General features: G+C 60.5%; 96 protein-coding genes (2 of these 96 running past the window's edge). 53 read left to right on the top strand and 43 right to left on the bottom strand.

Annotation, left to right across the window (positions count from 1 at the left end; all coding sequences use genetic code 11):
• From J4D99_RS11965 to J4D99_RS11950, 4 genes are all read left to right on the top strand, one after another.
• Nucleotides 1–786, top strand: the 3' portion of a protein-coding gene (locus J4D99_RS11965) for a phytanoyl-CoA dioxygenase family protein (protein ID WP_208131945.1). Its footprint begins 30 nt before the window's first position; only the last 786 of its 816 coding nucleotides appear in the window; its start codon lies beyond the left edge, outside the window; the stop codon is at nucleotides 784–786.
• 164 nt (nucleotides 787–950) lie between these two features.
• Nucleotides 951–1,736, top strand: a complete 786-nt coding sequence (locus J4D99_RS11960; protein ID WP_208131944.1) for an SDR family NAD(P)-dependent oxidoreductase — start codon at nucleotides 951–953, stop codon at nucleotides 1,734–1,736.
• Between the two features lie 693 nt (nucleotides 1,737–2,429).
• The gene (locus tag J4D99_RS11955) at nucleotides 2,430–2,963 is read left to right on the top strand and encodes a TetR/AcrR family transcriptional regulator (RefSeq protein ID WP_208131943.1); all 534 of its coding nucleotides are present in this window, start codon (nucleotides 2,430–2,432) and stop codon (nucleotides 2,961–2,963) included.
• A gap of 84 nt (nucleotides 2,964–3,047) precedes the next feature.
• A complete protein-coding gene (locus J4D99_RS11950; protein WP_208131942.1) occupies nucleotides 3,048–5,225 on the top strand; it encodes a bifunctional alpha,alpha-trehalose-phosphate synthase (UDP-forming)/trehalose-phosphatase in 2,178 nt (725 codons plus the stop codon).
• Nucleotides 5,226–5,325: 100 nt separating this feature from the next.
• On the opposite strand, the gene J4D99_RS11945 is transcribed toward J4D99_RS11950, so the two are convergent.
• Complete coding sequence (locus tag J4D99_RS11945) at nucleotides 5,326–7,110, bottom strand: glycoside hydrolase family 15 protein (RefSeq protein ID WP_208131941.1); 1,785 nt, start codon at nucleotides 7,108–7,110, stop codon at nucleotides 5,326–5,328.
• A gap of 64 nt (nucleotides 7,111–7,174) precedes the next feature.
• The gene (locus J4D99_RS11940) at nucleotides 7,175–7,510 is read right to left on the bottom strand and encodes a winged helix-turn-helix transcriptional regulator (RefSeq protein WP_208131940.1); all 336 of its coding nucleotides are present in this window, start codon (nucleotides 7,508–7,510) and stop codon (nucleotides 7,175–7,177) included.
• Between the two features lie 136 nt (nucleotides 7,511–7,646).
• On the opposite strand from J4D99_RS11940, the gene J4D99_RS11935 reads away from it, so the two are divergent.
• Together J4D99_RS11935 and J4D99_RS11930 are read left to right on the top strand one after the other, a co-directional pair.
• Nucleotides 7,647–8,405 carry an SDR family oxidoreductase gene (locus tag J4D99_RS11935; RefSeq protein WP_208131939.1) on the top strand — a complete coding sequence of 253 codons (759 nt, stop codon included), beginning with the start codon at nucleotides 7,647–7,649 and terminating at the stop codon, nucleotides 8,403–8,405.
• A 105-nt stretch (nucleotides 8,406–8,510) separates the two neighbouring features.
• Nucleotides 8,511–9,935: an MATE family efflux transporter gene (locus J4D99_RS11930; protein ID WP_208131938.1), complete on the top strand. Its 1,425-nt coding sequence runs from the start codon at nucleotides 8,511–8,513 to the stop codon at nucleotides 9,933–9,935.
• Between the two features lie 77 nt (nucleotides 9,936–10,012).
• Here the strand turns inward: J4D99_RS11930 and J4D99_RS11925 are convergent, their stop codons facing one another.
• Nucleotides 10,013–10,735, bottom strand: a complete 723-nt coding sequence (locus J4D99_RS11925) for a phosphatase PAP2-related protein (RefSeq protein ID WP_208131937.1) — start codon at nucleotides 10,733–10,735, stop codon at nucleotides 10,013–10,015.
• A gap of 160 nt (nucleotides 10,736–10,895) precedes the next feature.
• On the opposite strand from J4D99_RS11925, the gene J4D99_RS11920 reads away from it, so the two are divergent.
• On the top strand, nucleotides 10,896–12,224 hold the full coding sequence (locus J4D99_RS11920; protein ID WP_208131936.1) for an amidohydrolase: 1,329 nt from the start codon (nucleotides 10,896–10,898) through the stop codon (nucleotides 12,222–12,224).
• A gap of 73 nt (nucleotides 12,225–12,297) precedes the next feature.
• On the opposite strand, the gene J4D99_RS11915 is transcribed toward J4D99_RS11920, so the two are convergent.
• Nucleotides 12,298–13,035 carry a hypothetical protein gene (locus J4D99_RS11915; protein ID WP_208131935.1) on the bottom strand — a complete coding sequence of 246 codons (738 nt, stop codon included), beginning with the start codon at nucleotides 13,033–13,035 and terminating at the stop codon, nucleotides 12,298–12,300.
• 149 nt (nucleotides 13,036–13,184) lie between these two features.
• Between J4D99_RS11915 and J4D99_RS11910 the strand changes: the two genes are divergently transcribed.
• Entirely contained in the window at nucleotides 13,185–15,953 is a 2,769-nt protein-coding gene (locus tag J4D99_RS11910; RefSeq protein ID WP_208131934.1) for a 4-alpha-glucanotransferase, read from the top strand.
• 79 nt (nucleotides 15,954–16,032) lie between these two features.
• Here the strand turns inward: J4D99_RS11910 and J4D99_RS11905 are convergent, their stop codons facing one another.
• Nucleotides 16,033–16,428, bottom strand: a complete 396-nt coding sequence (locus tag J4D99_RS11905; RefSeq protein ID WP_208131933.1) for a hypothetical protein — start codon at nucleotides 16,426–16,428, stop codon at nucleotides 16,033–16,035.
• 776 nt (nucleotides 16,429–17,204) lie between these two features.
• Here J4D99_RS11905 and J4D99_RS11900 point away from each other — a divergent pair.
• Nucleotides 17,205–25,037 carry a T9SS type A sorting domain-containing protein gene (locus J4D99_RS11900; RefSeq protein WP_208131932.1) on the top strand — a complete coding sequence of 2,611 codons (7,833 nt, stop codon included), beginning with the start codon at nucleotides 17,205–17,207 and terminating at the stop codon, nucleotides 25,035–25,037.
• Nucleotides 25,038–25,160: 123 nt separating this feature from the next.
• Complete coding sequence (gene moaC, locus J4D99_RS11895) at nucleotides 25,161–25,655, top strand: cyclic pyranopterin monophosphate synthase MoaC (protein WP_208131931.1); 495 nt, start codon at nucleotides 25,161–25,163, stop codon at nucleotides 25,653–25,655.
• An 84-nt stretch (nucleotides 25,656–25,739) separates the two neighbouring features.
• Here the strand turns inward: moaC and J4D99_RS11890 are convergent, their stop codons facing one another.
• The 4 genes from J4D99_RS11890 to moeB all read right to left on the bottom strand — a co-directional run bounded on the left by J4D99_RS11890 (nucleotide 25,740) and on the right by moeB (nucleotide 28,802).
• Entirely contained in the window at nucleotides 25,740–26,156 is a 417-nt protein-coding gene (locus J4D99_RS11890) for a molybdenum cofactor biosynthesis protein MoaE (protein WP_208131930.1), read from the bottom strand.
• A gap of 30 nt (nucleotides 26,157–26,186) precedes the next feature.
• Nucleotides 26,187–26,429 (bottom strand): MoaD/ThiS family protein, encoded by a 243-nt coding sequence (locus J4D99_RS11885; protein ID WP_208131929.1) that lies wholly within the window; start codon nucleotides 26,427–26,429, stop codon nucleotides 26,187–26,189.
• A gap of 112 nt (nucleotides 26,430–26,541) precedes the next feature.
• Nucleotides 26,542–27,561: a GTP 3',8-cyclase MoaA gene (gene moaA / locus J4D99_RS11880; RefSeq protein ID WP_208131928.1), complete on the bottom strand. Its 1,020-nt coding sequence runs from the start codon at nucleotides 27,559–27,561 to the stop codon at nucleotides 26,542–26,544.
• A 155-nt stretch (nucleotides 27,562–27,716) separates the two neighbouring features.
• The gene (gene moeB, locus J4D99_RS11875) at nucleotides 27,717–28,802 is read right to left on the bottom strand and encodes a molybdopterin-synthase adenylyltransferase MoeB (RefSeq protein ID WP_208131927.1); all 1,086 of its coding nucleotides are present in this window, start codon (nucleotides 28,800–28,802) and stop codon (nucleotides 27,717–27,719) included.
• A gap of 133 nt (nucleotides 28,803–28,935) precedes the next feature.
• On the opposite strand from moeB, the gene J4D99_RS11870 reads away from it, so the two are divergent.
• Nucleotides 28,936–29,346: a (R)-mandelonitrile lyase gene (locus tag J4D99_RS11870; protein WP_208131926.1), complete on the top strand. Its 411-nt coding sequence runs from the start codon at nucleotides 28,936–28,938 to the stop codon at nucleotides 29,344–29,346.
• A 45-nt stretch (nucleotides 29,347–29,391) separates the two neighbouring features.
• On the top strand, nucleotides 29,392–29,793 hold the full coding sequence (locus J4D99_RS11865) for a putative quinol monooxygenase (RefSeq protein WP_208131925.1): 402 nt from the start codon (nucleotides 29,392–29,394) through the stop codon (nucleotides 29,791–29,793).
• 9 nt (nucleotides 29,794–29,802) lie between these two features.
• Here J4D99_RS11865 and J4D99_RS11860 read toward each other — a convergent pair whose 3' ends face one another.
• The 3 genes from J4D99_RS11860 to J4D99_RS11850 form a co-directional block, all read right to left on the bottom strand.
• Nucleotides 29,803–32,484 (bottom strand): TonB-dependent receptor, encoded by a 2,682-nt coding sequence (locus J4D99_RS11860; protein ID WP_208131924.1) that lies wholly within the window; start codon nucleotides 32,482–32,484, stop codon nucleotides 29,803–29,805.
• A 60-nt stretch (nucleotides 32,485–32,544) separates the two neighbouring features.
• Nucleotides 32,545–33,009, bottom strand: a complete 465-nt coding sequence (locus J4D99_RS11855) for a molybdopterin-dependent oxidoreductase (protein WP_208131923.1) — start codon at nucleotides 33,007–33,009, stop codon at nucleotides 32,545–32,547.
• 146 nt (nucleotides 33,010–33,155) lie between these two features.
• The gene (locus J4D99_RS11850; RefSeq protein ID WP_208131922.1) at nucleotides 33,156–33,515 is read right to left on the bottom strand and encodes a winged helix-turn-helix domain-containing protein; all 360 of its coding nucleotides are present in this window, start codon (nucleotides 33,513–33,515) and stop codon (nucleotides 33,156–33,158) included.
• A 176-nt stretch (nucleotides 33,516–33,691) separates the two neighbouring features.
• Here J4D99_RS11850 and J4D99_RS11845 point away from each other — a divergent pair, with 176 nt between their 5' ends.
• Nucleotides 33,692–34,627, top strand: a complete 936-nt coding sequence (locus J4D99_RS11845) for an NAD(P)/FAD-dependent oxidoreductase (protein WP_208131921.1) — start codon at nucleotides 33,692–33,694, stop codon at nucleotides 34,625–34,627.
• A gap of 31 nt (nucleotides 34,628–34,658) precedes the next feature.
• Here J4D99_RS11845 and J4D99_RS11840 read toward each other — a convergent pair whose 3' ends face one another.
• Nucleotides 34,659–35,045: a hypothetical protein gene (locus J4D99_RS11840; protein ID WP_208131920.1), complete on the bottom strand. Its 387-nt coding sequence runs from the start codon at nucleotides 35,043–35,045 to the stop codon at nucleotides 34,659–34,661.
• Between the two features lie 120 nt (nucleotides 35,046–35,165).
• Between J4D99_RS11840 and J4D99_RS11835 the strand changes: the two genes are divergently transcribed.
• The gene (locus tag J4D99_RS11835; protein WP_208131919.1) at nucleotides 35,166–36,467 is read left to right on the top strand and encodes an MFS transporter; all 1,302 of its coding nucleotides are present in this window, start codon (nucleotides 35,166–35,168) and stop codon (nucleotides 36,465–36,467) included.
• Between the two features lie 78 nt (nucleotides 36,468–36,545).
• Here J4D99_RS11835 and J4D99_RS11830 read toward each other — a convergent pair whose 3' ends face one another.
• The 4 genes from J4D99_RS11830 to glmM form a co-directional block, all read right to left on the bottom strand.
• Entirely contained in the window at nucleotides 36,546–37,805 is a 1,260-nt protein-coding gene (locus J4D99_RS11830; RefSeq protein WP_208131918.1) for a PepSY-associated TM helix domain-containing protein, read from the bottom strand.
• Between the two features lie 74 nt (nucleotides 37,806–37,879).
• A complete protein-coding gene (locus J4D99_RS11825; protein ID WP_208131917.1) occupies nucleotides 37,880–38,920 on the bottom strand; it encodes a ComEA family DNA-binding protein in 1,041 nt (346 codons plus the stop codon).
• Nucleotides 38,921–38,997: 77 nt separating this feature from the next.
• Complete coding sequence (locus J4D99_RS11820) at nucleotides 38,998–40,146, bottom strand: cysteine desulfurase family protein (RefSeq protein WP_208131916.1); 1,149 nt, start codon at nucleotides 40,144–40,146, stop codon at nucleotides 38,998–39,000.
• A gap of 165 nt (nucleotides 40,147–40,311) precedes the next feature.
• Nucleotides 40,312–41,706: a phosphoglucosamine mutase gene (gene glmM / locus J4D99_RS11815; RefSeq protein WP_208131915.1), complete on the bottom strand. Its 1,395-nt coding sequence runs from the start codon at nucleotides 41,704–41,706 to the stop codon at nucleotides 40,312–40,314.
• A 172-nt stretch (nucleotides 41,707–41,878) separates the two neighbouring features.
• On the opposite strand from glmM, the gene mazG reads away from it, so the two are divergent.
• The 9 genes from mazG to J4D99_RS11770 all read left to right on the top strand — a co-directional run bounded on the left by mazG (nucleotide 41,879) and on the right by J4D99_RS11770 (nucleotide 50,280).
• Entirely contained in the window at nucleotides 41,879–42,706 is an 828-nt protein-coding gene (mazG, locus tag J4D99_RS11810) for a nucleoside triphosphate pyrophosphohydrolase (protein WP_208131914.1), read from the top strand.
• 354 nt (nucleotides 42,707–43,060) lie between these two features.
• Nucleotides 43,061–43,945: a MotA/TolQ/ExbB proton channel family protein gene (locus J4D99_RS11805; protein WP_208131913.1), complete on the top strand. Its 885-nt coding sequence runs from the start codon at nucleotides 43,061–43,063 to the stop codon at nucleotides 43,943–43,945.
• A 193-nt stretch (nucleotides 43,946–44,138) separates the two neighbouring features.
• Nucleotides 44,139–44,768: an ExbD/TolR family protein gene (locus J4D99_RS11800; protein ID WP_208131912.1), complete on the top strand. Its 630-nt coding sequence runs from the start codon at nucleotides 44,139–44,141 to the stop codon at nucleotides 44,766–44,768.
• A gap of 12 nt (nucleotides 44,769–44,780) precedes the next feature.
• Nucleotides 44,781–45,338 carry an ExbD/TolR family protein gene (locus tag J4D99_RS11795; protein ID WP_208131911.1) on the top strand — a complete coding sequence of 186 codons (558 nt, stop codon included), beginning with the start codon at nucleotides 44,781–44,783 and terminating at the stop codon, nucleotides 45,336–45,338.
• Nucleotides 45,335–46,162: an energy transducer TonB gene (locus J4D99_RS11790; protein WP_345229223.1), complete on the top strand. Its 828-nt coding sequence runs from the start codon at nucleotides 45,335–45,337 to the stop codon at nucleotides 46,160–46,162. Before J4D99_RS11795 ends, J4D99_RS11790 begins: the two co-directional genes overlap by 4 nt.
• 181 nt (nucleotides 46,163–46,343) lie before the next feature.
• Nucleotides 46,344–47,171, top strand: a complete 828-nt coding sequence (locus tag J4D99_RS11785; RefSeq protein WP_208131910.1) for an energy transducer TonB — start codon at nucleotides 46,344–46,346, stop codon at nucleotides 47,169–47,171.
• A gap of 130 nt (nucleotides 47,172–47,301) precedes the next feature.
• Nucleotides 47,302–47,568, top strand: coding sequence for a hypothetical protein (locus tag J4D99_RS11780; protein ID WP_208131909.1), 267 nt, complete (start codon nucleotides 47,302–47,304; stop codon nucleotides 47,566–47,568).
• Nucleotides 47,555–48,574 carry a PstS family phosphate ABC transporter substrate-binding protein gene (locus J4D99_RS11775; protein ID WP_208131908.1) on the top strand — a complete coding sequence of 340 codons (1,020 nt, stop codon included), beginning with the start codon at nucleotides 47,555–47,557 and terminating at the stop codon, nucleotides 48,572–48,574. The genes J4D99_RS11780 and J4D99_RS11775 overlap by 14 nt, the downstream gene beginning before the upstream one ends.
• A 71-nt stretch (nucleotides 48,575–48,645) precedes the next feature.
• Nucleotides 48,646–50,280 (top strand): tetratricopeptide repeat protein, encoded by a 1,635-nt coding sequence (locus J4D99_RS11770; protein ID WP_208131907.1) that lies wholly within the window; start codon nucleotides 48,646–48,648, stop codon nucleotides 50,278–50,280.
• A 54-nt stretch (nucleotides 50,281–50,334) separates the two neighbouring features.
• Here J4D99_RS11770 and J4D99_RS11765 read toward each other — a convergent pair whose 3' ends face one another.
• From J4D99_RS11765 to J4D99_RS11695, 15 genes are all read right to left on the bottom strand, one after another.
• Complete coding sequence (locus J4D99_RS11765; protein WP_208131906.1) at nucleotides 50,335–51,396, bottom strand: RluA family pseudouridine synthase; 1,062 nt, start codon at nucleotides 51,394–51,396, stop codon at nucleotides 50,335–50,337.
• An 81-nt stretch (nucleotides 51,397–51,477) separates the two neighbouring features.
• Nucleotides 51,478–52,110, bottom strand: coding sequence for an OmpH family outer membrane protein (locus tag J4D99_RS11760; RefSeq protein ID WP_208131905.1), 633 nt, complete (start codon nucleotides 52,108–52,110; stop codon nucleotides 51,478–51,480).
• 56 nt (nucleotides 52,111–52,166) lie between these two features.
• Entirely contained in the window at nucleotides 52,167–52,862 is a 696-nt protein-coding gene (locus J4D99_RS11755; protein ID WP_208131904.1) for an OmpH/Skp family outer membrane protein, read from the bottom strand.
• 143 nt (nucleotides 52,863–53,005) lie between these two features.
• The gene (gene bamA, locus J4D99_RS11750) at nucleotides 53,006–55,516 is read right to left on the bottom strand and encodes an outer membrane protein assembly factor BamA (protein WP_236018631.1); all 2,511 of its coding nucleotides are present in this window, start codon (nucleotides 55,514–55,516) and stop codon (nucleotides 53,006–53,008) included.
• A gap of 17 nt (nucleotides 55,517–55,533) precedes the next feature.
• Nucleotides 55,534–56,280, bottom strand: a complete 747-nt coding sequence (gene uppS, locus J4D99_RS11745; protein WP_208131902.1) for an undecaprenyl pyrophosphate synthase — start codon at nucleotides 56,278–56,280, stop codon at nucleotides 55,534–55,536.
• A 155-nt stretch (nucleotides 56,281–56,435) separates the two neighbouring features.
• Nucleotides 56,436–57,134, bottom strand: coding sequence for a type IX secretion system protein PorG (gene porG, locus J4D99_RS11740; protein WP_208131901.1), 699 nt, complete (start codon nucleotides 57,132–57,134; stop codon nucleotides 56,436–56,438).
• Nucleotides 57,135–57,242: 108 nt separating this feature from the next.
• On the bottom strand, nucleotides 57,243–58,157 hold the full coding sequence (locus tag J4D99_RS11735; RefSeq protein ID WP_208131900.1) for a DUF6089 family protein: 915 nt from the start codon (nucleotides 58,155–58,157) through the stop codon (nucleotides 57,243–57,245).
• 132 nt (nucleotides 58,158–58,289) lie between these two features.
• Entirely contained in the window at nucleotides 58,290–59,189 is a 900-nt protein-coding gene (locus tag J4D99_RS11730; protein ID WP_208131899.1) for an NAD kinase, read from the bottom strand.
• A 26-nt stretch (nucleotides 59,190–59,215) separates the two neighbouring features.
• Entirely contained in the window at nucleotides 59,216–60,772 is a 1,557-nt protein-coding gene (locus J4D99_RS11725; RefSeq protein WP_208131898.1) for a BamA/TamA family outer membrane protein, read from the bottom strand.
• 9 nt (nucleotides 60,773–60,781) lie between these two features.
• Nucleotides 60,782–61,459, bottom strand: coding sequence for a CBS domain-containing protein (locus J4D99_RS11720; RefSeq protein ID WP_208131897.1), 678 nt, complete (start codon nucleotides 61,457–61,459; stop codon nucleotides 60,782–60,784).
• A gap of 180 nt (nucleotides 61,460–61,639) precedes the next feature.
• Nucleotides 61,640–62,440, bottom strand: a complete 801-nt coding sequence (locus J4D99_RS11715) for an alpha/beta fold hydrolase (protein WP_208131896.1) — start codon at nucleotides 62,438–62,440, stop codon at nucleotides 61,640–61,642.
• 101 nt (nucleotides 62,441–62,541) lie between these two features.
• Nucleotides 62,542–63,135, bottom strand: a complete 594-nt coding sequence (locus tag J4D99_RS11710) for an anthranilate synthase component II (RefSeq protein WP_208131895.1) — start codon at nucleotides 63,133–63,135, stop codon at nucleotides 62,542–62,544.
• Nucleotides 63,136–63,145: 10 nt separating this feature from the next.
• Nucleotides 63,146–63,667: a CvpA family protein gene (locus J4D99_RS11705; protein WP_208131894.1), complete on the bottom strand. Its 522-nt coding sequence runs from the start codon at nucleotides 63,665–63,667 to the stop codon at nucleotides 63,146–63,148.
• An 89-nt stretch (nucleotides 63,668–63,756) separates the two neighbouring features.
• The gene (locus J4D99_RS11700) at nucleotides 63,757–64,221 is read right to left on the bottom strand and encodes a GatB/YqeY domain-containing protein (protein WP_208131893.1); all 465 of its coding nucleotides are present in this window, start codon (nucleotides 64,219–64,221) and stop codon (nucleotides 63,757–63,759) included.
• Between the two features lie 63 nt (nucleotides 64,222–64,284).
• Nucleotides 64,285–65,310 carry a hypothetical protein gene (locus tag J4D99_RS11695; RefSeq protein WP_208131892.1) on the bottom strand — a complete coding sequence of 342 codons (1,026 nt, stop codon included), beginning with the start codon at nucleotides 65,308–65,310 and terminating at the stop codon, nucleotides 64,285–64,287.
• A gap of 145 nt (nucleotides 65,311–65,455) precedes the next feature.
• On the opposite strand from J4D99_RS11695, the gene J4D99_RS11690 reads away from it, so the two are divergent.
• The 3 genes from J4D99_RS11690 (at nucleotide 65,456) to J4D99_RS11680 (ending at nucleotide 69,112) form a co-directional block, all read left to right on the top strand.
• Nucleotides 65,456–66,178, top strand: coding sequence for a pyridoxine 5'-phosphate synthase (locus tag J4D99_RS11690; RefSeq protein ID WP_208131891.1), 723 nt, complete (start codon nucleotides 65,456–65,458; stop codon nucleotides 66,176–66,178).
• Nucleotides 66,179–66,265: 87 nt separating this feature from the next.
• Nucleotides 66,266–67,948, top strand: a complete 1,683-nt coding sequence (locus J4D99_RS11685) for a M61 metallopeptidase family protein (RefSeq protein WP_208131890.1) — start codon at nucleotides 66,266–66,268, stop codon at nucleotides 67,946–67,948.
• A gap of 135 nt (nucleotides 67,949–68,083) precedes the next feature.
• Complete coding sequence (locus tag J4D99_RS11680) at nucleotides 68,084–69,112, top strand: hypothetical protein (protein ID WP_309509617.1); 1,029 nt, start codon at nucleotides 68,084–68,086, stop codon at nucleotides 69,110–69,112.
• 133 nt (nucleotides 69,113–69,245) lie between these two features.
• Here the strand turns inward: J4D99_RS11680 and J4D99_RS11675 are convergent, their stop codons facing one another.
• From J4D99_RS11675 to J4D99_RS11660, 4 genes are all read right to left on the bottom strand, one after another.
• Nucleotides 69,246–70,817: a DHA2 family efflux MFS transporter permease subunit gene (locus J4D99_RS11675; RefSeq protein ID WP_208131889.1), complete on the bottom strand. Its 1,572-nt coding sequence runs from the start codon at nucleotides 70,815–70,817 to the stop codon at nucleotides 69,246–69,248.
• A gap of 83 nt (nucleotides 70,818–70,900) precedes the next feature.
• Nucleotides 70,901–72,028, bottom strand: coding sequence for an HlyD family secretion protein (locus J4D99_RS11670; RefSeq protein ID WP_208131888.1), 1,128 nt, complete (start codon nucleotides 72,026–72,028; stop codon nucleotides 70,901–70,903).
• 70 nt (nucleotides 72,029–72,098) lie between these two features.
• Nucleotides 72,099–72,488, bottom strand: a complete 390-nt coding sequence (locus tag J4D99_RS11665; RefSeq protein WP_208131887.1) for a universal stress protein — start codon at nucleotides 72,486–72,488, stop codon at nucleotides 72,099–72,101.
• An 87-nt stretch (nucleotides 72,489–72,575) separates the two neighbouring features.
• Nucleotides 72,576–73,961 (bottom strand): TolC family protein, encoded by a 1,386-nt coding sequence (locus J4D99_RS11660; RefSeq protein ID WP_208131886.1) that lies wholly within the window; start codon nucleotides 73,959–73,961, stop codon nucleotides 72,576–72,578.
• A gap of 187 nt (nucleotides 73,962–74,148) precedes the next feature.
• Here J4D99_RS11660 and J4D99_RS11655 point away from each other — a divergent pair, with 187 nt between their 5' ends.
• From J4D99_RS11655 to J4D99_RS11640, 4 genes are all read left to right on the top strand, one after another.
• Complete coding sequence (locus tag J4D99_RS11655; protein WP_208131885.1) at nucleotides 74,149–76,323, top strand: sigma-54-dependent Fis family transcriptional regulator; 2,175 nt, start codon at nucleotides 74,149–74,151, stop codon at nucleotides 76,321–76,323.
• A gap of 99 nt (nucleotides 76,324–76,422) precedes the next feature.
• A complete protein-coding gene (gene radA / locus J4D99_RS11650; protein ID WP_208131884.1) occupies nucleotides 76,423–77,823 on the top strand; it encodes a DNA repair protein RadA in 1,401 nt (466 codons plus the stop codon).
• A gap of 301 nt (nucleotides 77,824–78,124) precedes the next feature.
• Entirely contained in the window at nucleotides 78,125–79,636 is a 1,512-nt protein-coding gene (locus J4D99_RS22195; protein ID WP_208131883.1) for a TlpA family protein disulfide reductase, read from the top strand.
• Nucleotides 79,637–79,742: 106 nt separating this feature from the next.
• A complete protein-coding gene (locus J4D99_RS11640) occupies nucleotides 79,743–80,765 on the top strand; it encodes an SPASM domain-containing protein (protein WP_208131882.1) in 1,023 nt (340 codons plus the stop codon).
• Nucleotides 80,766–80,954: 189 nt separating this feature from the next.
• Here the strand turns inward: J4D99_RS11640 and J4D99_RS11635 are convergent, their stop codons facing one another.
• From J4D99_RS11635 to rsmI, 5 genes are all read right to left on the bottom strand, one after another.
• Nucleotides 80,955–81,296: a hypothetical protein gene (locus tag J4D99_RS11635; protein ID WP_208131881.1), complete on the bottom strand. Its 342-nt coding sequence runs from the start codon at nucleotides 81,294–81,296 to the stop codon at nucleotides 80,955–80,957.
• A 117-nt stretch (nucleotides 81,297–81,413) separates the two neighbouring features.
• Nucleotides 81,414–81,605 carry a FeoB-associated Cys-rich membrane protein gene (locus J4D99_RS11630; protein WP_236018630.1) on the bottom strand — a complete coding sequence of 64 codons (192 nt, stop codon included), beginning with the start codon at nucleotides 81,603–81,605 and terminating at the stop codon, nucleotides 81,414–81,416.
• 50 nt (nucleotides 81,606–81,655) lie between these two features.
• Nucleotides 81,656–82,474, bottom strand: coding sequence for an inositol monophosphatase family protein (locus tag J4D99_RS11625; RefSeq protein WP_208131880.1), 819 nt, complete (start codon nucleotides 82,472–82,474; stop codon nucleotides 81,656–81,658).
• A gap of 62 nt (nucleotides 82,475–82,536) precedes the next feature.
• Nucleotides 82,537–84,192 carry an apolipoprotein N-acyltransferase gene (lnt, locus tag J4D99_RS11620; RefSeq protein ID WP_208131879.1) on the bottom strand — a complete coding sequence of 552 codons (1,656 nt, stop codon included), beginning with the start codon at nucleotides 84,190–84,192 and terminating at the stop codon, nucleotides 82,537–82,539.
• On the bottom strand, nucleotides 84,176–84,952 hold the full coding sequence (gene rsmI / locus J4D99_RS11615) for a 16S rRNA (cytidine(1402)-2'-O)-methyltransferase (protein ID WP_208131878.1): 777 nt from the start codon (nucleotides 84,950–84,952) through the stop codon (nucleotides 84,176–84,178). Before rsmI ends, lnt begins: the two co-directional genes overlap by 17 nt.
• A 74-nt stretch (nucleotides 84,953–85,026) precedes the next feature.
• On the opposite strand from rsmI, the gene J4D99_RS11610 reads away from it, so the two are divergent.
• The 5 genes from J4D99_RS11610 to tatC all read left to right on the top strand — a co-directional run bounded on the left by J4D99_RS11610 (nucleotide 85,027) and on the right by tatC (nucleotide 89,035).
• The gene (locus tag J4D99_RS11610; RefSeq protein ID WP_208131877.1) at nucleotides 85,027–85,548 is read left to right on the top strand and encodes a hypothetical protein; all 522 of its coding nucleotides are present in this window, start codon (nucleotides 85,027–85,029) and stop codon (nucleotides 85,546–85,548) included.
• Nucleotides 85,549–85,621: 73 nt separating this feature from the next.
• Nucleotides 85,622–85,834 (top strand): hypothetical protein, encoded by a 213-nt coding sequence (locus J4D99_RS11605; RefSeq protein ID WP_208131876.1) that lies wholly within the window; start codon nucleotides 85,622–85,624, stop codon nucleotides 85,832–85,834.
• Between the two features lie 94 nt (nucleotides 85,835–85,928).
• Entirely contained in the window at nucleotides 85,929–86,636 is a 708-nt protein-coding gene (locus J4D99_RS11600; RefSeq protein WP_208131875.1) for a metallophosphoesterase, read from the top strand.
• 25 nt (nucleotides 86,637–86,661) lie between these two features.
• Complete coding sequence (gene glyA / locus J4D99_RS11595; RefSeq protein WP_208131874.1) at nucleotides 86,662–87,969, top strand: serine hydroxymethyltransferase; 1,308 nt, start codon at nucleotides 86,662–86,664, stop codon at nucleotides 87,967–87,969.
• 181 nt (nucleotides 87,970–88,150) lie between these two features.
• A complete protein-coding gene (tatC, locus tag J4D99_RS11590) occupies nucleotides 88,151–89,035 on the top strand; it encodes a twin-arginine translocase subunit TatC (protein WP_236018629.1) in 885 nt (294 codons plus the stop codon).
• 70 nt (nucleotides 89,036–89,105) lie between these two features.
• Here tatC and J4D99_RS11585 read toward each other — a convergent pair whose 3' ends face one another.
• Complete coding sequence (locus J4D99_RS11585; RefSeq protein ID WP_208131873.1) at nucleotides 89,106–90,536, bottom strand: hypothetical protein; 1,431 nt, start codon at nucleotides 90,534–90,536, stop codon at nucleotides 89,106–89,108.
• A gap of 136 nt (nucleotides 90,537–90,672) precedes the next feature.
• Here J4D99_RS11585 and J4D99_RS11580 point away from each other — a divergent pair, with 136 nt between their 5' ends.
• The 11 genes from J4D99_RS11580 (at nucleotide 90,673) to J4D99_RS11530 (ending at nucleotide 107,550) form a co-directional block, all read left to right on the top strand.
• Nucleotides 90,673–91,095, top strand: a complete 423-nt coding sequence (locus J4D99_RS11580; RefSeq protein ID WP_208131872.1) for a ribosome-binding factor A — start codon at nucleotides 90,673–90,675, stop codon at nucleotides 91,093–91,095.
• Nucleotides 91,096–91,186: 91 nt separating this feature from the next.
• Nucleotides 91,187–91,996, top strand: coding sequence for a class I SAM-dependent methyltransferase (locus tag J4D99_RS11575; protein WP_208131871.1), 810 nt, complete (start codon nucleotides 91,187–91,189; stop codon nucleotides 91,994–91,996).
• A gap of 179 nt (nucleotides 91,997–92,175) precedes the next feature.
• Nucleotides 92,176–93,408 (top strand): FtsX-like permease family protein, encoded by a 1,233-nt coding sequence (locus J4D99_RS11570; protein WP_208131870.1) that lies wholly within the window; start codon nucleotides 92,176–92,178, stop codon nucleotides 93,406–93,408.
• 106 nt (nucleotides 93,409–93,514) lie between these two features.
• Nucleotides 93,515–96,514, top strand: coding sequence for a DEAD/DEAH box helicase (locus J4D99_RS11565; protein ID WP_208131869.1), 3,000 nt, complete (start codon nucleotides 93,515–93,517; stop codon nucleotides 96,512–96,514).
• Between the two features lie 130 nt (nucleotides 96,515–96,644).
• On the top strand, nucleotides 96,645–97,991 hold the full coding sequence (locus tag J4D99_RS11560) for a hypothetical protein (protein ID WP_208131868.1): 1,347 nt from the start codon (nucleotides 96,645–96,647) through the stop codon (nucleotides 97,989–97,991).
• Nucleotides 97,992–98,059: 68 nt separating this feature from the next.
• The gene (locus tag J4D99_RS11555) at nucleotides 98,060–98,512 is read left to right on the top strand and encodes a hypothetical protein (RefSeq protein ID WP_208131867.1); all 453 of its coding nucleotides are present in this window, start codon (nucleotides 98,060–98,062) and stop codon (nucleotides 98,510–98,512) included.
• A 97-nt stretch (nucleotides 98,513–98,609) separates the two neighbouring features.
• The gene (locus J4D99_RS11550; protein ID WP_208131866.1) at nucleotides 98,610–100,163 is read left to right on the top strand and encodes a hypothetical protein; all 1,554 of its coding nucleotides are present in this window, start codon (nucleotides 98,610–98,612) and stop codon (nucleotides 100,161–100,163) included.
• Between the two features lie 184 nt (nucleotides 100,164–100,347).
• Nucleotides 100,348–103,908 carry a hypothetical protein gene (locus J4D99_RS11545; RefSeq protein WP_208131865.1) on the top strand — a complete coding sequence of 1,187 codons (3,561 nt, stop codon included), beginning with the start codon at nucleotides 100,348–100,350 and terminating at the stop codon, nucleotides 103,906–103,908.
• Complete coding sequence (locus J4D99_RS11540) at nucleotides 103,889–105,283, top strand: hypothetical protein (protein ID WP_208131864.1); 1,395 nt, start codon at nucleotides 103,889–103,891, stop codon at nucleotides 105,281–105,283. The genes J4D99_RS11545 and J4D99_RS11540 overlap by 20 nt, the downstream gene beginning before the upstream one ends.
• A 161-nt stretch (nucleotides 105,284–105,444) precedes the next feature.
• Complete coding sequence (locus J4D99_RS11535; protein ID WP_208131863.1) at nucleotides 105,445–106,863, top strand: hypothetical protein; 1,419 nt, start codon at nucleotides 105,445–105,447, stop codon at nucleotides 106,861–106,863.
• A gap of 18 nt (nucleotides 106,864–106,881) precedes the next feature.
• The gene (locus tag J4D99_RS11530; RefSeq protein WP_208131862.1) at nucleotides 106,882–107,550 is read left to right on the top strand and encodes a hypothetical protein; all 669 of its coding nucleotides are present in this window, start codon (nucleotides 106,882–106,884) and stop codon (nucleotides 107,548–107,550) included.
• Between the two features lie 65 nt (nucleotides 107,551–107,615).
• Here J4D99_RS11530 and J4D99_RS11525 read toward each other — a convergent pair whose 3' ends face one another.
• Entirely contained in the window at nucleotides 107,616–108,929 is a 1,314-nt protein-coding gene (locus J4D99_RS11525) for a hypothetical protein (protein ID WP_208131861.1), read from the bottom strand.
• Nucleotides 108,930–109,062: 133 nt separating this feature from the next.
• Here J4D99_RS11525 and J4D99_RS11520 point away from each other — a divergent pair, with 133 nt between their 5' ends.
• The 7 genes from J4D99_RS11520 to J4D99_RS11490 form a co-directional block, all read left to right on the top strand.
• Complete coding sequence (locus J4D99_RS11520; RefSeq protein ID WP_208131860.1) at nucleotides 109,063–109,503, top strand: SRPBCC family protein; 441 nt, start codon at nucleotides 109,063–109,065, stop codon at nucleotides 109,501–109,503.
• A gap of 103 nt (nucleotides 109,504–109,606) precedes the next feature.
• A complete protein-coding gene (locus tag J4D99_RS11515) occupies nucleotides 109,607–110,809 on the top strand; it encodes a class I SAM-dependent rRNA methyltransferase (protein ID WP_208131859.1) in 1,203 nt (400 codons plus the stop codon).
• Nucleotides 110,810–110,850: 41 nt separating this feature from the next.
• Complete coding sequence (crtD, locus tag J4D99_RS11510; protein ID WP_208131858.1) at nucleotides 110,851–112,350, top strand: 1-hydroxycarotenoid 3,4-desaturase CrtD; 1,500 nt, start codon at nucleotides 110,851–110,853, stop codon at nucleotides 112,348–112,350.
• A gap of 87 nt (nucleotides 112,351–112,437) precedes the next feature.
• A complete protein-coding gene (locus tag J4D99_RS11505; protein WP_208131857.1) occupies nucleotides 112,438–113,100 on the top strand; it encodes a carotenoid biosynthesis protein in 663 nt (220 codons plus the stop codon).
• Between the two features lie 46 nt (nucleotides 113,101–113,146).
• Nucleotides 113,147–113,761: a hypothetical protein gene (locus tag J4D99_RS11500; RefSeq protein WP_208131856.1), complete on the top strand. Its 615-nt coding sequence runs from the start codon at nucleotides 113,147–113,149 to the stop codon at nucleotides 113,759–113,761.
• A 68-nt stretch (nucleotides 113,762–113,829) separates the two neighbouring features.
• Nucleotides 113,830–114,414, top strand: coding sequence for an arylesterase (locus J4D99_RS11495; RefSeq protein WP_208131855.1), 585 nt, complete (start codon nucleotides 113,830–113,832; stop codon nucleotides 114,412–114,414).
• 114 nt (nucleotides 114,415–114,528) lie between these two features.
• Nucleotides 114,529–115,343: the 5' portion of a glycoside hydrolase family 32 protein gene (locus J4D99_RS11490; RefSeq protein ID WP_208131854.1), read on the top strand. The gene runs 727 nt beyond the window's last position; only the first 815 of its 1,542 coding nucleotides appear in the window; it begins with the start codon at nucleotides 114,529–114,531; the stop codon falls past the right edge of the window.

Below are 115,343 nucleotides of genomic sequence, written 5' to 3'. Positions count from 1 at the left end.
ACTCTTGGCCAGACCCTGACGGCCGAGCAGCGGGCCTTCTTTGCTAAATACGGTTTTTTGCATTTTCGCCCCTTCGCCTCGCCCGAGCAGGTGCAAGCCTACCTGAAGGCGACGCAAGACGTGCAAGCTGACTGGCTGGCCCACCAGGTAGAGAAGGTAAATGGCGTTCCTATTAAGTATGGCAAGGATGTGGATGGCTCGCCCATCGTGCAGCGCTTTGCCTTTGCCTCGCAGCACAGCCCGGTGCTGCACGAGCTGCTGCAAGACAAGCGCTTCGAGGCCTTGTTTCCGCTGCTCGAAATAGAAGGTGGCCGCGTGGGCGAAAACGAGCGCGATGGCCTCGTAGTAAACCATTACGTGAACGTGGAGGGCTCGGAGTTCAGCCAGATGGGCTGGCACACCGACTCGCTGCGCGATGTATTCTACGGCAAGCGTATTCGGCCTATGCTCAACGTGGGCCTGCACCTCGACGGCACCAAAGCCACCAACGGCGGCCTGCGCGTGATACCGGGCACCCACCGCCAGGGCCTGGGCAAGATGCTGTTTCGCAAGAAGTACTACAAGGACGTGTACTACGACCCGAACGAAATTGCCATTGAAACCGAGCCCGGCGACCTCACCGTGCACGATGGCCGCATGTGGCACCGCGTGGCACAGTCGCCGCTGGTGGGCCCCGAGTCGCGGCGTCGCGTAATGTACGTACCCATCATCGGCGGCAAGTACCAGCCCAAGAGCGAGGAAAGCCCTACGCCCTTTTACCTGCGCTTCCTGCACCTGGTAAAATAAGTACGCCTTCACGCCTGCCGCTCAGCACCCGACCGTCATGCTGAGCTTGTCGAAGCATAGCTGCCGCACCGCTAGGGTGCCGTTTGGTAGCACTGCTTCGACAGGCTCAGCATGACGTTCTTTTTTAACCAAGCACTAGTCTGTCACTTTTCTGCTTCTATTAAATGCCGATTGCTCTTATTACCGGTGCCTCGCGCGGCATTGGCCGGGCGCTGGCGCTAGGCCTCGCCCAGCGCGGCTACGACTTACTTCTGGTAGCCCGCTCGGCCGACCAGCTACAGGCATTGGCGCAGGAAATCAAAACCCAACACCAGCGCACGGCCGAAGTACTGGCTCTCGACCTGACGCAGCCCGATGCCGCTGCCGAGGTAGCCACCTGGGCGGCCCACCAGGCGCCCGAGGGCCTAGCGGTACTCATCAATAATGCGGGTTATGGCCTCTGGGGCCGTTTTGAGAAGCTCAACTTGGAGGAGCAGCTCAATATGCTGCAGCTCAACCTCAACCTGCCGGTGCAGCTCACTTATGCGCTGCTACCGCTGCTGCGCCGGGCTGCCAAAGGGTATATTCTCAACGTAGCCAGCACGGCGGCCTACCAGGCTGTGCCTTCGCTTACGGTATACGCGGCTAGCAAAGCGTTTTTGCTGAGCTTTAGCCGGGGGCTGCGCTACGAGCTGAAAGACAGCACCGTTTCTGTTACCTGCCTTAGCCCAGGCGCCACTGCCACCGACTTTGGCAACCGCGCCGGTATGGGCAGCGAGCTGCAAGCTGTAGCCAATAAAGTATCGATGACCCCTAGCCAAGTGGCCGACGCGGGTTTAAAGGCGCTGTTTGCGGGGAAAGCAGAGTTTATTCCCGGCGTACTTAATAAAGTATCGGCTGGCCTTACCAATGTCGTACCCAAGCCTCTGGTGGAGAAGATTGCGGCCGGCATCTACGAAAAGTACTTATAAATCAACGTATTTTTCGTTCGCAGCTTTACGTTGCTCGATAAACACCTTGTGCGCTTTTACCAGCGTCTCCGAGTTGCCTACGACCTTTTTCGAAGATTTTACGTAGTTATCTTGTCCACAATCGTTTTCAGCGGGCTTTCCGTTACCAAGACTGTTTTTGGTAAGTGTAGGTAGTGATTGCCGAAAATGACAAAATTTTATACGAAATTTTTCTCCTTGATAATCAGGAAAATAGCATTCAAAATGCATAGTAAGTGTCTACTCACCCATTTCTAGTGAGCTAACACTTACCGCGAATTACTTTTCTGTTGTAATATTGTTCCCACAAACAGCTAGCGAGTCCCACCCGGTTAGCTGTACACTCTCAAGTTGCCTGGCTGTCGTCCCACCCCAGCCGGTTCCCATATTCTCATTGCCAGCCGTCGTCCCACCCCGTCTGGTTCCGTCCCACACTCTGAATACCCGGCCGTCGTCCCACCCCAGCCGGTTGTGAATATCTGCCCCGCCCCGGCCTGGCAGAGTTTGAAAGTTTTCCAACCGGCCGATTTGGTATTCCCAAATCGGCCGGTTTCTTTTTAGCTGGCTGCTAAGCCACCGTAACGGGAATAAAATGAAGTTTTCGCTGTTGATACAGCGATTATGCCCGAACTTTGTACTTCATTCTGAGCTCCCCCCAGCTCCACCCCACCGCTTATGATTACCCGCCGCCAACACATTGCCAATGTGGCGCTGCAACTGTTTGGGGATAAAGGGTTTGAGAATACCTCAACCCAACAGATTGCCAAGGCTGCCGGTGTTTCGGAAGCCCTTATTTTCAAGCACTTCGGCTCGAAAGACCAGTTGCTCGACTTTATTATTAAGAGCGGCTACCAGCGCATCATCGAGCACAACCGCGGCGGCTTGCTCGAAACCGACCCGCTTACCTTCATTCACAGCGTCATCGACCTGCCCTATAAGATGGTGCTGGAAGAGCCGCACTTCTGGAAGCTGCAATACCGGCTGGCCGACTACGAAACGGCCCAGCAGCAGCACGAGCGCTTTATGCGCCCAGTGCCGGCACGGCTGCGCGCGGCGTTCGAGCAGCTAGGGTACCCCGAGCCCGACAAGGAAACCCGCCTGCTGCTGCTGCTGATAGAAGCGCTCTGGAAAATTGAGGCCAACAAAACCGATGAGCACGTGCGCGAGATGCTCGACTTTATCAAGCGGAAATACGAAGTGCAGCGCTAAGCTAAGCGGGCAATTCTGAGCGGAATCCGGACTCTTTAGGCAAAAACTGCGTATTCCTAGGGGTTCACCATCCGCTCATGGCCTATGCCCCGCACGTTAATCGTTTCGAACCGCCTCCCTACCAAAGTTCTGCGCACCGATGACGGCCTCACCTTCCAGCCTAGTGAAGGGGGGCTAGCCACTGGCCTGGGCTCTATTTACCGGCAGGGCGATAACCTCTGGATAGGCTGGCCGGGACTGTTTGTGCAAGATGAAGGTGAGGAACAGCACATTAAGGATGAGCTGCGCGACGACAACATGGCGCCGGTGTTTTTGACTGAGGACGAAATTCGCGACTTCTACGAAGGATTTAGCAACTCGACGTTGTGGCCTACCTTCCACTATTTCAGCGAGTTTGCCACCTATGAGCAGACGCATTGGGAGGCCTACGTAGCAGTAAACCAGAAATTTTGCCAGGCCGTGCTAGCCCAGGCCGGCCCCGAGGACACCATCTGGGTACACGACTACCAGCTGCTACTGCTGCCCGAGCTACTGCGGCAGGCGCGGCCCGAGGCCACAATTGGCTTCTTCCTGCACATCCCGTTTCCATCGCAGGAGCTAATACGGGTGCTGCCCTGGCGCACCGAGCTGCTGCGCGGCATGCTAGGGGCCGACCTCATCGGCTTTCACACCTTTGGCTACATGCGGCACTTTCTGAGCGCCGTGACCCATCTGCTAGGGCTGCCGGCGCAGAACGGGCAGATTGAAACGCCCAATCGCTCGGTGCGCGTCGATGCTTTTCCAATGGGAATTGACTACGAGCGCTATGCCCAGGCGGCCGTTTCGAAAGAGGCGCAGCAGCATGAGGCCGAATACCGCGAAGCGCTACGCGACACCCGCGTGATTCTTAGCATCGACCGGCTCGACTATACCAAGGGCATTGCCCAGCGGCTGCGGGCGTTTGATTTGCTCTTGCAGCGCTACCCCGAGTGGCAGGGGCAGGTGAGCCTGATAATGCTGGTAGTGCCCTCCCGCGACCAAGTGCCCCAGTATGCGGCGTTGAAGGAGGAAATTGATGAGCTGGTGGGCCGCCTCAATGCCCAGTACCGCACCATCAGCTGGAACCCGATTCTGTATTTCTACCGCTCGCTGCCGCTGGAGGAGCTAACGGCGCTTTACCACCTGGCCGAAGTGGCGCTGGTAACGCCCATGCGCGACGGCATGAACCTCGTGGCCAAGGAGTATATCGCCAGCAAGGGCGACCAGCGCGGCGTGCTCATCCTGAGCGAGCGGGCCGGCGCAGCCCGCGAGCTGTCCGACGCCCTCATTATCAACCCCACCGATATGAGCCAGCTGGCCGAGGCCATGCACGATGCCTTGGTAATGCCCGAAGAAGAACAACAGACTCGCCTGAGCGCCATGCAGGCACTGGTGAAGCGTTATAACGTCTTTTCGTGGACGCGCCTTTTCATGAATCAATTGGCTTACACCAAGATGAAGCAGCATACGCTAGCCACCGAAATGCTCGACGAGGCGACCACTACGCAGCTATTGGCCGATTTTCGGGGGGCTAGCCAACGCATCATCCTACTCGACTATGATGGCACGCTGGTAGGGTTTAACCCCAACCCGCAGCGCGCCGAGCCCGACCAGGAGCTACGCCTGCTACTACGCTCCCTCACCGAACTGCCCAATACGCGCGTCGTCATCATTAGCGGGCGCGACCACCAGACGCTGGAAAAGTGGCTAGGCCACTTGCCCATCGATTTTATTGCCGAGCATGGCGTGTGGCTGCGCACGGCCGGGGGCGAGTGGCAGCTCTTTGGGCAGCTGCGCGCCGACTGGAAGCGCGACCTGCGCCCGGTACTGGAGCTATACGTGGCCCGTACGCCGGGGGCATTTATCGAGGAAAAAGATTACTCGCTGGTGTGGCACTACCGCCGCGCCGATACCGACCTGGGCATTGAGCGCGCCCGCGAGCTGATGAGCCACCTTTCCTTTATGACGGCCAATACCGACCTGCAGGTAATGGAGGGCAATAAGGTGCTCGAAATCAAGAATGCGGGCGTGAACAAAGGCACCGCCGCCGCTCGCTGGATAGAGCAATACCCGAGCGACTTTATGCTGGCCCTCGGCGACGACCGCACCGACGAGGACACCTTCCGGGCCCTGCCGCCCACAGCCTACTCGGTACGCGTGGGCACCGGCGCCCGCTCGCTAGCCCGCTTCAACATCGGCTCGCCAGCCCAGGTGCGCCAGCTGCTGCGCAAGCTGATAGGGTAGCTATCGGCTTTTACGAAAACAGGTCAGCCTCAGCAAGAAACCCTAGTTATAGTTTTCTTGCTGAGGCTGACCTGTTTTTATATTGGCCGTGGCGCGTGCGCTAGTCCACGAAGTTGGGCTTATCCATCTTTTTGGCGATGCGATATGCTGCGTTTACCAGCCCCACGTGGCTATACGCCTGCGGGAAATTGCCCCACTGCGAGCCGGTTTTAGCGTCCACGTCTTCGCTGAGCAGGCCGAGATGGTTGGTGTAGGTGATGAGCTGCTCAAACTCGGCCACGGCCTCGTCGAGGCGGCCGACGCAGGCCAGGGCCTCCACGTACCAGAAAGAGCAGATAAGGAAGGTCGTTTCGGGTGTGCCAAAGTCGTCGGGGTGGCGGTAGCGGTAGAACAGGCCTTCGGGCGTCATCAGCTCCTTTTCGAGCTCCACGAGGTGGTGCTGAGCGCGCTCCGAGGCGGGGTCGAGGTAGCCCATAGTAATGAGCTGAATGGTGCTGGCGTCCAGGTCCGTAGAGCCGATGGCGTTGGTGTAAACGCCGCGTTCTTTATCGAAGCACTGCTCGATGCGGTCTTCGGCCAGCTCTAGCAAGTGGCTCGCTTTGGCGGCCAGGCCTTCATCGCCGAGGCGGCGGGCTACTTGCAGGGCAGCATGGCTGCCGGCCCAGTGAAAGAGGTAGGTGTAGCAGTGCCGCTGGGCAATGTGGCGAAACTCCCAGAGGCCAGCGTCGGGCTGGTCCATGGTGGCCTCGATGAGGCGCAGCGACTCCGTGACGAGGGCTAGCGGCGTGGGCTGGCTAGGGTCCTGAAAGCGGCAGTCGATGTAAAGCGGCAGCAACGCCACCAGCACCTGGCCATACACGTCGTTTTGAATGTGCGTGTAGGCATCGTTGCCGATGCGCACCGGCTGGTCGCCGAGGTAGCCGGCCAGGGGCAGCTCGGTTTCGGTGAGCATACTTTGCCCCCCAATGCTGTAGAGCGGCTGGTATTTATCCTTGACTTTGGTCGAGATGTTGGCGATGAAGTGAAAGTACCGCTCCAGCTCCTCGGAGTGGCCGATGTTGTTGAAGGCCGTGAGGATGTAGTACGTGTCGCGCATCCAGCAGAAACGGTAGTCCCAGTTGCGGGTACTACCGGGCGCTTCGGGCAGGCTGGTGGTGCTGGCCGCAATGATAGCCCCCGTGTCTTCGTACTGGTGAATTTTGAGGGCTAGCGCCGAGCGAATAACCTGCGCCTGGTGAAAATTGCTGATGCTGGTGCTTTTCACCCAGCTGCGCCAGTAGGCCAGCGTGCTGGTGAGGAAGCGCTCGGCCGTGCTTTCGAGCGGCGCTTCCAGCGGCGCGCCGTAGGTGAGCACGAGGTACTTGGTCTCATTGAGCACGAAGTCTTCCTCGTCGAGCACGTAGGTGAGCGGGATGTTGGTAGTGAGGCGAATTTCCTCCTCCAGTCCCAGAAAGGCGATGTGGTTGGAGCTGCGGCGGCGCGTGAGCTCCAGCTCGCCGTAGCGGCCCACCGGGCGCACCACCGCCCGAATGCGGGGCGTGCCCGCCAGGGGCTCAATCTTGCGGATAAACATGAGCGGCTTGTAGTAGCGCTCGTATTGCAGAAAGCGAGGGGCAAAGTCGGTGACGCGGTAGCTGCCGTCGGCGGCCGTAATCTCGGTGCACAATACGTTGGTATTCTGCACGTAGTACTGGTGCGAGGTAAACCCCGGCGCCACCGGACGCAAGCTGCATTCGCCACCCTTTTGCTCGTCGAGCAGGGGCCCGAACACAAAGCTGCTATCGAAGCGCGGCCAGCAGAGCCAGCGCACGGCCGTGTCGGTGCCGATGAGGGCCAGGAAGGCGCAGTTGCCGACCACGCCCATGTCATAGGTGTGCTTAATCATGAAGGGGAACACCGGCGGGGCCGGGCTGGTATGGCTAGGGTGTACCCCAATTAGGCGGCGCAGGTTATGCCTTATACAGGCACTCGCCCAGCCCCACGCCGTGCCAGGAGGCTAGCTGGTCGAGAATGGGCAGCAGCGCCGCGCCGTGCTCAGTGAGCGAATACTCGACGCGGGGCGGCAGCTCGGCAAATGCCTCACGGCGCACAATGCCGTCTTCTTCCAGCTCCTTAAGCTGCTCGGTAAGCACCTTGCGCGAGATGAGCGGCATACGCTGGGCTAGCTGGCCAAAGCGCCGGCGGCGAGCCAGGTTGGCAATAATAATGGGTTTCCACTTGCCGCCCAGCACGCTCATGGTGCGGGTCATGGGGCAGGCAGAAGTGCTAAAAGCCGGGTCACGCATAGCAGTGGGCAGGAGTACTAAACTGATGGTTACGAATGGGTAACCAGTTTGTGCGGCTAAATGATGAACATTAGTAACCAGGGGTGACTAACGATGGTTCCTTGCCGAAACCATTCCTAAAACCCAGGTTCTTCATATGGAAACCTCGCAGAAACTCATCGGCAAAGTAGCCCTCATCACCGGCGGAACTACTGGTATCGGTCTGGCCACGGCCCAGCGTTTCGTGGCCGAAGGGGCCTTCGTATTTATCACGGGGCGGCGCCAGGCCGAGCTCGATGCCGCCGTGCAGCTACTGGGCAGCCAGGCCACCGGCGTGCGCAGCGACGTGGCGAGCCTCCCTGACCTCGACCAGCTGTTTGCTCGCATTAAGGAGGAGAAGGGTCACCTCGACATCGTGTTCACCAATGCAGGCGGCGGCGAGTTTGCCCCGCTAGGCGGCATTAGCGAAGCACAGTTTGATAAAGAATTCGGCGTCAATGTAAAAGGCACGCTATTCACGGTGCAAAAGGCCTTGCCGCTGCTGCGCGATGGGGCTTCGGTGGTGCTCATGTCTTCCAACGCAGGCAGCACGGGCACCGAAAACTTTAGCGTGTACAGCGCTACCAAGGCGGCCGTGCGCTCGTTTGCCCGCACCTGGACGGCCGACCTGAAGGCCCGTCGCATTCGGGTCAATGCCATTAGCCCCGGCCCCATCGACACGCCCGGCCTCAACGGGCTAGCCCCCGATGCGGCCACCGCCGAGCACATGAAAGGCTTTATGATGGCGGGCATTCCCTTGGGCCGCATGGGCCAGGCCGACGAAGTAGCCAAGGCCGTGACGTTTCTGGCCTCCGATGATAGCAGCTTTATCACGGGCACCGAGCTGTTTGTAGACGGCGGCATGACCCAGGTATAGCCGCGTCAGGCTGCACGTTGCACAGCGCCACGGCTGGGGCAGCAGCTACTGCCTCAGCCGTTTTTTGTATACCCTTGGCCCGGGCTGGCCGTATTGGCGGGTAGCATGATGACGCCCACCACCCGCGCCCGCCCGACCCTCACTCAAGGCCCTATTTTAAAAACACTGCTGGCGCTGGCCTGGCCCATTGTATTTGGCAACCTGCTGCAAACCGGCTACCAGCTCGTCGATGCCTTTTGGGTGGGCAAGCTCGGCGCCCGGGCCGTGGCGGCAGTGGCCGTGAGCTTTCCAGTCAGTTTTCTGCTTATCGCGCTAGGGTCGGGTTTTTCGGTGGCGGGCTCGGTGCTAGTGGCCCAGAACTTTGGCGCGCGCCACCTGAAGATGGTCAACCACGTGGCGGCCCAGGCGTTGGTGCTCACCACCGGGCTAGCCCTGCTGCTCACGGTGGGTGCCCACGTGGCCTCGCCCTACATTCTGCACCTCATGGGGGCCGGCCCCGACATTTTCGAGCAGGCCAACCGCTTTCAGCAGGTGCTGTTCTGGGGCCTGTCGTTCAACTTCGGCTTCCTCATGTTTCAGGCCTTGATGCGGGGCGTGGGCGAAGTCAAGATTCCGCTTTACATCAACCTGGCCACGCTCGCGCTCAACTTCGGGCTCGACCCGCTTTTTATTTATGGGTGGGGCCCGATACCGGCCATGGGGGTGGCGGGCACGGCGGCGGCCACGCTCATTACGCAGGTGTTGAGCGTAATAGTCGGGCTAGCGGTGCTGCTGCGGGGCCGCTCGGGCATTCAGCTCGCCTTTAAGGGCTTCCGGCCCGACTGGGCCCTGATGCGCCGCATCTTCAGGCTGGGCGGGCCGTCATCGGTCGATTTGTCGGCGCGGGCGCTGGGTCTTTCCATGCTCACGACCCTAGCGGCTGGCTTTGGCACGGCGGTGCTGGCTACCTATGGCATCGGCTCGCGCATTATCGCGCTGGCCATTATTCCGGCGCTGGGCATCTCGCTGGCCTGCTCTACGCTGGTGGCCCAGAATGTGGGCGCCCGCAATCTGCCCCGTGCGCTGCGCACCGCCAATTATGCGCTAGGGGTCAGTTTCACCACGTTGCTGGTGCTGGGCGGGCTTATCTGGCTGGCAGCCCGGCCGCTGGTGAGCTTCTTCTTGCAGGGCGATGAGGAGGTATCGCAGCGGGCCGTAGAGTTTGTGCGCATTGCCTCGCTTAGCTTGTGCTTCACGGGCGTGCAGCAAACGGTGTCGGGCGCGTTCAGGGGCGTGGGCAATACCTTGTCGGCCATGGTGCTCACCATCACCGGCATCTGGGTATTTCAGTTTCCGGTGGCCTGGTACTTATCGCACCACACGGCACTAGGCTTCCGGGGCATCTGGTGGTCATTTGTGGTGGCCAATGTGCTTATTTCAGTAGTGGCGGGCCTCTGGTATTGGAAAGGCAACTGGCACGGCCGCGACCTGGCCGACCCGCTGGGGCCACAGGTAGCTACCGCGTCGCCGCCCGACGGCAATGCCAGCTAGCCCCGCTTTTCAAGCAAAAAGCCCGGGCACCTTCCGGCACCGGGCTTTCAGTCAGTTTCGTGGCAGCTACTAAGGAGCTACGCTATTTCTTCTGCCAGGCATTTCTCGGGCCTGATAGCCGGCGCCGTAATGATGCCCGCCAGCCAGTAGGCAAACCAAGCAAACAGCGGGGCCGCCAGCACGTCGTAGCTGTAGTGCACGCGCTGCACCAGCACTAGCACCCCGATGAGCACGGCCACAACCATCAGGGCGGGGCGCAGCACCCGGCCACGCACGGCCAGCGCCAGGATGGCCACCGTGGCCGTGTGCCCCGAAAAAAACAAGTCCTTCGTAATGGCCTGGCTGGCGGCAGTATGAAAGAAAAAGGCCGTGAATGGGTCGGGCATGGGTATCAGGTCGAGCGGTGGGTTGAGCGCCCACAGCCAAATGGTGCCGATGCGCAGCACCAGCAAAATAAAATAGGCCCAGAGCCCACGCAGAAACAATTGCGGGTGCCGCGTGAGCCACCCCACCGCCACCAGCACAGCGCCATACATAAGCACAAAAACCGACGTAGCCACGTCGTGGCGCGGCAGCAGGCGCAGCAGCGGGTCGGCCAGCACGGCCCCCTCGCGGGACTGCACCCACAGAAAGAAGCCCGGCACCAGCGGTACCATGCCACCAAATAGCAGCACTACCAGCAACGCCCAGCTTAGCCGAAAGGCTGGCCGGGCCAGGCCCGTGGCCCAGGCGCTGAGTGGTCCAGACTCTTCCTCGGTATCGGGCAGGGCGGTAGAAAGCAAGGGTGGTAGAACACGCATAGCAGCGACAAGTAAAAGCAAGTGCGGAGCTTAGCCCGCAAAATTAAGCCCAACTACTCGATACGTAGTAATCTAGCCATAACAAGCCGAATGGCGGCGGGCGTTCCCGGCGGCCAGGAGTGCTCGCGCCAATGTGCACCGGCGCAGTACCTTGCGGGCTATGAAAAATGCTACCCCTATTGCCTTGGCCGCGCTGGCACTTAGCCTGGCTACTCCTGCTACTGCTGCACCGCCCAAGGCAGGCGGCCCTACCACTGCCCTCGACGCCCGCATTGCCACCCTGGCCGCCGCCGAGCAGGCCAAAGTAGTGGCCTGGCGCCGCGACCTGCACGAGCACCCCGAGCTGGGCAATGAAGAAACCCGCACCGCCCAGCTCATTGCCACCCAGCTCAAGAGCCTGGGCCTGGAGGTGCATACCGGCGTGGGCCGCACCGGCGTAGTGGGTATTTTGAAGGGTGGCAAGCCCGGCCGCGTAGTGGCCTTGCGCGCCGATATGGATGGCCTGCCCATTACCGAAACGACCGGGCTAGCCTTTGCCAGCACCGTGAAAAGCACCTACCTCGGCCAGCCGGTGGGCGTGATGCACGCCTGCGGCCACGACACCCACGTGGCCATGCTGCTAGGGGCCGCCGAGGTACTCAGCCAGGTGAAGAAGGACTTGCCCGGCACGGTTAAGTTTATTTTTCAGCCCGCCGAGGAAGGCTCGCTGCCCGGCGTGGTGGGCGGCGCCAAGCTCATGGTGCAGGAAGGTGTGCTCGAAAATCCTAAAGTAGACGCTGTTTTTGGGCTGCACATCTGGGCCTCGGCGCCGGTGGGGCAACTCTGGTATCGCCCGCGCGGCGAAATGGCCAGCTCCGACCGCTTCACGGTGAAGGTGCTGGGCAAGGGGGCGCACGGCGCCAAGCCCTGGAGTAGCGTAGACCCCGTGGTGACCGCCGCCGAGATTATTACGGCCCTGCAAACCATCGTGAGCCGCCAGCTTGACCTCACTCAGGATGCCGCCGTAGTGACGGTGGGCACCGTGCAAGCCGGCGTGCGCTACAATATCATTCCGCCCGATGCCACCATCAGCGGTACCATCCGGGCGTTCAGCCCCAAAACCCAGGAGCAAATCTGGGCGGCTATTAAGCGCATAGCTAACGGCATTGCGGCCGCCAACGGCGCCACCGCCGAGGTCGGCATCGAGCCCTACGTGCCCGTTACTTACAACGACCCGGCCCTCACAGCCCGCATGCTGCCCTCTATGCAACGCACGGCCGGGCCTAGCAATGTATTAGAAATCAAGGCTGTAACCGGCGCCGAAGATTTTGCCTGCTACCAGGAAAAGGTGCCCGGCCTGTTTGTCTTTCTGGGCGGCATGACGCCCGGCACCGACCCTAGCACGGTGGCCGACCACCACACAGCCGGCTTTAAAATTGACGAGAGCGCCTTTCCGCTAGGGGTCAAAACGCTCGCCACCCTGGCCGCCGATTATTTGGCGGGAAAATAGAAAAGCCAGGAACGGGCGCCTGGAGTCAATCATTTTACTGACCTGGGCACCCGCTCCTGGCTGCTATACCGCATTAATCGTTGTGCACAAGGGGCTTCTTCTGGTGCTTACCCAGCGTATACTCTACCTTAAATGTTAGCGTGCCGAAGTCATCCAGCTTGTCGGGGTTACCACGCTGGCTAACGTCGTCGAGCAAGTCGGTACTGGTGAAGTAATAGAGCGCTTCTACTGTGAAAGCCAAGCTCTTACTAGCCCGCAAGGTAACACCACCGCCCACAGGCAGTACTGCCGCCAGGGCTGGGTAAGTGTTGCGCCCTTCGGGGAGCAGTGGTACATTGTACTGCGCCGCTTTGGGGTTGAAGACCGTGAAACCTGTGCCAGCTTCCACAAAAACCAGCACGGGCATTTCCTTGTGCGTAGGTCCGATATACAGGCTCTTATCGGCAAAAATATTGTATTGCAGGCGCCCCGTCAGCAGCCCATTATCGGCGGTGAAGCTGAAACCCCGCTCGGGGTAATCATCCACAGCCTTCAGGTGCAGGTAGCTCACGTCGGCCACGAGGGTTAGGTGCGGGCTGAGCGTTTTGGCAATGCCGGCATTGATACCCACCCGAAAGGTGTTATTCGAGAGCTTACCCGTGAGGTCGCCGTTATAATAAGCGATGTTTAGCCCTCCCGTCACGCGCAGCGGCTGGCGGTGGTAGGGCTGCCCGCTAGGGGTCAGAAAACGGCGGGGCGAGCGGTAGCCCGGAGGACCAGCTACGGCAGTCAGGCTGCTGCCCAGCAAGGCAAGAAGGAGTAGGTGACGCATCAGCAAAAAAAAGTGGGGGCCGAGAGCCGCAGGTGAAGGAAGTAGGTACCCCCATACGGCGCAGGCCCGCCCGTCGTTGGCCTGGCGAGTTTGATGGGGCCTGGCCGGGCGGCGGGGCAGTATCTTGCGGCCTTATATCTGGCTTGCTGATGACGCTGACTTTTTCTATCCCCTACCGCACCACCTACGGCCAGCGCCTGGTGGTTTGCGGCTCTTTGCCGGCCCTGGGCCACTGGAACCTGGCCCACGCCCTGCCCCTGGCCTACGACGAAGCCACCACGCGCTGGAGCGCCACGGTGGAGGTACCAGCCGGCAACGCCGAGGTGACTTATAAGTACGTGCTGCTGTTTGAGGGCGGGGGCGTGGTGTGGGAATGGGGCGGAAACCGCACCCTAGCTGTGCCGGCCAGCTCGACCAACCTGGCTGTGCGTGACTTTTGGCGCGCGCCTGCCCAGGCTGATAACGAGCTCTTTACAGCCGCCTTTACCAAGGCCTTATTTCGGCGGCCGGCCCACCAGCCGGGCCAGGGCACCGCTAGCCCCGCCCCCACCAAGAAAGGCGCTAAGGGTAAAAAAGCTACCTCCGTCCCGACACCCAGCGTGCGCTTTCAGCTCGAGGCCCCGCGCGTAGACCCGCACCACCAGCTGTGCGTGCTGGGCTCGGACCCTGCCCTCGGCAATTGGGATAACACCCACCCGCTCATCCTCTCCGACGCCGCCTACCCCGCGTGGCGGGCCGAGCTAGCCCTCCAAAATCCCGAAGCCGAGCTGCGCTACAAGTACGGTCTCTGGAGCCCCGAGCGCCATGCCGTGGTGCAGCTCGAAACCGGCGACGACCGCGTGCTGCCCGCCGGCACGGCCCAGCCCGGCACCCTCACGGTGCTGGCCGACGAGGGCTTCCGCTACGCGGCGCAGCCCTGGCGCGGGGCCGGCGTAGCCATGCCGGTCTTTTCACTCCGCAGCGAAAAGAGCCTGGGCGTGGGTGAGTTCAGCGACCTGAAATTGCTCATCGACTGGGCCGAGAAAACGGGCCTGAACCTGGTGCAGATTCTGCCCATCAACGACACCACGGCCACGCACACATGGGTCGACTCGTATCCTTACGCCGCTATTTCGGTGTTTGCGCTGCACCCGCAGTACCTGCACCTTGAAGGCATTGCCGAGCTCAAGAACAAGGCCGACCGCGCCGCGCTGGCTAGCCTCAAGGCCGAGCTCAACGCCAAGGACTTTGTAGACTACGAGGCCGTAATGAATGCCAAGTGGAAGTTTCTCAAGCTCTTATACAAGCAGGAGAAAGCGAAATTCCTGGCCGACCCCGAGTTTCAGCACTTCAAGGCCGAGCAGGCCGACTGGCTCATTCCGTACGCCGCCTTCTCGGCTCTGCGCGAGCGCTTCGGCACGGCCGACTTCAACCAGTGGCCCCGCGAGTTTCACGCGCCGGTGGGCCTAGCCGAGCTTACTGACGAGCACGGCCCCGACTTCGACGGGTTTGGCCTGCACTTCTTCACGCAGTTTCACCTCGACAAGCAGCTGCGCGCCGCCGTAGACTATGGCCGCCGCCGCGGCGTGGTGCTCAAGGGCGACCTGCCCATCGGTATTTACCGCCACTCGGTGGATGCCTGGACCCAGCCCGAGCTTTACCACATGGACCAGCAGGCCGGCGCCCCACCGGACGATTTCTCGACCACGGGCCAGAACTGGCGCTTCCCGACCTACAACTGGGAGCGTATGGCCCAGGACAACTACCTGTGGTGGCGCCAGCGCCTGGGCCACCTGTCCCGCTATTTCGACGCCCTGCGCATCGACCACATTTTGGGCTTCTTCCGCATCTGGGAAATGCCCGGCAATTCGGTCGAGGGCCTGCTTGGGCACTTTTCGCCGGCCTTGCCGCTGCACCGCGACGAGATTCAGCGCCGGCTAGGGTGGTTCGACTACGGCCGGCTGTGCGAGCCCTATATCCGCTGGCACTTGCTGGAGCGCACTTTTGGCAATGACGCCCAGGCCGTGCTTGACGAGTTTATGGTAGCTGACCAGTACGGCGCCATTCAGCTCAAGCCCGCCGTGAGCAGCCAACGCCTCATCGAAACCTATGTGGATGAGCAGCTTGCGGCTAGCCCCGAGCGCGAAGAGTTTTTGCTGCGCGTGCGGCCGGGCCTGTATCACTTTGTAAATGAAGTGCTGTTTTTGCCCGCTGGCAATGACTTCTACCACCCACGCATTACGCTGAACAAGACGGCCAGCTTTGCCGAACTGGCCGACGACGAGAGCCGCCGGCTCTACGACGACATCTACGTGGACTTCTTCTTCCGCCGCCACGACGAGTTTTGGCGCGAGCAGGGGCTGGTGAAACTGCCGGCCGTGCGCTACGCCACCGACATGCTCATTTGCGGCGAAGACCTGGGTATGGTGCCCGCCTCGGTGCCCGGCGTGATGCACCAGCTTGGCATACTAGGCCTGAATATTCAGCGTATGCCCAGCAACCCCACCACCGAGTTTGGCCACCCCAACGATGCGCCCTACCTGTCGGTAGTCACCACTGGCAGCCACGACATGAGCACCCTGCGTGGCTGGTGGGAAGAGGACCGTGTGCGCACCCAGCGCTTCTTCGAAACCACGCTGGGCCACTGGCGCCAGCTAGCCCCCTACTACTGCGAGCCCTGGGTGGTGCGCGAAGTGCTGAACCAGCACCTCTACTCGCCAGCTATGTGGGCCATTTTCCCGCTCCAGGATTTCCTGGGCATGGACACTAACCTGCGCCGCGCCAACCCACACGACGAGCAAATCAACGTACCCAGCAACCCGCAGCATTTCTGGAAATACCGCCTGCACCTCACCCTCGAAGAACTCAACGACGCCGTAGGCTTCAACGAGCCGGTGCGCGCGCTGGTAGAGGCCAGTGGCCGCGGCCCGGCCTACTAAGCCTCCTCTTTCAAGCTAATATGTAAAAAGGCCGCCCGGTTTGGGCGGCCTTTTTTGCTGCTAGTAGGCTTGGCTGCGCTTAGTCGCCCAGCGACATCTGCTTCAGGTATTTTCTCATTTGCGAGGTGGCCTCCAAGTCACGGAATTGACGCAGTTGGCCTGGCGACAGCAGGTGCCCGGCCACTCGTTGCAGCTGCTCGCGCTCGGCTGGTATTTGCTCGGCCACTTCGGCGGCCGTGTGGTTGGCTGCCTGCACGTTCATGTACACAATTTCCTGCTCCAGATAGGCACGCAGGCTAGTACGCTGCGCGTCGGTCAGGTCAAGCCGGCTGGAACATGCCCGCACAAACTCGGCGGCTAGGGCGGGTGGGGCCATTATAGGCTTGCTCCAGCTGTGAGCGGAGATACGTGTAAAACCACTAGCTACCAGCAGTGCTGCGGCTAGCACAGTACGGGGAGGGAAGGGAATATTCATAGCACCTAATCAAGAAAAAGTTGGATGCAAATACGCAACACCTTAAACGTCCTTTTTCTTAATAAGTGCCTGAATTGAGCGACGGCCTTTGAGACAAACAGCTGTTAGCAAGGCACAGGATATAAATAGTTCAATTCACACCATTCAATCGGCTGGTTGAAAAATTAGTTTAAACCGCAGTAGTCGGTGATTGCGGATAGCGCGACCAAGTGGCAACTTAACAGAGAAATAATACCCAAACAGGGTTAAAAAAGCACATTTTCGGGTTGGCAGCTAAATCCAGCATTAAATCTTACTTCGTAGTATGGTTCAGCTTCTGTTCGGACAGTAAATGTGTGCATTCGCCGAAATTTTCCAATTCCCTTTACTGGCCAATTTTAGTTTTGTAGTGCGTTAAAGTGAGCAGTTTAGTTCTGCCTACTTGCCCAGCTTTTCAAAGAAGCCACCCCTGCCGACCGCTTTCATTTTTATTTTCACCCTAGCCACTTGGCTGTATGAGACCAACCCTACTGTTAAACAAACACTGGCTCACTAAATGGGCACTAGGTGTGCTTTGGCCCCCTAGCAGTGCAGTCTTCAGCATTGTACTAAGCCTACTGCTCATCTTGGCTGGCCGCAGCCAAGCCCAACGCCACGAATACCAGCCTAGCCTGCAAGATGGGACCTCGGCTACTCCAACTCGTACCACTGCTGCTCCTAGCGGCAAGCGTACGTATGGTATTCTGGCTGCAGCAACTGCAAACAATGTCTATACTAGTGTGGCTCCCAATTCCGGCTTGGCTTATATTCCAAGCCCTAGCGTAAGCGGGAGTAATACTGTTACTACCTATACGTATACCATCTCGACTACTGCAGCTGGGCAAGGTACGTACTATGCCTACGATGCCAACGGTAACAATACTACGCGCATTCAGCTGACGGCGGGCACCAAGGCAGTTAATGCAACAAACTACCCGAATATCGCCTTTCAGCCAGCTGCCAACTTTGTAGGCAACATTACATTTACGTACACGGTCACTGACAATACCGGGGCTGTGTCAAACGTGGCCTCCTACAATATTGCCGTGACCAATACCACGGCCAAGGCCCAGACCTCGCAAATTTTGCTGAGCACCTTTGGGGCGACGCGCTTGTCGCTGCCCCTAGCTGGCACGCCGGCCACCAACAACACTATTCAGAACTATATCATCAACACCCTGCCCGATGCCTCGGCAGGGATATTGTCGCTTAACGGCATGGCCGTGACGGCAGGCCAAACTATTGCGCTAGCCGATGTCAACAATTTGTTTTTTGCACCGGTAGCGGGCTTTTTTGGCACAGCTGTATTTAACTACGCAGCTAAAGACAACACCGGAGCCGCAGCTCCCGCTGGTTACGGCATCCCGGTGAGCCTGGGCACTTGTGGCACGGGCACGGGCCAGCGCAGCCTTATCGATTTTACGAGTCGGGCCATTGGCGAAAGCTTCAGCACTACTAACACAATTACCGTGGATGGTGTGACCGTAGTGGCTAGCCCAGGCGCTTACCCATTTACCAACTCGTCGGCCACCACATCGAGCCTCGACGTTCAAGACTTAAATGGTTTGCCTGGCAAAGGCATTGCCTGGCAGGAAGACTATGATAATACGACGGGTAATACCAAGACCTCGACGGTTACGTTTACTTTCAGCAAGCCGCTAACAAACTTTACCTTAACAGTAGGCGACCTAGACCGCAATTTTAGCACGGCGGCGAATCAGGGCTACATCGACCAGATGACTTTCGATGGCTACGATGCTAACGGCAACAAAATAACCTTGCCGGCTGCCAACGTCAGTAACGGTTCAGCTACTACCTATAGCGGCAGTAACGTAGTTACGGCCACTGACAATAGCACCAGCAATCCGGCCGACAACGTAGTTATTACGTTTCCGCAGGCTATTACGCGCCTGACGCTGACGTATAAAAACATTGTGAATGCTACCGATGCGGGCTTCCAATTTGTTGTTATCCCACAATTCTCGTGGTGCTCGCAGGCCGAAGTACAAACTACTATTAGCGGCCCCACCACGGCCGTAACCGGCCAAACCGTGTATTACTACGCCAGCACTACCAATACTGGCCCTGCTACGGCTACCAACGACGTGGTGACGCTGAATCTGTCGAGCAAGCCAGCGGCCAATGCTGTCACGGTTACCAACGGCACCTATAATGCCAGCACGGGTATAGTTACTTTCAACCCGGCGGATATTGCCAGCGGCGCCACTGTAACCAACCTGGTGAGCTACGTAGCGACGGCTACCACTATGGGCACAGCCGCTAGCACGAGCAATGCCTACGATGCCAATGCGGCCGATAACAACGGCTCGGCAGCCAGCGCACAGGTTACAACCACCGTATCGCCGACCGGGGCTGCTGGCACGGCGGCCAACTGCGCTACGGCTGGCAGAGATGGGGCCGCTAGCCTTGCTACCAACCCTAATACCTATTACCCCAGCAATGGCACCCAATCTTTGATGGGTGGCACTAGCACCACCATCACAGTTGGTGCGGCCCGCGGGGCGGGTACCACTATCGCGGCTGGTGACTTGCTGCTCGTGGTACAGATGCAGGGTGCTGACATCAACTTTACGGATAGCGACAGCTATGGCGATGGCCTGGCCGGCGGCTCGGCCAATGGCACCAGCGTAACGAACAACTTTACGGCCGGCACTTATGAATACGTGACCGTAGCTAGTGTCAGCGCCGGCTTTTCGGCCACAACCGGCGGCACTATTACCTTGGCCACGGCACTGCGTAATAGCTATTCGAATGCCGTGGCTACGGCCAGCACAGGCCAGCGTACGTTCCAGGTTATTCGGGTGCCGCAGTACACCAACGCCGCACTGACGGCCAATCTCGTGCCGGCTCCCTGGAATGGCACTACGGGTGGCATTGTAGCCCTCGACGTAGATGGCCAGCTTAACCTGAACGGCTTCACTATTGACGCTTCGGGCATGGGATTCCGCGGCGGTGCCGGCCGCAAGCTCAATGGTACTGGCACGGGCACTACCCCTTCCACAACTACCTACCGCAGCTCGGCTGGCCTGAATACGGGCGGGACCAAGGGTGAGGGTATTGCCGGTACGCCGCGCTATGTAAACGACCCGACCTACGCAGCCGCTAACAATGCGCTACTCGACACGCAAAGCACGACTACTACCGGCTATCCAACGTTGCTGCCCGCCACGCTGACTGACGGCTATCCTAGCGGCGACAACGGCCGCGGTGCCCCTGGCAACGCCGGCGGCGGCGGTACCGATGGTAACCCGACCAGCAACAACCAAAATACTGGCGGTGGTGGTGGTGCCAACGGCGGCCGCGGTGGCCGTGGTGGCAACGCCTGGAACAGCAACCAGCCCGTGGGCGGCGAGCCCGGCGCGGCTTTCCCAGCGGCTAGCAGCAGCCGCCTAATATTAGGCGGTGGCGGCGGGGCCGGCACTACCAACGACGGTACTGGCACGCCTAGCAGCGGCTTTGCCAGCAGCGGCGCGGCCGGCGGCGGCGCAGTACTGGTGCGCACTGGCACCCTCACCGGCACCGGCAGCATTCTGGCCAACGGCGCTAATGCCAATAATACGGTAGGCAACGACGGCAGCGGCGGCGGCGGGGCCGGGGGCTCTATCCTCGTGACGGCCACCTACGGCCAGACCGCCACCTTGACGCTCACGGCCAATGGCGGAACCGGCGGCACCAACAATGGCCAAGGCACTCAGGCAAATCCAGCAAATCACGGTCCCGGTGGCGGCGGCGGTGGCGGCGTTATCTTCACCAATAGTGTAGTAGCTGCCACGGCTACTAGCAACGGTGCGGCCAATGGCACCACGCAGCCCGGCACGGTAGCCTTTGGCGCCGAGGCTGGCACCATCGGTGTGAGCAACGCGGCCATCAGCAACAGCATTGCGAATAGTCTGACGGGTGCCACCTGCGTTGCCGACGTAACGACCGCCCTCATGGGCCCGCAGACGGTTAGCCCCGGCCAGCCCACGGGCACCTACACGGCTACCTTCACCAACGAAGGCCCGAACTCAGCTAGCACCGTAACGCGCACCGTGACTCTGCCCGCCGGCGCTACCAACGTAGTACTGCCCACAGGGGCCACGCTCTCGGGCAGTACGATTGACTTTGGTACGGCTACTAGCCTGGCCAGCGGCGCCAGCAATGCCTTTGCGTTCAGCTTCACGCCGGCTACCTCGGCTTCGGGCACGGTAGCCATTACGAGCAATGTCATGACGGCCGCCTCGCAGGGCACCGACACGGCTCCGAACACCTCGACCATCAATGCCACGGTAGCTCCGGTGGTTGATGTAACTACGACCATCGCGGCAACCACCTCATCGGTAGCCGCCGGTACTGCCTCGGGCACACCCAAATTCACGGTAACGTTCAGCAACACGGTAGCTAACAGCACGGCCACTGGCATAATGGCTTCGGTGCAGCTGCCGGCAGGTCTTACCAACGTTGCTTTCCCGAGCGGCACGGCCGGTAGCTACAATGCCACCACTGGTCTGGTGACTTACCCTAGCGTGACGTCATTGACCAATGGCAGCCCGGTTACGTCGGTTATCACCTTCGATGCACCCGCTACCGGGCCGGTAGTAGCGACGTCGGCCGTGACTACTACCACCAGCGAGGCGGGCCAGACGGCCACCAACAAGGCCACGACCAGCATGGCCATCACGCCAGCTTTCGACCTGACAACGACGCTAAACGGGCCGGCTTCGGCTGTACCCGGCAGTGAGGTAACTCTGGCCGTGACGAGCACCAACAGCGGCCCTAGCGCCGCCAACGCTACTGAAACGCTGACTCTGACCTCCGGCCTCACCAACGTGTATGTGAGCAATGGTGGGGTGTATAACCCGGCCACGACCACCCAGAGCATTGTCAGCAACGGGGTGACGTACTCGGTGCCGGCTGGTAGCGTGGTATTCCCGACCATCGCTAGCCTGCCGGCGGGCCAAACGGTGGCCAACTCGGTGAGCTACACCCAGCCCGGCACCGCCTTCTCGCCTTCGGCGGCAGTTTCGACTACTACCAGCGGCGAAACCACCACTGCCAACAACACGGCTTACCTCAACGGTGCCGCCACCAGCACGCTGCTAGCCAACGCTACCGCTGGCGCGGGCACGGCCAATGCGTATACCCAGATTACGACCACTACGCCTTCGACCACGGTAGGCGGCACGGTAGCGCTGACCGTAACCACCGGCAACAACGGCCCCAATGCCGCCACCGGCGTGCAGCAAACCGTGCAGCTGCTGCCGGGCCTGCAAGGCAGCCTCAGCATTGGGGGCAGCACTACCAGCACCAGCAGCGGCAACGTCATAACGTTTACTAATGGCTCGGCCAGCGGCACCACGTATAACACGCTGACCGGCGTTGTAATCTTCCCCGCCTTAGCTAACGGCAGCAATGGCAGCGCCAGCGCCACGAGCGTGAGCAACACCATCACCTTCGTGGCACCGGCCACCATCGGCAACAATGGCCAGCTACTGGCCATGGCCGCCGTAGCCACCACCAACACCGACCCGGTACTGGCCGATAACGTGGCCTCGGTAGCTATCACACTGGTACAGTCGGGCGATGTAGCTACTTCCATCTCGGGCCCGGCCACCAGCCTGCCCGGCCAGGCGGTGCAGTACACCGCCAGCTTCGTCAACAATGGCCCGATGACGGCCACCAGTGTAGTCGAAACGGCGCAGCTACCGGCCGGCCTCGGCACGGTAAGCATCACCGACCCCGCTACCGGCACGGCTAGCAGCGGTGCTTCGTACAACAGTACGACCGGCTTGGTTACCTTCCCAACGCTGACCACCGACCTACCAGGGGCTAGCCAGGTATTCAACCTCAGCTTTACGGCGCCGGCCCAAAGCCTGCGCGTGAGCAGCAACGTGGCAGCCACCAGCGCCGACGCCGCACCCGCCAATAACTCGGCCAGCGTGGCTACTACCATTGGCGCCGCCGACCTGGCTACCACGGTAGTGGGTCCGGCAACTGCCGCAGTGGGCAATGCCGTAACGTACTCGGTAAACACAACCAATAACGGGGTTTCGACGGCTACCAATACCGTGACCACCTTGCAGCTTGCCAGCGGCTTCTCGGCCGCTACGCTGCAGGTAAATGGCCAGACGGGCACGCTCAGCAACGGCGTGATTACCTACACGTTCGCCTCGGGCGCTACGGCTACTTACAACACGAGCTCCGGCCTGGTCACCTTCCCGACCGTAGCTAACTTGGCCAGCGGCGCCAGCGCCGCCAACTACGTCACGTTTGTGATGCCAAGCCCCGCCAGCGGCCAAACGGCGGGCGTGGCCTCGGCCAGCTCGAACCTTACTGACCCGCTCCCGACCAACAACACGTCGAGCGTAGCTACCAGCGTGGCTCCGACCACTACTACCATCGCCGATATCACGGCGACGGTATCAGCCGGTAGCTCCACGGCTACTGTAAACTCGGGCATCGTTTTCACGGCCAGCTACGCCAACAATGGCCCCGACGCTGCCAACGTAGTGCCCACGCTACAGCTGCTGCCAGGACTGACTACCAGCACGCTGACACTCGGCGGGGCCACGGCCTCGGCCAATGGCTCGACCATCAGCTTCAGCAATGGAGCCAGCTACAACACGACCACTGGCCTGCTCACCTTCGCTACCATTGCCAGCCAGGCTAGCGGGGCGGCTGCTACCACCTACACCGTCACCGTCACGGCCCCCGCCAACGGTCCGGTAGTAGCCACGGCCGCCACCACCTCGGCCACCACCGAGCCCAACACGGCCGCTGCCCAGGCCAACGATGTGCAGAGCGTAAGCGTGAGCGTAACACCGCTCTTCGACGAAATAACGACCCTAGCAGGACCGGCTTCGGCAGCCGTGGGCAACGCGGTTACCTATACCGTAACGGCCCTCAACAATGGCCCCTCGCTCACCAGCAATGCCACCACCCAAACGGTGACCCTACCCGCCGGGGTAGCGCCGCTTACGGGCAGCATCAGCAACGGTGGCACCTATTCGAGCACCTCCAATACCATTACCTGGACGATACCGGCCGGCCAGGGCACCGGCACCGCCGGGGCCGTAGCCAATAGCTTCACCCTGACGCAGCCGGCGGGCGGCGTAACGGTGACGGCCAACGTAAGCGTAAGCGGTGAAAGCAACACGAACAACGACGTGGCTTACCTCAACGGCGCTACCAGCCCCACGGCTACCACGGTGGCCAATCAGGCCCCGCTAGCCTTCGCGGTGGTAAACACGCTGCAAAATGCGCAGTCGAACGAAGCCGGCGGCCTGGCTACCGGTCTGCTCATCTCGCCGCTAAATGCCTCGGACCCCGAGAACAGCTTTGCTACGGCCAAGTACACGATAGTGAGCGTCCCCACCAACATTTCGGGTGGTACCACCAACCAGGGTGTGCTCTACTACAGCAGCGATGGCACTACTACAGGCACCTACTCGGCCGTAGTGGCTGGCCAGACCCTGACCGACGCGCAGAGTAAAACCCTGCGCTTTAAGGCGGCCGCGGGCTTCGTGGGCAACGCCTCGTTCACGTACCTGACTACCGATGCCGCTAGCAGCACCTCGCCAGTGGTAGAATACACCATTCCGGTGCAGCCAGATGTGGATGCCGCTACCTACACCCTGACGCCCACCAAAGGCGGCACCAACAACCCCTATGTAGTGGGCGACGTGATTGCCTTCACCACCGACGTAAACGGGGCGGTGAATAACGCAACTACCGCCTCGGTGTACCAGACCAACGGCCAGCTGCAAACAGGCAGCAACATCACGGGCGGTATTGCTTCCGCTACGGCTGGGGCCTTTACCAGCACGCGCACCGGGGTCAACTCACTCGCTGACCTGGGCCTGACCCTGCAGCCCGATGGCCGCATCGTGGTAAGCAACCCAGGCACCATTAGCAACCCCAATCTGCGCTCGGGCACCTACTCGGTATCAGTTACCACTGTAGATGCCAATGGCGGAGTGACCACCCAGACGGTGACCTTCGTTATCCCCAGCAACCCGCTGCCGGTAGTGCTGACGGCCTTTACGGCCACGACTGTGCAAAACCGCGATGCCCAGCTGGCCTGGACTACGGCTTCGGAAACCAACAGCGCTTACTTCGACGTGGAGCGTAGCTTCGATGGCGCTTCCTACACCACCATCGGCCAGGTAGCTGCCAAAGGCACCAGCCTGGTAGCCAGCACCTACGCCCTCACCGATGCGGGGGTAGCCAATCGCGCCACGGGTGCCGTGTACTACCGCCTCAAGCAGGTCGACCTCGATGGCAAAGCGGCTTACTCGCCCGTGCGCACGGTAAGCTTCACCAAGGCGGCTAGCCTTGCCCTGAGCCTGTACCCGAACCCCGCGCAGTATGCAACCGGCCTCGACCTGAGCCAGCTGCCCGCCACCGGCACCTACCAGGTGCAGCTGCTCGACGCCACTGGCCGCGTTGTGCGCTCGGCTAGCCTCAGCGGTGGCCAAGTGCAGTCCCTGGACCTGCACGAGCTGGCCAGCGGCACCTACCACGTGCTCGTGACCGGCACGCGCGCCGATGGCTCGGCCCTGCGCCAGACGCTACGCCTCACCAAGGAATAAGCTCCTTGTGGTCATCGCAAAAAAACCTCCCGGCCAGTGGCCGGGAGGTTTTTTTAGGTTCTGTCTCAGGCTAGGGCCAGTGCCAGGCAGGTAGCCGTTCTTTGTGCTTTCTATTCTGTACTCATGTCCGATTCAACTTCTTCCGGCCTCACCCACATCGGCCCCAGCGGCCAGCCGGCCATGGTCAACGTGGGTGGCAAGGCCGTGACGGCCCGCCTGGCCCGCGCCCGGGCACGGGTGGTGCTAGGCCCCGCAATTATCAAGCTGGTGCAGGCCGGCGACCTGCCTACCCGCAAAGGCCCGGTGTTTCAAACGGCCATCATAGCTGGCGTGATGGCGGCCAAAAAGACGTCCGACCTCATTCCGCTGTGCCACCCGCTAGGCCTCGACGACTGCCAGCTTACTATCGAAGTGGTTTCGGCCGATGCCATCCTCATCGAGTGCACGGCCCGCGTCACGGGCAAAACCGGCGTCGAGATGGAGGCCCTGACCGGCGCCTCGGTGGCCGCGCTTACCGTGTACGATATGTGCAAAGCCATGTCGCACGACATCGTGATTGAGCAGGTGCGATTGGTTGAAAAAACAGGCGGCAAGTCCGACTTCCATTTCAATGGGTAAATGGGCGAAGGAGAGAATGGGTGAATGCGTCTACCCTGTAGTAATTCATTCACCCATTCACTCCTTCGCCCATTTACCCATTGTTTAGGGGTGGGCGGCTACCCACACGGTGCCGTCTTCATACTCTTCCTTTTTCCAGATGGGCACCACCTCCTTCAGCGTGTCGATGATGTACTGGCAGGCGGCGAAGGAGTCGGCGCGGTGCGGCGTCGACACGGCCACTACCACGGCCACATCGCCGATTTCGAGGGTGCCGTGGCGGTGCACCACGGCCACCTGGCGCAGCATGGGCCATTTTTCCTGGGCCAGCTCGGCCACACGGCGCAGCTGGTGCACGGCCATGGGCGGGTAGGCTTCGTAGTGCAGGCGCACCACGCGGCGGCCGTCGCTGCGGTTGCGCACGGTGCCGATAAAGGCATTTACGGCGCCGGCCTCGTCCGATTCGGCGGCTTGCAGCACGGCGGCCACGTCGATGGCGTGGTCAACTAAGTCAATCAGCATTGGGCATTCTCTGAAATTCAAACTAACGGGCTAGCCCCCGCTCACGGGCGGAATCAGCGCAATCTCATCGCGCTCGTGCAAGGCCACATCGGCGGCGGCGTATTCATTATTAACAGCTACCGCCAGGCTGCGCAGGCCAGCCAGGGCCGGGTATTGGGTGCGCAGGTCGGCCAGCAGGCCGGCGGCCGACTGCCCGGCGGGCGCCGTCAGGGTCAGCGACGACTGCCCGACTATTTCGCGGGCAATGCCAAAAAGAGCAACGGTCAGGTTCATTTAACAGGTAGCATTTATCATGTAACAAGCTAGTGCCGCCTTGCAAGCAACAGGAGATTTACCATTCACACCTTATTTGTTAAATGATACATGCTACCTGTTACTTGAAAAGCTAGCCCCCAATTGTGGCCATGCTCTCGAAGTTGAGCTGGTGCACGGGGCGCTGGCGCTCGGCCTCGAAGCCGTTGGCCGCGCGGTGGTAAAAGGCCTGGCTCAACGCCTGCGCAATTTCCTGGTCCGACGAGCCGCCGCGCAGTAGCGCGCGCAGGTCGAGCACACCCTGGTCGTAGAGGCAGGTTTTGATGCCGCCCTCGGCGGTGAGGCGCAGGCGGTTGCAGGTGCCGCAGAAGGTGCGCGAGTAGGCCGCGATAATGCCCACCCGGCCCTGGTGGCCCGCCATGGTGTACTCGCTGGCCGTGGCGCCGGTAGCGGTGTAGGCCGGCACAAGGTCGCCGAGGTGCGCCTCCAGATGCTGCCGAATGCGGCGGTGGTTCCAGGGTAGCGACTCGGGCGTGGCCACGTGGCTGCCGCCATTAAAGGGCATCTCTTCGATGAAGCGCACCTCTACGGGCAGCTCGCGGGTGAGCTCGGCTAGGGGCACCAGGTCCTGGATATTGCGGCCATCCATCACCACCGCATTGATTTTCACTTGAATGCCAGCGTCGAGCAGCGCGTAGAACGTGCGCAGTACCTGGGGCAGCTCGTCGCGGCGGGTTATCTCAAAAAACCGTTGGCGGTCGAGGGTATCAAGGCTGAGATTGACGGCTTTTACGCCCATGCGGGCCAGGGCCGGCACGTGCGGTGCGGTAAGCACCCCGTTGGTCGTCAGGCTCAGGTCGTGGATGCCGGGCAGGGAAGCTAGGCGTTCCATGAAGGGCACCAGGTCGCGCCGCACGAAGGGCTCGCCACCGGTGAGGCGCACTTTGCGCACCCCTAGCCCGGTCATGATTTCTACCAGCCGCAGCATTTCTTCGTATCTAAGTAGCTCGTGCTTAGGCATATACTTGATACCCTCTTCGGGCATGCAGTAGAAGCAGCGTAGGTTGCAGCGGTCCGTGATGGCCAGGCGCAAATATTCCAGCGGCCGGCCGTGGGCGTCGTACAGCGTAGGGGAAGCAGAAAAATTGCTCATGCGAAAAACGAAGGTAGAACCGGCTGGCCGGTCCATGCATTACCCCAAACAGCGCTTGCGTGTTTTCATTCCCTGCAAGTTTTTAGCGCTGTATAAAGCCGGCTATAACGTCGCCCTGCCTGGCAGCAAAGGTGGTGGCTAGCCCAGGTGCCAGCTTAAAATTCTTCCAGGCCGCCGCTTAGCGTTTGCACATTGGCATAGCCGAGGCCTTGGAGCAGCGTCACGGCCTGGGCGCTGCGCACACCACTTTGGCAATACACTACTATCGGGCGGCTGCGCGGCACCTCGGCGGCGCGGGCGGCCAGCTCGGGCAGCGGCAGCAGCAGCGCGCCGGGCAGGTGGCGCCGCTGAAACTCCAGCGGCCCACGCACATCGAGCAGCAGCGGCGGCTCGGCAGCGGCCAGCTGCTGGCGCAGCTCGGCGGCCGAGAGGCTAGCCGGCGCGGGTGCACAGCTCACGTCGAAATAGTCGGCCGGGTTGGCGGTGTCGAGGCTAATCTGGCTTTGCACGTCGTCGCGCCGGAAGCGCAGCGTGCGGCTCTGGAAGCTAAGCGTGTCGAGTATCCAGAGGCGGCCGCTGAGCACGTCGCCCAGGCCCAGCACCACTTTGAGCGCCTCGGTGGCCTGCACCGTGCCGATGAGACCGGGCAGCACATTGAGTACCCCGGTGGTGTTGCAGTCGGGCGCCTCGGCTGCGCTAGGAGGCTCGGGAAAGAGGCAGCGGTAGGTAGGCCCGTCCTCGTAGTTGAACACCGACACCTGGCCCTCAAACTTGTAGATAGCCCCCGACACCAGCGGCCGGCCCAGGCTCACGCAGGCATCGTTGAGCAGGTAGCGCGTAGGAAAGTTGTCGGAGCCATCGACGACGACATCGTAGCCAGCCACCAGTTCGCGCACATTTTCCGGGTTCACCCGAATGGGGTGCAGGTTGTACGTGTTCAGCTCGTTGAGCCGCTTCAGGGCCCTAGCGGCGGCTTCTACTTTCAGCTGGCCCACGTCGTCGGGGCCGTAGAGCACCTGGCGGGGCAGGTTGGTTAGCTCTACTTTATCGGCGTCGGCCAGGCCCAGCGTGCCCACGCCCGCCGCGGCCAGGTATTGCAAAATGGGGCAGCCCAGGCCGCCGGCACCCACCACCAGTACGCGGGCCGCACGCAGGCGCTGCTGGCCGGCCTCGCCAATTTCGGTTAGCTGGAGGTGGCGGCGGTAGCGCTGGCGCTCGGAAGCAGAGAAGGAAGAAGACATGATAGTGCAAAAGCAGATAGCGGCCGGAAAGTTGCGCTACCACGCCACAACCCGCAGCAGACGAGTAGCCACCGGCATAGGCTGCACGTATAGCAGACTACCACCCGTGTGATTTTCATTGTACGACCTTGCTATGGCCAACCAACCTTCTTCCGTCACCACTCTGGCCAAGGCCACGCGCGGCCCGGCCGATTACTTCACTGGCACGGCCTGGGTTACCATGCTGGCCGGCCCCAACCCCACCGACTGCACCGTGGCCGACGTGACCTTTGAGCCAGGCTGCCGCAACAACTGGCACTCGCACCCGGCGGGGCAGCTGCTGGTTGTCACAGCGGGCCGCGGCTACTTCCAGGAGCGCGGCCAGCCCGCCCGCCTGCTGCGCCCGGGCGATACCGTCAGCATTGCGCCCGGCGTGGTGCACTGGCACGGAGCGGCGGCCGATAGCCTCTTTACGCACCTAGCCATCAACCCCAATGTCAGCGGCGGCGTGGCCGACTGGTTGATGCCCGTTACGGACGAGGAATATCAGGCGGCTCACAAGTAACGTACTCCTTGCCAATATCTTATCACCCTATTCTTTCTTTTCACCATGCACGTTTCGCGTTTGCTGGCTACATCTGCTTTATTGGTCGCGGTGGCCACGGCCGCCATTAGTTGGGGTGCCCGGCCCAAAGCGCAGAAGCCACAAAAGGTGCGCCTAGCCCGCATCGTAGTCGATTCGACCCAGCTTGCCAGCTACAAGGCCCTGCTGAAAGAAGGCGTGGAGGCTGCCATGCGCACCGAGCCGGGCGTGCTGTCGCTGTACGCAGTATTTGAGAAGAAAAAACCGAACCATCTCACCATCTTAGAAGTGTACGCCAACGAGGCGGCCTACCAAGCGCACCTCAAAACGCCGCACTTTTTGAAGTATAAACAAGGCACCCAGGCAATGGTGCAGGAGCTGGAACTGATTGATACCAACCCGCTTATTCCGGAGTTGAAAATAAAGTAGGGCCACGCCTTACAGCCCGTAGCTCACGGTGAGGTAGTACAGCCCGCCCACGCTAGGCCCCCCCAGGTAGGTCACGTAGTAGTTATTCAACGCATTGCTAGCCCCCAGCTTGAGGCGCACCTGCGCCGCAGGCACGTAGTAGCTCAGCTGCGCATCGAGCGAGCTGAAGGCCGGCACGCTGCCATTGACGAGGAAGGTCTGTGAATAGTAGCTGACTTGGTGCCGAAAGTTGAGCCCGAAGCCGAAGTTGCGGTAGGCATTTTCGTTGGCCAGGCTTAGGTTGTACATCCACTGTGGGGTGTTGAAGCCATCTTCGAGGCCGTCGCCGTTTTCGGTGCGGTCGAGGCGAGTGTAGGTGGCGTTGGCCCCTAGCAGGTAGCCGCTGGCCACGTTGTAGCGCAGCCCGGCCGAGCCACCATAGTTATACACCTGGCTCTGCGAGTTGGTCCAGAGGCGGTAGCGGGCCTGGCCGGTAGTAGTGCCGCCGGCGGGTATCGACGTGGTATTCAAGGCCGTGGCAATAGTAGTGAGGTCGGTGCCGCTGTTCAGGGCCACGCCGTTAGTAGTCTGCGGCACATAGGCTTCCACCTGGGCAATGAAGTCGCGGTAGGAGTTGTAGTAGAAATCCACATCGACCAGTAGCCGACCGCCAGGGCCTAGCGCCGCTTTGTAGCCGGCCTCCAGCGAGCGGATGTATTCGGGCTTGAGGTAAGTGTAGGGGTTCTTCACCAGCAGGTTTTGGTTGGCCGCGATGGCCTGGGCGCGGGTCTGGGCCGGCGTGCCGTTGATGCCAGCCGTCACGGCAGCGTTGAAGCGGTCGATGCTGCTGCGCAGGTAGCTGTTCTCAAACACGCCGTCGCTCATCACGCGCAGCCCCCCGATGCGCTTTACCTGACCACTATTCACGTTGGAAAAACCTTCAAACAAGCTCGGAAAGCGGTAGCCGCTCTGGTAGCTGAGGCGGAAATTCTGGCGCTGCGTGGGTGAGAGCACAGCCGTGAAACGCGGATTGAACCGCACGCTGAAGTAGTCGTTTTTATCCACCCGTAGCGTGGCCGTGAGGCGCAGCTTCTCATCGAGCAGTCGCGCGCCGGCCTGCACGAAGCCACCGGTTTTGGAGTACGTCAGGTTGTCGTTGAGTGGGTCTTTACCCGGATTGGGGTTGATGAAGTAGTTGCCATCGGGCACCACAATGTAGGTGCGGTGGTCGGCGCCGGCCAGCAGGTCGAGGCGAGCGGGCAAGGCGGTGCCGCCGCGCCGCAGAGCCTCGGCCAGGTTCACCTGCGCCTCGGCGTGGGCCAGGTTGGCGCGCACGCGCAGGGCGGCTCCCACATCCCAATTATTAATGTCTTGGAGCTGGCTCAGGCGCTGGTTGAAGGCATCGGTGCCGGGCTGGAGGCGGCCAGCATCGGCGGCAGCGCGGGCGGCGCGGTGGGCATCAGCCACGCCCAGGCCGCCTTTGCTGGCGTTGTTCCAAGCCGTGGCGTAGTCATTATACCACTGCGTATCGGGCTTGTAGCTGCGGTCCAGGTTCTCACCCATCGACCGCAGGTTATAGCTTTTGCCGGTGTTTTCCTCCGTGAAGTAGGCCCTGGCCTGCACCACGGGCGAGGTGAAGGTGAGCGCATGCTGCTGCAACAGGTAGTCTTGCAGCCGGAAGCGGTTCGAGCGCTGGTACACGTTGTCGAAGCTGGCCACGCGGTAGGTGTAGGTCAGCTCGGTACCGGGCCGGAAGCGGTAGTGCAGCGCGCCATCGGCCTTGAGCGTGCGCACGTTGTAGTCCACGAGGTCGCGCTCGTAGTAGCCGGTGCGGGCCACCTGGTAGCTCTTGCCCCCTAGCGTAATGTTTTTGCGGTCCGACGACTCGTTGCCGTAGCGGCTCACCTGGTCCTGGGCCGGGTTATCGGCCCCAAACAAGCCGGTAGTAGCGTTGCCGGTGGGGTTGATGTCGGTCTGGTCATTGGCTATCCAGTCGTAGGCGGCCAGGTAGGTAGCGTTCACCTTAAAGGCCAGCTTATCCGCCACCAGCACCTTGGCGTAGCGCACGCTGGTTTCTGAATAGCTTTTTACCGGCGAGCCGTTTTCGCCAAACGTTTTCACATTCGGGTCGTTCACGTGGTTAACGCCCGTTTGCTGGCGCACGCTCAGGCCTTCCGAATTGAACGGGTTGCGCGTCTGAAAATTCGCTAGCCCATTAATGGCGTTCAGGCCGTAGAGCGCGGCGGCCGTGCCGGGCACCAGCTCCACGCTCTGGATATCGAGGTCACTAGGCCCCAGCACGTTGCCGATGGGCCCGCCGATGTGCGGCGCCTGGTTATCCACACCATCTACGAGCTGGGCAAAGCGCACGTTGGTGGTGTTGGTGAAGCCGCGCGCATTAATCACCTTAAACCCAATGCTGGGCGTGATGACCTGCACGCCCTTCAGCCCGTCAATGGCATCAAAAAAAGACGGGGCCGGCGAAAGCCGGATGGCGCGGGCGTTGAGCTTCTCCACCGTCACCGGCGACTGCAAAAAGCTTTCCTCTACCCGCGAGGCCGACACCACTACCTCGTTGAGGTCGGTGCGGAGCGTATCGGTGGGCGCCGGGCGGCGGGGTAGCTTGATGGTTTGGGCAAAAGCAGACTGGGCTAGCGCCAGCGCCGACACGCAGGCCACCGAGCCGCGCCAAACGCGTAGCTTCTTTCTCATAAATCCTTGTTTACTAATCGTCTATCACTAATTCGGAACCTTCGTAATGCCAGCCGAGCTTTACTGCACCTTCACCACCTTCAGGCCCGTGACTTGGTGCATCCAGCGGGTGGGCTTTTTTTCCAGGGGCACGATGAGCTGGTAGGGGCCGTCGTGAGCAGGCAGGAGCTGGCCGTCGCGGTGGTCGGCTAGTAGAATGGTTTGGGGCGAGAAATCGGCGTCGATTTCGGGCAGCGCGTACACCACCTGGTAGCCATCGGCGGCGCTAGCTAGTAGGGCCTCAGCCAGCACCGCGCCGTGGATGCCTTTGCCTTCGGGGGCACCGGCCAGGTGCAGCACATCGCGCAGGGCCACGCCCCGGTACACGTGCTTTTTGCCTTCTTTATCGGTGGTAGTCTGCTCGTGGTGCGGCAACGCGGCTATATCGGCAGCAGTGAGGGTGCGCGGGTTAGCCATCAGCCCTTCGAGGTGTAGGGTGGCGGAGGCAGAAGTGGCCGTAGCGCTCTGCGCATAAGCAGCTGGCATGTAAAGGCTAGCACCAGCTAGCATCAACGCCACGGCCCAACACGAGCAGCCAACAGGAAAACGTAGCATTTATGGAATAAGAAAACTCGTTATGTTTTGCCGAATATAACGGAGGGCCTAGCCGATTGTTTCCATTTTTTCGGGGCTTATTGGTAAAGCCGGGCTGTTTCGTCGGCCAGAAACTGTGCGAACCGCGTTTGCATGGCCCGAAACTCGGCCACGGCCTGCGCGCCCGCTTCGGTGAGGCTAGCACCGCCCCCGTGGGCGCCGCCGGCCTGGGCGCCTACCAAGGGCTGTTTGGCCTGGGAGTTCATCGAACTCACTAAGTCCCACGCTTTTTTATACGACATCCCCATCTCCTTGGCGGCCTTAGAAATAGAGCCGGTGGCCTGAATGCGCTCTAGCAGTTCGAGCCGGCCAATGCCTAGAAAGCGGTCGGCGGGGCCTTCTATCCAGAGGCGGCCGTTGGCGCGGAAAGGCTGATTTTCGGCAAAAAGCTCGTGCATGATAAACAACAAAAAATACGCAGTCTTTGGCTGCCAGGCCAACTGCTAAAGTAGCGAACCCCGCCCAACTCGGCGGGCCTGCCCCGCCGGGTCGTAACCTTTGGGCCGTTTTAGCCTTAGTAGCGAGAAAAACGCCGCCGACTACCGGCTTGGCTTACCCGACTTATACGCTGGTTATGGATTTTGACGTTTTGATTGTGGGGGCGGGCAGCGCCGGGCTGAGTGCGGCCCTTACACTAGGCCGCTGCCGCCGCCGGGTGCTGCTGGCCGATGGTGGCGCGCCGCGCAATGCGCCCTCGCCTGCCGTGCACGGCTTTCTCACCCGCGATGGCGTGCAGCCAGCCAAACTGCTCGCGCTGGGCCGCGAGCAGCTAGCCCCCTACCCGACTGTGGAGGTGCACGAGCTGAAAATAACCAAGCTTCATAAGCTGGCCCACGGCTTTCGGGCCGAGGGCACCACCGACCAGGGCCACGCTTGGGCGGGCACCGCTAACCGGGTGCTGCTGGCCACGGGTGTAGATGACGTACTACCCGCACTGCCCGGCTTCCGCGAGCTGTGGGGCACGGGCGTGCTGCACTGTCCCTACTGCCACGGCTACGAGGTGCGCGACCAGCCGCTGGCCGTGTATGGCCGGGGCAAGGCCGCCGTGGGGCTAGCCCTGCTGCTCACCAACTGGAGCCAGGATATTGTAGTCGTCACCGACGGCCCCGGACACCTCACCGACTATGGCCGGCAGCGCCTGCGCCAGCACCACATTGGGCTGCGCCAGGAGCCGGTGGCCCGCTTGGTGGGCGGGCCGGGCGGCACGCTGCGCTGCATCGAGTTCACCGATGGCTCTTACCTGGAGCGCACGGCGGTGTTTTTGCACGCCCCGCAGGAGCAACGCAGCGCACTGGCCGCCGACCTCGGCGCGCTCATCACCAGCAAGGGCGCGGTGTGGGTCGATAAAAACGCCCAAACCAGCATACCCGGCCTCTACGCCGCCGGCGATACCACGCCCGGCCAGCAGCAGGCACTCATTGCCGCCGCCGAGGGCAGCAAAGCCGCCATCTGCCTAAACGAAGCCTTGACCAAGGAGCAAGTGATGCAGCACAAGCGCACGGCCTGCTGAGTCTGTGCAGCCCTAGCCGCTGGGCAGCTCGTCAGCGCCGGGCTAGCCAGTCGTGGGCGGCAGCTTCGTCGATGAAGGTGGCAATCTGACAATCGGTGTCGGCCGCCGACACCACGGCCGTGACCGGCTGCCCGGCGCGCATGGGCGACACCAGGAAGGCCAGCCGCACCGCTTCGGGGTAGCGCCCGCGCAGGGCCGGCGCAAAGGTTTGGCTAAACCAGGCGTTGACGGTGGGCTCGGTGAGGTCTTCGCGGCGGCGCAGGTCGAGCAGCCAGCGGGCGCAGGTGGCCGCATCGGCAGCGGCCAGCAGCTGCTCGTAGCCGGCTTGCAACTCGGCGGGCGTCACCTCACGGTGCCAGCGGGCGATAAGCGCCGGCAGGTCAGGGCGATGCAGCAGGTCGAGGCCGTGGTTAGTCATACGCAGCAGGCCGCAGCCAACTGCCAGCCTACTTGCAAGTTAAACTGCTTTCCGTCACAAACAGCCATACTTTTGCGTCGTTGGGCAGTTAGCTATTTTTTACGCCCCGTATTGTTGCCCATGAGCCCTAGCGCGCCCCCAGCTGCCCCGCACGACCCCTACGCTGCCCTTCGCATTCCCGATTTTCGCCGCTACATCGCGGCCCGCGCCTTGTTTTCGGTAGCCACCCAAATCCAGGGAGTGGTAGTGAGCTGGCAGATTTTCAAGCTTACCGGCGACCCGCTGGCCCTGGGGCTCATCGGGCTGGCCGAGGCCATTCCCAGCATCGCGGTATCGCTCTACGCCGGGCACGTGGCCGACTCGGTGCGGCGCAAGCGCATTGTGGTGCCGGCCGTACTGGTGCTTTTTCTGTGCGCCGTTACGCTGTGGTGGCTGGCGCACCCGCTGCAAGAAGCCTTGCTGGCAAAAGGCCGCCTGCACCTTGCCTTTGCTAACGCTACTATTGTGTGGCCACTGTACCTAGTTATTTTCGTGAGCGGCATTGCGCGGGGCTTCATGGGGCCGGCACTATTTGCGTTTATGCCGCAGCTGCTGCCCGACCGCAACGTGCTGGCCAATGCCGTGACCTGGAGCTCGACTACCTGGCAAGGCTCGGCGGTGGTGGGGCCGGCCATCGGGGGCCTGCTGCTGCACCTCAGCGTCGAGTTTGCCTACGGCGTCGATATGGTGATGGAGGGGCTAGCACTGCTGTTCTTCATCAGCATTGCCAGCCGCGAGCTGCCGCCTATTGAAGGTGAAAAGCTGAGCATGAGCGAAAGCATTACCAGCGGTATCAAGTTCATTTTCAACAATCAGCTGGTGCTGGCGGCGCTCTCGCTCGATATGTTTGCGGTGCTCTTTGGCGGGGCGGTGGCGCTGCTGCCTTTCTTCGCCGAAAACATTCTGCACGGCGGCCCCGACGCCTTTGGCTACCTGCGCGCCGCGCCGGCCGTGGGCTCCGTGCTGATGGCGGTGTTCCTTACGTTCTCGCCCCTTAGGAAGGGCGCCGGCCGCAAGATGCTGTGGGCCGTGGCTGGCTTTGGGGCGGCCACAGTGGCCTTTGCGCTGTCCACCAATTTCTACCTGTCGCTATTTCTGCTGTTCTTGACCGGCGTGTTCGACTCGGTGTCCGTCATCGTGCGCCAAACGCTGGTGCACACCTACACACCCGAGTACATGAAGGGCCGCGTATCGGCCGTGAACAGCATTTTCATCGGCTCCAGCAATGAGATTGGGGCCTTCGAAAGCGGCACGGCCGCCAAGCTTATGGGCACTGTGCCGAGCGTGGTATTTGGCGGCCTGATGACCATGCTAGTGGTAGCCATTACAACCTGGAAAGCCGACCAGCTACGCAAGCTGGAAATGGGCGCCGGCAAGAAATAGCGCTTGCAACCTCAAAAAAGGCCCATCCCTCACAGTGCAGGGGTGGGCCTTTTTGGTGTTAGCCCACTCGGCGAGCCCCTAGCCAGCTACCGGCTGCGCCGCTGCCGGGCGGCGCGTTTTACCCGACTTTTTGCGGGTGCGGCGTAGCCACATCAGCACGCCCGTAACCGGGAAGGTGAGGCTGCACAGCGTCACGACGAGGGCTAGCGCCTTGGTCCACACGCCGCCGATTTCGCCGGTGTGCAGCGGCTTGGCGAGGCGGCGCAGCTGGGTACCGGCCGTTTGGCGGGCGTAAAGATGCTGGCCCAGCGCCGCGCCGGTAGCCCGGTCTACAAACAAGGTGTCGAGGCCCAGGCTGCGCAGTGGCAGCATGCTCGGGGCACTTACCGTGATAGCCGCGGCCGAGTCTTTCGGAGCGCTCACTCGCCAGAAGTCGGCGGTGCGGTAGGTAGCCTGCCCGGTGCGCAGGGCAGCATCGTAAGCCACGGCACGCGGGCTGCCAGGCTGCGCCGAAACCGGCGCCACCAGGCCCACCGTCGGCCGCGAATTGGTAAGCGTAAACAGCGCCTCAGTAGCCCAACGGTACGACATAATAACCCCCGTGAGGGCCAGCCCAAACAGAAACAGCGAGCAGTAGAAGCCCAGCACCACGTGCAGGTCGTGGGTCAGGCGCTTGCCGCTAGCCCCCCACTTGATGCGCAAGCGCCCGCGCAGCATGTCGCGCGTTTTGGGCCACCACAGCACAAGGCCAGTTACGGTAATGAAAAGAATAAAAAGGGCCGACAGACCCGTGAGGGCCTTGCCAACCTCGCCAGCCAGCAGGCGCCGGTGCAGGTCTTCGGCAAACTTGAAAACCGGCAGCTGCTTCTCGGTTTGCAGCCCTAGCACCTGGCCCGTGTAGGGGTTGAGGTAAGCGGTGCTACCGCGCTCGGGGCGCTTTTTTTCGCCGCCTTGGCCACGCTTGCCGCCTTCGCCGGGGCCGCCAGCCGGGCCGCGCTCGCCACCGGGGCGGCTCCCTTCCTGCTTTAGCTCGCCGGAGCCGCCGGGGCGGGCTTTCTCATCGCGGTACATCAGCTCTACGGTGCGCGCCGGGTCAGCATACACCTTAAAGCCCAGCACCTTTGCCTTAGGGTTGGCTTGCTGAAACTGGCTGGCCAGCTGCGCCAGCGTCAGGCGGGGCTGCCCGGCCGGCACGGCCACGGCGTAGCGCTCGGCGTGCAGGGCGTGGGTTATTTCTTCCTCAAAAACCAGCACAGTGCCCGTGAGGCACTGCACGAAAAAAACCAGACCGGCTGCTAGGGCCAGATAAAGGTGAATGCGGCGAAAAATCACTTTCATAAAGCGGTTGAGCTGAATCAAGCCGCAATTTAGAACGATTTTAAATACCGTTCACTCGTTTTTTAGACCAACGCCTAATCGCAGCGCACATAGGGGCGCAATTTGACGAAGTTCTCCTCCTTCAAAAGCTTGAGCTGCCGCAGGTCATCAGGCGTGGCGAAGGGGCCGTGCTGCTTGCGGTAAGCTACAATCAGGCGGGCTAGCGGCTTGCCCACATACGGGTGCGCCCACAGCTCATCGAAGCTGGCCGAGTTGATGTGCACCGGCCGAGGCGCGAAGCCAGGCGCCACGAAGGTGTACTTGCGCAGGCTGTCCACAAGGTCAGGTGCATCACGTAGCACGAATACTTCTTCCAATTGATTTTCAGCAAGGTAGCCACCTAGCTCATCGCGGTGCTTTACTATCCACTTGGCGCGGCCCCGGCCGATGCCCTTTATCTGCATCAGCTGCGTGGTGTCGGCCAGGTTAAGGTCGAAGGGCTGCAAATGGGCCGGCTTGCGCGCAAAACGGCCGGGCAGGCTAGCCGCATTTTCCCCAAAAGCCGGGCGGCCGCTTGCGTAGCCTGCACCGCGCCCTGGCAGCCCCTCAGGCAGCTGTATAAACGGCGCCAGCCGCTGATACACCGAGTCGGGCAGGCCGTAGATGCGCTGCACCTGGCTTTTAGCCCGGAAGCCCCCGGCTTTTTGGCCGTAGTTGACGATGCGGCCAGCCACGAAGTGCGGCACGCCACGGGCCTCCCAGCCCTCGGCTGTGAGGGAATTGGGGTCGAAGGGCGCCAGTGGCACCTGCGGTACGGCAGCGTAGCGGCTAGCCCCGGCAGGGCGGCGGGCCGGGTAGCGAGCGGCGTAAGCGCGGTCGTGGGCAGCGCGGTTCGAATCGAGGCGGGCGGCGAGGTCGCGGCCCCAGGCGTCGAGCTGGCGCTGGTCGGCGGCGGGCAGGTAGCGAGGGTCGGCGGGGCGCAGCAACGGAGGCAGCACAGCGGCCGCCAGCGCCAAAAGCAGCAGAACCAAGCCGCTCGTTTCGGCCCGCGAGTAGCCAAAGTACCGCCGCAGCCAGCGCCAGGCCGCCCAGCGGCTGCCAGGTGGACGAGGGGGCGGGGGCGGCGTAGCAGACATAAAAAGGCGGCCAGATTACAACACGTAAATCTGGCCGCCCAAAAATATAGCGTAAGAGCGTATTTACCTTCTTTCCGCTAAGCCCGCGCCGCCACTGGCTCGTAGAGCTTCACGAGCTGCGCGGCAGCATAGTCTACTTCGGCTTCGGTGTTGAGCTTGCTCATGGAAAGGCGCACGGTGGGCCGCTCGGGGTCGGCGCCGAGCGCTTCGAGCACATGCGAGCCTAGCTGCGCACCGCTCGTGCAAGCCGAGCCGCCCGAAGCGGCTACCTTGTTGATATCGAGACTAAAGAGCAACATCTCGCTAATGCTGGAAGGCGGCAGGCTCACGCTGAGCACCGTATAGAGGCTTTGGTCGGCCTCGGCCGAGAGACCATTGAACCGTACCCCCTCAATGCCCGCCGCCAACTGACTGATAAACCGGTCTTTCAACGCCTGCACGTGGCGCTGATGGGCGGCCATATCGCGGCAGGCAATTTCGAGGGCCTTGGCTAGCCCCACTATCCCGTACACATTCTCGGTGCCCGAGCGCACGTTGCGTTCCTGCGAGCCACCGTGGATGAGCGGCGCCACCTCCACCCCACCGCGGCGGTACAAAAAGCCTACGCCCTTAGGCCCGTGAAACTTGTGCGCCGAGCCCACCAGGAAGTGGTTACTGAGCTGCTGCACATCGTGGCGGTAATGGCCCATCGTCTGCACCGTATCGGTGTGGAAGACCGCATCGTACCGGGCACAGATATCGCCGATAGCTTTGATATCGTTGAGGTTGCCCAGCTCATTATTGCCGTGCATCAGGCTTACGAAGGTGCGCGGGTGGCTAGCCAGCAGCTCTTCGAGGTGCCCGAGGTCGAGCCGGCCCTGGGCATCGTGGCGCAGGTAGCTCAGCTTGGTTTCACCGCTTTTATCCAGCGCTTGCAGCGGGTGCAGCACCGCATGGTGCTCTAGGGGCGAAGTAATGGCATGCTTCAGCCCCAGCGTGCGCACGCTGCCAAAAATGGCGTAGTTGTCGGCCTCGGTGCCCCCCGAGGTAAACGTGATTTCGCTGGGTGCCGCATTGATAAGCTGGGCCACCGTTTTGCGCGCCTGCTCAATGGCCGAGCGCACCTGCCGGCCCGGTCCGTGCAGCGAGCTGGGGTTGCCGTAGTGCTGCGCCAGGTAGGGCAGCATGGCATCCAGCACTTCGGGGTCGAGAGGAGTAGTGGCGGCGTTATCGAAGTAGGCGTGCATGAGGAGGTTCGCTAGGTTATAACAAGTACGTCCTACTCATCTAACATCCACTCGCCGCAGCACCGCTACCACATCGTTGGGAGTAGTACCCCTAGCGGTGCGAGCCCGAAGCTTCGGCAGGTCGACAACAGATGAGCAGGACGTTCATTAGACAAAAGATAAGCTTTATTTCGCCAAAATAATCTCTTTAATATCAGCGATAATCTTCTGCGCCAGGTGGTCGGCTGTGGCATTCGAGTCCGACTCGGCATAGATGCGGATAATGGGCTCGGTGTTCGACTTGCGCAGGTGCACCCACTCCTTGTCAAACTCAATTTTCACGCCGTCGATGGTGTTCACCGGCTGCTTGGCGTAGCGCTGCTCCATCTGCACCAGCACCTGGTCAGTGTCGATTTCGGGCGTTAGCTCAATCTTATTCTTCGAGATAAAGTAGCTTGGGTACGAGTTGCGCAGGCGGCTCATGGCCAGGCCCGACTTAGCCAGGTGCGTCAAAAAAAGCGCAATGCCCACCAGCGCATCGCGGCCGTAGTGCAGCTCGGGGAAAATGATGCCGCCGTTGCCTTCGCCGCCAATCACAGCATTGGTTTCCTTCATCTTGGTCACTACGTTCACCTCGCCTACGGCGGCGGCGGTATAGGTGCCGCCGTGCTTCTCCGTCACATCGCGCAGGGCGCGGGTGCTGCTGAGGTTGCTCACGGTGTTGCCGCCGCCGTGGTAGCCTAACACGTAGTCGGCTACGGCCACCAGAGTGTATTCCTCACCAAACATCTCACCGTTTTCGCTCACCAGCGCCAGCCGGTCCACGTCGGGGTCTACCACGATGCCAAGGTCAAAGCCACCTTTTTCGAGCACTTTGGCGATGTCGCGCAGGTGCTCGGGCAGCGGCTCGGGGTTGTGGGCAAAGTCGCCGGTAGGCTCGCAATGGATTTTCTCCACCGTTTCGACCCCTAGCGCGGCCAGCAGCTGCGGCACCGCAATGCCACCACTGCTATTTACCGCATCGACTACTACACGAAAATTCTTCGCCTTGATAGCCGCCACATCTACCAGTGGCGAGGCCAAGATGGCCTGAATGTGCTCGGCCAAGAAAGCTTCGTCGGTACTGTAAGTACCCAGCTTCGTAACCGGTGCGAACTCAACAGCTTCGCTTTCGGCCAACGCTAGCACACGCTCCCCGGCTTCGGCCGACAAAAACTCGCCTTGCGCGTCGAGCAGCTTTAAGGCATTCCACTGCTTGGGGTTGTGTGAGGCCGTGAGAATAATGCCGCCGGCGGCTTGTTTGGCCGGCACAGCCATTTCGACCGTGGGCGTGGTGCTTAGGCCCAAATCCAGGACATCGAACCCTAGCCCCTGCAGCGTACCGGCCACAAGGCGGCTCACCATCTCGCCCGACAGGCGGGCGTCGCGGCCTATTACTATTAGCTTGCTAGCCCCCGGCTGGGCGGCAGCCCAGGCGCCGTAGGCTGCCGTATATTTCACCACGTCGAGGGGGGTTAGCCCCTGCCCGGCCGGCCCACCAATGGTGCCGCGAATGCCGGAAATAGATTTTATGAGGGTCACTGGATATCTTTTTAGCTTTGCAAAAGTAGGCAGTCGGCCTCGTTATTAGCCGGCCAGCTCCTGCCCACCGACCCCACGGGTAGCGGCGCCTTACCAACTAAACCAGCTATTAAGCTACCCTAGCCAATGCTTCTTTGCTTTTGCCAACGATAAGCGCGGCGCTTATTCTCTTATGGAAAATTCTTTGCTCTCCCCTTCCCGGCGCCCGGCGCAGCTCGAAGCCTTCGGCCGCCTGCTCGATGTGCTCGACCGCCTGCGGCTAGAGTGCCCTTGGGATAAAAAGCAGACGCTCGACAGCCTGCGCCACCTTACCATTGAGGAAACCTACGAGCTGAGCGATGCCATTCTGCGCCACGACCTGCCCGACCTTAAAAAAGAGCTCGGCGACGTAATGCTGCACCTGGTATTCTACGCCCGCATTGCGGCCGAGCAAGGTGCCTTCGACATTGCCGATGCGCTCAACGCACAGTGCGAGAAGCTCATCTACCGCCACCCACACATCTACGGCGACGTGCAGGCCGATGATGAGGCGGCCGTAAAGCGCAATTGGGAGCAACTCAAGCTTAAGGAAAAAGGCAACACCGGCGGGGTGCTCGGCGGCGTACCCACCTCGCTGCCGGCCCTAGTGAAGGCCATGCGCATTCAGGAAAAAGCGCGGGGCGCGGGCTTCGACTGGGACGACCCTAGCCAAGTGTGGCTGAAAGTGCAGGAGGAGCTGGCCGAGTTTGGGGCCGAGTATGGCCATGGCCAGCCGCCCACCAGCGCAGCCCAGGCCGAGCGCGCCACCCAGGAGTTTGGCGACCTGCTTTTTTCGCTGGTCAACTTCGCGCGTTTTGCCGGTATAAATCCCGAAGAGGCTCTAGAGCGCACTAATCGAAAATTTATCAGCCGTTTTCAATACCTCGAAAACGCCGCCGCCCAGGCCGGGCAATCCCTGCCTGACCTTACCCTAGCCCAGATGGATGTATATTGGAACGAGGCTAAGCAGACCGAGGCTTAGACAAGCGCCAGCGTAATCAACATAATCGATTGAGTAAGTCGATACTGGCATTTGCTAAATCGGTTCGGCGCTAATTTTTTCGCCTCTAGAAGGCCAACCATATCAGTCGGCTCTGCGTTGGAAATTCACCCACGATTCAGCTACAAGCAGCCTCTGGTTTCCAAGTTATTTTTTGCCGAGCTCATCCAAAAAAAACTTTCTAGAGTCCGGATTTTACCGGCTTCGGCGTAGATTCGGCCCCGAAACACCTGTTTGCCCTGTTGTCGCTAGGGCTATTCTAGCAACAGGCACTTTTGTATCGCCTTCTTTTTTACCCCCTCAACCAACCCCCCACCTCCTACACTTACCGGACACATGGAACAGAAAAATGCAGTAAACCCGAGCGCCCGCCCCGCTGCGCCGGCCGCCCCCAAAGCCGCCCCCGCCGCTAAAAGCAGCGGTGGAGCTTCGCTGTTTGCGGTATTGGTTATCGTTCTCGGCTTCATTATCAGCTTGCTTATCTACAAGTTTGTACTAGGTGCTCCGGACCACTTCCTGGGCAACAACCCCGAAAACAACCCCAAGCCTGGTGACTACCTCGGCATTGTGTATAAGGGTGGCGTAATCGTACCGGCCCTGATGACCATGCTACTGTGCGTTATCACCTTCTCTATCGAGCGTGCCCTCACTATCTCGAAAGCCAAAGGCAGCAAGAGCATTGAGTCGTTTGTACGTGGCGTGCGCCAAAAGCTGAACACCAACGATATCAACGGCGCCATTGCCCTCTGCGACCAGCAGAAAGGCTCGGTAGCCAACGTAGTACGCGCCGGCCTGAAGAAATACCAGGAAATGGGCCGCGAAACCGGTATGAACACCGACCAGCGCGTGCTGGCTATCCAGAAAGAAATCGAAGAAAGCACCGCCCTGGAGCTGCCGATGCTGGAGAAGAACCTGGTTATCATCTCGACCATCGCGTCTATCGCCACGCTGACCGGTCTGCTCGGCACGGTATTCGGCATGATTAAGGCCTTCTCGGCTCTTGCTCAGGCTGGTAACCCCGACGCTACGGCGCTGGCAACCGGTATTTCGGAAGCTCTTATCAACACAGCTCTTGGTATCGGTACGTCGGCCCTGGCCATCGTTGCCTACAACTTCTTCACCAGCAAGATTGACGAGCTGACTTACAGCATCGACGAGGCTGGCTTCAGCATCATTCAGACCTTCGCTGCCCAGCACGGCAACGCAGGTCAGGAGTCGTAGTAGCTGCTGGCACGAAAAGAGGGGCGGAGGCGTTTTGCCGTCCCCGCCCCAACTTTTTTCTGGGTTACGTGTGCAATTAGCTTCGAGTCGGCATCAGTACCCTTGAGTGGCTCCCGCCACGGCGGCCCGCTGATGGTACCACCCCCTAGCCCCTGCACCTTGACCCGTCCAGTCATTTTAACTTCTCCCGGCAATGCCTAAAGTAAAACCGCACCGCACCTCGCCGTCGCTCGACATGACGCCGATGGTGGACCTGGCGTTTCTGCTGGTAACATTCTTTATGTTGACCACGCAGTTTCGCCCCGATGAAGCTGTGGTAGTAGACCCGCCGTCTTCGACGTCGGACCTCCAGGCTCCTGATAGCGACATCCTAACGCTTACGATTGATGCTAACAAGCGCGTATTCTTCGGCTACGACAAGGCTCCTGTCAAAGAAGCTGCCCTCAAAGCCGTTGGCGCTAAGTATGGTGTCAACTTCACCCCAGCCCAAGTAAAGCAGTTTTCGCTGCTCCCAAACTTTGGGGTGCCGATTACGCAGCTAGGTAGCTACCTCGATAAGGACACCGAGCAGCGCAAAGCGCTGAACAAGGGCCTACCAGGTATTCCTTACGATTCGCTCAATAACCAAATGATTGACTGGGTTATTGAAGCTCGTAAGGCCAACGCTGCCCTCTTCAAAAAGCCGACCTTCCTCGTAATAAAAGGGGATGGTGACGCCGATGTGAAGACCGTACAAACGGTTATCAAAGAGCTGCAGGAAAAAGACATTAACCGCTTCAACCTGCTGACGAGCCTCGAAATGAAGCCCTCATTTGTTAAATAACCTTTTTGAATCATGGCAGAAATCCAACAAAAAGGCGGCGACTCCGGCAAGGGAGGCAAGAAACGGGCGAAAAAAATGTCGACCAAAATCGACATGACGCCCATGGTGGACTTGGCCTTCCTACTGCTGACCTTCTTCATGCTCACCACCACCTTCGCCAAGCCCAACGTGATGCAGCTCACGATGCCGGTGAAGGACAAAAACCCTAAGCCCGAAGAACAGACTAAAATCAAAGCCTCCCAGGCAATGACCGTTATTCTGGCTCCTGACGACAAGGTTTTCTACTACTTTGGCCTCAACGAGCCCTCCGACAAGAGTGTGCCCGTACCCGAGGTAAAAGTAACCGACTTCTCGGCCAACGGCATCCGTAAGGTGCTGCTGGAGCGCCAGAAGCAGCAGCCCGAGCCTATCATTCTGATTGAGCCCTATGTCTACGAAGGCAAAGAGTCCAAGTACAAGAACATGGTAGACATCTTGGACGAGATGAACATCACCGACCAGAAAAAGTACGCGTTGATTGACATCCCGAAGAAAGACGTGGACCTCATTAAAAAACAGAACCTGCTATGATGGACAATGTGCAGCTAGCTAATGCTAGCTTGAACGACATCGTATTCGAGGGTCGCAACAAAGCCTACGGAGCCTTCGAGCTGCGGCGCATCTACGGGCGCAATGTCACGCGGGCCCTCATCATCGGGGCTGCTTTGCTGGCGTTGCTGGTGTTCATTCCGGCCATTGCCAAAATGCTGGAAGACCGCAAGCCCAAGGAGGTGCTGAACCTGAAGGAGAACGTGCTCATGGACGCGCCGCCTCTGGACGAGACCAAGCCCCCGCCCCCTCCGCCGCCCCCTGAGGCGCCCCCACCCCCGCCCCCCAAGCTCACAACGGTGAAATTCACGCCGCCCGTAGTTAAGAAGGACGAGGAAGTGAAGAAGGAAGAGGTGCCCGACCAGGAAGAGCTGAAGGATAAGACGGTAGCTACCGTGACCGTAAAAGGCAACACGGATAGCCCTGACCTGAGCGACCTGAGCGGCGAAGGCACCAAGCCGGTAGAAGAAGTAGTAGAAACCAACAAAGTCTACACCTACGTAGAGCAGATGCCTTCCCTCCCTGGTGGAGGTGGCATGGGCGCCATCGTATCGGCCATTCAGAAAAACGTGCGCTACCCCGCCGTTGACCTGCGCAACCAAGTAGAAGGTAAGGTATTCGCTAGCTTCACGGTTGATGAAAACGGTGATATCTCGGATGTGAAAATCGTGAAAGGCATTAGCAGCACGATTGACGCCGAAACCATCCGTTCTATCAAAGCCCTGCCGAAGTTTATCCCTGGTAAGCAGAACGGCCGCTCGGTAAAAGTTTCGTTTACCGTGCCCGTTACCTACAAAATCCAGTAACACTGACTTATCAGTTTAAAAGCCCTGACTAGCCCCTAGTCAGGGCTTTTTTGTGCTCGATGGGCGGGTAGGTCAACGCAAAATATTTGGCGTGGATAGTGTGGAAAATAAGCCCAAGTAGCATCAGCTAACTACTGGTGGCCACCGGTAGAATTTCTCCCCACTTTTTCTACCTCCTCTCATGTCGTTACTCCCCGCGTTTTTTACCGACAGCCTCGACGACGTTGTTTTCGAAGGCCGCAATCAGGCTTATGGCGCATATCAGTTGCGCCAAGACTATCAGCAGCACCTGGCATCGGCTGGTGGCTTTACATTAGCCCTGTGTGGGCTGCTGCTTCTAAGCTGGGGCGCTTGGCAGCATCTCAAGCCCGCTGCTACGCCACTTATCAGCACCAAAGGCGAGGTAGAGTTTATTAAGCCGCCTGTGCCTACCGTTATCGAAAAGCCTAAAGTGGCCGTGGTATCTCCACCACACGCCCGCCCGGCAGCTACACACCGTGCCCCAAGCGTGCCTACGGAGGTAACTAAAGACAATGCGCCACAACCCCATATTACACCGCCTGCCCAGACCGAAATAGTAGATGGGCCTACTGGCCCCGCAGTGCCCGGCACTGCAGCGACAACTGAAACAGGTGAAGTAGCCGGCCCAGGCAACAGCGCTGAAACTGGTCCCGCTACTGCCCCGGCCACTAATGAGCCCTTCATAGTCGTAGAGAAAATGCCCGAGTTTGCGGGTGGGCAAGAAGCCCTGTTGCGCTACCTGCGCAGCCACTTGCGCTACCCCGGCTCGGCGCTGGCGGCTGGCGTAGGCGGCAAGGTTTTTATGAGCTTTGTGGTGGGGGCCGATGGCACTATCTCTGACGTTACGATTTTGAAGGGGCTGGGCTACGGGCTGGATGAGGAAGCCCAGCGCGTGGTGCGCCAGATGCCAGCCTGGACGCCCGGCTACCAAAGCAAGCACCCAGTTCCTGTGCGGTTTACACTACCCATCACATTCAGTATTCAATAAGGATTTCGAGGCCTAGTAGGAGAAATCGGGTTTTATGCCCTTTTTTGCAGGCTGATTATTCACCCGCGCCGGACCCGAACAAATTGGGCCCCGGCGCGGGTTAGGAGTATTCTACTACTTTCTTTCATTCATGGCCCTTCCCACCACTGAGGAGCGCCTGGGTTCGCCCCAGCGAATAGTGCGCTTCTTTACTCTCATCATGTCGCTGGTGTATGCCGCGCTGGGCGTTTGGCTCTGGCTCACGGCGCACCGACCTTCGGCAGCGGGAGCACTGCTACCGCTAGGGCCTAAAACCCGTATGGTGCTAGGCTCCGTCTTTATCCTATACGGTGTCATCCGTTTCATACGCACTATTCGCTCGCAGTTTCGCAAACCCTCTTCCGATGACTTTAGCTAATCTGCTTCACCGACCCAACCGCTCGTCGCTCGGCGCTCTTTTGCTGGCGGCCTGCTTGCTACCCAGCTGCCATCCTAACCGCTCGGCGGGCACCAGCGAAGAGGCCACCGACACACCTACCAGCGGCCACGTTGGCATCAGTGTCGATGAAACCTTTGCACCAATACTGGAGTCGCAGGTAGATACGTTTCAGAAGCTATACCCCGATGCGCATCTCAAGGTGTCGTATCAGCCGGAGGACAACGTGTTTCTCGATTTGCTTAATGACAAGGTTAAAGCCATCATCACGGCCCGCGAGCTGACGGCCGACGAGAAAAAGGTGCTGGATAAGCAGAGTATGCTGCCTATCACTACCAAGGTGGGTATCGATGGCCTAGCCATCATTCTGCACCCCTCTAACCCCGACTCCCTGCTGACCGTAACCCAGCTGCGGGGTATTTTCGGTGGCCAAACCACGCAGTGGAGCCAGGTGAGCGGCCAGAAAAAGCTAGGGGCCGTCAACGTAGTGTTTGATGCCAACCGCAGCAGTACAAGCCGCTTCATGCGCGACTCGCTGCTGCACGGGGCGGCGCTTAGCCCCAAGGCGTTTGCAGCGCAGTCGAATACTAAGCTGCTCGACTACGTGGCTAGCCACCCTACAGCTGTAGGCGTGGTGGGCGTCAACTGGATTTCGGATGCCGACGACCCTAGCGCCCGTAAGTACCGGCAGCAAATTCGGGTGGCGAGCATCACGGCCAGGCCCAATCCGACCAAGGACGACTACATTCAACCTGACCAAGTGTATTTGGCACCAAAATCGCCAGAGCTACTGAAGCAGCACCCCGAGTTGCAGAACTACCCGCTGCGACGCAACCTCTACGCTATCAGCCGCGAGGCCCGAGCGGGGCTAGGCTCCGGTTTTATTTCGTTTGTAGCTGGCCAGAAGGGCCAGCTCATTTTCCAAAAGTCGGGCTTAATGCCAGCCAATATGCAGGCGCGAATTGTAACCACCAATAAACGCCAGTGAACTACCTTGCGCTGCCTCGCGTAGTATTAGTACCAATCTTTCACCTGAAGTTTACTTTTCCCTTCCCTCTTATGTCTTACAAGCCCTGGAAACCGCTGCTGCTGACCGCCCTCGCTGTAGGGGCCGGCGCTACGGCCGCCACCGCCCAAAACATAGCCACTGCTCAGAAAGCCATTGAGCTAGGCCGCTACAACGAGGCGCGCGCCGCGCTACGTGGCAGCAACTCACCTGAAGCCAACTTTGAACTGGGGCGCCTGTATCAGATGCGCGACCTGCCCGATTCGGCTAGCTACTACTTCAACCGCGCCGCTGGCCCTACGCCGTTTGGCCAGGTAGCCGAAGGCCGCGCCCTGCTCGCCAAAGGCAAGGCTAGCGAAGCCGACGCCAAATTTTCGGCCGCTGCTTCTGCCACCAAAAACAAAGACCCCAAGGTGCTGACCATGATTGCGCAGGCGTACGGCGAGTACGATGGCAAGAACATGGATATCACCAAGCCGCTGACGTACGTGAAAACGGCCGAAGCGCTTAGCAAAGGAAAGGATAACCCGGCACTGATGGTGGCCCGCGGCGATATCTACTTGCACAGCGATGCGGGAGGTGGCGAAGCCATGAGCAGCTACGACCGCGCTGTTGCCGCCGACCCCAACTACACTGAGGCTTATTATAAGCGCGGAGTGTTGAACGTACGCAGCAAAAACGGCGCCGGCGCCCAGGAAAACTTCAATAAGGCCATTGCCTTGAACTCGGCCTATGCCCCGGCATATCTCGATATGGCTAGCATGTATGCTTCGGCTAGCCAATACGATAAGGCCCTGGCTGCCTTCCAGCAGTACACCAACGTAGCCGAAAAGTCGCCCTCGACTACGGAGAAGTACGCCGCGTTCCTCTACTTGTCGAAGAAGTACGCCGAGGCCCTGGCCCAGGCTAATGAGGCCCTAGCCAAGGAGCCCAACAATTTGACCATGAATCGCATCAAGGCCACGTCCTTGTATGAAACCGGCGACTACGCAGGGGCCGCCGCAGCGATGGACCAATTTATGAAAGTGGCGCCTGCTGATAAAATCTTGCCAGAAGATTATTCTTACCAGAGCAAGATTCTGTTGAAGACCGGCCGCAACGACGAGGCTATCAACGTGCTGCAGAAAGCCATTGCGGCCACTACGGACCCCGAAAAGAAGAGCGACCTGCAGAACGACCTAGCCACGGCTTACATGGCTAAAAAGGATTATCCAGCCGCCATTCGCATCTACAAGACCAAGGCTAATCCTGACTTGGCCGACCAGTTCCGCCTCGGCAGCGCGTTCAATGGCAGCAAGCAGTATGCCCAAGCCGATAGCGTGTACAACATCATTATCACGGCTAAGCCTACTTATGTACCAGCTTACCAGGCTCGTGCCCAGGCTAACTTCCACCTCGACCCTGACTCGAAGAAGGGCTTGGCCAAGCCTTACTATGAGAAATACATCGAGCTGGCTAACGCCGACCCAACTAAGTATAAGAGTGGCCTCGTAGAAGCTAATAACTATCTGGGTTATTACAACTTGCAAGCAGGTAACAAAGCAGCCGCCACACCTTACTACCAAAAGGTGCTGGAGCTTGACCCCTCGAATGCTGATGCGACCAACGCCATGAAGATTATCAAAGGCGTACCTGCTCGCACCACCACGACCGCCAAGAAAACGACTACTACTGTCAAGAAGAAGTAGGCCGTAGCTTATCCAGATAAAAAAGCCCCGCTGCCAGAAGGTAGCGGGGCTTTTTTATGAGTGGGTTGCGGCCCAGGCTTCCCACTTTTCCAATACGGCGGTGAAGTCGTCGGGCAGTTCGGCTTCGAAGTAGAGTCGCTCGCCAGTGCTAGGGTGCACAAAGCCCAGCGAGCGGGCATGTAGGGCCTGCCGGGGCATCAGGGTAAAGCATTGCTCCACGAAGGCCTTATAAGCACCGCTAGCCGGCCCCACCCGGATGCGGTCGCCCCCGTAGGTAGCATCGCTGAACAGTGGGTGGCCGATGTGTTGCATATGTGCCCGTATTTGATGCGTACGGCCGGTTTCGAGGCGGCATTCGAGTAGCGTGACTGGGCCAAACCGCTGCAGCACGCGGTAGTGTGTCACGGCGTGCTTGCCCTGGTCACCGCCAGGGTATACGGCCTGCACCTTGCGGTCGCGCAGGCTGCGCCCGATGTGCCCCTGTACCGTACCCGCATCCTCCTCAAACTTGCCCCAGGCCAGCGCCCGGTAGCTGCGCTCAATGGTATGATGAAAAAACTGCTGCGAGAGGTGCGTCATGGCCCACTCTGTCTTGCCAATTACCAACAGGCCCGACGTATCCTTATCAATGCGGTGCACCAAGCCTGGGCGAATTTCGCCGTTGCGGCCCGTAGGCAAGCTTTCGAGGTGGTAGGCTAGCCCGTTCACCAGCGTGCCCTCCCAGTTGCCGTAGGCGGGGTGCACCACCATACCAGCGGGCTTATTTATAATAAGCAGGTCGGCATCTTCGTAGCGAATGTCCAGGGCCATTTCCTGGGGCACTACTTTCCCTGTGCGTGGCGGCTCGGGCAGGGTAATGGTAATAATATCGGCCGGCCGCACCCGGTAGTTGGGCTTGGTAATGCGGCCGTTCACCTGCACCGCCTCAGCCCGGATGGCATCCTGAATTTTCGTGCGCGAGGCGTTGGCCAGCCGGTTGAGTAAGAACTTATCGAGGCGCAGCAGTTCCTGCCCCCGGTCGGCCACAATGCGGTGATGCTCATAAAGCTCGTCGCCTTCACCCGCATCGTCGGGTTCTAAGTCGGGGCCGGGGCTAGCAGCAGGCGGAAGCAGCATAATAGAAAACGTAGCGAAATGGCTAATACGCAAAAAGCCGGAGCCACGGGCTCCGGCTTTTTGGCCACTGGTGGGCGATACTTATTTGCTCTTGGTTTTGGTCTTGCCAGCCGGAGCGGCGGGCACGATGGGAGCGGCGGCCCTAGGAGCCTGCACCGTCGGCGCAGCAGTAGGTGCCGTGGGCGTAATGCCCATTTTCTTTAGGATGGCATCCGATACATCGCCGTCTTTGGGGCCGTGCAGCAGGATGGGGTTGCTACCCGAGTCCGAATTCAGGATATAGGTGTAGCCCTGCTCATTAGCAACGGCATCGATGTTTTTCTGAATCTTGTCGAGCACCGGGCGCAGCAGCGCCTGCTGCTTCTGCTGCAGCGACTGCTGAGCCGTTTGGCCAAACTCCTGCAAGCCTTGCTGCATCGTTTGGAGCTCTTTTTCTGTATCAGCTTTCACCACAGGGGTCATTGCTCCGCCCCGCTTTTGGTAGTCGTCCAGCTTGGTTTGAAAAGCTGTCTGCTTGGCCTTCATCTGCGATTCCAGCTGCGTGCCGTAAGCTTTCAGGTCCGATTCAATCTGCTTGCTTTCGGGCATCTGGCTCAGCACGTATTCTACGCTGGTAAAGCCAATCTTAAGGGGAGCCTGCGCCTGGGCGCTCGGAGCAAAGAAAGAAGCGGCTGCGAGTGCGACGGCGGCGAAGGTCAGGTGAAGTTTTTTCACGCGGTTTACGAAGAAAGTCAAGGGTCTAAAAAAATTTGGTTGCAAAGGTAAGGATACTAGGGCTTTCCGCCAGCGTTGGCTTTGCTAGCCCGCCCCGACTGCGTTTTGGCCGGAATAGCCGGGTCGGGCGTACCCGAATCTGACTCGAAGGCGGGGTCGGCGCTGGCCGCCGGGGTCTTGGGCGGCTTCACCGTTTTTACCGGGCCTTTGGGGCCGGGCTGGTTGCGGGTGGGTGAGCCTAGCCCCAGCGCTTCCATCACGAACTCGGTGTAGTCGTGCGTGGGGTTGGCGTAGAGCATGGTGAGGTCGCCGTTGCGGTCAAACATAAAGTCCAGCTTGCGCGCCTTCACCACTTTCTCTACTGCATCAAAAATCTTGTCTTGCGCAGGCTTGTTCAGCTCCACGCGCTTTTTGAAGAGTTGGCCTTCGTAGCCAAACTGCTTGGTTTCGTAAGCTTTTACTTCCTGCTCCTTTTTCAGAATTTCGTCCTGGCGCTTCTTCTTCATGTCCTCGGTCAGGACTACCTCTTCCGCCTGGTAAGTGCGGTAGAGCTTGTCCAAGTCTTTTTTTTGCGCCTCAATTTCTTTCTGCCAAGTGTCGGTAAGCTTCGCTAGCTCTACCTGAGCCTGCGCATACTCGGGCATCTTGCTCATAATGTATTCGGTGTCGATATAACCGAATTTCTGGCCCCAGGCCGGCGCACAGGCCACCAGCAGCAACAGTGCCAGCGCAAAACGAGCAACGTGAGTCATGCGGAAAAAAGGAGAGCGCAATCCGAAATCGGCTTCGGCGCGTTGGCTACAACGCCCCAGCCACTTCGTTTAGTCTAAACAGCAAGCTGCCAGGCCATTTGTAAACCATGGGGGCTAGCCAAAACGTTCAGCCCCGCACGGCGCTAGCGAATCTGCTGGCCAATAATGAAGTGGAAGTGGTTGAAATCCTGCACAGAGGTAGTGCCGGGCGGCGGAATAACCGTATCGAAGGCCCGGCCATAGTCGAAGCCTAGCAAACCAAATGCCGACATAAAAATACGGGCGCCGAAGCCTGCCGAGCGGTACAGCTTATAGGGGTTGTACTGGCTATACACATCTACCGCATTACCGGCCTCCGCAAAGCCCAGGATATACACCGTAGCAGCCGGGTTGAGGCTCACCGGGTAGCGCAGCTCGGCCACATACTTGTTGTAGGCCACGCCACCGCTCTTGCCCGTTTGGGCCGTTGGAATGGCAAAAGCCCCGTTGGGGTCGTCGTAGCCACGCAGGCCGATATAGTCGGTACCCACCAGGAACGAGCCACCGCCACCGTAACCCAGGCCCGCGCCGCCCATCTTGAAACGCTCAAATGGCCCCGGCTGCCGGTCCTTGCTATAGGTGCCGATGTAGCCGAAGTGCGCCCGGGTGTTCAACACGAGCTTGCCCACGATGGGCGTAAACCAAGAGGCATCGAACATCCACTTGTGGAATTCTACCCACTCATACACATTGGGGTGCGAGCCAGGGAAGGCCGAGTAAGGAGGCGTCAGGCTTACGCTTAAGCTAATTGATGAGCCCCGGCGGGTATAAGTCGGGTTATCAATACTGTTGCGCGAGAGCGTGGTATTGAGCGTGATGTTGTTGGCGCGGCCGGTGCTGAAGTCCGAGAAAATCGAATAATTCTGCAGCTGGTACTGGCTGTACGAAAGCGAGTTGCTAAGCGAGAAGTAGTCATCCGGCACACGCAGCTGGCGGCCCAGACCAATCGTAGCACTGTTTACCTTGATAAAGCTTCCCGTTTCAGGGTTGAAGTTGTATCCCAGGCGCGACACGCTGCGGTTCAGACTAAACGAGAGCGAGTTAGGCTTACGCCCCCCTAGCCAGGGCTCGGTAAAGCTAAACGAGTAAGCCTGGTACTGCAAGCCATTGGCCTGCACGTTCAGGGCCACGCGCTGGCCATCGCCGGCCGGCACGGGCGTCCAGTTATGGAAGTCTCGGGCTTTGCGCAGCGAGAAGTTATTGAACACTAGGCCCACCGTGCCGATAAAGCCGGCATAGCCGCCCCAGCCACCCGACAGCGTAATCTGGTCCGAAGGCTTTTCTACCACTGTGTAGTTGATATCCACGGTGCCATCGGCTTGGTTGGGTACGGGGTTGATGCCGATTTTCTCGGGGTCAAAGTACCCTAGCGTAGCAATCTCACGCTGCGAGCGGATGAGCAGCTCGCGGTTAAACTTATCGCCGGGCAGCGTGCGCAGCGTGCGGCGCAACACGTGGTCGCTGGTCTTAGTATTGCCCGCGATGTTGATGTCCTTCACCCGAGCCTGCACGCCTTCCGAGATGCGCATCTCGATATCGATAGAGTCGCCTTCTACCTTGGTTTCTACCGGGTCGAGCTGGAAGAACAGGTAGCCATCGTTCATATAGAGCGACTCTACATCCTGGCCCGTGGGGTTGTAGTGCAGACGCTTATCAAGGCTCTCTTTGCTGTAGGGGCTGCCACGCTTGATGCCCAGCACCGATGACAGCGTCTTGCTATCGTAGAGGTAGTTGCCCGTCCAGGTAATATTGCGGAAGTAGTACTTCGGCCCTTCGTCTACCCGCAGCTTTACAATCAAGCCTTTGGCATCACGCGCAATGGTGTCGGAAATAATAGCGGCATCGCGGTAGCCTTGGTCATTGTAGAAATCGACCAGCTTCTTCTTATCGTCTTCGAAATCGGAGCGTTGGAACTTGCCGGGGGTTAGGATTTTATACGATTTGCGAGCCTTCGTTTTCTTAAACTGTTTGGCTAGCTTACCGTCTTTAAATGCCTTGTTGCCTTCAAACTCGATATCGTGGATGCGTACTTTCTGACCTTTATCTACGTCAATCTTCAGCGCGACACTGTTGGAAAGCGCCGAGTCGGCCACTTGGCGGATAACAACTTTGGTATCTAAGAAGCCTTTGTTGGTAAAGAACTTGCGTACCTGCGTACGGGTGTTCGACAGCAAGGCATCGGTCACCACCTTGCCCCGGATGAGCTTAATTTTCTTCTCTATATCGGTGGCCTGCCCCTTGCTTATCCCTTCGAAGGTGAACTTGGAAAGGCGCGGCTGTTCGCGCACGTTAAAGTCCAGGAAAATCTTATTGCCTTCAGTACGCGCAACGCTGACCGAGATATCCGACAAGATACCCTGCGCCCAGATTTTGCGGATAGCCTTGGCCAGGTCATCGCCCGGCACATTAATGATGTCGCCGATTCGCAAACCCGACAGTCCAATCAGCGTATTAGGGTCTAGGTTGCGAGCACCGCTCACGGTGATACCCCCTAACTCATATTTCCGTGGCTCCTCGCCGGCGGCTTCCACCTGCTGTGCACACGCGGGCCGCGCCACCAGCGCAGCGGCTAGCAGGAATGCACTTAATAATCCACTACGTAAGTAGGTACGCATCATTCTAAGTAATAAAATCAGGAGGCCGACAGCTGCTCGCTGGTTTTGCCAAAGCGCCGCTCCCGACCTTGATAGGCCTTTAGAGCATCGCGAAAGTGACTGCGCCGGAAATCAGGCCACAGAACGGGGGTGATATAAAGTTCCGTATAGGCAAGCTGCCAAAGCAGGAAATTGCTGATACGTTGCTCGCCACTGGTGCGAATGAGTAGTTCGGGGTCAGGCATGCCGGCAGTAGACAGGTAGCCAGCTAGGGTATTTTCGCTTACTTCAAGTGGCTGTACATGCCCAGCAGCCACATCGGCGGCCAAGCGCTGTGCCGCCTGAGTCAGGTCCCAGCGGCCACTATAACTTAAGGCTAGCACCAGCGTCATGCGGGTGCCTTCTTTTGTCAGTTCTATGGCTTCAGCCAACTCACGCTGGCAGTTGCCGGGCAGGTTATTTACCTGGCCGATGGCCTGTAGGCGCACACTGTTTTTTAGCAGCGTGGGCGTTTCGTGCCGAATGGTATGCACTAGTAGCTGCATCAGCGCGGTCACTTCGAAAGCCGGGCGATTCCAGTTTTCGGTCGAGAACGCGTAGAGCGTCAGGTACTGCACACCTAGCTCGGCGGCTTCTTCCACTGTGTCGCGCACCGCCGTAATAGCACTTTGGTGCCCAAACACGCGCAGGCCTCCCCGCTGCTTGGCCCAGCGCCCATTACCATCCATGATAACGGCCACGTGGGCAGGAATATTAGAGAGGTCTATTTCGGACCGTTCGGCCATCGTTGCGGTTTGCGTATAAGAGGCCGCAAGTTACGCAAAGGGTTGCAGTCCGGCTCTGATGCGCCAGCGATAAGCTAGCGGCCTACTCAGCTTTACAGTTATTAACTACCTGTAAATACATAACTTACCCTGTTAATTCTGCAATGCACAAGCCCTTATTTCAAGAGGCGTTTGTTTCTATCATATGGCTTTGGGCAGAGAATGCTATAAAAGGTATACGACAAGCTGATACCAGAATAATAATACCAATCCTGGTCATGGCTATTTACCAAGAAGGGCGTCTGGTCGCCAGTATGGTCAAACTGGTCAGTAAATGTCTTGCGCACTCCCATCTCCAAGCCAAGATTGAAGTACTCGTTGAGTGCGACTTTCACGCCGGCGCCAGCCGGGATAGCGATGCCCACTTTAGCGCCTTTGCGGTCAAAATCAGCCTTAAGCGCATCATTGGCACTGCTGACAGTAGTGCTCACATAATATAGCCCTAGCCCCGCAAAGAGATACGGCGACAGATGCACCCGCTGCTGGTTTTTGCGCTCATGATAATCGAGAAAATTATACTCAACTACGCCCGCAGCTTCTACTAGGCCACCCTTGAGGCTAAGCTGCCGATAGTTCTGTAGGGGTGGCACACCCCCATTTACACCTTCCACATTAGTATCAGTAGCACGCAAGAAGCCAGTAGTAAGGCTAGCGCGCAATGTGACGGGCACCGATACGTCGCGACGATAAAACACAGTTAAAGCAGGGCGGCTGTTCTGCCACTGAAACTGTGGCGATATCTCGCCTTTGTAATTGGTAGCTCCCACACCAATACCGAGCTCGCTGGTGTGCTGAGCCAGAGCTGGAGTAGCCAAAAAAAATGCACTCCCCGCCAGCAGCAAGCTGGCGGGGAGTGCGAACGAAACTCTAAAAACGGTCATGCAGCAGACTGTAAGGGTAAGGTCCAGCCAGCTAGCAATAGCCTAGCGGAACTTGGGGTTCTTAATTTTCGGGTTCAGGATATAGTTGAGCGAGAAGCCAGTAACAGTATACCAGTCACTCTTGCCTTGACCACGCTTCGCACTATTTGCAGGGTTCATCAGGTCAGGATGGAAACCACCTGCTACACCAGTCGATGTGTTCGTGATACCACCTGGTGCATTACCACCGCCCCAACCGCCAAAATATTGTGCGGGGACAGTCGCCTTTGATAAGTCAGCGTATTTGCCACTCACGTCGTCCAGATAACCGGTAAAAGTTTTGCGGAATCCAATTTCAAACGCTGCGTCCAGGTTACGGTTAATACGGTAGCGTACACCAAGACCAAAGGGAATTGCAAATTGGAACTTGCTGTAGTCGACACCCTCCGTTTTTAACGGCTGTAAGTCGACGTAATTGCCATTGGCGTCTTTTCCTTCCGGGCTATGGTGAAAACCTGCTACACCGCCAAATACATATGGCACGAAGTCAGGACGCTTTAGATAGTTATTGCGGTTTTCAATCAGGTCAACGATAACTACGGCCGAAGCTTCATAGATATCGTTGCGGAAATTCATGTTCCGCGTATAGCGATAGCGCGCATTGCCATCGTCTTTATTAGCATTTGTGTTATCATCAGCCGTGATACGACCATAAGCTACCGCAAAGCGGCCCGACACACGCGGGAAGAAGCGGTGGGTGATATTGAGGCCAATGTTAGGGCGCGTATCGCCCAAGTGCACCGAAGCGAAATTGGTGAGCGGGTTTAGGTCACCAAAATAGTTCATAGCATTCAGGCTCACCCCGATAGAGGTATACTGCTTACGCTTGCTGAACTGTTGAGCATCGGCGTGTTGCGTGGAGCCTAGCAGCGCTAGGCCTGCGAGCACGGCCGTTGGGTACGTGAAAAACTTAGTCATAAGGCGCAGAGTAGAGAGTTAGTCGAGCTGAAGGAGGTGCGAACGCAACGGGACGTGGTTCGCAACGAATGCAAAAGTAAGAGTTAAAGGGAACTAAAAAAACTAAACGCCTTTTTTGAAGGCTTTTTAGCGCTATTTCAATTGCGGCACGGACGACGGGTTACGGCGGTCGAGGCCCCAATTGAGTTTGTTACGCAAGGTACTTAAGAAATTGACGTGGTTAAGTTTAACTAGCCGGGCGTTAAAGTTTTCGCGCCGAACAGCCATTTGTACGCTCGCTTCGACTGGCAGGGAGCGCGAATCGAGGGCAAGCAGGTAGCTGGTAGCGCGGCCTTCTATCTCAAACGAAATAACGCTTTGGTCGGATACGATAAGTGGGCGAACGTTCAAATTGTGGGGGCATACGGGAGCGATGATAAAATTGTTTGTCTGTGGCAGCATTACTGGTCCGCCGCAGCTCAAAGAATAACCTGTCGAGCCTGTGGGAGTAGAAACAACAAGTCCATCGGCCCAGTAGGAGTTTAAATATTCGCCGTTTATATACGTGTGCACCACAATCATGGCCGAGGTGTCGCGCTTTAAAATACTAAATTCGTTGAGGCCGAAATTGAGCGCTCCAAATACGTCAGGGTCGGTTTCTACCCGAAGCAAGCTCCGGTCTTCAAGGGTAAAGTGGCCTTTAAATAAGGCGTCAATAGCCTGGGGTATATAGTCAGGATTAATAGGCGCAAGGAAGCCTAGCCGACCGGTATTGATGCCCAGAATCGGAATCTGCAGTGCTCCTACGTAGGTAACCGTATCGAGCAGGGTGCCATCGCCGCCGATGCTGAGTACGAATTGTACTCCGCGCAAGGAGTCGCCGCGCCGAAAGGTGCTGATGTCGGCTGGCAAACGCAGGTGGCTGGCCAAGTAGTCGCGAAATGCCTCCACTATCAATACCTCGGCACCCCGGGCTACCAGCTCATCGAGCAGGGCTTGCAGAAAGGGTGCGACCGCTTCATCGAAGGGCTTACCCAGAATAGCAATTTTCATAACAAAGACTTAATACCGCAACTTGCTTAAATGGGAAAGGCCGTGCGGAAAAACACGCCCGTACTGGGGTAAACGGTGAGCGTGCGTGTGAGCTCGACGCAGAAAACCCGGTCGTAGTACGTCACCAAATGTAGCCCCAGCCCTACCGAAGCCAGCACTTGGCCCGGCAGTTGATTGGTGGGCGATTGATAGCGCCCCACGCTGCCGCCTGCTACGCCCGCATCGGCAAAGGCGTTGAGGTACAGGGCTAGCGGCAGCGTGCCTACTTTGGGGTTGTGCAGAAACGGCAGCCTGAGCGGCGGCGGGGCCCAGGCCCGCAGGCTCAGGCCCTGCTGCACCAAGACAGACGTGCGGCCTTCGGCCACGTAGATATCGTAGCCGCGCACCAGGGTTTCGTAGCCAAAGCTGCGCGCATCGGCATAAGCCAGGCTAGGGGCAAATAGTCGGGTTTGGGCGCTCAAGCCACCGGCGTAGTAAAAGCCGTGGCCCAGGCTGAGGTAGCGGGCGTAGCGCAGCCGCGCCGTAGCGTAGGCCGGCAGGCGCTCGCCCCCCGTAAACTGCCGAAAGCTGAGGGCAGCCTGCATAAATTGCCCGGTGAGTGGATAGGCGAAAGTATTACGCTGGTTGTTGGTCGTAACAAGGCTGGCTTCCAGGTATTGGCGCTGGGTTAAGCCGAGGTAATAGTCGGGGTTGAGCTGATAGATGAGGTCGCTGATTTGCTCGCGGTGATACGACACATCAAAGGCCGATATCAGCTGCACGGTGTGGCGCAAACGCAAACCACCCGACACGTAAAAGCGCTGGATAGGGAAAGCATTCGTTTCGGGCTCGTCAAGACTACGACGGCGGTCAAACAACGCATTATAGTCGAGGTTACGGCTCTGAAAGTAAGAAACGGCTAGCCCCGCCCCTATCCGGCGGCGGCGCCCGAGGCCTGGCGCTTCATAAAACAGTTCGTATTTGCGGTTAAAGCCAAGCTGAATATTAGCCGTAAGCTGCTCGGCACGCCCCCGGAAATTGGTATCTATTAGATGTAAGCCATAGTCGATTCGCTGCCACCGGTCAGCCCGGGTACGCCAAACGTTGAAATCCTCCCCTAGCGACAAAATCGGAGTCGGTAAAATATACCAGCGCTCCTGCATATTGAAAAGCACGGTAAGCTGGCCGGTACTGCCGCAGCTGGCCTGCGCCAGCACCGCATGAAAGAGCTGCAGATTGAAAAGCCGGCGGCGGTTGGCTTCGAGTCGGCTAGTCAGGTCAGCCACGGTCAGCGAGTCGCCTTCGTGAAAATCAAGCTCGGCGCGCAGGGTGCGCTCGCGGGTGCGATGGTTGCCCACAAATAAGATACCTGACACCCGCACCCGGCGACCGGGACAAGGGCCTATGCGCACCAGGGTGTCGGTGGGTGCCACCACCGGGGCCAGCGCGGGTGGGTGAGCCTCGCGGCTGAGCTCGCGCAGGCTATCGGGCGGGGCTGAGAGGTGGGGCGTTTGGGCGCGTAGTGCGCCAGCCAACCCTAGCAGCATCAGGACCAGCAGCCGGCTTACAGCAGTGACAATAGAAAGCCGGACGCGGTGCTTCACCCCGCAAAGTTAGACGCTGAGGTAGCGCAGCAGCGCGTCGAAGCGCTCCTGCTCGTCTTCGCCCGCCACGGGCGTACCGCTAAACTGCGCCGACACCACGTAGCCAAACCGCTCGAGCGTGGCCGTAATGCGGGCCAGGTTATCAGTATTGAGGCGCAGCGTGAGGCGAATGCGGTAGGGGTCGTGCTCGTCGGCAATGACGTGGGCCGAGAGAATCTTGGCGTTGTTCTCCTCCACGTAGCGGCTGATTTGCGAAAGCGAATAGTCGCGCTCTTCCATCGTGAGCACCAGAATGCTGCCCTGCCCCGCCACGCCGGGCACCGGACCGAAGGCGGCCAGCGCGTCGCTCACCGTTACGACGCCAGCGTACTCATGCTGCTCATCAAGCACGGGCACGAGCTGAATTTTCTGCTCAATGGCCAGCTCCATCACCCGGTAGAAGTGCTGGTCGTGCTGCACATGCACGTTGGCGTAGCCGAGTGGCAGCTCGGCCAGCTGGGTATCGGGGTTTTCGTAGTCGGCCAGGTCGTGCTCGGTGATGAGCCCGCGGTAGCTGCGGCCCGCTAGCACGGGCAGCTGGCCCACATGGAACTCTTCCAGCCACCGCGCGGCCTTGGAGGTCGTGTCGGTGCCCTTCAGCGGCGGAATCATCTGATTGATAAGGTCTTCGGCAAGCAGAGCGGGCATAAATACACAAGCTAAAAAGCGGGCAACAAACAGCACACGGGCCTAAAACCTGAGCCAATAGCCGGCAGCGGCAACGTGCGCCGCACCCTGCGCGGGGCTACACAAGATAGGACTACTAACGGGTGGGAAAGGTTGCTAGTTGGGCAGAAAAACCAAGACTGCCCTCGGCCAATATAACAGCTAGCGCGCCGAGTTGGCGGCCTGCGCCTGTGCAAGCTGCACCGTAGTGCGCCGCAAAAAACCACCTAGCCAGTGGTTGAAGCCGGCCGGGCGCTCCATCATGGGCGCGTGGCCGCAGTGGTCGAGAAAACGCAGCTCGGCCTGCGGCAGCAGGCGCTCAAAATCGTGGGCTACCGAGGGCGGGGTAATGGTATCGTTCAGCCCCCACACCAGCAGTACCGGCACCTGAATGCGGTGCAGGTCGCCGGCTAGGTTGTGGTGCTGGGCCGAACGCGCAATGCTAATCATGCGCAGGCATTTGGCGTTGGAGTTAGTCACCGCAAATACCTCGTCAACCAGTTCTTTGGTGGCTACGCTAGGGTCATAAAACGTATAGCCTACCCGCTCGCGCACAAAGCTGTAGTTGCCGCGCTTCGGGAACGAGCCGCCCATGCCGTCCTCAAACAAGCCACTGCTGCCCGTGAGCACCAGCCGGCTCACCCGGCCCGGGTTTTTGAGGGTGTATACCAGTGCGACATGGCCGCCGAGCGAATTGCCCAGGAGCGTAAACTCGGTAGGTAACTGCAGCTTTTCCACAAAGCTTTCCACATAGCTCACCAGGCCCGGCACGGTGGCCTGCAGCAGCGGCATATCGTAGACGGGCAGCACCGGGATAATGACGCGGTACTCGCTTGAGAACTCGGCTACCACGTCTTGCCAGTTGCTAAGGGCCCCAAAAAGCCCGTGCAGCAGCAGCAATACCGGCCCCTGGCCTTCGTCGACGTAGTCAAACCCGTATTGCTGCTGGCGGCGAAGCTCCATGATTCTTGGTTTAGCGTTTCTCATTTTTGTCGTTGGTGCCTGACTTTCAATTGCCCGCCAAATGGGCCGCACGCAACCGGCACTCTTCACAAAAAATCAACCTATGCAATGTTACAACAAGCCAGCCAATTTGCCAGCCAACGTAGGCCGTGGGTGGTAAGCAGGGCCTCGGGGTGAAACTGCACACCGTAGAGCGACAGCGTGGCGTGGCGCAGCGCCATCAGCTCGCGGTCGGCATCGGCGGTGAAGGCTAGCGGCAGCAGGCTAGCGGGCAGGCTGGCCGCCTCCAGCGCCAGCGAATGGTAGCGCACCACGGGCTGGCGCCGGGGCAGGCCGGCCAGCCAGGGGTCGTCGCCGAGCAGTTCAATGTCGGACACCTTACCGTGCCAGGGCCGGGCCGCCCGGCGCAGGCTAGCCCCAAAAAACTCGCCCAGCGCCTGCTGGCCCAGGCACACGCCCAGCATGGGCACCCGCTGGTAAAACTCTTCGATAACGGCCAGCAGATTGCCGGCCGTGGCGGGCGAGCCGGGGCCCGGCGACAGCACAATACCCTGAAACTTTAGCGCTTGCAGCTCGACCAGGGGCACGTCGTTGCGGCGCACCAGCACCTCGGCCCCCAGCTGGCGCAGGTAGTCGGCCAGCGTGTGGGTAAAGGAATCGAAGCTATCGAGCAGGAGCAGGTTCAACTTATGCATGAGCAACGTATCACATTGCTCCTTTTAGCCGGGCTAGCAGGTTGTGGGCAAAGGGCAGCACGTAGCCGGTAATTTGCAGGGCTAGCGGCGTGGCTTTTACCACCCATGGCAATACCACCGAGCCGGTAGTGAGGCCCGGTGCCAGCAGCGGCAGCCCCGCCAGGGCTGTGCCGTGCAGCAGCAGGCTGAGGCCCAGCAACCACTTGAGGCCGCCAGCCGCGGCGCCCAGCAAGTGGTCGAGCACCCCAAGGGGCGTGAGGTGCACGGCTTTTTTCACGAGCCCGCCCAGCAGGTGCACGCCCCACATAATGGCCACCAGCACCAGCAAAAACGCCACCAGCGGCAGCAGCCCAAACAGCTCGCCCAAATAGGAGCGCACTACCGGAATGGCCGCGCTCAGCAGGCTCAGCCCGCCCACCACACCCAGCACAAAGGCTAGCAGCGACACCACCTCGAGCACCAGTCCGCGCCGGTAGCCCTTGACGGTGCCCACGGCTAGCGGTAGCAGCAGCAGTAGGTCGAGCGGGGTCATCGTGGCAATGGGTAGATGGGTGAGTGAGCGAATGGGTGAATGGTTATGCTTATTCACCCATGCACTCACTCGCCCATTTACTCATTCGTTTAGAAGTCGGTGTTGTTGAGCAGCATATTCACTACTTCCGAAATGCGCTTGCCATCGGCTTGGCCGCTGAGCTCGCGAGCGGCTACGCCCATCACTTTGCCCAGGTCGGAAGGGCCTCTGGCGCCGGTGCGCTGAATGATGGCGACGAGCTTCTGTACGAGGTCGCCCTCGCTAAGCTGCTGGGGCAAGAACTCTTCGATAATGGCTAGCTCGGCCAGCTCGGTTTCTTCGAGGTCGGAGCGAAATTGCTCCTTATACGTAGCGGCCGACTCGCGGCGCTGCTTGGCGGCTTTGTTGAGCAGCTTCAGCTCCTGGTCGGCGCTGAGGCCGGTGGCGCTGGCGCCCTCGGCGGTTTCGGCCAGCAAAATCTGCGATTTGATGGAGCGCAGGGCCGTAAGGCGCACTTTGTCTTTGGCCAGCATGGCCTGCTTGATACCGGCGTCGATGGTTTCTTTGAGAGGCATCTTGGGGAGTGGGTAAAAGAGAGAAGAAACCGAGCCGTTAGGTGGCCCGGCACAAAAAAGTACTTAAGCACGTGGGCTAGCCAGCTGCTGCCGCAGCTCGGCCGGGTTATCTACGTAAATGGCGAGGTAGCGCACGGTGCGGCGCAGGCCGTACAGGCCCCGCACGGGCTGCGGCGTGGCTAGGGTCAGGAGCAGGTTGGGGGGCGTGAGGAGCAGCCGGGCGGTGTTGAGCAGGCCCGGCGCCTGGGCCGGTGCTTCGGTCAGCGGCTCGGCGCGCAGCACCTGTTCGCGCGCTAGGGTCAGCCGCCACATCAGGCCCACGCGCACCGCCAGGGTATCGGCCGAAAGCACTACCGGCCGGCACCTTACCGCCTGCCCGTGGGCCCACAGCCAAAGCAACGGGTAGATACTCAGCCCCGTGAGCCACCAGGCCGCCACCGGCCACCAGTGCCCTACTACCAGGTGCACAGCGGCCATCTCGACCAGGCTGAGCCCGGCAAAAGTGGCGAGCAACGCCGGAAACCCCGACTGCCGGTAAGTGGTAAACACTACACCGTTAGCGCTCACTTCGGGGCTAGCCCAGGGGCCGAGCACCGCATAACGCAGCACGGCCACTTCGGTCACAATGGCGGCGGTGAAGCGGCCTAGCACCGGCTCGGCGGCGTGGTGCAGGTTTTCTATAAAATCGGGCGACTGTAACCGGGCCGCTTGATAGCCGCGCCAAACGCGCCGCGCCCGCACGCCGGCATAACCTATAGTAGCTACCTCAGCCACCGCCGCCAGCCGGCCAGCCCAGGCCATCAGCGGCAGCGTAGCAGTGGGCAGCAGCCAGTGGCTAAGGGCTAGCCCCCCACCCAGCGCTACCGCCAAGGTGCTGAGGGGTAGCTGGTAGCGCCGCACTATGAGTAAGTAAAACAAGCCTGGCAGTACCACCAGCAGGTCGCAGGCCACGGCCGGCGGCAGTGCCGGGTGCTGGCTGAAATCAACCCGATGCACCACGGCGTACTCGGTGGCTACCAGCGCAGCCGCCAGCACCCCGAACCATAGCCCAGGCCCTAGCCGGGCTGGCAAGCGAAGCGAACTAGTCATGCGATGGCAGGTTTAGCTAAGTAGGCGGGCCAAAGGCAACCGGCCCGCAAATGTACCTTGCACCGCCCGCGCCGCTGCTTACTAGCAAGTAGCCAGCCCGCGTTAGGGGGTACATCCGCGAAATCCGTTTAATTCGTTTGAATCTGTGGTCAAGCTAAGCGTTAACATCAATAAAATTGCCACCCTGCGCAATGCGCGCGGCCTGCACGCCCGCCCCGACCTGCTGCAAGCCGCCCGCGACATCGAGCGCTTCGGCGCCGAAGGCATTACGGTGCACCCGCGCCCCGACGAGCGCCACATTCGCTACCAGGATGTGCGCGACCTCAAGCGTATCGTCACCACCGAGCTGAATGTGGAGGGCAATCCCACACCCGACTTCCTGGCGCTGTGCCGCGAGGTGCGCCCCGAACAGGTGACGCTGGTGCCCGACGCGCCCGACGCCATCACCTCCAACGCTGGCTGGGACGTGGTGCAGCACCAAGGTTTTTTGCGCGATGTGGTAGCCGAACTCAAGAGTTACGGCGCCCGCGTCAGCATCTTTCTCGACCCCGACCCTAGCCTAGTAGACTCCGCCGCCAGCACCGGCACCGACCGTATAGAGCTGTACACCGAGGCCTACGCCCGCCACTACCCCACCGACCGCGCCGCCGCCGTGCGGCCCTATGCCGACACCGCCCGCGCCGCCGTGGCCGCTGGCCTGGGCCTGAACGCCGGCCACGACCTCGACCTCGACAACCTGGCCTACCTGGCCCAGGAACTGCCCGGCTTGCAGGAAGTGAGTATTGGCCACGCGCTGGTGGCCGACGCACTGTATCTGGGGCTGGAGAATACGGTGCAGTTGTATAAGCGGCAGCTGCGGGCCCGCTAGCCGCGCAGCGTAGCACTACAACCTGCGCTTTTTGGCTTGAGCAAAACAGGTACCCTAGCTTTGCTTGGGTTCCCTTTCTCTCGCACCATGCCTTCCTTTTTGCAGCGGCTGCTTTTGCTGGCGCTGGGGCTGCACGCGCTGGCCGGCTGGGCCGCCGGCCCGGTCCTGACGCTGCACCTGCGCCCTACCTACGCCCAGCCGGGCCAGGCCAATGGGCTAGGCGTGTCCTATAGCCTATCGGCCCCCACTGCCAAGCCCCGGCTGCTCGACCTGCGGTTTGCGATGCTGGTTCCGTTTCTAGTGCGCAACGCAGACCAGGTAACAAACCTGATTGTGACCGATGCCCGAGGCCAGGTGCCGATGGCCAAGCCCACCATACGCGAGGCCAACGGCGAAACCACGCAGCACTGGCCGGCTAGCCGGCCAGTGCTGGGCACGGTGCACGTAGCCTACCGGGTGCCGGTGGCCAGTGCCATTGCCCCCAAGCGGGGGCCGCACGTCGACTTGCAGGCGGCGGGTGGCGGGGTGGCCGGTGGCGGCCAGGGCTTCTTGCTGCTGCCCGCCCTGCCAGCTGCGTTTACCCTGCGGCTAGTGTGGCAGCTGGCGCCCGGCACCACGGCTGTTAGCTCGTATGGCGCCGGCGACCTCGTGGCCCAGACTACTGCCGAAGAGCTAACCAATGCGCAGTTTTTGGCTGGGCCGCTCTACCACTACCCCGCCCACCCTAGCAACCACGGCTTTAGCGCGTATGGCCTGGGCAAAACCGCTGCCGAAATGGACGCGCCAATGGCCGCTGCCGAACACGTGTACGAGCTGCAGCGCCAGGCTTTTGGCGGCTCGGCAGCGCAATCGTTCCGGTTCTTTTTCCGCTCCTACGCGGGTAGTCCGTTTTCGAGCGGGGTGGCGGCGCCCGGCTTTTTTATGATGTACCTGCCGCCGCAGGTTAAGCTGAGCGATGTGCACGAGCGCGCCACCATTGCCCACGAGATAGTGCACGCCTGGGGCCTGGGCCTGAAAGCTAAGCCGCTGCTTGACGACTGGTACACCGAAGGAATTGCTGATTATTTCGCGCTCACCCTGCCCTACGCGGCGGGTCTTTATTCGCAGGCCGACTACCTCGCACTCCTCAACACCGATGCCAGCTGGTATTATACGAATGCCCAGCGCCTCACCCCCGACCGCGATGTGCCCGCTGGCAAGTGGGCGGGCCGCAATGCCTGGACGCTGTCGTACGCGCGCGGCATGCTCTACTTCGCCAACCTCGATGCCAAGCTGCGCCAGGCCGGCAGCCCGCACACGGTGCTAAGCTTTGCCAACGAGCTTTTGAAGATGCAGCGCGCCGGGCACGCGCCCACGGCCCAAGACTGGGCTGCGCTGCTGGGCCGCGAAGCCGGGCCGTGGGCCGTGGCCGACTGGCAGGCGATGGTAGACGGCCAGCTGCTGCGCCCCGAGCCAGGCGCCTTCGGGCCGGCGGTCGTCAGCCAACCCGTCAGCACCGGCTTTTTCGACCTGGGCTTTGCCGAGCCGGTATCACTTTTGGCCGGCAAGCGCATCAAGGGGCTGGTGGCGGGCTCGCCGGCCGCCATGGCCGGGCTGCGCGAGGGCGACGAGCTGCTGGAAGCCGTCAACCTGATTCCGGTGTATAGCAGCTTCCAGCAGCCCATCACCCTGCGCGTGCGGCGCGGTGCCGAGGTGCTCTCCATCACCTACCAGCCCCGCACGGGTCAGGCCCAAGCCTGGGAATGGGTGGCCGCCCCTAGCCGGCCCTAGCGGTGGCGCTCTTGGTGCGGCCAGCTACCCGGCGCATGTGTTTTTGCTGAACTATTGGCCGGCTTCGCGAAGTAAGTGCGGCCAGCAGCGCCGGTTGGGCTTAACTTGCAGCCTCATTTACCTAGCTCAACTATAGTGCGTTTACGTTTTCATTCGGCTTGGCGCGGGGCGCTGGGCCTGGGGCTGCTGGCCGGCCTGGGCCTATCAGCCTGCAACCGCTCGGGCCAGGGCGAGGCGGCCACCGACAAAGCCGACACCCTAGCCACCAGCAACAAGCCGGCCCCCGTCGACACCCTCAAGCTCAAGCGCCAAGCTATGCGGCGCGACTCGCTCAAGGCCGATAGCATTGCCAAGAAAACCGGCCAGCTGCCGGGCTCGCTGCTGCCGGGCCACCGCATTGTGGCGTTTTATGGCAACATCCGCTCGAAGGGCATGGGCATTCTGGGCCGCGAGCCCAAGGCCCAGATGATGCGCAAGTTCGACGGTGTCTTGAAAGAGTGGCAGGCTGCCGACCCTAGCCTGCCCGTGCTGCCGGCCTTCCACAGTGTCACCATCACGGCGCAGGGCTCGCCCGGCGCCGATGGCAAGTGGCGCCTGATGAACTCGAAAAGCACCATCGAGGAAACGCGCCAGTGGGCCCGCGAAAAAAACGCCATTCTGTTTCTGGATGTGCAGGTGGGCTGGAGCGACCTCGAGCACGAGCTGCCCAAGCTCACCGAATACCTCAAAGACCCCATGGTGCACCTGGGCATCGACCCCGAGTTTGCCCTGGGCACGATGCACGTGAAGCCTAACCGCAAAATCGGCACCTATGATGCCAAGGACGTAAATTATGCTATCAACTTTCTGGCCCGCATCGTGAGCGAAAACCACCTGCCGCCCAAGATTTTGATGGTGCATCGCTTCACCCGCAAAATGGTGACCAATGTCAAAAACATCAAGCTCGACCCGCGCGTGCAGGTAGTGATGGACATGGACGGCTGGGGGGACCCCGTGCTCAAGCAGGATTCGTACAAAGCTTACATCGAAAAAGAGCCCGTGCAGTTTACCGGCTTCAAGCTCTTCTACGAGTACGACATCAAGCCTAAGCCCCACCACATGATGACGCCTAGCGAGGTACTGACCAAGCTCAACCCCAAGCCGCTCTACATCCAGTATCAGTAGGGCGGCGCTAGCCCCTCAAAACCAAAAAAGGCTTCCGGCACTATGCCGGAAGCCTTTTTTTATATAACCTAATGCCTAATAATCGCCACCTAAGTAAGCCACGTAGCGACCCTAGGCAAAACGCGGGCCAAGCTTAGTGGGCCGCGTTGAGGTCGATTTTCTCGCCCACCTTCGGGCGCTTGATAAACACGATGAGCGGCACGCACGCCAGGAAGAAGTAGCCGAGCGCGTAGAAAATCTCGGTGTAGGTAATCAGCGATACCTGCTTCATGAGGGTGCCTTCGAGGGCGGCGTAGGCAGCCTGCTTGGCCTGGTCGAGGGCTAGCCCCTTGTTGAGGAAGCTTTGGGTGAAGGCCTGCACGCGCTGGGCCGTCTCGGTGTTGTAGAGCGAGAGGTTGGGCAGCAGCGACACCCGGTTGTGCTGAACAGTGCGCTCGAGGTAAGTGCCCACAATGGCCACCCCAAACGAGCCGCCCAGCTGGCGAATCATGCCGGTGAGGCCGGCAGCCTGCCCGGCATCGCGGCCTTGCAGGCCCGCGAGACTCATGGTGGTAATGGGCATAAAAATCAGCCCTAGCCCCACCCCGCGCACAATGAGCGGCCAGAAGAAGTCGTGCTCGCCGGCAGTGGGCGAGATGCGGCTGCCCATCCAGAACGTGAAGCCGAAGAAGATGGCGAAGCCCACCGGCAGCATGAATTTCTGGGGCACGCCGGCCATCAGCATCCGGCCCACGATGGGCATCATCAGGCCCGAGGCCAGGGCGCCGGGCAGCAGTATCCAGCCGGTTTGCTCGGCCGAGAAGCCCAGAATACGCTGGGTGAAAATCGGGAATACAAACACGGAGGCAAACAAGCCGAAGCCGAGCACAAACGAGAGGAACGCCCCCACCGCTAGGTTGCGGCTCTTGGTAAGCACGCGCAGGTCCACAATCGGGGCCTTGGCCGTGAGTTCGCGCCAGATGAAGCCGATGAGGCCAACGGCGGCCAGCGTCGCAAATATCCGGATGGAGCTGTCGTCGAACCAGTCGTTGGATTCGCCTTGCTCCAGCACGTACTGCAGCGAGCCTACGCCCATTATCAATAGCCCAATGCCCCACCAGTCAATTTCGCGCAGCGGCCGCGGAATCGCATTCTTAATGCGCTCGGGGTCGCGGATGAACAGGATGGTGAAGATGCTGGCCAGAATGCCTACCGGCACGTTCACGTAGAAAATCCAGGGCCAGGAGTAGTTTTCCACAATGTACCCCCCTAGCGTGGGGCCGATGGTGGGCCCGATAATCACGCCCATGCCAAACAGGGCCTGGCCTAGCGCCAGCTGCTTGGGCGGAAAAGTGTCAATGAGAATGGCCTGCGAGGTAGCCATGAGGGCACCGCCCCCGACCCCCTGAATAAAGCGGAAGATAACCAACTCGGTGAGCGAGGTGCTCTGGCCGCAGGCCATGGAGGCCAGCGTAAATAAAATGACTGACGCCAGGTAGTAGTTTTTGCGTCCAAACTGCTCGGCCAGGAAGCCGGTCATCGGAATCACAATCACGTTGGCGATGGCGTAGGAGGCAATAACCCAGCTTACTTCCTGCTGCGTAGCCGAGAGGTTACCCATCATCTGGGTCAGGGCCACGTTCACGATACTGGTGTCAATGAGCTCCAGCAAGCAGCAGAAAACCACCGTCACGACGATAATCCACTTTCTAAATCCGGTTTCCATAGTACTTGGTTAAGTAGTACTGACTGTATAACTCATGTCCTGGCAAGTAGCACAGGTGCTGCTTGCCAGGACAATCTAAGAAATTACTTCACCGCCACGATGGCGTTCACGCTCATACCCGTGCGCAGCGGGTGGGCGGGGTCTTCCTTGTTGAGGACGATTTTGACGGGTATGCGCTGGGTCACTTTCACGAAGTTGCCAGTCGAGTTGTCGGGAGGCAGCAGGGCAAAGCGGGCGCCCGTAGCGGCCGACAGTGACTCGATGTGGCCATCAAACTCCTCGTTGGGGTAAGCATCAATTTCGAGCTTCACCGGCTGGCCCACCTTCATGTTTTCGAGCTGGGTTTCTTTGAAGTTGGCTACTACCCAGGTGCGGGCGCTGCTCACTAGGCCCACCAGTTGCTGGCCGGGGCTTACTACCTGGCCAGGCTGCACGTTTTTGCGGCTCACAATGCCATTGGCGGGCGCTACGATGGTGGTGTAGCTCAACTGAAGCTTGGCGTTGTTGAGGTCGGTCTGGCGCTGCTTCACCACGGCCTGGGCCACGGCTACTTGCTGCTGGGCCTGGGCTACCTGCTGCTGCGCAGCTGCTACTTGGTTGCGGGCCACAGATACTTGGTCCTGGGCCGTGCTTTGCTGGGCGCTGGTCGCTTTCAGATTGGCCGCCACGGCGTCGTATTCGCTCTGCGGAATGATATCCTGATTGCGCAGCTTGGTGCTGCGGGCCAGGTCTTGCTGCAAGCGGGTGCGATTGGCAGCGCTCACCCCAATGGTCGTTTGGGCAGTGCGCACGTTGGCCTGGGCAGTACCCACGCCAGCCTGAGCGGAGCTAACCCCCGCGCGGGCGGCGGCCACCTGCGCCTGGGCGGCTAGCAGGGCCGCCTGGGCGGCATCGACGCGCTGCTGGTAGTCGGCCGGGTCGATGGTCACGAGCGTGTCGCCCCTTTTTACTATCTGGTTGTCATCGACATACACTTTCAGCACGGGACCGCTCACGCGGGGCAGCACCGGGTAGATGTCGCCTTCTACCTGAGCATCGTCGGTGCTTTCGTGCGCTTCGGCAAACCGGTATTTGGTCCAGCCAAAATAGCCACCAACGAGCAGCGCGAGGGCCACTATAATGATTACGAGCGGGTTGCGCTTCTTTTCGGGTTCCAGCGGCTCGGCCACGGCGGTCGGAGGGGCGTCTTGGAGTTCGGTCTGGGTAGCCATGAGAATATGGGAGAGGAATTGATTGCGGATTATGAAGGAATTGCCTGCTGGTGTAACAAGCAACCGGGTATTATTCTCTTACGAGTAAGGTGGGGCAAGGCGCAGTGCGCACAACCATTTCGGCCGTATTGCCCATTAAAAAGCGGCTGAGGCAGGTTTGGCCGTGCGCCCCAATCACGATGAGGTCGGCATGGTGGCGCTCGGCCTCGGCCAGGATGGTCGGGGCTGCCTCTCCATGCACCGTATTGGTATACACACGGCTAGCCCCGGCAGCCTCGGCGGCCGCACGGTGCGCGTGCAGCGAAGCCTCTATCGCGGCTGGGGCCGGCACGGCGGGCTCCTGCACATAGAGCAGGCGCAGCTCGGCCCCGGTGCCCACGGCCAGCGCGGCAGCGTAGGCCACCAGCGCGGCCGAGGCGGCCGAGAAGTCAAGCGGACAGAGAATGGTGGAGAGCGTCATTTCTTACTGGTTAATTAGTAATGGATAATGGTCGTTTCAATCAGGCACTTTTCATCAAGCACTGACCACTAGCCACTTGTCATTAGCCTATTGCCAAATCTGCTCGCCGGTGGCGCGGCGCAGCTGGTACTGGCCGAGCGTGTAGTTGTACATTGCCTGGGCGCGGGCTAGCCGGGCCTGGGCCAGCTGGGTTTCGGCGTCGAGCACGTCGAGGTTTTGGCCTACGCCGTAGCGGTAGCGGCCACGGGCGCGCTCCAGGGCATCGGTGGCCTGCGCCACTTGCTGCACGGCGTTGTCGTAGCGCGCCTGGCTGAATGCCATGTTGTTGGCAGCCTGGCGCACATCGGCGCGGATTTGCTCCTGCGTATCCTGCGTCTTGGCCTGCGCGGCGCGGTAGTTGGCGGCGGCTTCTACCCGCTGCTTCCGGTTTTTATTGCCGTCGTAGATGGGCACCGACAGCTGCGCCACGCCCACCGTGTTGAAGCGCACACGCTGCAAGGCATCGGCAGGTGCCACGCCCGGAATGAGGTAGCCGTTTTTGCCACCCGCTTGCACACCTACGCCCAGCACGGGCAGGTTGCTCTTAGCGGTAAGCCTGCTTTGCATGTCGGCGCTCACTTCGGCGTCTTTGGCCAGCTTAGCCTCGGGGCGGTTGGTGGCAGCCTTGGCCAGCTCGGCTTCTACATTTACCGTTTGGGGCTCGTAGGTGAGGCGACCACGCACCGGAATGTCGGCTTGCTGGGGCTTGTGCAGCAGGCGGGCCAGCTGCACCTGCTGGTTTTGCAGTTGGTTCTGCAAGTCCAGCTTTTGATTTTGGGCCTGCGTGATGCGCACGTCGGTAGTCGTCACGTCAAACTTGGTGCTCACGCCGGCGTCCACGCGCTTCTGCATTTCGTCGCGGTGGGCCACCAACGAGGCAATCTGCTGGTCCTGTACCCGAATGCTTTCGCGGGCAAACAAGATGTTATAGTAAGCCTGCGCGGCGCTGTAGGCCAAGTCGCGGCGAGCTACCAGCACGTTGTCCTGGGCGGTTTGCACCTGCGAGCGCGACAAGTTGGTTGAGGCCGCCCGCTTGCCGAAGTCGTAGAGTTCGTACTGCGCCGTGAGGTGGGCGTCGTAATTGTTGTTAGGCGCAAAAGACAGCACATCGCCGCCCGGCGCCAGCTGAATCTGCGATACCGGGTCGATGCGCGTGTAGGTAGCCGAGCCCGTTATCTGGGGCAAAAAGCCCGCCTGGGTCTGCGAGAGGCGGCTGGTAGCCGCGTTGGCCAGCTCGGTGAGGTTGGTGATGCCGGGGTTGGCATCGAGCACGGCCTGCACCGTGCTGCCGAGGGTCAGCGAGTCGCTCACCAAGCCAATGGCCTGGCTGGCCGCTGGCACACTGGGCTGATTCTGGGCCAGGGCCGGCTGGGTAAGCAGGCCACCCGCTAGCGTCAGCCCCGCGAAGCCGGCAAGTTGATATCTAGAAAACATAAGCCAAGTGGCGTAGTAGTGTGCCCTCCGCTTACCTAACCGCGTGCCAACTGGCTGCAGCCACTGTATTTTCTTGTAAGCTGCTTATCTACTGCTAAATAGGCAAGCCATTTTTTATTTTGCCCCAATTAAAACAAAAATAAATTTACAGGGTTTCCTCATATGTCAGGAATTACCCCCAAATGTAATGACTCTTCATCCCAATCAAGACGAATCACTGCTGCTGCACTTGAACGAGGCCATTGCCACTATTCGCGACAAGGACCAGCTTTTTCAGATTATCGCCCGCAAGCTGCGGCTGATTTTTCCTTTCGAGATGATGGGCATCAGCATCTTTGACAAGGAACTCCTGAACAAGCGCTTGTTTTTCAAGGACTACTCTAATATAAGTCCGCCCGAGCCTACGCCAGCCAACATAATCAGCTTCACGCCTATTGCCGGCTCGCCGGTTGAGCTTCTGGTTGCAGACCCGCGCATCCAGCACATCGAGCTGGGCGAGTACGTACGTCAGTACGCTGACTTCGAGCCTTTTCAGCGACTGATGCGCCAAGGTATCCGCTACATGACCATGGTGCCCATGTGGCTCAATGGCCAGCTGACTGGCTACCTCATTCTTTCTACTATTCGGCCGCCCGCGTACTCGGCAGCCGATGAGCAGCTGCTCGAAAAAATAACTTCGCTAGTTGCGGTTGCGGTGCGCAACTCGCTTGATTTTGAAGAAGTAGCGCGCCGCGAGCAGCAGCGCACCCTGCAACTCAACGTCACCAACGCCTTACTCAGCATCAAGCAGCGCGAGCCGCTGTTTCGAGCCATTGCGGAAGAATTAGAGCAAGTAGTGCCATTCGATTATTTTGGCATCCGGGTGCAGCGCGCCGGGCACCGTGAGGCGTTTGAAGGCTTTGCTGAGTTTGCCCGCCCTAATGATAACCCCACTGGCGACCTAGTTGCGCTCGACCCCAACCGGCACCAAGGCAACCGGCAGCAAGAAGTGGCCGCCATGTACAAGCAAGTAGGCGGCATGTTACAATTGTCTGGTCTTTACGCAGGCGACGATTTTCGACAGCTTGCCGTGCGCTATCCGGCCATGCGCAGTGCCTATGATGAGCACCAGGTGCGCGCCATGATGATTGTGCCCATCTGGCAGCGGGCCGACATGGCAGCCGTCCTGATGCTGGCCTCGCCCGTTCCCGACGGCTTTACAACCGAGAGCCTGGCCACCGTGGAGGCCTTAGTGCCGCAGATAACGCTAGCCCTCGAAAACCTGTTTGCCTTCGAGCAGATTGAAGAACTGAAGGCGCAGGTAGAGCAGGAGCGCACCTATTTGATTGACGAAATCAACACCGACCGGCCCGTCGATGGCTTGGTGGGTACCAGCCCGGCGCTGCAGCAAGTGCGCCAGCGCATTGCCCAGGTGGCGGGCACCGACGCCACGGTGCTCATCACCGGCGAAACGGGCACCGGCAAAGAAGTAGTGGCTAGGGCCCTGCACCAGGCCTCGCCTCGCCACGGCCGGGCGCTGGTCAAAATCAACTGCGCGGCCCTGCCAGCCCAGCTTATTGAGAGCGAACTATTTGGCCACGAAAAGGGCGCCTTCACGGGCGCCGTGGAGCGGCGCATTGGCAAATTTGAGCTGGCCAATGGCGGCACTATTTTTCTGGACGAAGTAGGCGAGCTGCCCCTCGACCTGCAAGCCAAGCTGCTGCGCGTGCTGCAGGAAAAAGAGTTTGAGCGCCTGGGCGGCAACCGCGTGCTCACCACCGATGCCCGCGTGCTGGCCGCCACCAACCGCGTGCTCGAAGATGAAGTGCGCGCCGGCCGCTTCCGGGCCGACTTGTATTACCGGCTCAATGTGTTTCCGATTCAGCTAGCCCCCCTGCGCGAGCGCCCGCAGGACATAGCCCCCCTGGTGCAACACTACCTGGCTAGCCTCAGCAAGCGCTTGGCACGCCCGCCCCGGCCCGTTCGACCCGCCGACATGGCCGCGCTGCTGGCCTACCCGTGGCCCGGCAATATCCGCGAGCTGGAGCACGTACTTGAGCAGGCCATCATCGTGAGCCAGGGCCAGTGGCTGGAGTTTGGGGGCTTTGCGGCCGGGCCGGTGCTCCGGGCGCTGCCGCCCGGCCCGGGCCCGGCCGCCGAGGTGGTGTCTAGCCCGGCACCCGCCGCCACAGCAGGGGCTAGCGAGGCTCCTATCAAGACCTTGCGTGAGCAGGAGCGCGACCATATCCTGGCAGCGCTGCATCGCACGGGTGGGCGCGTGAGCGGCGCGCAGGGCGCTGCTACACTCCTCGACATCAACCCTAAAACGCTGGAGGCACGCATGAAGAAGCTAGGCATCCGGCGCACAGTAGTGGCTGGCTAGGCAGGCCTAGCTCGTGCCGCTGTGGTGGCACAGGCTAGGGTGGCTACGGCAACTTTTTTGGCCTTTTTTGCCTTATTCTTGCGAATAATTTTAGCAAGAATGGCCAAGGCAAGAAGTGTGTTTTTCTGTCAGAACTGCGGCGCGCAGTCGGCAAAATGGATAGGGCGCTGCCCCTCGTGCGGCGAGTGGAACACCTACGTAGAGGAAGTGGTGCAGAAGGAAACTGCCGCTACCACTACCGGCCAGTGGAAACCCGCCAGCACCGTACCTGGCGGCAACCTGCAGAAAGCCGCTAAGTCGCGGCCTTTGGCTGATATTCAGCACGAAGAAGAGCCGCGCATCCTTACGCCCGATGGCGAGTTGAACCGCGTACTCGGTGGCGGGCTGGTACCCGGCTCACTAGTGCTCATCGGCGGCGAGCCGGGCATCGGCAAAAGCACGCTGATGCTACAAATAGCGCTAGCCCTCAAAAAGCTCAAAGTGCTGTATGTGAGCGGCGAGGAAAGCGAAGCCCAGATAAAGATGCGCGCCGAGCGCCTGGCCGACGGCCAGCACCCCGGCTGCTACATCCTTACCGAAACCAACACCCAGAATATCTTCCGGCAGATAGACCAGGTGCAGCCCAACGTGGTGGTTATCGACTCTATCCAGACCATGCACTCGACGCTCGTGGAGAGCGGCGCCGGCTCGGTGAGCCAGGTGCGCGAGTGCACCGCCGAGCTGCTGAAGTACGCCAAGGAGACGAGCACGCCGGTGCTGCTCATCGGCCACATTACCAAAGATGGTAGCATTGCGGGTCCCAAAATCCTGGAGCACATGGTGGACACGGTGCTGCAGTTTGAGGGCGACCGCCACCTGAGCTACCGCATCCTGCGCACCATCAAAAACCGCTTTGGCAGCACCTCAGAGCTAGGCATTTACGAGATGCAGGGCACTGGCCTGCGCCAGGTGAGCAACCCTAGCGAAATTCTGCTGTCGCAGCGCGCCGAGAGCCTGAGCGGCATGGCCATCGGCGCCACGCTGGAGGGCAACCGCCCACTGCTGGTAGAAGTACAGGCCCTGGTGACGCCCGCCACCTACGGCACGCCCCAGCGCAGCAGCACCGGCTTCGACGCCAAGCGCCTGCAAATGCTGCTAGCGGTGCTCGAAAAGCGCGCCGGCCTGCGGCTAGGCCAGCACGATGTGTTTCTAAACATTGCGGGCGGCCTGCGCCTCGACGACCCGGCCCTCGATGCGGCCGTATGCGCCGCCGTGGTGAGCAGCCTCAACGACCTACCCATACCGGGCGACGTGTGCCTGGCCGCCGAGGTGGGCCTGAGCGGTGAGATGCGCGCCGTTCCCCGCCTCGACCAGCGCTTGGCCGAAGCCGAAAAGCTGGGCTTTCGGGAGATGTACGTGTCGCAGTTCAACGGCCGCAACCTGTCCGAGCAAGACCGTGCCGGCCTGCGCATTCAGGCCGTGAGCCGCCTCGATGAGGTGCTCCAGGGTTTGTTTGGATAAAGCAGGCTAGCGGCGGCGCGCCGGGTTGGGAAAGTGAAAATTTAGGCTCGGCTTTTGGCTGAATCAAATAGCTAATAGTACAATTTCAGGGCATTTTATTTTTGCCCTGAAGTTGTGCTAGGTGTGTGCATTACGTGCCTTATCTTCGATGCCGTAATTGACTTTTACCGAGAAAGCGGATAGGTACACTTATTACACCTGTTTGTTTATTTAGCTTATTCAGGCTCGTTGGCCTACGTCCTGCTACTATATGAAACTAACATTTACGTGTCTTTTAACCTGGGTAAGTAGTTGGGCATTGGTGTCGGCAGCTTCGGCGCAGGCACCCGCTAGCCCGGTGGCCAACATCGCTGTGCTAACGGGCCGTGTAACGAGCCCGACTTCGGATACCGTAGCCGTATCTATCCACGACAGCCCGTTTGATAGCAAAGAGCGCATTAGCTACGCGCGCTTGAATGAGAAGGGGGAGTTTCGCCTCAGCATTCCGGTTAGCGGCTCCACCAAAGCAGATTTGGTGTACGGCGATGCCGTGGCCGACTTGTTTCTGGACCCCGGCACCGATATGGATGTGCGCTTTAAGGCTGACGACCTGCCCGGCACGGTGAAGTTTCGGGCCAATGATGTGCCTACGGGCTTCGCTACCAAGCTGCGCAACAGCGCTAACCTGACCGACGCGCAGCGCCACCGCCAGCAGATGGCTAACGCCAACTCGTACCTGGCCGAGTTTGACGAGCAGTTTGTTTCGAACGATGGCTTTCAGGTATTGCCCGATAACATCCAATTGTACGAAGCTCCGTTCGTCTCTTTCCTCGACTACCGCATTAAGCACGAGCGAAACTTCCTGGAAGACCGCGCCGCCCGGCAGTCTTTTACCATCGATTTTTATAACTATGCCAAGGCGGAGATTACTTATTCCAACGCTAACGACCGCCTGACCTTCCCCGATTTGCGCGAGCAAGTAGTAAGCACCGAGGGCCGGATGACGATGACGCCCGGCTACTTTGACTACCTGCGCGACCCTAACCTGCTGAACGACCAGACGGCCATCGGCAACGAGCAGTTTCAGGAGTTTTTGCTCAACTATGTTCACTACATGGCCGCGCAGCAAAAGCATCAGCGCACCGACCCCGATTTCTATCCGTTTTGCTACGCCCTCGCCAGCAAGCGCCTCAACGGCCAGATGAAGCTGCTCACGCTCGGCCGCATTCTGCAAGAGTCGTTTCGCTTCGGGCACGTGCGGCAGTCGGCTGCTATGCTCGCCGATTTTCGGGCACTCGACACTAAAAAGCGGTACATCGCAACGCTCGATAACGACTTTACCAAGCACAAGGCGCTGGCTATCGGCTCACAGGCGCCCGATTTTCGCTTGTTGTCGGCGGCTGGCGACTCGGTACGGCTGAGCAGCTTTCAGGGCAAGCTGGTATACCTGAACTTCTGGAAAACCACCAACGGCCTGTGTCTGCGCGACTTAGCCTATGCCCAAGACTTGGCCAAGCGCTTTGAAGGCAAAAACATTGTGTTTGTCAATGTGGCGCTCGATGAGCTGGAGTTGCCCTGGAAGCAGCTCGTGACGATTAAAAAGCTGCCCGGCGTGCACGTGCGCGCCACCGGCGGCCTGCGCTCGGAAGTAGCCAAAGCGTATAATCTTCAGGAAGTGCCGACCTATATCCTGCTCGGCGAAGATGGTACCATCCTCAATCCCAAGCCTAAGCGCCTGAGCAGCCGCGCCGCGGTAGACGAGATAAACCAGTCGTTTGGCCGGGCCGGCGTGTATAGCGCAGCCGTGGCGCAGCTGCCCGGCGCCCCCAAATAATTTTGGTCTGGGCCTAGCCCCAAAGACAGGCGACCCGGCCCGGTGAAAACTTCCGGGCCGGGTCGCCTGTCTTTGGGGCCTAGCGGCTAGCGCCGACCTTTGCCCTATGCGCTCTACCTTTCACGACGCCGTTTCTTTTTTGCGCAAAGCCACGCCCACCCGTGTGCTCAACGGGGGGCAGGTGGTGGCGTCCTATATCCTGAGTCGGCTTACGGGGCGCGCGCGCGCCTGGGGCCTGCCCGTAGCGCTTTCTTTCGAGCCCACCACCAGTTGCAACCTGCGCTGCCCCGAGTGCCCTAGCGGGCTGCGCTCCTTCACGCGGCCTACGGGCATGCTGCCGGCCGAGCTGTTCAAAAAAACAATGGATGAGGTGGCTAGCCGGCTGTGGTACCTCATCTTCTACTTCCAGGGCGAGCCTTATTTGCACCCGCAATTTCTTGATTTGGTGGAGTATGCCAGTAAGAAGGGCATCTACACGGCCACCAGCACCAACGCCCATTTTCTAAACGAGGAGAACGCCCGGCGAACGGTAGAAAGTGGCCTGGACCGCCTCATTATTTCGCTCGACGGTACCACCCAAGAGGTATACCAGCAGTACCGCGTAGGCGGCAAGTTGGAGAAAGTATTGGCCGGCACCCGTAACATAGTGAAGTGGCGCAAGCAGCTGAAGAGCACCACGCCGCGCATCATCTTCCAGTTTCTGGTAGTGCGGCCTAATGAGCACCAGATTGAAGACGCCCGGGCACTGGCCCAGGCGATGGGCGTAGACGATGTGTGGTTTAAAACTGCCCAGATTTACGACTACCAGCAGGGCTCGCCGCTCATTCCTACTATCGACTACTACTCGCGCTACGCCAATAATGGCAACGGCACCTATAGCCTGAAAAACAAGCTCGTGAACGGCTGCTGGAAAATGTGGCACTCGTGCGTAGTGACTTGGGACGGCAAGGTGGTGCCCTGCTGCTTCGACAAAGACGCTGAGTACCGCCTCGGCGATAGCCAGCACGAGAGCTTTCGGGCGCTCTGGCACGGCCAGAAATACCAGGGCTTCCGGCAGGCGCTGCTCAAGGGCCGCGACCAGATAGACATGTGCCGCAACTGCACCGAGGGCACCAAGGTGTGGGGCTAGCGCTACCTCTATCTCCTCAGCATCAACTAAAATCTATCGGTATCTCCGCTCCGCAGCTTGGGCTAGTCATTGTTTACAATAAGCTAGCCATCATACCAAAAACAGAAGAAGCCGCCAATGTAGGCGGCTTCTTCTGTTTTATCAGGCGCATTAGCCTAGCGGGCGCCTCTGCGCCGAGCCGGCTGCGAGCTATTTCTTGCCCTTCATCAGGTTTTTGCCCAGCGATTCTACTTGCAGAATGAACTGGTCTACATCCTCGTTGGCGTAGGTGCCATAGGCCGACGATACAGTGCCTTTGGCGCCGTCAGCAGTTTCAATAGCATAAAGGATGGCCATATCGTCGGGGTTGCTTTCGCCTTCAAAGCGGAAGTAGTCCACAATCGTCGTCTCCTCGGGGCTGAAAGTGCGGGAGCTCTGGTCGTCCATGGTGGTGAGGCGGCCATCCTGCACCGTAAAGTCGTGGGTGTAGCCTTGGCTTTTCAGCTTTTTCTCGACGGTAGTCATCGAGGTCATTTCTTCTTTGTCCTGCATGGCGGTAGGTGTTTTCGAGTGGCGAAAGATGTGGCGGGCCCAGAAACAGGCCGCCCCGGCTATACGGAGCCGGGGCGGCCGGGGATTAATCAAACCTACAGTTTTTAAGCCGCCAGATTAGTGGCTGGCCGTGCGCGCCTCAATAGTGCGCTGCAAGGCCTCTACATCGAGGGCCGCGCCGCAGGCGCCGCCGCAGCCTTTCGCACAGCCCGCCTGGCCCTTAGCAGCGAAGACTAGCCACAAGCGCCGGCCCAGGTAAAACAGGGCGGCGGCAAATAGCGCAATGATAATGAGCAGTTGAGCGTCCATGATGAAGATAAAACCAGCGGCACGGAAGGAAAGTTTGCCCGCCAGGCCGGCTACGACTTATAGCCTTCTTGCCAATGCTGCTTTAGCACAGCCTGCATCTGCTCGTGCAGTAAGCCATTCGTAGCCAACGTTTCGCGGTTGAAGACCGGGTCGCCGTCCTTTAGCCACTGCGTGACGCGGCCGCCCGCTTCGCGTACCAGCAAGATACCGGCCGCCACGTCGTAGGCATTAATGTTAAACTCGAAGTAGCTGTCGAAGCGCCCGCAGGCCACGTAGGCCAGGTCGGTAGCAGCCGAGCCCCAGCGCCGGATGCCGCGCGAGTGCTGCGCATACTCCGTCAGAATGGCCATGTAGGCATCCATGTGGTCAAACTTGTAGAAAGGCAAGCCCGTGGCAATGAGCGAGTCGTCCATGCGGGCCGCCGTGCTCACGTGTATCGGCTTATCGTTCAGGAAAGCGCCGTGGCCTTCGGCGCCGCGGAAGCATTCGTCGCGGCTCACCTCGTACACCACCCCTAGCACGGGCTCGTTGCCGCGCGCCAAGGCAACACTCACCGCAAAGCACGGCAGGCCGTGGATGAAGTTGGTGGTGCCGTCGAGCGGGTCGATTATCCAGCGGTAGGCCACGCTGGCGTCGGAGTTGGCCACGGTGCCTTCTTCGGTCACAAAGCCCGCTTCGGGAAACAGCTTTTGCAGGCCTTCTACCAGCATTTTCTCCGACTCCTTATCGACGTAGGAAACGAGGTCGTGCAGGCCCTTGGTCACGATTTTCGATTGGTCGAAGCTGCTGACTTGCTCGCGGATGAACGCGCCAGCCTGGCGGCAGAGGTCGGCTACGGCGTGGGAGAGCGAAAGAAGGTCGGGGGTCATCAATCTTTAGTAGTGAGTCAGGTTGATAAAAAATCTCTGTTATGCCGACGTACGGCTAGGGCCTATTTCCGGCGAACCAGCGGCACCAGCACCAGCCCGATGATACCCAGCACCGCCAGCCCCTGCGCACCGTGCCCGATGAGCTCGCCGTAGCGCACGTAGAAAGTTTGTTCGGTATTGAGGTGCACGGTGGCGCGGCTGACGGCGCCCACCCACCAACCGGTGCGGTGCGAAATGGTGCCGCGCTGGTCGATGAAGGCCGAGATGCCCGTATTGGCCGAGCGGGCGAGGTCGCGGCGGGTTTCGATGCAACGCAGGGCACCGTAGGCCAGATGCTGGCGGTAGCCGGGCGAGTCGCTCCACCAGCCATCGTTGGTGATGAGGCCAAACAGCGTGGCGCCATTGCGCACGTACTGGGCCGCAAAGTCGCCGTAGATGCTTTCGTAGCAGATGAGGGGGGCTAGCCGCAGGGCCGGAGCGCCGGGCGCGGGTGGAAACACTGTGCGCTCATCTTGCGAGCCGTAGGAGCCGACCACCCCGCCCAGGTCGATATTGCTGAGCACGCTGCTGAGGACGGGCGGAATCTTCTCGACGCCGGGCACCAGCTTGCTTTTGTGGTAGAACTGCACCGGCGCGCTGGCATCGGCAAAGTAGGCGGCGGTGTTGAAGACATCGTAATACCCCGCGTCGTCGCGGTGGCGGGCGGTGGGCGACGCGTGGGCCGCGTCGGGGTACGTACCGGCGCTTGTGATACCCGTTAGCAAGCTTAGGCCCGGATGGCGGGCTAGCAGCTCCTGCCGGATGCGCGCCACCTGCGGGCTTTGATTGAAGGTGGCTTCCAGATACACTTCATCGAGCGCCGTTTCGGGCCAGAGCACCAGGCGCGTTTCGGGCGTGATGGCGGCCTCGGTGCGGGCCAGCAAGCGCGTCAGCTGCTCGTTGAAGGGAATGAAATTGGCAGTGCCGGGAAACTTCGCCTCGTAGGGGTCAATGTTGGGTTGAATGACTACCACTTCGGCACCAGGCCCCTTCTCTTGAAAGCTGTGGTTGATAGTGAGTGAAACAGTAATGGGCAGCCAGATGGCCAACATCGGCAGCGCACAGCGCCAGCGGCGCGGCCCGTTTATAGTCCAGGGGCGCACGCCGCCCGTCCCAAACCACGCCCAGAACACCAGCACATTCACGCTCAACACCCACAGCGAGCCACCCAAAAAGCCGGTGTACTCATACCACTGCACCCAACTGGTGGCGCTGGCAAAGCCATTGCCGAGCGTGAGCCAGGGCCACGACAAATCCCAGGTCAGGTGCAATTGCTCGAAGGCTATCCAATAAACCGGCAGGGAGAGGTAGCCAATTTTAGTACCAAAACGCTGCTTGGTGCGCCGAAACGCTAGGAGCGGCAGGCACATGAGCGCGGCATTGAGGACCACCGCCGCAATGCCGCCACCTAGTGTGCTGTAGCTCACCCACCACGTGGTAAAGGCATTCCAGAGCACTAGGAAAAGGTAGGTGAACGCAAACACGCGCCCACGCCGGGCACCTTGCGCCGTCAGCACTTGCTCTAGCCGCAGGTAGGGCACAAAGCCCACAAACAGCAGCAGCGCAAATGGCGCCGGGTGCACCGGCCAGGCGGCCCACAGCAGCGCCGCGCCCAGCAAAGCAAGCAGCGGCGGCGACTGCCCCAGGCGGCCTAGCGGGCCGCTAGGCGTCGGGGTCATCGTCGGCGTCGCCATCGTCGGGGAGGTCGTCGTCGCGGTCATCGCGGGAGTTGTATTTGCTGCGCTCACTTCGTTCTTGTTTAGCACCTTCTACTACCAATACAATTTCGCCCTTAATGGCCGGCCGGGCCCCTAGCAGGGCGGCCAGCTCGCCCAGTGGCGCGGTGAGCGTTTCTTCAAACAGCTTGGTGAGCTCGCGGCTCACGCTGGCCGGGCGCTCGGGGCCAAACACCTCGGCGAGCTGCGTCAGCGTTTTCACAATGCGGTGCGGCGACTCGTAAAAAATGAGCGTGCGGGTTTCGCGGGCTAGCTCCTGCAGGCGGGTTTGGCGCCCTTTCTTGGCTGGCAAAAAGCCTTCAAACGCAAACCGCTCGGCCCCGAAGCCCGACTTGAGCAGGGCCGGCACCAGCGCCGTGGGGCCGGGCAGGCACTCCACCGCTAGCCCCCGGGCCAGGCACTCGCGCACCAACAGGAAGCCCGGGTCGGAGATGCCCGGCGTGCCGGCGTCGCTCACCAGGGCCATGCGCTCGCCCTTGGCCAGGCGTTCGAGCAAGTGTGGCACTTGCTTGTGCTCGTTGTGCAGGTGGTAGGCTAGCAGGGGCTTTTTGAGCTCGAGGTGCTGCAGCAGGCGGCCGCTGGTGCGGGTGTCTTCGCACAGCACCAGGTCTACTTCGCGCAGGGTGCGGATGGCCCGCAGGGTGATGTCTTCGAGGTTGCCGATGGGCGTGGGCACAAGGGTCAGGGCAGCGGCTTCGGGCATGGGGCAAAGGTACGGTAAACCCAAATGGGCAAACCTAAGTAAACCCCTTTACCAATTGCTTAGCTTTCCTCCCTATGTCAGTCGACCCGAACAACCGTCCCATCCGCGTCATCAACGACGATACGACCGAACAAGAATTTGCCGCCGGCCTCCGCATTCCGAACGCCGACCCGCCCAAGAATGAGCAAGCCCGCGGCGGCTTCGGCAACCGCGATGGCAAGGAAGGCTTCGGCACCGATAGCAGCGAAGGCGTCACGGCCGTAGCCATGAACGCCCGCACCGATGCCCCCGACAGCGAGCAGCCCGGCGACAACATGCGCACGGCCGGCGAGGGCGCCGACCAACGCCGAGACCAGGACCTGCCCAGTCCCGACGATGAGCGCGACGACGAGGGGCACCGCCCGCAGCGTGGCCCCGCCGATGAGCTCGAAGCCGACGACCTGCGCCGCGGCCCCGACGAAATGAAGGACCGCAACTCGCACGTAGGGATGGGCCAAATGGCGCCCCGCCCCCAAAAGCCCGTGACGGGCACCGACACCAACGCCGAGCAAAACGACCCGGGTGCCCAGGACTCGGGCCTCGATATTGGCTTTTAAAAGTAAGTGGCTGGTGTTGTAGCCCTAGCAGCTCCGGCCACCTGCTCATTATTCACCGCTAATTCCTTTTCCCATGGCTACCCACCACACTGAGCGCAATAAAGAATCGCAGACCAATAAAAACGAAGCCGGCCTGCCCGAGCAAACCAAAGCCGACGCCCTGCCCGCCGGCAAGCTCGACGAAGCCACCGAAGAGCGCCTCCAAAACGAGGTCGAAGATGCCGGCACCACGCATCCCAACCGTGGCCACAACAAGCCCGACAACGGCAAAGGCAGCTATGCCTAGCCAATGGGCTAGCTCCCATTCTTAGCAAAAAGCCCCGCGCCCCAGGCCGGGGCTTTTTCGTATCGGTTTATTTCATCGCTTCTCACTTGAAAAGATGGCTCGCCGCTTTGCCGCCACCGACCTACACGGGTGCCTGCGCACCTTCCGCTACCTCGTGGAGCAGGAGCTGCGCCTGCGCCCCACCGACACGCTCTACCTACTGGGCGACTACGTGAATAAAGGACCCGATAGCCGCGGCATGCTCGACTATATCATGCAGCTGCAAGGCTTTGGCTACCAGGTGCACTGCCTGCGCGGCAACCACGAGCACGAGCTGCTGGCTACTATAGCCGGGGAGCCCAACGCCAACGATATGTGGAAGCTCGAAGCCGAGCGCGAAATGACCCTGGCCAGCTTTGGGGTGGCGCGAGCGGCCGACATCCCTTCGCCCTACGTGCAGTGGATGACCAACTTGCCCCTTACCCTAGAGCTGCCCGACTATGTGCTCGTGCACGCCGGCTTCAACTTTGCCCTGCCGCCCGACCAGATGCGGCAGGATATGCACAGCATGCTCTACACCAAGAGCTTCGTATTCGACCCTAGCCGGCTGGCGGGCCGGCGCCTGTTGCACGGCCACGTGCCCACGCCCTTGGCCGAAGTGCAGGAAAAAGTGGCGGCCAAGGCTGGCGCCGTCGGCTTGGATACCGGCTGTGTTTTTCTGCAAAACCCCGAACTGCGCCACCTGGCGGCCCTCGACCTAGATACCTGGCAGCTGCACCTGGTAGAAAACCGAGAAGAACCTTATTCCATTGCGAAGCGCTGAACGGCGCGGTCGTACTTTTGGAGCCATGCAAGCTACTGCCCCTACCTCCGCCGTTGCCGCCGGGCGCGACACCGCCGTTTTCGACCTCATTGCGCAGGAGCGCCAGCGCCAAACCCATGGCCTGGAGCTCATTGCTTCCGAGAACTATGTCTCCGACCAGGTAATGGAGGCGCAGGGCTCGGTGCTCACCAACAAGTACGCCGAGGGCCTGCCCGGCAAGCGCTACTACGGTGGCTGCGAAGTAGTTGACCAAGTAGAGCAGCTAGCCATCGACCGCGTGAAGGAGTTGTTTGGGGTGCAGTGGGCCAACGTGCAGCCCCACTCGGGCGCCCAGGCCAATGCGGCCGTAATGCTGGCCTGCCTGAGCCCCGGCGATAAAATCCTGGGCTTCGACCTCAGCCACGGCGGCCACCTCACCCACGGCTCGGCGGTCAATTTCTCGGGCAAGCTTTACCAGCCCAGCTTCTACGGGGTGGAGAAAGAAACCGGCCTCATCGACTGGGATAAAGTGGTGGACACTGCCCGCCGCGAGCGCCCCAAGATGATTATCTGCGGGGCCTCGGCCTACTCGCGCGACTGGAACTACGCGGCCCTGCGCCGCGCCGCCGACGAGGTGGGCGCCCTGCTGCTAGCCGATATTTCGCACCCTAGCGGCCTCATCGCCAAGGGTTTGCTCAACTCGCCCTTCGAGCATTGCCACATTGTAACGACTACCACGCACAAGACTCTGCGGGGCCCGCGCGGCGGCCTCATCATGCTGGGCCAGGATTTCGACAACCCCTTCGGCCTGAAGACGCCGAAGGGTGAAATTCGGCCCATGTCGGCGCTGCTCGACTCGGGCGTGTTCCCCGGCACGCAGGGCGGGCCTTTGGAGCACGTAATCGCCGCCAAGGCCGTGGCCTTTGGCGAGGCGCTGGGCGAAGGCTACACTCGCTATGTACACCAGGTGCAGAAGAATGCCCAGGCCCTAGCCAAAGAATTCCTAAATCGGGGCTACGACATTATTTCGGGTGGCACCGACAACCACCTGATGCTCATCGACCTGCGCTCGAAGGGTCTCACCGGTAAGCTGGCTGAGAACACCCTGGTGCAGGCCGACATCACCATCAACAAAAACATGGTGCCCTTCGATGACAAGTCGCCTTTCGTGACGAGCGGAATCCGGATTGGCTCGGCGGCCGTAACTACCCGCGGTCTGGTCGAAGCCGACATGACGCGCATTGTGGAGCTTATTGACGAGGCCCTCACCCACCACGCCGACGCTAGCCGCATTAGCAGCGTGCGCCAGCAGGTAAACGAGTGGCTGCAAGCCTACCCGTTGTATCAGGCATAAAAGCCAGGAGAGCGTAAGCCTCGTAAAGGGCTTTTGTCATTGCGAGCGCAACGAAGTGAAGCGCGGCAATCCTTCCTTTGTCGTTAGGATTACTAACCCTAGCGTGAAGGAAAGATTGCCGCGCTTCACTTCGTTGCGCTCGCAAGGACAAACGATTATTAACATACTCATTATATATCCGTTGGCCTCTCCCACTCAAAAATTTCAGCAGAACCGCGCCCTCGCCGAAGGCGAAGCGGAGATGTCCTTTATCGACCACCTGGAGGCGTTGCGCTGGCACATCATCCGGGCGGCTATTGCCGTGGTGGTCTTTTCACTGGTTGCGTTTTTCAACAAGCAGTTTCTCTTTCACGACCTCATACTAGGCCCCTCGCGCTCCGATTTCTGGACGTACCAGACGTTTTGCAAAATCGGGCACCTGTTTGGCTCTACCGACCCGTGCGAGAATCAGGTCAACTTCATCATTCAGAACCGCGAGATGAGTGGACAGCTGACCATGCACATCAGCACCTCGTTTATTGTGGGTATCTGCCTGGCCTTTCCGTATCTATTTTGGGAGCTGTGGCGCTTTGTAAAGCCGGGCCTGTATCCGCACGAGCGGGCCAACTCGCGCGGGGCGGTACTTTTCGTTTCTATTCTGTTTATTCTGGGCTTGCTGTTCGGCTACTACATTGCCGCACCGCTGAGTATCAACTTCCTGGCGTCGTATACCGTTGACGCTACCATTCAGAACCAGATTGACTTGCAGAGCTACCTGAGCACGCTTACCACCATGACGTTGTCGTGCGCCTTCGTGTTTGAGCTGCCCATGATAGTGTTCTTCCTGGCCAAGGCCGGCCTCGTGACGCCCGAGCTGATGACGCTCTACCGCAAGCACGCCATTGTGGTCATTCTCATCATCGCGGCCATCATCACGCCGCCTGACATCTCGGCCCAGATTATCGTTACCATCCCCATTTTGCTGCTCTACGAGCTCAGCATTCACATTGCCCGCGTGGTGCGCCGCAACAGCGCCGCCAGGCTCAACCAGGAACTGGCCGTGCAAAACGCCAACCCGGTGGGCTAGCCCACTTCGCTTACAGAAAAAGCCCCGTTGAGCAATAGCTCGGCGGGGCTTTTTAGTAGCTATTCCTTAATTACTTTCTGAGCTGATAGGCCCCAGCCACACCGGGCACTGGCTCATAGGCCCCGAAAACCTGGGGCAACAAGTAGCGCAACCGAGGCAGCAGCTTGTTCTGGTCCAGGATGTATACCGGCGGGCGCTGGCCCAGGCTGCGGCCGATGTGCACCACGGCCGCGTACTCGTTGAGATGGCTGAAATCGGTTTCGGCCAAAGGCCAGTCGAGGTAGGGCCGGGCGGCAGGATGCGCCAGGTAAGCACGGCGGTCGGGGCCCAGCACCAGCACCGGCTGGCCGGGGGCTAGCTGGCGGTAGGCCGGATTGGGCTGCGGGGCAAAAGTGCTTTCGGGCGGCAGGCGCAGCAGGGTGGCTAGCCCCGGCACCAGCTCGCGGTAGCGCAGCACCACTACCAGGCCCAGCACCAGCACAAACAGCAGCTCGGGCAGCCAGCCGGCGCGGCCCGGCAGCTGCTGCCACAAGTACAGCCCAAAGTAGCTGAGCGGCGGTAGCAGCACCAGCACCGAGCCCGGGGCCAGCCCCCGCCCTACCGCCAGCACCGCCAGCGCCACCAGCAGCCACACCAGCATCAGCTGCCGAAACTTGCTTTGCAAAACCAGCCCTAGAGCAGTGCTGCCCGCCCGCAACAGGGCTAACAGCAGCAGCACCGCCACTCCGACCAGCAGTGGCCAGGCCACGGCCGGCGGCAGGCCATCGGCGGCAGCCACGGCGGGGCGCAAGCCGCGCTCGAGGTGCATGGCACTGAAGCCGGGCAGCGCCCCCACGTAGAGAAACACCGTGGCTACCAGCGCGTAGGGCGACAAAAACCCGCACACCAGCAGCAACGAGCTCCGAAAGGAGTTGGCCGCGAAGATGAGCACCGCAAACAGCCCTAGCCCGACAAAAAAGGCCAGCGGCAGGTAGCACAGCGCCGCCAGCCCTACCAAAAACCCGGCCCTGAACAGCCGGCGGTTGTCGTAGCCCTCGCGCGAGGTGGGCAGCAAGGCACTGAGCGCGAAGATGATAAACGTGTGTCCGATGAGCAGCGGCGACAAGGTATCGAGGTCAGAAGTGAGGCTAGCCACCACCAGGTAGGTGAGGCCTGCCAGGTAGCCACGCTCGGGGTGCACATCGGCGCGGTTAAGCACCGCGTTGAAGCGCAGGGCCTGTACCAGCAGCAGCCCTAGCGCGGCAGCCCGATACAGCAGCAGCGGGCGGCTCCAGGCCAGCTCGAGCAAGCCAGCCGCGGCGGCCGCCAGCGGCGCGGTGCCGTCGTAGAGGTCGCGATAGGGCCAGGCACGGCCGGCCACGCCCTCGCCCAGCAGCAGCAGGCGCAGCTCGGCCGCCGACACCGGCACCCCTAGCCACAGCAGCGGCAGCCGCAGGGCCAGCACCAGGGCCAGCAGCACCAGCAGCTGGGCCGGTAAAGAGCTTTTAAAAAACCGAAGCACGTGGGAGATTTCTGATTTTAAGCGCGGGCTAGCGAAGGGCAAAGGTCGGCGCTTCGCTCTAATCCCCAACCCGGCCGGCCCCCAAACTGAAAACCACCCTGCCGGGCAGCGTACCTTTGTGGTTTAGCAAGGAGTTATGGAAAGCAAACGACAACAGAAAATGGCTAGCCTGCTGCAGCAGGAGCTGGCCCAGGTGCTGCAGCGCGACCTACCGCACCTCTTCAGCGGGGGGCTGGTGCCCAGCATCAGCACCGTGAAGGTGACGCCCGACCTGGGCGTGGCCCGCGTGTACCTGAGCCTGCTGCTAGGCACCGATGCGCCCGAGCGCCTGGCCGCCATCAAGGAGCACACCAAGGAAATTCGCCATGCGCTGGGCAAGCGCATCCGCAACCAGGCACGGGTGGTGCCCGAGCTTGTGTTCTTTCACGATGACAGCGCCGCCTACGCTGCTCACATGGATACGGTGCTCAGCAAGCTCGACATTCCGGCGCCGCCGCCCGAAGACGCAGAGGGCGACGATACGGCTGGCGAAACGCCGCGCCCGCGCCTATTCAAGTAGTGAAATCGTGACATAGCGGCTTGGTTCGCTGCGGCCAACCATCTGCCCCTGTTCAGCCCCTCACAGTTCACCATCTCACCCGCTCACCGATTTGTATTACGACCCGATTAAGCGCAGCCTGGGCAACGTCTTCAACCGCTCGCCGTGGCTGCGGCGCCTCTTTTACCACCTGCTCGACCTCTTGCTGCTGCGCACCTGGCACGTGCACCGCGAGCTGCGCAAGTGGGCCAAAGGCCGTACCCGCGAGCCGCTCAACATCCTGGATGCCGGCGCCGGCTACGGCCAGTACAGCTACTGGCTCAGCGGCCTGAGCAGCCAGTGGCAAATCCTGGCCGTGGACGTGAAGGAGGAGCAGGTGGCCGATTCCAACAATTTTTTCCGGGCCATCGGCCGGCCGCAGGTGCAGTTTGCGGTGCAAGACCTGGTGCTGTATCAGGAGCCCAACTCGTTTGACCTGGCCATTGCCGTCGATGTGATGGAGCACATTCTGGAAGACGTGGAGGTGTTTCGCAACATCCACGCTTCGCTCAAGGATGGCGGCATGCTGCTCATTTCGACCCCTAGCGACCAGGGTGGCTCCGATGTGCACACCGACTCCGAGACGAGCTTTATCGAGGAGCACGTGCGCGACGGCTACAACATCCACGAGATTCAGCAGAAGCTGCGCACCGCCGGCTTCGAGCGCATCGAGGCCCGCTACAGCTACGGCGAGCCGGGCCAGGTATCGTGGCGCCTCAGCATGAAGTACCCAATTTTGATGCTAGGCCGGTCACGCTGGTTTTTCGTGCTGCTACCGTTCTATTATGCCGTGGTGTTTCCGTTTTGCCTGCTACTCAACTGGTGGGATGCCCGCACCACCCACGACTCGGGCACCGGCCTCATCGTGAAAGCCTGGAAGTAGCGTAGCTTTCCCTAAACTACTTTGCTGTCCAGCTGGCACTACCAGTCTTCGGTGGTGCAACTATTGCAAGCGCAAGGAGGTCATCCGTGAACTACATGCGTGCCTAGTGGGGCTAGCAGACTTTATGAACAACGAACTGCGCAAAGCCAGCTAGCCCATTTTTGCGTACAAGCCTGCCTGTGAACGTACCGCTCCTCATTGCCCGCCGCTATTTTCTATCCAAGAAGAAGCGCAACATCATCACCATCATTTCTAACATCTCGATGGTGGGGGTGGCGGTGGGCACGGCGGCGCTTATCATCGTGCTCTCGGTATTCAACGGGCTCGAAGACCTCGTGCGCTCGCTCTACGGCAAGTCGGACCCTACCCTGGTGATTGCGGCGCGCCAGGGCAAGTCGTTTCCCATCGATACGCTGCTGCTGACCAAAGTGCAGAACACGCCGGGCGTGGCCCTGCTCACCGAGGTTATCGAAGACAACGCCCTGCTGCAATACCACGACCGCCAGATGGTGGTGAAGATGCGCGGCCTCTCCGAAAACTACTTCGGCCAGATTCCTATCGACTCAAACCTGCTGGCCGGCGACCACCGCCTGCGTCGGGGCGAGCGCGAATACGCCCTGGTAGGCGAGGGCGTGCAGCGCGAGCTCGGCGTAGTGCTCGACAACCGGCTAGCCCCCCTGCGCCTGCTCTACCCGCGCCAGGAGCCCGGCCGCAAAACCCTCAATATCAACCCCGAAAAGGCATTTAATGAAGAAACCATCCTGGCCGGCGGCATCTTCCAGATAGAGCAGCACCTCGACGACAGCTACCTATTCGTGCCGCTCACCTTTGCGCGGCGCCTGCTGGGCTATGGCAACCGGCGCACGGCGCTTTATGTGCACGTAGGGGCCAGCTTTAAGGCCGACAAGGTGAAGGACGACCTGCGCGAGCGCCTGGGCCAGGGCTTCACCGTGCTCGACTCCGACGAGCAGCACGTGAGCCTGCTCAAGGCCATCAAGATTGAGAAGCTGTTTGTGTTCATTACGTTCGCCTTCATCCTGCTCATTGCCTCGCTCAATATTTTCTTCTCACTCTCGATGCTGGTTATCGACAAGCGCAAGGACATTGCCGTGCTGCAAGCCATCGGGGCTACCGAGCAGCTGGTGCGGCAATCATTTCTGCTGGTGGGTGCTATTGTGGCGCTGGTGGGCGCCGTGGCAGGGCTGGTGCTGGGCGTGGCCGTGTGCTGGGTGCAGCAAACCTTTCACATTGTGAGCATGGGCATGGCCACGAGCGTGGTAGATTCCTATCCGGTAAAGATGCAGGCCGCCGACATCTTCTTTATATCCCTGGCTATCATTTCGATAACCTTGGCAGTATCAATTCGCCCAGCGTTGAATGCTGGGCGAATGCAAATTCGGGAAAACCTCTAGGCAGCCTCGGGCGTAGGCGGGGCCGGCGGCTACTGGTGCAAAACTGAGGAATATCACTCTGGAATACCGGCTGCGCGGGCTAACTTGCACGCTCTCGTGCTCGGCTATGAATGTTTCTACTGCGCAACCATTCCAATTAGTTTACTCGCTGTTCGCGCACGAGTACCTGGGGCATCTTTTTACGGCCCACGTGGTGCAGCTAGGCCCCGGCGGCCGCCTGACACTGCAGCACCAGACTATTTCGGCCAAGAACGCGCCTGAATTTGCCGACGGGCTGGAGAAGGACGACTACGAGCTCATCGCGCTCTGCGACCAGCTGCAGCAAGACGCCGTTATTAAAGAGTTCTGGCCCCGTAAAATCACGGCGGCGGACTTTTTTTTAAAAACCTATCACCCCGAAAAGGGCGACAAGCCCTTGCAGGAAGCCATTGCCCGCTACGTGCAAACCCGGCTAGGCCGGCTGCTGGCGGGCCTGCAGGGCAAGCACGTCTTCATTATGGGCCGCGATGGCGAGCCCACCTGGCGCGAGCTGCGGCTAGCCCCAGTGGCGGCCTCGGTGCTGTTTCACTTCCGCCGCAACGAAGAAAGCACGCATTACTTCCCCACGATTCAGTTTCAGAATCAAAAGCTTGACTTTCAATTCAAGAATGCGGTGCTCGTGTGCCAGCAGCCGGCCTGGCTGCTGCTCGACGACGTGCTCTACTGCTTCCGCCACGACGTGGACGGGCGCAAGCTGCTGCCGTTTTTGAACAAGAAGTTTATCACGGTGCCTAGGGCGGTAGAAAAGAGCTACTTCCAAAAGTTTGTGGCGCCGCTCATGGAGTCGTTTGATGTGCACGCGCGCGGCTTCGACATTCGCACCGAGCGCTACCTGGCCCGGCCGCAGCTCACGTTTTCGGACGTGCCGCCGGCCCCGGCCGGCGGCGTGCCGCTGGTGCCGGTGCGCCCGCCCGGCCCGCCCCGGCGTGGCCGCGTGCCGATGCCTAAGCCAGTCGTGATTCCGGGCGCGGGCACCGACGAAGCGCCGCTATTTTTTACGCTTACCTTCCGCTACGGCGCCTACGACCTGCCCCTGACGCCGCCGCGCGCCATGAGCGTGCAGTTGGAGGAAGACGCTGATTCGTACATATTTCGGCGCCTGCTGCGCTCGGCCAAAGAGGAAAACGACCGCGCCGAAGAGCTGCGCCTGCGCGGCCTGCCCCTCGATGCCGAGGGCCACGCCAGCCTGCCCAAAGCCGAGGCTTTCCGCTGGCTGCACGACAACGCACCCGCCTTGGGCGAGCTAGGCTTTCAGGTGCAGGGCGGTGCCACGGCTAGCCAAGACTACTTCATCGGGCCGGTGCGTGTGGAAGTGGGCATTGAGGAGCGTGGCGACTGGTTCGATGTGCGGGGCACGGTGTGGTTTGGCGATTACGCGGTGCCGTTTATCCGGCTGCGGCCCTACATTTTGCAGCGTCGCCGCGAATACCGCCTGCCCAACGGCCAGGTCGCGTTCATCCCCGACGAGTGGTTTACCGATTACCTGGAGCTTTTCGCTTTTGCTGAAGAAACGGAGGGCCAGCCGCTCGCCCTGCGCCGCCACCACTTGTCGCTGGTCAATGACCTGGAAGCCGATAATCTGGCTACCGTGACGCTCACGCGCCGCCTCGAAAAGCTGCGCGACTTTGCGGCGGTAGAAGACCGGCCGCTGCCGGTGGGCTTCCGGGGCACCTTGCGGCCGTATCAGCAAGCGGGCTACAACTGGCTGCGCTTTGTGCAAGACTACCACCTGGGCGGCTGCCTGGCCGACGACATGGGCCTGGGTAAGTCGGTGCAAACCCTGGTCATGCTGCTTGAGCGCCAGGAAAGTGGGGCTAGCCAGGGCGCGGCTTCGCTACTAGTACTGCCTACTTCGCTGGTTTACAACTGGATGGCTGAAGCGCGCAAGTTCACCCCTAGCCTGCGCCTGCTGGTGTACACCGGCACCTACCGCGACAAAAACGTAGGCCAGTTTGCCGACTACGACGTGGTGCTGACCAGCTACGGCATCGTGCGCCTCGATACGGAGCTACTAGCCAGCTATCAGTTTGACTACGTAATCCTTGATGAGTCGCAAGCCATTAAAAACCCCAGCTCGACTACGGCGCAGGCCGTGCGCCAGCTGCGAGCGCGACACCGGCTCATTCTTACCGGCACGCCAGTCGAGAACTCGACGATGGACTTGTGGTCGCAGATGACGTTTATCAATCCTGGTTTGCTGGGTACACAGGCGTTTTTCCGCAAGGAATTCGTGAAGCCTATTGAGAAAAACCAGGACGAAAGCCGCACCAAAAAGCTGCACGCCCTCATCAAGCCCTTTGTGCTGCGACGTCACAAAGCTCAGGTAGCTAGCGAGCTACCCGAAAAAACCGAGCACCTCAGCTACTGCCCGCTCACCGAAGAGCAAGCGCAGTTTTATGAGGAAACCAAGAGCTTCTACCGTAATAAAATAATGGAGAGCCTAGAGGGCCATGCCCCCACCCCGGCGGGCGGCACCCAGCTTTTGCTACTCCAGGGCCTCACGCGCCTGCGCCAGATTGCCAACCACCCGCACCTGGCCGACCAGACCTACGAAGGCGAGTCGGGCAAGATGCGTGAGATTTTGCGCATGATTCGCAGCGTAGTTTCGGAGGGGCATAAGGTACTGGTTTTCAGCCAGTTTGTGCAGCACCTGACGCTCATGCGCGCCGGCCTCGACGAGCGCCAGCTCGCCTACGCCTACCTCGACGGCCACACCCGCGACCGCCAGGGCGAGGTGGAACGCTTTCAGCACGACCCCGACCTCCAAATCTTCCTCATCAGCCTCAAGGCGGGCGGCGTGGGCCTCAACCTCACGGCGGCCGACTACGTGTTCATCCTCGACCCGTGGTGGAACCCGGCCGTGGAAGCACAGGCCATCGACCGCGCCCACCGCATCGGCCAGCAGCGGCCGGTATTTGTGTATAAATTCATCAGCCAGAATACCGTGGAGGAGAAGATTCTGGCTTTACAACGGCGCAAGCTACAGCTAGTGAGCGATTTGATAACGACCGACGAGGCCGTAATAAAATCGCTAACGCGAGAAGACATCGAGGAGCTGCTGGGCTAGGCTACCTCTACCAGCTGCCAATTAGTAAGCGCTAAAGCAGAGAATAACCGGCGCGTATATCTTCAACCCGCCAATTGTCGTTACTTGCAGAACAGATAGGCACCGCGAGGGTGCCTACTGCTTTCTGCCCATGCACGCTCGACTACCTGCGACCCGTTTTTTCCACAAACCTGTTTTTTACCCCCTAGCCGCACTGCTGCTCGGCGGGGCGGCGCTCAGCAGTTGCGGCGGGCCCGACAAAACCACGGAGAAAGTGGCTACGGCGGCTAGCAAAACACCTGCTGCCGGCATCAGCCAGGTGCGTGTGTTTGTGGATGCCTCGACGGGGATGCGCGGCTTTATGCACCCCAATGCCCCCGGCGAAACGGGCAGCCAGTTTCAGCGCTCCATCACCGAGTTGCTCAGCAATATCAATGACCAGCGGGCAAGTAATACCGCAGCTCCAGCCTATTACTTCGTGGAGGAAAGCACGGCTAAGAACCCAAATGCCCTGCGCCCAACTACTTACGCCGAGCTGAGCAACACAGTGAGTACGGGCATCCAAAACCCCGCGCTAGGCACCGAAATGCCCAACATGCTGCGCGAAATTCTGAAGCTGCAGAAAGGCAAGCCGGGTACTGTGAGCGTGGTTATTTCTGACTTCATCTACGCCCCGCCCGACGCCAAGCAAACCTGGAAAGTAAAAACTGATGTAAAAGATGCGCTCAATGAAGCCCCCGCTTCAGACCTGGCCATCAGCATCTTTGCGGGCACTTCTGAGTTTCGCGACAAGTTTTTCCCTGGTAACCGCACGCATTTTCAGGTGCTGAAAGGCAGCCGCCTGCCCTACTACGTGTGGGTACTAGGCCAGCCCGCTGCCGTAGCTGCCGCCACGCCCTGGCTGAAGCCGCTAATGGGTAATGACTTCGAACGGGTCAGCTTTAATACGCTAGCCCCGCCAGCGGCTGTGTTTGAGCACTTTGGCAACGTGGGCGAGTGGTACGTGGATAAAACCGGCAGCCGCCAAACCCAGCCCCTCACGCTGCACTTTACCAAAAGTCTCTCGCGCCAGGAGCCCGCCGAATTTGTGCTGGGCCTCGACCTGAGCAATGCGCCCGCCGCCGAGGCCGCTAGCCTCCCCAAACAGCTGCAACTCGATGATGCTGGCACCGGCGCTATCCTGGCCAAAGTATGGGCCGCCCGCGATGAGCCGAAGGCGCCGCGTAGCCCCGCATTGCCTACCTACACGCACCTGGCTAGGGTGCACCTGGAGCGCCTGCCGGGCCGCAAGGCCGCTACGGTGCGCCTGGTGCTGCCGCGCACGCAGCCCACGTGGGTAACCAAATACACCACGCTCAACGACAGCAATATTGCCGCGCAAGGCCCTAAGACCTTCTTGCTAAGCGAAGTACTGCAAGGCGTGCAGGATTACTATGACCAGCAGCCCGCTGGCCGTGAGGTATGGGCCCTGCCCGTGCAGCTACAGCCGGCCGACTAAACGGCCCGTTTCTTGCCGCTAACTGTCCCTAGCCGTTCTCCTTTTCCCCGACACCCTACTTTTCTTTCATGTTCCAAAAGCTTTTTACCACGCTCTACCAGGCGCTGCTGGGCACCGCCGAGCCGTCGTCGCTGATTCCGGTTTACCAAAAAAGCATTTTCCCGGGCGTGGGCCTGGGCACGCTTTTCGGCGTGGCGCTAGGAGCAGCACTGCTGTTTTACGTGATATTTAACCGGGTGCTGACCACGTCTTTTTACAAGACCTCGCACTGGTTTATCATGCTGCTACTCACGGCTATTGGCTCGGCCATTCTGGCTTACTCGCAAGCTCGCTCGGTGGTGTACGCCAGCCTAGATGGCGAGACGCTGGGGGCAGTGGAAAAGTCCGCTTACGACCGCTACGTGTTGGGTTTTTTGGTGGTAAATGCGCTGGCCGGGGCCTTATTTTTTGTACTCTGGTCGTTTGTGGTGAAGCCGCTGTCGGTGAGCGCCCGTACTACGCCGGTGCGCTGGCCCAACTAGGCTAGCGGTGCTTGGCCGGCTTGGCTAGCCAATGCGGTGCATTGCCTCCAGCCAGGGCTTCGGCTTTAAACAGTCAATAAACGCTTAATAATCAACTATGTCCACGCTGTATATCTTCGGCATTGGCGGCACGGGGTCGCGGGTTATCCGCTCGCTCACGATGCTGCTGGCCGCCGGGGTCGAACTCAAAAATTGCGACCGGGTAGTACCCATTATCATCGACCCGGATGCGACCAACGGCGACAAGCAGCGCACCATCGAGCTGCTTAAAACCTACCAGCGCCTGCGCTCTCAGATAAAGCCGGCGGCACCGGGCACGAGCACGGCCGGGCAATTTTTCGGGGCTGATATTCAGACCCTGGCCTCGCTGGCTAGGCCCGGCGAGCAGCGCGACACGCGGGTAAAGGACACCTTCGAATACAGCTTTAGCGGCATGGAAGAGCCGCTACGCGACTACTTGCGCTACACTAGCCTGCCGGTAGAAAGCCAGTACTTAGTTGACTTGCTCTTCGACCCTAAAAGTCTGGATGAGAACCTGAAAGTAGGTTTTAAAGGCAGCCCTAATGTGGGCAGCGTGGTGCTCAATCAGCTAGTAGACTCGCCCGAGTTTCAGTTTTTTGGCAACGAGTTTCGGGCCGGTGACCGCATCTTTTTCATCAGTTCCATTTTTGGGGGTACGGGTGCGGCAGGCTTCCCACTACTGCTCAAAAACCTGCGCGACCGCGACGCCAACCTGCCGCACATCGAGCTGCTGAACACGGCGCCGATTGGAGCACTCAGCCTACTCCCCTACTTCAGCCTGAAGAGTGAGGACAGCAGCGCTATTGACTCTAATACCTTCATTACCAAAACGAAGGCGGCGCTAGCCTACTACCAGCAAAACCTGCATGGCCTGAACGCCATGTACTACCTCGGCGACCAGGCGCAGAAGCAGAACGACAACCACGAAGGTGGCATCAGCCAGCAGAACAACGCGCACTTTATTGAGGTGGTGGGGGCCCTAGCGGTACTCGACTTCCTGGATAAGCCCGAGAGCATTGCACAAGAAGAGCACTTCTACGAGTTTGGCCTGGAGCGTGATGAGAACGACTTGCGCTTTGAACACTTCGACCGGCGCCAGACGCTGCCGAAGGTGGGCGAGGCCCTGACGCGCTTCCACTTCTTCGCCACGTGGCTGCAACACCACCTGGATGAAACGATGTCGGCGACCTATGCCACCAATCTGGGGCTGAAAAACGCCTGGGACCGCGACCCCTTCTACCAGGATTTGCGGCGATTCTTGTTTGACTATAACTCGCCCGACCGGCAGTTTATTAGCTATACCGCCTGGCTGCGCGAATTGCGCGACAACTCGCGGCGTTTCCGACCCTTCAACCTGCGCGACGGCTACGACCCCCAGAACCATTGGGACAGCATGGCCGACTTGCTAGAGCCGGACTTCGACAAATCGGTAGCCGGCAAAGAGTTGAAAAAGAAAGGCTTATTTGGCAAGTCAGATGTCATTGACCCCAAGCAAATCCGGGTGATGCTGGACAAGCGCCTGAGCCAGGCCGTAGCCAACGACACGGCTAGCTCGCCGGCCACGGCCATGGTCCGCACCTTTACCGAGGTAATGGATGAGGTGGTGCACGGGCAGCAGTTGCTGCAATAGCCGCCTAGACAACTCTAGTCACTTTTTTAGAACGTCATGCTGAACATAGTGAAGCATCTCGCTCGCTTCGTTGCTGACGATTGAATTACTAATCCAAGCGAGATGCTTCACTGCGTTCAGCATGACGTTCTTAGTAGGGCAGCATGTTGAAAGCACTTGTTAAGCGACAGCAAAACAGAATTTTATGAGTAATATCCTTCAGCTCCTTGACCGCGGCAAGCCTACGCTGCGCGGCTGGCAGGAGTCGGACCGCATCACGGCCGGCGAAGCCGAGAAAATGCAGGACCCCGCTGGCGACAACCCGCGCCGCACGGCCACGGCCATCCCCACGCCGTTTGGCCGCATGCATTTGCTCGAAACGGCCTTCAAGTTTGTGCGCCAGCAGCCGCAGGGCAACTCGCTCTACCATAGGCTAGTGGCCCAGTGCTGGGACATGCTGGAGCTGATGTTTTACAACAAAGCCACCGATGCCTACCGGCTGCGCTTCGTGCCCTGGGCCAAGAAAGAGCAGGTAGACCTGCTGGTGCAGAGCCGGGAGCCGCGCATTCGGCTGCTAGGCAATACGTTGCGCCTATACCTGGCCGACCCGCACTTTCGCGAGATGGATACGCTGTATCTCATCTTTGCCGATAGCCGCGATGCGAGCGGGCGCGAAACCCGGCAGTTGCTAGGGGGTACTTCGCCCTTCACGCTGGTGTTTGCGCACCCCGCCGTGCCGCGCCTCAATATGCAGCGCAAGGGCGACGGCAACGGCTTCTACTTCGACCAGCAGGTGGTGCCGCTGCACCAGCGTAGCGCCGAGTTTCAGAACTACATTTTTGGGCTGTTTGAGGTGCACCCCGAGCTGCGGCAGGAAAATTTTGCGCAGTGCATCGCGCAATTTCTGGCCGCTACCGACAAGGGCCGCGTGCAGGCCCTAGCCGAAGAAAAGCCGAACGTAGCCACCTTCGAGCAGCACTACGAGCCGCTGCGCGACTCGCTGGGCAATGCGGTGCAGGTGCGCGGCATCACGCTGTTTAAGCAAGCCGAAGCGCAGCAAAAAACTACGTCTGACTGGTTTATTCGCTTCAACGAGCGAGTGCCGCAGACCGGTAAGATTCCGCTGGTGCTGATGCCCGGCCTCGACCTGCGCCGCAGCGACTACTTCGGCGGCACGGCCGGCACCGACCAGACCGTTATTCAATACGGCTACGAGAACCAGCGCCTGGAAGAGCGTCGCCTCGAAACGCTGGGGGTGCAATATCCTTTCTTGACTGTCAACGACTTCCTGGAAGACCGGCTGCTCGAAGTGCCTTTCGCGGTGAACACTGAGCGCTTCTACTTCGGGCAGGTGCAGCCCGAGCCTGGGGCCCGGCCCGAGGACCGGCCGCTGCGCTTCCTGCTGCCCATCAAGCGGGCGTGGTTCGATTACTTCGAGCCAGCCGACCTGGATAAGCAATTGCGCCTCACGCTATTCGATAATCACGTGCAGCTACGGCTGGCCGTGCCCGTTACTAGTGGGCGCGAGGTGGTGTATGAGCGCAGCTATTACTTCCGCCCGGGTCCTAGCCAGGGTGCCGACGCGCCGGTAGACGCTGTACGCAGTGACTCGCCCAAAACGCCCTACCGCGGCGGCCGCGTGAGCGCTCGCCTCGACGTGGGGGTGTTCCCGTTCTACAAGTTTGAGGGCGTGAATGCCCGCGACAACGGCCCGTACTACGTGCAGCTGGCAGACCAGAACGAAGGCGCCGACCTAGCCAAGCTCAACTTTTACCAAGGCGGGCAAGCGCTGCCAACGCTTGTGCCCGGTGGCACGCGCGGCGTGCGCGCCCGCCAGCGCATGGGCCGCAACCCACGCGGGCCGGCTAGCACCTACTACGAGGTAGTGGGCACGCACTTCGACTTTCTTGAAGTAGAAACGCCGGTGAGCGGCCAGCTTTCGGCGCCCGCCACTGGCCTGCTAGTGCCGCGCTGGCAGGTAGTGAGCCCAGGCGCGCAGCGCTACACATTTGCCGTGGACTTTGGCACCACCAACACGCACGTGGCCTTCGCTACGGCCGACCGGCCCGAGCCGCAGCCCTTCCGCATTGGCACCGAGCGCGAGATGGAAGTAGTGATGCTAAACCGCCCGCTGCCCTCCACCGACTTTGTGCTGCCTAAGCGCTACGGGCCCGATTCGTTCGGCATGATGCCCCTAGCCGACACGGTGCGCAACCGCGAGTTTGTGCCCGCGTTTATCGGCATCGAGGGCGCCGAGTCGGCGTTCCCGATTCGCACGGCCACATGTGAATCGCCGGCCTTTATCAGCGAGGGCAACCCGCTGCTGTTCGGCAGCATCAACATCGGCTTCTACCTGAGCCGCGACGGCTTCCTCTACAACCACCCCGAGGATGGCCGCTACCGCACCAACCTGAAGTGGAACACCGAAGGCGGCGAGCGCGCCGCCGGTGTCGAGCGCATCCGTGCCTACATCCGCGAGCTATTGCTGCTTATCAAGCATAAAGTAGCGTTGAATGAGGGCGACGTGCGGGCCACGCAGGTAGTATGGTCGCGCCCGCTGAGCATGAAGACCGTGGCGCGGCGCGACTTCCACGATATCTGGAACCAGGAATTTGAGCGGGTATTCGGCGAGGAGCCGGGGCAGCGGCTAGCCGACCTCAGCGAGTCGTGGGCGCCGTACCTATACCTCACCGACCGCCATACCGATGGCGGCATTGTGCCCTCCGACCGCGACAACGTAGTGAACATCGACATTGGCGGCGGCACCACCGACGTGTTATTGTTGCGCGGCAAAAAGCCCGAGGCCACGCTCTCGTTCCGCTTTGCCGGCGACGTGCTGTGGGGCGACGGCGCTTTCGGGGGCGCGCGCCAGCAAAATGGCCTGCTCTATTACTACGTAGCCCGCACCGCCAATAAGCCGGTTAGCCAGGAGGCCGCCGCTGCCCGCGAGGTGGTGCGCGCCGCCTTGGAAAGCAAGGCTACCTCGGCCGATGTGGTGAGCCTGCTCTTCAACTTCGACAAGCAGCTGGAATTCAGCCGCGAGCTGCGCAGCGCGCGGCAGCTGCGCATTGTACTGCTGCTGCACTACGCGGCGGTGGTGTACCACGTGGGGCAGGTGTGCCAGGCTCGGCAGCTCGCCGTGCCGCGCCACCTGTGCTTCAGCGGCAAGGGCAGTACCTATTTGCGGATGCTCGACCTCGACCCGCAGCTGGGTACGCTCACCGAGACTGGCAAGCTCATCCTGGAATTTGCGTCGGGCCAACCGGCCCCCAGCGACTTTCGCCTCACGCTGGTGAGCCAGCCGAAGGAAGCTACCGCCAATGGTTCGGTGCTGTGGAAGCAGGCCGGCGGCGACGCCGCCCAGACCAAGGCCCCGGCCGAGTTTGTGCTCCCCGGCGTGCTGCCGGCCGACGCGCCCGCTGGGCCGCCCCAGGCCTTCACCCTAGCCGAGGCCGAAAGTGACACAGTGGAAAATGAAGTGATTGCCAACGCCCGCCGCCTGGTGCATTTCATCACCCACGACTCGGCCGAAATCCGCGGGCTGCTCGACGAGCTGAACATAGAAATCGACCCCGATTTTGTGTACAACTTCTTAGATGGCAAACTCAAGGACAGCCTGCGCGCTGGCCTGAACTCGCTGCGCGATAGCGGCACCAACGCCGACGACCGCCTGCCCGAAACGCTGTTTTTCTTCCCCTTCCGCGATGCTCTGTTCCAGCTGGGCCGCGAGCTTTTCAAGCGCTACTATGCCTCGCAGTCTAATTAAGCTTGGTATACTAACGGGGGGGCTAGTCCTTATTGCCCTAGCTAGCCCCCCCGCCAGGGCCCAGAACCCAACAACGGCCGGGATAGCCACCAACGTACCGGCCCCCGATGTGCGCGCCCATATCTGGGCCGCCACCGCCCGCTACGTCTACCACGACGACCCCGCCCTGGCTAGCCTACGGCCGCAGCTGCTTAAAACCATTGACAGCAGCAGCGTGAAATCCTTTGGTCGTCGCCTGGAAGAGGCCGTTCGGCTCGAACATAAAGCGCTGCCTAAGCAGGGCCACCTGCTCAAGTTTCTGGAGCTTTTCAAAACCGCCAGCACCAGCGCCGACCAGCCCAACCAGCTCGCTACGGCTATCACCAACACGCTGCTGGCCAATAAGCCCGAGCGGAAGTCGCAGCCCAGCTTTGCCCAATTGAGCGGCACGCTGCATACGCTGGCTAGTCCCCCTGCGGCGGCAGGCAGCACGCCCGTGGCGGACACCGCGCCCGCTAGCCCCGATACTTCCGCTGTGGCCGCGCCGCCTGTCGCCGCTGCACCAGCCGCCGTGTCGACGGCTGGCCCCGCTTACCTCACGCCTATTTCTTCTACGCCTATGATTGCCTGGGTCGCATTGGCTTTGTCGATAATCAGCCTGCTGATAGCACTTTTTAAGAGCAACTCGCGCGGCCGGCACCGCCATAGCAGCTCGTCAACGTTAGCCCTGACTACTCTCACCGATGAGATGAGGGCGGAAGTGCGCACGATGGTGCAACGCGAAGTAGGCAAGCTGCCCGGCGCCCGCCCGGCGGCCGACGCCCCCGCCCGGTCCGCTGGCCCGGCGCCCGCAGCTCCACCCAAAAGCGCGCCAGCCAAGGCCGCTACTGCTGCGCCCGCACCTAAAGCCGCCCCCAGGCCCGCACCGGAGCCTGCTGCAGCGGTAGCTCCAACGCCGCCTGCTAGCCCTGCCGAGCCGGTTGTTTCAGCCGAGTCTGCGGCTGCGGCTCAGGACGATACGTTTTTCGATGAGAACTATCCGATTGACACGCCGCCCGTGGCGCCCCCGTCCACACGCACCCTTTATGCCAACCAGCAGCCCATGGATGGCATTTTTAAGCGCGATATGCTAGCGGAGGCACCGGCCTCCTACACCATTTTTGAGCTTATTACCGGGGCTGGCGCACCCGACCAGGCCCAGTTTGTAGTGACCAGCAATGCGGCCGGGCACGCCGGCTACATCGGTAGCCACCAGAATATTCTGGGGGGCGCCTGTGAGTACCCGTTTCCGAAGGGCAGCGTGTCGCGCATCATCACCGATACGCCCGGCCAGGCCCAGCGCACGGCCACCGGCGACTGGCAGATAACCCGCAAGGCGCAGGTGCATTTTGAGTAGCAACCTGCCTAGACAGCGCCGCTACCCTTAGCTGATGTAGAGACGCATCCTTTCGTCTCGTCGTTGAACGACAATTGCCTAGCGGCGTGGTTCAACCAACGACGAGACGCAAGGATGCGTCTCTACATCCGGTCTAGTAGCTTCGCGATTTAATCTGACTTATGGAAGCTCTGGAATGGCTCGCGCTGCTCATCGTAATCGGGTTTCAGGCGCGGGCCTTCTGGCAAAGTCGGGGGGCTAGCGCGCAGTTGGCCGCGCTGTTTCCTGCCAGCAGCGCACTGCGCTTAGCCCGGCACCTCGACGAGGTGAGCGGTCAGCAGGTAGATGTGCTACTGGCCAGCGGCACCACGCCCGATTTTGAGGCCGTGGTGCAGGACACCAACGCCTACCTGCTCAAAAACAAGGGCACTGCTGACTTCGACATCCTGCAAAGCATTGCTGAGCGCCGGGCCGTGGCCCTCGATGCCGAGGTGCAGAGCAGCACCTCGTCGCCGCTCTACATTGGGCTGATGGGCACTTTTCTGGGCGCTATTCTGGGCCTGGCGGGGCTGCTGGGCGGCAGCGGGCGGTTCGACGAAGCGGGCATCCAGGGCTTTTTGCGGGGCGTGACGGTGGCCATGATTGGCAGCCTCTGCGGGTTGGGCCTCACGCTGTGGGGCAGTGCGTTGTACCGCACGGCGCACCGGCAGGCCGAGCAGCGCCGCAACGACTACTACACGTTTTTGCAGGTGCAGCTGCTGCCCATTCTGCATTCCGACATGGCCGGCAGCCTGGGCAGCCTCAAGGCCGTGCTCGATGCCTTCAACCAGGAGTTTTTGAGCAAGATATACGAGTTTGGGCCCATTGTGCAGGCCCTGAATGAAAATATCAGCACCCAGAAAGACTTTCTGGAGCAGCTGCAGAAGGTGGGCTATACCCAGATGGCCGACGCCAGTATTCGGGTGTTTGACAAAGTGGCGCAGAGCGCGCACCACTTCGAGAATTTCCTGGCTTATCAGCAGGAGCTCAACCAGATGCTGCAAAACGGCGGCGAGGTAGCCAGCAAAATCACGAGCCTGCTAGGCCGCCTCACCGGCCTTGAAGCTGGCCTCAACCAGGTGCCGGCCCTGGTGCAGCAGCACGCGGGCACGGTGCAGGCGCAGCTGAACTTCTTCCGCCAAAACCAGACCGAGCTCGACCGGCTAGCCCGGCAGTCGGAGGTGTTTATGGACACGCAGTACCACGAGCTGGCCGGCGTGATGCGCCAGCGCATGACCGTGCTCAAGCAGGAGGCCGACGAGGCGGCGCGGGTGCTCGAAGACCACTTTCAGGCGCTTAATAAAGACAATGTGTATGAGCGCATTGTGGAGTATCTCAGCCCGTTTAGCGAGCTGCCGGCCCAGCAACGGGCGCTCAACCAATTGCAGGAGCGTCAGTCCCAGCAGACGGCCCTGGCTCTTCACAACCTGCAAGACCGGCTGGCCAGCGACACGGCGTTGCAACAGCAGCTATTGCAGCAGATAACGCGGACCAATGTGGTGTTGGAACAGCTGACGCAGCGTAGCTGGCTCCAGAAAGCGCTGGGATTGAACCGGAAATAGCCTAGCCGGCCCCCTAGCATGAACCCCAACCGCCGCGACTTTTTCTGGCCGAGCTACGTGGACCTGATGACGGCCCTCTTTCTGGTGATGCTCGTGCTGTTTGTGCTCAGCTACAAACGGTTTCAGGATAAGCAGGTGGGCCTTGAGCAAGCCAAGGCCAAGCTCGAAGTGCAGCTCAAGGAAAAGAAAAAGCTGGACGAGATACGGGCGGCGCTGGCCCGGCTCGAAGACCCGCGCTACTTCGTGTACAACCAGCGCTACAAGCGCTACGAGCTCAATTTTCCGGTCGAGTTTCAGGCGCAGCGCTACGACCTGCCGGCCGAGGCCCGCCAGCCGCTTATTCAGGCCGGGCGCTTCTTACTCAAGCAGATGGAAGCGCTTGACCGGGCCGACAACGTGCAGTACCTGGTAGTGGTGGAAGGCCGCGCCGCCAAAAACCCCAACCTTCCCGACACCGACCCGCGCAACCTCGACGGCGCCGCTGTGCGCCAGCTCAGCTACAACCGCGCTATGGAGGTGATTCGGCTCTGGGAGAGCGCCGGCCTGCACTTCCCGGCCAACCTGGAGCTGGTGGCCGCCGGCAGCGGCTTTAAGGGCGTGGGCCGCTACACTGGCTTTCGCGAAGAAGCGAAAAATAAGCGCTTTATCATCCAGATTCAGCCCAAAATCGGCTCGCTGGGCAAGTAGCGCGGACTTTCAGTCCGCAAATTCTAGCCCTAGCCACGCGCGGACTAAAAGTCCGCGCTACTGGATTATTCCTCAAACGTGTTGGCTAGCAGCTTTTCTTGGCGCATGTACACAATCTGATAATCAGCATTGAAGCGCACGCGCACCTGCGTGCGCAGCCGCTGAAATTTCTGGAGCGAGGGCCGATAGAGCCGCATTTGCTCGGTGAAGGTGGCGGTGCGGCTGCCATCGGCGGCGGGGTCGCTCACGCGCAGCGTACCGGGTTCAATCCGGGCCTGCGCCTGCTGGTTATCGGGGAAAAAGCTACGCCCGAGCTCGGCATCAATGGCTTCGGGCGTCAGGTTTTGCCGGATGTAGAGCCGCTCGACCTGCGGGGCAAAGTGCTCGCTGGCGTGCAGCGGCGGCGCATTCAGGTCGGCGTAGTAGCTGGCCATCGCGGTGCGCACTTTGGTTGTGGCAGCGTCGTCGCCGGCCTCGGGTGCGGCGGGTATAGGCCGGCCGGCGGCGGGTGGAACAGTTGCTACGGCACGCGTTGGCGCAGGCTCCGGTTCGGCCGCTGTTTCGACCGAGTCGGCGCTAGGGTCGTCTACCGGCACGGCTACCCGCGCAGCTTTGGTTTTGCGCTTGGGTTTGCGAGAAGTCTTTTTGGGCTTAGTACTGACTGGGGCGGGCGCGGTAGCCGCCGGCTGCTCGGTGGCAGCCGGCGCGGGGCTGGTCAGGTTTTCGTCGGGGTGGCTGGAATCGGTGAGGAAGTAGGCCACCGCTCCTATCACCCCTAGCACGAGCAGGATGATGAGCCAGCTGGCACTGCTGCGTCCATCAGAGGCCGGCGCTTGGCTGGGCCGGGGCGGCCGGGCGGGTGGGGCCGGCGGGCGCGCCGCTTGCACCGGTGCGGGCGGCACTACGGGTGCCGGCTTTGGCTCGGGGTAAAAAGTAGGCGCGGGCGGCTCCGGGTAGAAGGAGGGCGGTGCAGGTGGCGGGGCGGCGGGCGGCGCCTGGCGCAACCTGGCCAGATTTTCCTCGATACGCTGCCGGGCTGCTTCTTCGGCGGCAGATGGACGCGGCGGGCTAGGCACCGGCGGCGGGGCAGGCGCGCGCACTACTGGCGGCGCAGGGGGCGGCGGAGGGCTGGGTGCCTCGGGCGGGCTAGGGGCTCGATTGAACATATCGAGCAGCGAGGGCAGCTCTTCAGCCGGCGCCGATGGGCTGCTTTTCGGTACGGGTGCTGCTGGCGCGGGGCTAGCTGCAGCGGGTTGCAGCTTGGCTTTGAGCGTAGCAAACAGCTCGGGCGTGATGACGCCGGCCGCCAGGGCGGCTTCCAATTGCTGTAGCTCGGTAGGGTTGCCGGCCGCCGGGCCGGGCGTGAGTTCGTCTGACATGCGGAGGCGCGGCGGGGGCCGGCTTACATTTTGGGCGCTAGCCGATACGTGGCACCAGCTCGTACGTAAGAAGCGGGCTAGCCCGCCAAATTACCAGGCAAGCCCGCTATCTGGTCAGCCTCACGCTTTTTGTATGCACCTGCTTCTTCGTTTTGCCGTGGCCCAGCCGCCCGCCCGGGTGGCGGCGGGCTTTACCCGCGAGCTATTTTTAGCGCTAGCCCCTCCCTTTCCGACGTTTCACCTGCTGCGCTACGACGGGTCTAAAACGGGCGATACTGTGGCCATCGAGCTGCAAGTTGGGCCTAAGCGCTGGCGCTGGACCTCGCTCATCACGGCCGATGGCGTGCTGCCCGACGGCACGCATTACTTTGTGGATGAGGGCCAAACGCTGCCCGCCCCGCTGCGCCAGTGGCGGCACCGCCACCTCATTGAGCCCGCGCCGGGCGGCGGCAGCCTTATCGTCGAAGACATTACGTACAGCACCGGCCGGCGCTGGCTCGACTGGCTTATCCGGCCCGCCATGTGGGCGCAGTTTCGGCTGCGCGGGCCGGTGTACCGGCGTAAATTTGCCTAGCTGTTAGCCTGTAGCTATTAGCTGTTAGCTTCTTTAGTAAGTTTTCAGCTGGGTGATGAAGGAAGGCTAGCAGCTAACAGCCATCAGCTAACAGCCTACATCTATGCCCGCCACCGTCATTCTCAAGCCTGGTAAAGACCAATCGCCCCGTCGCCGCCACCCGTGGGTTTTTTCGGGCGCCATTGCCCGGCTGAAAGGCGAAGCTAAGGAGGGCGACGCCGTGCGCGTAGAGGCCGCCAATGGCGAGCTGCTGGGTACCGGCCACTTTTCGCCGGGCGGCTCTATTGCGGTGCGCCTGTTCGATTTTGGCCCCGACGCCCAGTTGCCCAGCCCGGCTTTCTGGGAGATGCGCCTGCGCAATGCCTACCAAATGCGCCAGCGCCTGGGGCTAGCTGCGGCCGGTGGCGCTACCGATGTGTACCGCCTCACGCATGGTGAGGGCGACGGCCTACCTGGCCTCATCATCGACGTGTATGGCGACACAGCTGTTATTCAGACTCATAGCCCGGGCATGTACTTAGCCCGCCACGATATTGCCGCTGCGCTGCAAGCCGTGATGGGCGAGCGTCTGCGCGCCGTGTATGATAAGAGCGCCGAAACCGTGCCGGCCCAGGCTGCGCCCGACGCCCAAAACGGCTACCTCTTTGGCGAAAGCAGCGGCCGCGAGCACCTCACCATTGAAAACGGGCACCAGTTTGCCGTGGATTGGGAAACCGGCCAGAAAACCGGCTTCTTTATCGACCAGCGCGACAACCGCGAGCTGCTGGCCCGCTACGCGCCCGGCCGCCGCGTGCTCAATACGTTTTGCTACACCGGCGGCTTCTCGGTGTATGCGCTGCAAGCCGGGGCTAGCCTCGTGCACTCAGTCGATGCCAGCAAGAAGGCCATCGAGCTCACCGACCGCAACGCCCAGCTCAGCGGCCACGCCGACCGCCACGCCGCCTATGCCCAGGATGTGCAGCACTTCTTCAAAAACCCGGTGAGCGAGGAGCCCTACGACCTCATCATCCTCGACCCACCGGCCTACGCCAAGCACCTCTCGGCCCGCCACAACGCCCTGATGGGCTACAAGCGCCTCAACCTGGCCGGCCTGCGCCACCTGGCGCCGGGCGGGCTGCTGTTCACGTTTTCGTGCTCGCAAGTAGTTAGCCCCGAGCTGTTTGAAGGCGCCGTGCTGGCGGCGGCTATCGAGGCGGGTCGGCCGGCGCGCATTCTGCACCGCCTCACGCAGCCCGCCGACCACCCGGTTAGCCTGTTTCACCCCGAAGGCGCGTATTTGAAGGGCCTGGTGCTGGCCGTAGAATAGCGACCTCGAACTTTTGCGGCGTGCCGCTTGCTCCTTACCCTGTGTTTACCTCCCGAAAAAAAACTTCGCCCTCGCGCCAACCCGTTGCCATTATTGGGGCGGGCGTGGCGGGGCTAGCGGCAGCGGCACGCCTGGCCGTGGCTGGGCACCCGGTCACGGTGTTTGAGGCTAGCGGCTCGTTTGGGGGCAAGATGCACGAGTTTAGCCTGCCCGGCGGCTACCGCTTCGATGCCGGGCCGTCGCTCTTCACGCTGCCGCAGCTCGTCGACGATATTTTTCGGCTAGCCCACCGCGCGCCGGCCGACTACTTCCGCTACGAGCGCCTCGACCCGATAACGAACTACTTCTTCGCCGATGGCACGCGCCTCACGGCCTGGGCCGACAGCCAGCGCTTTGCCGCCGAGGTCGAGCAAAAGCTGGGCGTGCCGGCTGCGCAGGTCACGCAGTTTCTGGCCCGTAGCGGGCGTGCCTACGATGCCACGGCGGGCACCTTTCTGCACAAGTCGCTGCACAAAGTGGGCACCTACTTTAGCCCCGAAACGCTGAAAGCCGTGGCCGCCCTGCCTTCGCTAGGCCTCACGGGCACCATGCACGCACGGCACGCGAAGGCCTTTGGCCAGGATGCGCGCTTGGTGCAGCTCTTTGACCGCTACGCTACTTACAACGGCTCCGACCCCTACCAGGCGCCGGCCACACTCTCGCTCATTCCGCACCTTGAGCACGGCATCGGGGCGTTTTATCCCGAAGGCGGCATCTACGCCATTGCCAGCAGCCTGCACAGGCTAGCTGAGGAATTTGGCGTGAAATTCCGCTTTAACGAGCCCGTGCGCGAGATTCTGACGGCCGGTGACCTTGTCACGGGCCTGCGTACCGACCTCGACATCTACGATTTTGGGTTGGTGGTGAGCAACATGGATGTGGTGCCCACCTACCGCCACCTGCTGCCCAGCCAGCCCGCGCCCGAGCGCACGCTGGGGCAGCCCCGCTCGTCGTCGGCGCTCATTTTTTACTGGGGCATCGCCCGCGAGTTTGCCGAGTTCGATGTGCACAACATCTTCTTCTCCAAGGATTATAAGGCCGAGTTCGACGCCATTTTTCAGCAAAAAACCGTGGCTGACGATGTGACGGTGTACGTTAACATCACGAGTAAAAAGACACCCACCGACGCCCCGCCAGGCCACGAAAACTGGTTTGTGATGGTGAACGTGCCCCACGACCAGGGCCAGGACTGGGAGGCCCTCACCGCCCACACCCGCCGCGTGGTACTGGCCAAGCTCAGCCAGGCGCTGGGCACTGACGTAGAAGCACTTATCCGGGCCGAAAAAACCTGGACGCCGCCCGGCATCGCGGCCGATACGTCGTCGTTTGGCGGCGCGCTCTACGGTAGTTCGAGCAATAATGCGCTGGCGGCTTTTCTGCGGCACCCCAATTTTTCGGGGCGGCTGGCCGGGCTGTACTTTTGCGGCGGCTCGGTGCACCCGGGCGGCGGCATTCCGCTATGCTTACTTTCGGCCAAGATTGTGGCCGAACTCATTGATTAGTAAAAGTTAAAAGCGCAGAGTTGAAAGTTAGCAAAAGCCTGGATTTTAACTCTCCACTTCTAACTTTTTCCTTTTCGCTCCTCACGCATGGAGTTTTCTAACCTACCCGCGCCGGTGGTTTCTACCGGGCGGCTGCGCTTGGCCCAGGGGCTGGTGCTGCTGTTTCACCTCACGGGCTTCGTGGGGCTGGCTTTTAGCCAGGATAAGTCTTTCTACCTGAAATACACGCCCCTTACGCTGCTCCTCACGGCGGGGCTGCTGGCTATATTTCAGCCGGGGCGCAATTTGTCGTTCTGGCTGTTTGCCATGCAGGTGTTTTTGCTGGGCATGGTGGCCGAGGTAGTGGGCACCAATACGGGTCTGCTATTTGGGCACTATAGCTACGGCGCTACGCTAGGCCCCCAATACATGGGAGCGCCCTGGCTTATTGGGCTCAACTGGGTGGTAGTAACCTATTTAGCGGGTACGCTGGCGGCCTATTTGCCGGCGTCTTTTGCGGTGCGTGTCATCGTGGGCGCCCTGCTCATGGTGGGCTTCGACCTGTGCATGGAGCCGGTGGCCGGGCGCTTTGATTTCTGGCACTGGACGGGCGGGGTGATTCCGCTGCGCAATTTCCGCGACTGGTTTTTGCTGGCGCTGGTGCTACAGCTGCTGTTTGTGCGCACACCCTTCCCCAAGCGCAACCCGCTGGTGCCGCTGGTGTACCTCGTGCAGTTGCTGTTTTTTTTCGTACTAAGCTTTCTGGCTTAGGTCCGGCCCATTTATACCGCTGGCAACAGGTTTCTATTCTCACCCTATGAGCACTTCCGCTGCCTTCTTGGCGACGCCGCTTGCCGATTGCACGACAATTTTCCGCAGAAACGGCTTCGTGGCCCCAACTGATGCGGATTTGGCTAACAGCCTTGGCCTCCCGCTTGACGTTTTTCTTGCACAATACCCTAGCCGCGAGGCGCTGGCCCTGCACTGCCTGCTCGAAGACATGGAGCGCCAGAAGCATGACCACCTACGCCTTTACGAGCAGTATCCTTCGCCCGTAGAACGCCTCTACGGCCTCATCAGCTACAGCATTCAGGATTTGCTCGACACCTCTGCCAGCTATTACCCCGACCTGATGCAGTACCCGAGCGCAGCGCAGGCCATGCAGGACTACCTGGCCGATTATTCGACTCCGCAGCTGCAGCATTTACTTAATGAAGGCATCCGGCAAGGGTTATTTCGCAGCGATATCAATATTCAGCTCGTCACCATTATCATTATCCAGCAGGTTAATATCGTGCTCACGCCCGGGGCTTTTCCAACGGGCCGCTTCCAGGTAGCCGAAATTTTTCGCAGCATTTTCTTGTATTATATCCGGGGCCTGTGCACTGACCAAGGTGCTCGCCTGGCGGCCGAGCACTTTGCTCGCCTGTAGCCTTTTATTTCGGATAACCAGCAACGCCCCGCCGCTGGCTCTAGGAGCTGGCTGGCGGGGCGCTTTTTATGAAACATATACTCTTCTTTGGCGATAGCCTCACGGCCGGCTACGGCCTGCCAGCGGCCGACAGCTTTCCGGCCCGCATTCAGGAAAAAATCGACGCGTCGGGCCTGCCCTACCGCGCCCACAACTATGGCGTGAGTGGCGAAACCAGCGCCGGCGGGCGCCAGCGCCTGGCGAGCGTGCTGGCCCGCCACGCGCCCGATGTATTTGTGCTAGCGCTCGGGGCCAACGATGGCCTGCGCGGCATTGCCGTGCGCGAAACGGTGGCCAATCTGCGCGCCATCCTGCACGAGGTGCGGCGGCAGTTTCCGGCGGCCCAGCTGGTGCTGGCGGGCCTCAGCTTTCCCTTCGACCTGGGCCCGCTAGGCCTCCCTGGTCTTAGTCGCTACGCTCAAGACTTCAGCGCCCTGTTTCAAGGCCTGGCCGAGGCCGAGGGTGTAGCCTTTATTCCGTCGCTGCTGGCCGGCGTGCTAGGCCGCCCCGAGCTGAACCTACCCGACCGCGTGCACCCCAACGCCGCCGGCCAGCGCCTGCTGGCGGCCAATGTGTGGGCCGTGCTGGAGCCTTTACTTCAGGTGGAGGCCTAGCGCGGCAGCGCCGCGGGCCTTTAGGGCACTCGGAGTACATTTACCAAGCTTGCCCCACGCTAATTGGGCTAGCCCAGCGGCTTTCCTCCCACCCTTCTGCACACCGCGCTCATTATGAAAAAGGTAGTGACCCTGCTAGGCAGCCTAAGCCTGACTACGCTGGCCCTGGCCCAATCTACGCCCCCGGCGGCCACGCCGCAGTGGCGGCCGAGCTACCACTTTGCGCCCGCCGCACACTGGATGAACGACCCCAACGGGATGGTCTTTTACCAGGGCACTTACCACCTGTTTTTTCAGTATTTCCCTGGTGGCATGACTTGGGGGCCTATGCACTGGGGCCACGCCACCAGCCCCGACATGCTGCACTGGCAGGAGCAGCCCATTGCCCTCTTCCCCGATAGCCTGGGCTACATCTTCTCGGGCTCGGCGGTGGTAGATAGTAAAAACACCAGTGGCTTTGGCAAAAATGGGGTGGCGCCGCTGGTGGCCATCTTCACGCATCACGACCCCAAAGGCGAAAAGGCAGGCAGTAAGACGTTCCAAAATCAGAGCTTGGCCTATAGCCTCGACGCGGGCAAGACCTGGACCAAGTATGCGGGCAACCCGGTAGTGAAAAACCCCGGCATTGTGGACTTCCGCGACCCCAAGGTGAGCTGGAACGAGCAGGCTAACAGGTGGATACTGACGCTGGCCACCAAGGACCGCATCACATTCTACTCCTCGCCCAACCTTAAGAAGTGGACCACCGAAAGCGAGTTTGGCGAAAAGCTCGGCGCCCACGGCGGCGTATGGGAATGCCCCGACTTGTTCCCGCTCACGCTCAACGGCAAAAGCCACTGGGTGCTCCTCGTCAATATCAACCCTGGTGGGCCCAACGGGGGCTCGGCCACGCAGTACTTTGTCGGCAGCTTCGATGGCCACACCTTCAA

It is taken from the genome of Hymenobacter sp. BT559 (assembly GCF_017571525.1).
Lineage (GTDB): Bacteria > Bacteroidota > Bacteroidia > Cytophagales > Hymenobacteraceae > Hymenobacter > Hymenobacter ginsengisoli.
Note: the sequence above shows the minus strand (reverse complement) of the source record. Positions and strands in the feature narration are given on the sequence as shown.

Coding starts and splice junctions, on each gene's coding strand:
- moaC (WP_208131931.1), top strand. CDS start 25,161: ATGTCCGATTCAACTTCTTCCGGCCTCACCCACATCGGCCCCAGCGGC.
- J4D99_RS11840 (WP_208131920.1), bottom strand. CDS start 35,045: ATGACTAACCACGGCCTCGACCTGCTGCATCGCCCTGACCTGCCGGCG.
- J4D99_RS11505 (WP_208131857.1), top strand. CDS start 112,438: ATGGAGTTTTCTAACCTACCCGCGCCGGTGGTTTCTACCGGGCGGCTG.
- J4D99_RS11780 (WP_208131909.1), top strand. CDS start 47,302: ATGGCCCTTCCCACCACTGAGGAGCGCCTGGGTTCGCCCCAGCGAATA.
- J4D99_RS11515 (WP_208131859.1), top strand. CDS start 109,607: ATGCCCGCCACCGTCATTCTCAAGCCTGGTAAAGACCAATCGCCCCGT.
- J4D99_RS11635 (WP_208131881.1), bottom strand. CDS start 81,296: ATGCAGGACAAAGAAGAAATGACCTCGATGACTACCGTCGAGAAAAAG.
- J4D99_RS11770 (WP_208131907.1), top strand. CDS start 48,646: ATGTCTTACAAGCCCTGGAAACCGCTGCTGCTGACCGCCCTCGCTGTA.
- J4D99_RS11495 (WP_208131855.1), top strand. CDS start 113,830: ATGAAACATATACTCTTCTTTGGCGATAGCCTCACGGCCGGCTACGGC.
- J4D99_RS11520 (WP_208131860.1), top strand. CDS start 109,063: ATGCACCTGCTTCTTCGTTTTGCCGTGGCCCAGCCGCCCGCCCGGGTG.
- bamA (WP_236018631.1), bottom strand. CDS start 55,516: ATGCGTACCTACTTACGTAGTGGATTATTAAGTGCATTCCTGCTAGCC.
- J4D99_RS11905 (WP_208131933.1), bottom strand. CDS start 16,428: ATGAATATTCCCTTCCCTCCCCGTACTGTGCTAGCCGCAGCACTGCTG.
- J4D99_RS11915 (WP_208131935.1), bottom strand. CDS start 13,035: ATGCGTCACCTACTCCTTCTTGCCTTGCTGGGCAGCAGCCTGACTGCC.
- J4D99_RS11795 (WP_208131911.1), top strand. CDS start 44,781: ATGGCAGAAATCCAACAAAAAGGCGGCGACTCCGGCAAGGGAGGCAAG.
- J4D99_RS11890 (WP_208131930.1), bottom strand. CDS start 26,156: ATGCTGATTGACTTAGTTGACCACGCCATCGACGTGGCCGCCGTGCTG.
- J4D99_RS11865 (WP_208131925.1), top strand. CDS start 29,392: ATGCACGTTTCGCGTTTGCTGGCTACATCTGCTTTATTGGTCGCGGTG.
- J4D99_RS11945 (WP_208131941.1), bottom strand. CDS start 7,110: ATGATTAAGCACACCTATGACATGGGCGTGGTCGGCAACTGCGCCTTC.
- mazG (WP_208131914.1), top strand. CDS start 41,879: ATGGAAAATTCTTTGCTCTCCCCTTCCCGGCGCCCGGCGCAGCTCGAA.
- radA (WP_208131884.1), top strand. CDS start 76,423: ATGGCCAAGGCAAGAAGTGTGTTTTTCTGTCAGAACTGCGGCGCGCAG.
- J4D99_RS11920 (WP_208131936.1), top strand. CDS start 10,896: ATGAAAAATGCTACCCCTATTGCCTTGGCCGCGCTGGCACTTAGCCTG.
- J4D99_RS11835 (WP_208131919.1), top strand. CDS start 35,166: ATGAGCCCTAGCGCGCCCCCAGCTGCCCCGCACGACCCCTACGCTGCC.
- moeB (WP_208131927.1), bottom strand. CDS start 28,802: ATGTCTTCTTCCTTCTCTGCTTCCGAGCGCCAGCGCTACCGCCGCCAC.
- J4D99_RS11665 (WP_208131887.1), bottom strand. CDS start 72,488: ATGACGCTCTCCACCATTCTCTGTCCGCTTGACTTCTCGGCCGCCTCG.
- J4D99_RS11655 (WP_208131885.1), top strand. CDS start 74,149: ATGACTCTTCATCCCAATCAAGACGAATCACTGCTGCTGCACTTGAAC.
- J4D99_RS11540 (WP_208131864.1), top strand. CDS start 103,889: ATGCCTCGCAGTCTAATTAAGCTTGGTATACTAACGGGGGGGCTAGTC.
- J4D99_RS11790 (WP_345229223.1), top strand. CDS start 45,335: ATGATGGACAATGTGCAGCTAGCTAATGCTAGCTTGAACGACATCGTA.
- rsmI (WP_208131878.1), bottom strand. CDS start 84,952: ATGCCCGAAGCCGCTGCCCTGACCCTTGTGCCCACGCCCATCGGCAAC.
- J4D99_RS11805 (WP_208131913.1), top strand. CDS start 43,061: ATGGAACAGAAAAATGCAGTAAACCCGAGCGCCCGCCCCGCTGCGCCG.
- J4D99_RS11670 (WP_208131888.1), bottom strand. CDS start 72,028: ATGGCTACCCAGACCGAACTCCAAGACGCCCCTCCGACCGCCGTGGCC.
- J4D99_RS11930 (WP_208131938.1), top strand. CDS start 8,511: ATGATGACGCCCACCACCCGCGCCCGCCCGACCCTCACTCAAGGCCCT.
- J4D99_RS11695 (WP_208131892.1), bottom strand. CDS start 65,310: ATGACTAGTTCGCTTCGCTTGCCAGCCCGGCTAGGGCCTGGGCTATGG.
- J4D99_RS11715 (WP_208131896.1), bottom strand. CDS start 62,440: ATGGAGCTTCGCCGCCAGCAGCAATACGGGTTTGACTACGTCGACGAA.
- J4D99_RS11785 (WP_208131910.1), top strand. CDS start 46,344: ATGTCGTTACTCCCCGCGTTTTTTACCGACAGCCTCGACGACGTTGTT.
- J4D99_RS11755 (WP_208131904.1), bottom strand. CDS start 52,862: ATGACTCACGTTGCTCGTTTTGCGCTGGCACTGTTGCTGCTGGTGGCC.
- J4D99_RS11700 (WP_208131893.1), bottom strand. CDS start 64,221: ATGCCTCTCAAAGAAACCATCGACGCCGGTATCAAGCAGGCCATGCTG.
- J4D99_RS11530 (WP_208131862.1), top strand. CDS start 106,882: ATGAACCCCAACCGCCGCGACTTTTTCTGGCCGAGCTACGTGGACCTG.
- glyA (WP_208131874.1), top strand. CDS start 86,662: ATGCAAGCTACTGCCCCTACCTCCGCCGTTGCCGCCGGGCGCGACACC.
- J4D99_RS11710 (WP_208131895.1), bottom strand. CDS start 63,135: ATGCATAAGTTGAACCTGCTCCTGCTCGATAGCTTCGATTCCTTTACC.
- J4D99_RS11605 (WP_208131876.1), top strand. CDS start 85,622: ATGGCTACCCACCACACTGAGCGCAATAAAGAATCGCAGACCAATAAA.
- J4D99_RS11560 (WP_208131868.1), top strand. CDS start 96,645: ATGCACGCTCGACTACCTGCGACCCGTTTTTTCCACAAACCTGTTTTT.
- J4D99_RS11735 (WP_208131900.1), bottom strand. CDS start 58,157: ATGACTAAGTTTTTCACGTACCCAACGGCCGTGCTCGCAGGCCTAGCG.
- J4D99_RS11775 (WP_208131908.1), top strand. CDS start 47,555: ATGACTTTAGCTAATCTGCTTCACCGACCCAACCGCTCGTCGCTCGGC.
- J4D99_RS11850 (WP_208131922.1), bottom strand. CDS start 33,515: ATGCACGAGCTTTTTGCCGAAAATCAGCCTTTCCGCGCCAACGGCCGC.
- J4D99_RS11610 (WP_208131877.1), top strand. CDS start 85,027: ATGTCAGTCGACCCGAACAACCGTCCCATCCGCGTCATCAACGACGAT.
- J4D99_RS11660 (WP_208131886.1), bottom strand. CDS start 73,961: ATGTTTTCTAGATATCAACTTGCCGGCTTCGCGGGGCTGACGCTAGCG.
- J4D99_RS11830 (WP_208131918.1), bottom strand. CDS start 37,805: ATGAAAGTGATTTTTCGCCGCATTCACCTTTATCTGGCCCTAGCAGCC.
- J4D99_RS11765 (WP_208131906.1), bottom strand. CDS start 51,396: ATGCTGCTTCCGCCTGCTGCTAGCCCCGGCCCCGACTTAGAACCCGAC.
- J4D99_RS11845 (WP_208131921.1), top strand. CDS start 33,692: ATGGATTTTGACGTTTTGATTGTGGGGGCGGGCAGCGCCGGGCTGAGT.
- J4D99_RS11720 (WP_208131897.1), bottom strand. CDS start 61,459: ATGCCCGCTCTGCTTGCCGAAGACCTTATCAATCAGATGATTCCGCCG.
- J4D99_RS11885 (WP_208131929.1), bottom strand. CDS start 26,429: ATGAACCTGACCGTTGCTCTTTTTGGCATTGCCCGCGAAATAGTCGGG.
- J4D99_RS11545 (WP_208131865.1), top strand. CDS start 100,348: ATGAGTAATATCCTTCAGCTCCTTGACCGCGGCAAGCCTACGCTGCGC.
- J4D99_RS11600 (WP_208131875.1), top strand. CDS start 85,929: ATGGCTCGCCGCTTTGCCGCCACCGACCTACACGGGTGCCTGCGCACC.
- J4D99_RS11580 (WP_208131872.1), top strand. CDS start 90,673: ATGGAAAGCAAACGACAACAGAAAATGGCTAGCCTGCTGCAGCAGGAG.
- J4D99_RS11910 (WP_208131934.1), top strand. CDS start 13,185: ATGACGCTGACTTTTTCTATCCCCTACCGCACCACCTACGGCCAGCGC.
- J4D99_RS11925 (WP_208131937.1), bottom strand. CDS start 10,735: ATGCGTGTTCTACCACCCTTGCTTTCTACCGCCCTGCCCGATACCGAG.
- J4D99_RS11960 (WP_208131944.1), top strand. CDS start 951: ATGCCGATTGCTCTTATTACCGGTGCCTCGCGCGGCATTGGCCGGGCG.
- J4D99_RS11675 (WP_208131889.1), bottom strand. CDS start 70,817: ATGGAAACCGGATTTAGAAAGTGGATTATCGTCGTGACGGTGGTTTTC.
- J4D99_RS11935 (WP_208131939.1), top strand. CDS start 7,647: ATGGAAACCTCGCAGAAACTCATCGGCAAAGTAGCCCTCATCACCGGC.
- J4D99_RS11940 (WP_208131940.1), bottom strand. CDS start 7,510: ATGCGTGACCCGGCTTTTAGCACTTCTGCCTGCCCCATGACCCGCACC.
- J4D99_RS11630 (WP_236018630.1), bottom strand. CDS start 81,605: ATGGACGCTCAACTGCTCATTATCATTGCGCTATTTGCCGCCGCCCTG.
- J4D99_RS11855 (WP_208131923.1), bottom strand. CDS start 33,009: ATGCCAGCTGCTTATGCGCAGAGCGCTACGGCCACTTCTGCCTCCGCC.
- J4D99_RS11825 (WP_208131917.1), bottom strand. CDS start 38,920: ATGTCTGCTACGCCGCCCCCGCCCCCTCGTCCACCTGGCAGCCGCTGG.
- J4D99_RS11860 (WP_208131924.1), bottom strand. CDS start 32,484: ATGAGAAAGAAGCTACGCGTTTGGCGCGGCTCGGTGGCCTGCGTGTCG.
- moaA (WP_208131928.1), bottom strand. CDS start 27,561: ATGAGCAATTTTTCTGCTTCCCCTACGCTGTACGACGCCCACGGCCGG.
- J4D99_RS11625 (WP_208131880.1), bottom strand. CDS start 82,474: ATGACCCCCGACCTTCTTTCGCTCTCCCACGCCGTAGCCGACCTCTGC.
- J4D99_RS11640 (WP_208131882.1), top strand. CDS start 79,743: ATGCGCTCTACCTTTCACGACGCCGTTTCTTTTTTGCGCAAAGCCACG.
- J4D99_RS11820 (WP_208131916.1), bottom strand. CDS start 40,146: ATGCACGCCTACTTCGATAACGCCGCCACTACTCCTCTCGACCCCGAA.
- J4D99_RS11870 (WP_208131926.1), top strand. CDS start 28,936: ATGGCCAACCAACCTTCTTCCGTCACCACTCTGGCCAAGGCCACGCGC.
- J4D99_RS11550 (WP_208131866.1), top strand. CDS start 98,610: ATGTCCACGCTGTATATCTTCGGCATTGGCGGCACGGGGTCGCGGGTT.
- J4D99_RS11555 (WP_208131867.1), top strand. CDS start 98,060: ATGTTCCAAAAGCTTTTTACCACGCTCTACCAGGCGCTGCTGGGCACC.
- J4D99_RS11800 (WP_208131912.1), top strand. CDS start 44,139: ATGCCTAAAGTAAAACCGCACCGCACCTCGCCGTCGCTCGACATGACG.
- lnt (WP_208131879.1), bottom strand. CDS start 84,192: ATGACCCCGACGCCTAGCGGCCCGCTAGGCCGCCTGGGGCAGTCGCCG.
- J4D99_RS11525 (WP_208131861.1), bottom strand. CDS start 108,929: ATGTCAGACGAACTCACGCCCGGCCCGGCGGCCGGCAACCCTACCGAG.
- J4D99_RS11705 (WP_208131894.1), bottom strand. CDS start 63,667: ATGACCCCGCTCGACCTACTGCTGCTGCTACCGCTAGCCGTGGGCACC.
- J4D99_RS11950 (WP_208131942.1), top strand. CDS start 3,048: ATGCCCCGCACGTTAATCGTTTCGAACCGCCTCCCTACCAAAGTTCTG.
- J4D99_RS11565 (WP_208131869.1), top strand. CDS start 93,515: ATGAATGTTTCTACTGCGCAACCATTCCAATTAGTTTACTCGCTGTTC.
- J4D99_RS11535 (WP_208131863.1), top strand. CDS start 105,445: ATGGAAGCTCTGGAATGGCTCGCGCTGCTCATCGTAATCGGGTTTCAG.
- J4D99_RS11730 (WP_208131899.1), bottom strand. CDS start 59,189: ATGAAAATTGCTATTCTGGGTAAGCCCTTCGATGAAGCGGTCGCACCC.
- J4D99_RS11685 (WP_208131890.1), top strand. CDS start 66,266: ATGCCTTCCTTTTTGCAGCGGCTGCTTTTGCTGGCGCTGGGGCTGCAC.
- J4D99_RS11955 (WP_208131943.1), top strand. CDS start 2,430: ATGATTACCCGCCGCCAACACATTGCCAATGTGGCGCTGCAACTGTTT.
- J4D99_RS11500 (WP_208131856.1), top strand. CDS start 113,147: ATGAGCACTTCCGCTGCCTTCTTGGCGACGCCGCTTGCCGATTGCACG.
- uppS (WP_208131902.1), bottom strand. CDS start 56,280: ATGGCCGAACGGTCCGAAATAGACCTCTCTAATATTCCTGCCCACGTG.